Annotated in this window: 75 protein-coding genes and 4 pseudogenes (1 of these 79 running past the window's edge); 45 read left to right on the plus strand and 34 right to left on the minus strand. The window is 68.9% G+C overall.

Features of this window, described 5'->3' with window-relative positions; genetic code table 11:
• From ACLJRM_RS21165 to ACLJRM_RS21215, 11 genes and pseudogenes are all read left to right on the plus strand, one after another.
• A protein-coding gene (locus ACLJRM_RS21165) for a type I polyketide synthase (RefSeq protein ID WP_410664055.1) crosses the window boundary here: on the plus strand, positions 1-6,354 show its 3' portion. The gene continues 210 nt to the left of window position 1, outside the view; the window shows 6,354 of its 6,564 coding nt (coding positions 211-6,564); its start codon lies beyond the left edge, outside the window; its stop codon occupies positions 6,352-6,354.
• A 67-nt stretch (positions 6,355-6,421) separates the two neighbouring features.
• Positions 6,422-8,872: pseudogene (locus ACLJRM_RS21170) on the plus strand (type I polyketide synthase); the annotation flags it as partial.
• A gap of 192 nt (positions 8,873-9,064) precedes the next feature.
• Positions 9,065-9,259: pseudogene (locus ACLJRM_RS21175) on the plus strand (hypothetical protein); the annotation flags it as partial.
• A gap of 129 nt (positions 9,260-9,388) precedes the next feature.
• A pseudogene (locus tag ACLJRM_RS21180) lies at positions 9,389-12,196 on the plus strand (type I polyketide synthase); the annotation flags it as partial.
• Positions 12,197-12,216: 20 nt separating this feature from the next.
• Entirely contained in the window at positions 12,217-13,947 is a 1,731-nt protein-coding gene (locus ACLJRM_RS21185) for an AMP-binding protein (RefSeq protein ID WP_410664056.1), read from the plus strand.
• Positions 13,944-14,813, plus strand: coding sequence for a ferritin (locus tag ACLJRM_RS21190; RefSeq protein WP_101607305.1), 870 nt, complete (start codon positions 13,944-13,946; stop codon positions 14,811-14,813). The genes ACLJRM_RS21185 and ACLJRM_RS21190 overlap by 4 nt, the downstream gene beginning before the upstream one ends.
• Positions 14,810-15,340, plus strand: coding sequence for a PaaI family thioesterase (locus ACLJRM_RS21195; RefSeq protein WP_410664057.1), 531 nt, complete (start codon positions 14,810-14,812; stop codon positions 15,338-15,340). Before ACLJRM_RS21190 ends, ACLJRM_RS21195 begins: the two co-directional genes overlap by 4 nt.
• Positions 15,337-15,612, plus strand: a complete 276-nt coding sequence (locus ACLJRM_RS21200; protein WP_395882574.1) for an acyl carrier protein — start codon at positions 15,337-15,339, stop codon at positions 15,610-15,612. Before ACLJRM_RS21195 ends, ACLJRM_RS21200 begins: the two co-directional genes overlap by 4 nt.
• Positions 15,609-16,478: an SAM-dependent methyltransferase gene (locus ACLJRM_RS21205; RefSeq protein WP_410600964.1), complete on the plus strand. Its 870-nt coding sequence runs from the start codon at positions 15,609-15,611 to the stop codon at positions 16,476-16,478. Before ACLJRM_RS21200 ends, ACLJRM_RS21205 begins: the two co-directional genes overlap by 4 nt.
• Positions 16,475-17,332 carry an acyl-ACP desaturase gene (locus ACLJRM_RS21210; protein ID WP_410664058.1) on the plus strand — a complete coding sequence of 286 codons (858 nt, stop codon included), beginning with the start codon at positions 16,475-16,477 and terminating at the stop codon, positions 17,330-17,332. Before ACLJRM_RS21205 ends, ACLJRM_RS21210 begins: the two co-directional genes overlap by 4 nt.
• A gap of 16 nt (positions 17,333-17,348) precedes the next feature.
• A complete protein-coding gene (locus tag ACLJRM_RS21215) occupies positions 17,349-18,548 on the plus strand; it encodes a cytochrome P450 (protein WP_410664059.1) in 1,200 nt (399 codons plus the stop codon).
• Between the two features lie 40 nt (positions 18,549-18,588).
• Here the strand turns inward: ACLJRM_RS21215 and ACLJRM_RS21220 are convergent, their stop codons facing one another.
• On the minus strand, positions 18,589-19,779 hold the full coding sequence (locus tag ACLJRM_RS21220) for a YbiU family protein (protein WP_410664060.1): 1,191 nt from the start codon (positions 19,777-19,779) through the stop codon (positions 18,589-18,591).
• Positions 19,780-19,862: 83 nt separating this feature from the next.
• Here ACLJRM_RS21220 and ACLJRM_RS21225 point away from each other — a divergent pair, with 83 nt between their 5' ends.
• Positions 19,863-20,954 carry an ROK family protein gene (locus ACLJRM_RS21225; protein ID WP_410664061.1) on the plus strand — a complete coding sequence of 364 codons (1,092 nt, stop codon included), beginning with the start codon at positions 19,863-19,865 and terminating at the stop codon, positions 20,952-20,954.
• Positions 20,955-21,017: 63 nt separating this feature from the next.
• Positions 21,018-21,422 (plus strand): hypothetical protein, encoded by a 405-nt coding sequence (locus ACLJRM_RS21230; RefSeq protein WP_410600969.1) that lies wholly within the window; start codon positions 21,018-21,020, stop codon positions 21,420-21,422.
• Here ACLJRM_RS21230 and ACLJRM_RS21235 read toward each other — a convergent pair.
• Together ACLJRM_RS21235 and ACLJRM_RS21240 are read right to left on the minus strand one after the other, a co-directional pair.
• Positions 21,400-21,954: a hypothetical protein gene (locus ACLJRM_RS21235; RefSeq protein WP_410664062.1), complete on the minus strand. Its 555-nt coding sequence runs from the start codon at positions 21,952-21,954 to the stop codon at positions 21,400-21,402. The two genes, ACLJRM_RS21230 and ACLJRM_RS21235, sit on opposite strands and share 23 nt — an antisense overlap.
• A gap of 22 nt (positions 21,955-21,976) precedes the next feature.
• The gene (locus ACLJRM_RS21240) at positions 21,977-22,732 is read right to left on the minus strand and encodes a serine/threonine protein kinase (RefSeq protein ID WP_410664063.1); all 756 of its coding nucleotides are present in this window, start codon (positions 22,730-22,732) and stop codon (positions 21,977-21,979) included.
• A 124-nt stretch (positions 22,733-22,856) separates the two neighbouring features.
• Between ACLJRM_RS21240 and ACLJRM_RS21245 the strand changes: the two genes are divergently transcribed.
• The 3 genes from ACLJRM_RS21245 to ACLJRM_RS21255 all read left to right on the plus strand — a co-directional run bounded on the left by ACLJRM_RS21245 (position 22,857) and on the right by ACLJRM_RS21255 (position 25,989).
• Positions 22,857-24,212 (plus strand): MFS transporter, encoded by a 1,356-nt coding sequence (locus ACLJRM_RS21245; RefSeq protein ID WP_410664064.1) that lies wholly within the window; start codon positions 22,857-22,859, stop codon positions 24,210-24,212.
• Between the two features lie 163 nt (positions 24,213-24,375).
• Positions 24,376-25,623, plus strand: coding sequence for a DUF222 domain-containing protein (locus ACLJRM_RS21250; protein ID WP_410664065.1), 1,248 nt, complete (start codon positions 24,376-24,378; stop codon positions 25,621-25,623).
• Between the two features lie 105 nt (positions 25,624-25,728).
• Positions 25,729-25,989, plus strand: coding sequence for a hypothetical protein (locus ACLJRM_RS21255; protein ID WP_410664066.1), 261 nt, complete (start codon positions 25,729-25,731; stop codon positions 25,987-25,989).
• A 335-nt stretch (positions 25,990-26,324) separates the two neighbouring features.
• On the opposite strand, the gene ACLJRM_RS21260 is transcribed toward ACLJRM_RS21255, so the two are convergent.
• Genes ACLJRM_RS21260 through ACLJRM_RS21285 form a run of 6 tightly spaced genes read right to left on the minus strand, consistent with a single transcriptional unit; the run spans position 26,325 to position 32,658 of the window.
• A complete protein-coding gene (locus ACLJRM_RS21260; RefSeq protein WP_410664067.1) occupies positions 26,325-27,098 on the minus strand; it encodes an HpcH/HpaI aldolase family protein in 774 nt (257 codons plus the stop codon).
• Entirely contained in the window at positions 27,083-27,868 is a 786-nt protein-coding gene (hpaH, locus tag ACLJRM_RS21265; RefSeq protein WP_410664068.1) for a 2-oxo-hept-4-ene-1,7-dioate hydratase, read from the minus strand. The genes ACLJRM_RS21260 and hpaH overlap by 16 nt, the downstream gene beginning before the upstream one ends.
• Before the next feature lie 9 nt (positions 27,869-27,877).
• Positions 27,878-28,972 (minus strand): 3,4-dihydroxyphenylacetate 2,3-dioxygenase, encoded by a 1,095-nt coding sequence (gene hpaD, locus ACLJRM_RS21270; protein WP_174720415.1) that lies wholly within the window; start codon positions 28,970-28,972, stop codon positions 27,878-27,880.
• Between the two features lie 29 nt (positions 28,973-29,001).
• A complete protein-coding gene (hpaE, locus tag ACLJRM_RS21275) occupies positions 29,002-30,507 on the minus strand; it encodes a 5-carboxymethyl-2-hydroxymuconate semialdehyde dehydrogenase (protein ID WP_410664069.1) in 1,506 nt (501 codons plus the stop codon).
• A 13-nt stretch (positions 30,508-30,520) separates the two neighbouring features.
• On the minus strand, positions 30,521-31,192 hold the full coding sequence (locus ACLJRM_RS21280) for a GntR family transcriptional regulator (protein WP_101608211.1): 672 nt from the start codon (positions 31,190-31,192) through the stop codon (positions 30,521-30,523).
• Positions 31,174-32,658, minus strand: a complete 1,485-nt coding sequence (locus tag ACLJRM_RS21285) for a fumarylacetoacetate hydrolase family protein (protein ID WP_410664070.1) — start codon at positions 32,656-32,658, stop codon at positions 31,174-31,176. Before ACLJRM_RS21285 ends, ACLJRM_RS21280 begins: the two co-directional genes overlap by 19 nt.
• A 149-nt stretch (positions 32,659-32,807) precedes the next feature.
• Here ACLJRM_RS21285 and ACLJRM_RS21290 point away from each other — a divergent pair, with 149 nt between their 5' ends.
• On the plus strand, positions 32,808-34,181 hold the full coding sequence (locus tag ACLJRM_RS21290) for an MFS transporter (RefSeq protein WP_101608209.1): 1,374 nt from the start codon (positions 32,808-32,810) through the stop codon (positions 34,179-34,181).
• A gap of 17 nt (positions 34,182-34,198) precedes the next feature.
• On the opposite strand, the gene ACLJRM_RS21295 is transcribed toward ACLJRM_RS21290, so the two are convergent.
• A complete protein-coding gene (locus tag ACLJRM_RS21295) occupies positions 34,199-34,888 on the minus strand; it encodes an IclR family transcriptional regulator (protein WP_101608208.1) in 690 nt (229 codons plus the stop codon).
• A gap of 70 nt (positions 34,889-34,958) precedes the next feature.
• Between ACLJRM_RS21295 and ACLJRM_RS21300 the strand changes: the two genes are divergently transcribed.
• The 6 genes from ACLJRM_RS21300 (at position 34,959) to ACLJRM_RS21325 (ending at position 40,425) form a co-directional block, all read left to right on the plus strand.
• A complete protein-coding gene (locus ACLJRM_RS21300; RefSeq protein ID WP_410600979.1) occupies positions 34,959-35,489 on the plus strand; it encodes a flavin reductase family protein in 531 nt (176 codons plus the stop codon).
• Positions 35,490-35,516: 27 nt separating this feature from the next.
• On the plus strand, positions 35,517-36,977 hold the full coding sequence (gene hpaB, locus ACLJRM_RS21305) for a 4-hydroxyphenylacetate 3-monooxygenase, oxygenase component (RefSeq protein WP_410664071.1): 1,461 nt from the start codon (positions 35,517-35,519) through the stop codon (positions 36,975-36,977).
• 311 nt (positions 36,978-37,288) lie between these two features.
• Positions 37,289-37,993 carry an HIT domain-containing protein gene (locus ACLJRM_RS21310; RefSeq protein ID WP_146044327.1) on the plus strand — a complete coding sequence of 235 codons (705 nt, stop codon included), beginning with the start codon at positions 37,289-37,291 and terminating at the stop codon, positions 37,991-37,993.
• On the plus strand, positions 37,986-39,041 hold the full coding sequence (thiL, locus tag ACLJRM_RS21315) for a thiamine-phosphate kinase (protein WP_410664072.1): 1,056 nt from the start codon (positions 37,986-37,988) through the stop codon (positions 39,039-39,041). Before ACLJRM_RS21310 ends, thiL begins: the two co-directional genes overlap by 8 nt.
• Positions 39,038-39,805, plus strand: a complete 768-nt coding sequence (locus ACLJRM_RS21320) for a hypothetical protein (protein WP_410664073.1) — start codon at positions 39,038-39,040, stop codon at positions 39,803-39,805. The genes thiL and ACLJRM_RS21320 overlap by 4 nt, the downstream gene beginning before the upstream one ends.
• Complete coding sequence (locus ACLJRM_RS21325) at positions 39,796-40,425, plus strand: class I SAM-dependent methyltransferase (RefSeq protein ID WP_410664074.1); 630 nt, start codon at positions 39,796-39,798, stop codon at positions 40,423-40,425. The genes ACLJRM_RS21320 and ACLJRM_RS21325 overlap by 10 nt, the downstream gene beginning before the upstream one ends.
• Positions 40,426-40,462: 37 nt before the next feature.
• Here ACLJRM_RS21325 and ACLJRM_RS21330 read toward each other — a convergent pair whose 3' ends face one another.
• Both ACLJRM_RS21330 and cmk read right to left on the minus strand, forming a co-directional pair.
• Positions 40,463-40,879, minus strand: coding sequence for an HIT family protein (locus tag ACLJRM_RS21330; RefSeq protein ID WP_410664075.1), 417 nt, complete (start codon positions 40,877-40,879; stop codon positions 40,463-40,465).
• Between the two features lie 98 nt (positions 40,880-40,977).
• A complete protein-coding gene (gene cmk / locus ACLJRM_RS21335) occupies positions 40,978-41,622 on the minus strand; it encodes a (d)CMP kinase (RefSeq protein WP_410664076.1) in 645 nt (214 codons plus the stop codon).
• Positions 41,623-42,300: 678 nt separating this feature from the next.
• On the opposite strand from cmk, the gene ACLJRM_RS21340 reads away from it, so the two are divergent.
• The 4 genes from ACLJRM_RS21340 to ACLJRM_RS21355 all read left to right on the plus strand — a co-directional run bounded on the left by ACLJRM_RS21340 (position 42,301) and on the right by ACLJRM_RS21355 (position 46,200).
• Positions 42,301-42,747: a Fur family transcriptional regulator gene (locus ACLJRM_RS21340; RefSeq protein WP_101608200.1), complete on the plus strand. Its 447-nt coding sequence runs from the start codon at positions 42,301-42,303 to the stop codon at positions 42,745-42,747.
• 34 nt (positions 42,748-42,781) lie between these two features.
• On the plus strand, positions 42,782-45,016 hold the full coding sequence (katG, locus tag ACLJRM_RS21345) for a catalase/peroxidase HPI (RefSeq protein WP_101608199.1): 2,235 nt from the start codon (positions 42,782-42,784) through the stop codon (positions 45,014-45,016).
• An 85-nt stretch (positions 45,017-45,101) separates the two neighbouring features.
• Complete coding sequence (locus ACLJRM_RS21350) at positions 45,102-45,857, plus strand: ZIP family metal transporter (protein ID WP_410664077.1); 756 nt, start codon at positions 45,102-45,104, stop codon at positions 45,855-45,857.
• Positions 45,858-46,008: 151 nt separating this feature from the next.
• Positions 46,009-46,200 (plus strand): hypothetical protein, encoded by a 192-nt coding sequence (locus tag ACLJRM_RS21355; protein WP_410664078.1) that lies wholly within the window; start codon positions 46,009-46,011, stop codon positions 46,198-46,200.
• Between the two features lie 8 nt (positions 46,201-46,208).
• On the opposite strand, the gene ACLJRM_RS21360 is transcribed toward ACLJRM_RS21355, so the two are convergent.
• The 4 genes from ACLJRM_RS21360 to ACLJRM_RS21375 all read right to left on the minus strand — a co-directional run bounded on the left by ACLJRM_RS21360 (position 46,209) and on the right by ACLJRM_RS21375 (position 50,208).
• Entirely contained in the window at positions 46,209-47,648 is a 1,440-nt protein-coding gene (locus ACLJRM_RS21360) for an alpha/beta fold hydrolase (RefSeq protein WP_410664079.1), read from the minus strand.
• 98 nt (positions 47,649-47,746) lie between these two features.
• Positions 47,747-48,202, minus strand: a complete 456-nt coding sequence (locus ACLJRM_RS21365) for an ester cyclase (RefSeq protein WP_101608195.1) — start codon at positions 48,200-48,202, stop codon at positions 47,747-47,749.
• Positions 48,199-49,095: a hypothetical protein gene (locus tag ACLJRM_RS21370; protein ID WP_410664080.1), complete on the minus strand. Its 897-nt coding sequence runs from the start codon at positions 49,093-49,095 to the stop codon at positions 48,199-48,201. Before ACLJRM_RS21370 ends, ACLJRM_RS21365 begins: the two co-directional genes overlap by 4 nt.
• Before the next feature lie 99 nt (positions 49,096-49,194).
• Positions 49,195-50,208, minus strand: a complete 1,014-nt coding sequence (locus ACLJRM_RS21375; protein ID WP_410664081.1) for a hypothetical protein — start codon at positions 50,206-50,208, stop codon at positions 49,195-49,197.
• 192 nt (positions 50,209-50,400) lie between these two features.
• On the opposite strand from ACLJRM_RS21375, the gene ACLJRM_RS21380 reads away from it, so the two are divergent.
• The 4 genes from ACLJRM_RS21380 to ACLJRM_RS21395 all read left to right on the plus strand — a co-directional run bounded on the left by ACLJRM_RS21380 (position 50,401) and on the right by ACLJRM_RS21395 (position 53,908).
• Positions 50,401-51,801 carry a fatty acid desaturase gene (locus ACLJRM_RS21380; protein WP_410664082.1) on the plus strand — a complete coding sequence of 467 codons (1,401 nt, stop codon included), beginning with the start codon at positions 50,401-50,403 and terminating at the stop codon, positions 51,799-51,801.
• Positions 51,798-51,992, plus strand: a complete 195-nt coding sequence (locus ACLJRM_RS21385) for a ferredoxin (RefSeq protein WP_101608191.1) — start codon at positions 51,798-51,800, stop codon at positions 51,990-51,992. The genes ACLJRM_RS21380 and ACLJRM_RS21385 overlap by 4 nt, the downstream gene beginning before the upstream one ends.
• A 2-nt stretch (positions 51,993-51,994) precedes the next feature.
• The gene (locus ACLJRM_RS21390) at positions 51,995-53,203 is read left to right on the plus strand and encodes an NAD(P)/FAD-dependent oxidoreductase (protein ID WP_410664083.1); all 1,209 of its coding nucleotides are present in this window, start codon (positions 51,995-51,997) and stop codon (positions 53,201-53,203) included.
• A gap of 69 nt (positions 53,204-53,272) precedes the next feature.
• A complete protein-coding gene (locus tag ACLJRM_RS21395; RefSeq protein ID WP_101608189.1) occupies positions 53,273-53,908 on the plus strand; it encodes a TetR family transcriptional regulator in 636 nt (211 codons plus the stop codon).
• On the opposite strand, the gene ACLJRM_RS21400 is transcribed toward ACLJRM_RS21395, so the two are convergent.
• The 4 genes from ACLJRM_RS21400 to ACLJRM_RS21415 form a co-directional block, all read right to left on the minus strand.
• The gene (locus ACLJRM_RS21400) at positions 53,882-54,463 is read right to left on the minus strand and encodes an AAA family ATPase (protein WP_101608188.1); all 582 of its coding nucleotides are present in this window, start codon (positions 54,461-54,463) and stop codon (positions 53,882-53,884) included. The genes ACLJRM_RS21395 and ACLJRM_RS21400 overlap by 27 nt on opposite strands.
• Positions 54,464-54,559: 96 nt before the next feature.
• Entirely contained in the window at positions 54,560-55,705 is a 1,146-nt protein-coding gene (locus ACLJRM_RS21405) for a hypothetical protein (RefSeq protein WP_410664084.1), read from the minus strand.
• On the minus strand, positions 55,705-56,220 hold the full coding sequence (locus ACLJRM_RS21410; protein ID WP_101608186.1) for a SigE family RNA polymerase sigma factor: 516 nt from the start codon (positions 56,218-56,220) through the stop codon (positions 55,705-55,707). The genes ACLJRM_RS21405 and ACLJRM_RS21410 overlap by 1 nt, the downstream gene beginning before the upstream one ends.
• 429 nt (positions 56,221-56,649) lie before the next feature.
• The gene (locus ACLJRM_RS21415) at positions 56,650-62,340 is read right to left on the minus strand and encodes a CHAT domain-containing protein (RefSeq protein ID WP_410664085.1); all 5,691 of its coding nucleotides are present in this window, start codon (positions 62,338-62,340) and stop codon (positions 56,650-56,652) included.
• 62 nt (positions 62,341-62,402) lie between these two features.
• Between ACLJRM_RS21415 and ACLJRM_RS21420 the strand changes: the two genes are divergently transcribed.
• Together ACLJRM_RS21420 and ACLJRM_RS21425 are read left to right on the plus strand one after the other, a co-directional pair.
• Positions 62,403-62,792 carry a hypothetical protein gene (locus ACLJRM_RS21420; protein ID WP_101608184.1) on the plus strand — a complete coding sequence of 130 codons (390 nt, stop codon included), beginning with the start codon at positions 62,403-62,405 and terminating at the stop codon, positions 62,790-62,792.
• A complete protein-coding gene (locus tag ACLJRM_RS21425) occupies positions 62,789-63,604 on the plus strand; it encodes a hypothetical protein (RefSeq protein WP_101608183.1) in 816 nt (271 codons plus the stop codon). The genes ACLJRM_RS21420 and ACLJRM_RS21425 overlap by 4 nt, the downstream gene beginning before the upstream one ends.
• 134 nt (positions 63,605-63,738) lie before the next feature.
• Here the strand turns inward: ACLJRM_RS21425 and ACLJRM_RS21430 are convergent, their stop codons facing one another.
• From ACLJRM_RS21430 to ACLJRM_RS21445, 4 genes are read right to left on the minus strand one after another with little or no spacing between them, the layout of a single operon-like run.
• On the minus strand, positions 63,739-65,496 hold the full coding sequence (locus ACLJRM_RS21430) for an ABC transporter ATP-binding protein (RefSeq protein WP_410664086.1): 1,758 nt from the start codon (positions 65,494-65,496) through the stop codon (positions 63,739-63,741).
• A gap of 1 nt (position 65,497) precedes the next feature.
• Positions 65,498-66,340, minus strand: a complete 843-nt coding sequence (locus ACLJRM_RS21435) for an ABC transporter permease (RefSeq protein WP_410664087.1) — start codon at positions 66,338-66,340, stop codon at positions 65,498-65,500.
• Positions 66,337-67,317, minus strand: a complete 981-nt coding sequence (locus ACLJRM_RS21440; RefSeq protein ID WP_410664088.1) for an ABC transporter permease — start codon at positions 67,315-67,317, stop codon at positions 66,337-66,339. The genes ACLJRM_RS21435 and ACLJRM_RS21440 overlap by 4 nt, the downstream gene beginning before the upstream one ends.
• 15 nt (positions 67,318-67,332) lie before the next feature.
• A complete protein-coding gene (locus tag ACLJRM_RS21445) occupies positions 67,333-68,841 on the minus strand; it encodes an ABC transporter substrate-binding protein (RefSeq protein WP_410664089.1) in 1,509 nt (502 codons plus the stop codon).
• A gap of 238 nt (positions 68,842-69,079) precedes the next feature.
• On the opposite strand from ACLJRM_RS21445, the gene ACLJRM_RS21450 reads away from it, so the two are divergent.
• Positions 69,080-69,544, plus strand: coding sequence for a hypothetical protein (locus ACLJRM_RS21450; protein ID WP_101608178.1), 465 nt, complete (start codon positions 69,080-69,082; stop codon positions 69,542-69,544).
• Between the two features lie 207 nt (positions 69,545-69,751).
• Here the strand turns inward: ACLJRM_RS21450 and ACLJRM_RS21455 are convergent, their stop codons facing one another.
• Positions 69,752-70,786 carry a LacI family DNA-binding transcriptional regulator gene (locus tag ACLJRM_RS21455; RefSeq protein ID WP_410664090.1) on the minus strand — a complete coding sequence of 345 codons (1,035 nt, stop codon included), beginning with the start codon at positions 70,784-70,786 and terminating at the stop codon, positions 69,752-69,754.
• 227 nt (positions 70,787-71,013) lie between these two features.
• On the opposite strand from ACLJRM_RS21455, the gene ACLJRM_RS21460 reads away from it, so the two are divergent.
• A complete protein-coding gene (locus ACLJRM_RS21460) occupies positions 71,014-71,631 on the plus strand; it encodes a DUF1524 domain-containing protein (RefSeq protein WP_101608176.1) in 618 nt (205 codons plus the stop codon).
• Between the two features lie 27 nt (positions 71,632-71,658).
• Here ACLJRM_RS21460 and ACLJRM_RS21465 read toward each other — a convergent pair whose 3' ends face one another.
• Positions 71,659-72,462 carry a metallophosphoesterase family protein gene (locus ACLJRM_RS21465; protein ID WP_410664091.1) on the minus strand — a complete coding sequence of 268 codons (804 nt, stop codon included), beginning with the start codon at positions 72,460-72,462 and terminating at the stop codon, positions 71,659-71,661.
• 203 nt (positions 72,463-72,665) lie between these two features.
• Between ACLJRM_RS21465 and ACLJRM_RS21470 the strand changes: the two genes are divergently transcribed.
• Complete coding sequence (locus tag ACLJRM_RS21470) at positions 72,666-73,484, plus strand: tyrosine-protein phosphatase (RefSeq protein WP_101608174.1); 819 nt, start codon at positions 72,666-72,668, stop codon at positions 73,482-73,484.
• Between the two features lie 67 nt (positions 73,485-73,551).
• On the opposite strand, the gene ACLJRM_RS21475 is transcribed toward ACLJRM_RS21470, so the two are convergent.
• On the minus strand, positions 73,552-74,196 hold the full coding sequence (locus tag ACLJRM_RS21475) for a lytic polysaccharide monooxygenase (RefSeq protein ID WP_410664092.1): 645 nt from the start codon (positions 74,194-74,196) through the stop codon (positions 73,552-73,554).
• Between the two features lie 109 nt (positions 74,197-74,305).
• On the minus strand, positions 74,306-74,446 hold the full coding sequence (locus tag ACLJRM_RS21480) for a response regulator transcription factor (RefSeq protein WP_269467471.1): 141 nt from the start codon (positions 74,444-74,446) through the stop codon (positions 74,306-74,308).
• Positions 74,447-74,734: 288 nt separating this feature from the next.
• Between ACLJRM_RS21480 and ACLJRM_RS21485 the strand changes: the two genes are divergently transcribed.
• Both ACLJRM_RS21485 and ACLJRM_RS21490 read left to right on the plus strand, forming a co-directional pair.
• Positions 74,735-75,415 carry a S1 family peptidase gene (locus ACLJRM_RS21485; protein ID WP_410664093.1) on the plus strand — a complete coding sequence of 227 codons (681 nt, stop codon included), beginning with the start codon at positions 74,735-74,737 and terminating at the stop codon, positions 75,413-75,415.
• A 42-nt stretch (positions 75,416-75,457) separates the two neighbouring features.
• Positions 75,458-75,760: a DUF1905 domain-containing protein gene (locus tag ACLJRM_RS21490; RefSeq protein WP_101608172.1), complete on the plus strand. Its 303-nt coding sequence runs from the start codon at positions 75,458-75,460 to the stop codon at positions 75,758-75,760.
• Between the two features lie 3 nt (positions 75,761-75,763).
• On the opposite strand, the gene ACLJRM_RS21495 is transcribed toward ACLJRM_RS21490, so the two are convergent.
• Positions 75,764-76,744, minus strand: coding sequence for a DUF5937 family protein (locus tag ACLJRM_RS21495; protein WP_410664094.1), 981 nt, complete (start codon positions 76,742-76,744; stop codon positions 75,764-75,766).
• A 66-nt stretch (positions 76,745-76,810) separates the two neighbouring features.
• On the opposite strand from ACLJRM_RS21495, the gene ACLJRM_RS21500 reads away from it, so the two are divergent.
• Positions 76,811-77,998, plus strand: coding sequence for an MFS transporter (locus ACLJRM_RS21500; RefSeq protein WP_410664095.1), 1,188 nt, complete (start codon positions 76,811-76,813; stop codon positions 77,996-77,998).
• Here the strand turns inward: ACLJRM_RS21500 and ACLJRM_RS21505 are convergent.
• Together ACLJRM_RS21505 and ACLJRM_RS21510 are read right to left on the minus strand one after the other, a co-directional pair.
• Positions 77,985-78,239 carry a hypothetical protein gene (locus ACLJRM_RS21505; protein WP_199192991.1) on the minus strand — a complete coding sequence of 85 codons (255 nt, stop codon included), beginning with the start codon at positions 78,237-78,239 and terminating at the stop codon, positions 77,985-77,987. The two genes, ACLJRM_RS21500 and ACLJRM_RS21505, sit on opposite strands and share 14 nt — an antisense overlap.
• 25 nt (positions 78,240-78,264) lie before the next feature.
• A complete protein-coding gene (locus tag ACLJRM_RS21510; protein ID WP_410664096.1) occupies positions 78,265-80,295 on the minus strand; it encodes an MMPL family transporter in 2,031 nt (676 codons plus the stop codon).
• Between the two features lie 106 nt (positions 80,296-80,401).
• Between ACLJRM_RS21510 and ACLJRM_RS21515 the strand changes: the two genes are divergently transcribed.
• Positions 80,402-80,902, plus strand: a complete 501-nt coding sequence (locus tag ACLJRM_RS21515) for a MarR family winged helix-turn-helix transcriptional regulator (protein WP_101608168.1) — start codon at positions 80,402-80,404, stop codon at positions 80,900-80,902.
• A 50-nt stretch (positions 80,903-80,952) separates the two neighbouring features.
• A pseudogene (locus tag ACLJRM_RS21520) lies at positions 80,953-82,419 on the plus strand (SDR family oxidoreductase).
• A 330-nt stretch (positions 82,420-82,749) separates the two neighbouring features.
• Here ACLJRM_RS21520 and ACLJRM_RS21525 read toward each other — a convergent pair.
• Positions 82,750-83,355 carry a hypothetical protein gene (locus ACLJRM_RS21525; protein ID WP_410664097.1) on the minus strand — a complete coding sequence of 202 codons (606 nt, stop codon included), beginning with the start codon at positions 83,353-83,355 and terminating at the stop codon, positions 82,750-82,752.
• A 71-nt stretch (positions 83,356-83,426) separates the two neighbouring features.
• Here ACLJRM_RS21525 and ACLJRM_RS21530 point away from each other — a divergent pair, with 71 nt between their 5' ends.
• The 3 genes from ACLJRM_RS21530 to ACLJRM_RS21540 are packed head-to-tail and all read left to right on the plus strand — an operon-like array spanning position 83,427 to position 86,676.
• Complete coding sequence (locus tag ACLJRM_RS21530; RefSeq protein ID WP_410664098.1) at positions 83,427-84,104, plus strand: response regulator transcription factor; 678 nt, start codon at positions 83,427-83,429, stop codon at positions 84,102-84,104.
• Positions 84,097-85,491 (plus strand): ATP-binding protein, encoded by a 1,395-nt coding sequence (locus ACLJRM_RS21535; protein ID WP_410664099.1) that lies wholly within the window; start codon positions 84,097-84,099, stop codon positions 85,489-85,491. The genes ACLJRM_RS21530 and ACLJRM_RS21535 overlap by 8 nt, the downstream gene beginning before the upstream one ends.
• A gap of 57 nt (positions 85,492-85,548) precedes the next feature.
• Positions 85,549-86,676, plus strand: coding sequence for an acyltransferase family protein (locus ACLJRM_RS21540; RefSeq protein WP_101608163.1), 1,128 nt, complete (start codon positions 85,549-85,551; stop codon positions 86,674-86,676).
• Between the two features lie 12 nt (positions 86,677-86,688).
• Here the strand turns inward: ACLJRM_RS21540 and ACLJRM_RS21545 are convergent, their stop codons facing one another.
• Positions 86,689-88,137 (minus strand): DHA2 family efflux MFS transporter permease subunit, encoded by a 1,449-nt coding sequence (locus ACLJRM_RS21545; RefSeq protein WP_410664100.1) that lies wholly within the window; start codon positions 88,135-88,137, stop codon positions 86,689-86,691.
• A gap of 209 nt (positions 88,138-88,346) precedes the next feature.
• On the opposite strand from ACLJRM_RS21545, the gene ACLJRM_RS21550 reads away from it, so the two are divergent.
• Positions 88,347-89,198: a maleylpyruvate isomerase N-terminal domain-containing protein gene (locus tag ACLJRM_RS21550; RefSeq protein WP_101608161.1), complete on the plus strand. Its 852-nt coding sequence runs from the start codon at positions 88,347-88,349 to the stop codon at positions 89,196-89,198.
• 119 nt (positions 89,199-89,317) lie between these two features.
• Here the strand turns inward: ACLJRM_RS21550 and ACLJRM_RS21555 are convergent.
• A partial coding sequence (locus ACLJRM_RS21555) for a transposase (RefSeq protein ID WP_410664101.1) occupies positions 89,318-89,509 on the minus strand: 192 nt, incomplete at its 5' end.

The following is an 89,509-nucleotide window of genomic DNA, read 5'->3' on the forward strand; positions in this document are numbered from 1 at the left end:
TCGGCGATCCGCCTGGCCGCGGACAGCCTCCGCTCCGGAGCGTCCACTCTCGCGCTCGCCGGATGGACCTCGCCGGACCGCACCGTCTACACAGTACTGAAAGGCGCCGACCGCGCCGTCGCCGACGACGATCCGGTCCACTGCCTGCTCACCCCCGACGCTGTCGACGAGGATTTGTCCGAACTCGCGCAAGGCCTCAGCCCGGCCTCGGCGCTGCCGCCGCCAGACCGTCCCGCGACCCCTGAGAACAAGACGGCGGTGCCGATCCTCCTGTCGGCCGAAAGCCCGGAGGAACTGCGCGGCAAAGCCGGCACTTTGCTGGCACACCTGGAAAAAGCCGAGTCTCCACCACTGCTGGACGTCGCGCACACTCTGGCGGTCGCCCGGCCGCACCTGGCCTGCCGCGCGGCCGTGGTCGCCGCCGACCGCGAGGAGGCGACCGCCGGGCTGGCGGAACTGGCGGACGGAACGGCAGCTCCGGTCCGGGCGGGGAACGGGCGCAAGGTCGCGTTGATGTTCCCCGGCGAGGGCGGCCAACGCCCGGGCATGGGACGAGAGCTGTACTCACGGCTTCCGGTGTTCGCGGAAGCACTGGACGAAGTCTGCGCGCACCTGGACGCCGTCTCGACCTGGTCGGTCCGCGAACTCCTCCTCGGCGAAAGCGGAACCGGTGTCGACCCCGCCGACGAAGCCCTCTACAGCCAAGACGCCCTGTTCGCCCTGCAAGTCGCGCTGTTCCGTCAGTTCGAGAACTGGGGCGTACGCCCGGACTTCGTGGCCGGCCATTCCGTGGGCGAGTTGGCCGCGGCCACCGCCGCCGGGGTGTTCACCCTCCCGGACGTGTGCGCGGTGCTCGCCGAGCGGATCCGGTTGTTCCGTACGAAAACGACGGTCGGCGGCGCGATGGTGGCGATGCGCGTCACCGAGGCCGAAGCCCGCGAATCACTGGCCGGCCTGACCGGCAAGGCCGAGATCTCGGCGGTCAACGCGCCGCAGTCGGTGGTGCTCTCCGGCGACCGCGACGTCGTGCTGCGGATCGCCGAGGACTGGGCACGCCGCGGCCGCAAGGTCAAGCGGCTCGCGGTCGACCGCGCCTTCCACTCCCCGCACATGGCGCCGATGGCGGCCGACTTCGAGGAGTTCATCCGCGGCTTGCCCGCCCGGCCGCCGCGCATCCCGATCATCCCGGTGCACCCCGGGCTCGGCACCGACTCCGACGTGGTGTGCCGTCCCGAGTACTGGGGCGCGCAAGTCCGCGGCACCGGTCATTTCCTCGACTGCGTAAGGGGCTTGGCTGCCGCCGGGGTCGACACCTATCTCGACATGAGCGCCAACGGCGTCCTCGCCGCGCTCGTCGAGGAAACGCTCCCCGAGGCGGCGCGCGGCGACGTCTTCGTGACGTCGGCGTTGCGCGGCGCCCGATCCGAACTCCACGCAGTGCTCGGCGCGGCGGCCGGACTGCACGGGCACGGCGTGCCGCTCGCGTGGCCGAGCATCGTCGCGGGCCACCGGGTGCACCTGCCCGCCGAGACCGCCGAACCGGTCGAAACCCGGGCCCCGGCAAGGGATCTGGCCCGGGTCATCCGGGCCGAAACCGAGGCGTTGACCGGCGCGGACTACCGGGCGGACCGGACCTTCCTGGAACTGGGCCTCGACTCCGTCGCGGCGGTGGAACTCGTCCGGGTGCTGCGCCGCCGGACCGGCCTCCCGATCGCCACGACCGCGCTGTTCGACCACCCGACGCCGGAGCGGCTCGCCGCGCACCTGGACGGCACCGGACCCCGGACCGTGGTGGCCCCGCGCACGGCGTCGGACGAGCCGATCGCCATCGTGGGCATGAGCTGCCGGTTCGCGGGCGGCGTGCAGAATCCCGATGACCTGTGGCGGGTCGTCGCGGACGGCCGCTCGGTGATCGGGCCGATGCCCGAGGACCGCGGATGGGACGTCGAGACCCTCTACGACCCGGACCGGGTCCGTCCGGGCACCAGTTACGTGCGCGAGGGCGCGTTCCTGCACGACGCCGCCGAGTTCGACAACGCCTTCTTCGGCATCGGCGGACACGAGGCGCTGGAGATGGATCCGCAGCAGCGGTTGCTGCTGGAACTGGCCTGGGAAGCGTTCGAGCAGGCCGGGATCGACGCGACCGGGCTACGGGGGTCCGACACCGGCGTCTACGCCGGTTTGGCGCACGACGACTACGGCGCCGGCGGCCTCGACACCCGCGAGAACCTCGCGATCGGGACGGTCTGCAGCGTCGCGTCCGGGCGGATCTCGTTCGCCTTCGGCTTGCAGGGACCCAACCTCGCCATCGACACCGCATGTTCGTCGTCGCTCGTGGCGGTGCACCTGGCGGCGTCCGCGTTGCGCCGCGGCGAGTGTTCGCTCGCGCTGGCGGGCGGCGTGGCGGTGATGTCCTCACCGACGGTGTTCGTCGAGTTCAGCCGGCGAGGCGGGCTGGCGCCGGACGCGCGGGTGAAGCCGTTCGCCGAGGGCGCCGACGGCACCGCGTGGGGCGAGGGCGGCGGAATGTTCGTGCTGGAGCGGCTCTCCGACGCCCGCCGCCACGGCCATCCCGTCCTCGCGCTGGTCGCCGGGTCCGCGGTCAACTCCGACGGCGCCAGCAACGGTCTCACCGCCCCCAACGGCGCCGCCCAGCAACAACTTCTCGCCACCGCGCTCGCCGACGCCGGGCTCACGCCCGCCGAGGTCGACGTCGTGGAGACGCACGGCACCGGCACCGAGCTCGGCGACCCGATCGAGGCCGGGGCGCTCGCCGCGGTCTACGGCGCGGACCGTCCGGCGGACCGGCCGCTGCTCCTCGGCTCGCTCAAGTCGAACCTCGGCCACACCCAGGCCGCCGCCGGGGCCGCCGGAGTGCTCAAGATGGTGCTGGCGATGCGGCACGGCACCATCCCCGCCACGCTGAACGTCGACCGGCCCAGCTCCCATGTGGACTGGACCGGGGGCCTCCGCCTGGTCACCGAGGAGACCGAATGGCCGGACGGCGACCGCGTCCGGCGGGCGGGCGTCTCGTCGTTCGGCATCGGCGGCACCAACGCCCACGTGGTACTGGAACAACCTCCGGCAGAAGACGAACCCCCAGCGCCCAACGAGGTTTCCCCCGCTCCGCTGTGGACTCTATCGGCCGGCTCGCGGGACGCCCTCCGCGCACAGGCCGCCCGCCTGCTCGCGCACTCCGCCTCGCAGACCGACGCCCGCGACCTCGGGTTTTCGCTCGCCACGACGAGGGCCGCGCTCGCGCACCGAGCCGTCCTCACCGGCGACCGTCCACAGCTGACCCGCGCGCTGGCCGCGCTGGCGGCCGGCCGGACCGACCCCGCGCTCACCACCGGCGAGGCCGTGGACGGCGGATTGGCTTGCCTGTTCACCGGACAGGGCAGCCAGCGCCTCGGAATGGGCCGCGCGCTGGCCGAGCGGTACCCGGTGTTCGCTCGCGCCTTCGACGAGGTGTGCGCCGAGTTTCCCCTGCCGCTGCGCGAAGTCATGTTCGGCGAGGACCAGGACCGCCTGGACCGCACCGAATTCACGCAGCCCGCGGTGTTCGCGTTCGAGGTCGCGGCGTTCCGGCTGCTGGAGCACTGGGGCATTCGCCCGGATCTGCTGCTCGGGCATTCGATCGGCGAGCTGGTCGCGGTGCACGTCGCCGGGGTGCTGTCGCTGCCGGACGCGTGCCGGATGGTCGCCGCGCGCGGCTCGCTCATGCAGGCGTTGCCCGAAGGGGGCGCCATGTGGGCGGTGGCCGCCACCCCGGACGAACTCGGCGAGCTGCCGCCGGGAGTTTCGGTGGCCGCGGTCAACGGTCCGCGTTCGGTGCTGCTCTCCGGCGTCGCCGAGGCCGTCGCGACGGTGGCGGAACGGTTCCGCGAGCAGGGCCGCCGGACCAAACGCCTGCGTGCCTCGCACGCCTTCCACTCCGAGCTGATGACGCCGATGCTGGCCGAGTTCCGCGCGGTGGTGGCAGAACTGGACTTCCGGCCGTCGCGTATTCCCGTGGTCTCGGGCTTGACCGGCCGGATCGCCACCGACGCAGAACTGTCCACACCGGACTACTGGGTGGCGCACGCCCGCGAGGCCGTCCGGTTCTTCGACGGCGTGCGGACGCTCGCCGACGAGGGCGCCACCACGTTCCTGGAGATCGGCCCCGGCGCGACCCTGACCGAGCTGGCCGCGGACTGCCTGGACGACGCCGAGGACACGGCCGTGCTCCCCGCGGTCCGGGACGACGACGTGCGCGCCGCGATCGCCGCCCTGCACGTGCGAGGGCACGGACCGGACTGGGCCGCCTGGTACGGCGGAAGCGGAGCGCGCCCGGTGCCCCTCCCGACCTACGCCTTCCAACGCAGCCGGTTCTGGCTGCCCCCCGAAACCGCACCCGCCGCGGAAAGCAGTGAGGACACGGAGTTCTGGGACGCCGTCGCCGGCGGCGACCCGGAGCGGTTCGGCAAGCTCCTCGGCACCGACCTCGACGTCACCGAGCTGCTGCCCGTGCTGGCGCGCTGGCGACGCGGCCGCGACCAGGACGCCGAGGCGGACCGGCTGCGGTACCGGATCAGCTGGCAGCCGGTCGCCGACCGCGACGCCACCAAACGGAACTGGGCCCTGCTGCACCCCGCCGGGCACTCTGTCCCCGAGCCGCTCGCCGCCGCACTCGGCGGCACCGTGCGCGCCGTCGAGCCCGGTGCCTCCCGCACCGAGATCGCCGCGCTCCTGCGCGAATGCGGACCGGCCGACGGCTTCGTGTCCTTGCTGGCGCTGGACGAACGGCCGCACCCGGACGCTCCCGGCGTTTCCGTCGGGCTCGCCCTGACCACCGCCCTCGTCCAGGCCGCGGCGGACCTCGACCTCGAGGTCCCGCTGTGGTGCGCGACCCAGTCCGCCGTCTCGACCGGCCCCGACGACCGCCTCGACGCGCCCGAACAGGCGATGACCTGGGGGCTCGGCCGGGTCGCGGCACTGGAACATCCGCGCTGGTGGGGCGGGCTGGCCGACCTGCCGCAGACGGTGGACCGGGCGGCGGCCGAACGGCTGGCCGGGGTGCTGGCCGGGGACGAGAACCAGATCGCGGTCCGCGCGTCCGGGGTGTTCGCGCGGCGTCTGCTGCGCGCCCCGGCGGCGAACGGGGCCGGCGGCTGGCCGCGCCGCGGCACCACCCTGGTCACCGGCGCGTTCGGCGCGCTGGGCCGCCGGCTCGCCCGGTGGCTGGCCGCCGAAGGCGTCGAGCGGCTGCTGCTGACCGGACGCCACACCGACGACCCCGGGTTCGTCGCCGAACTGACCGCGCTCGGCGCGGAGGTCGAGGCGGTCGCCTGCGACGTCGCCGACCGGCAGGCGGTGGCGGACCTGCTGGCCGCGATCCCCGCCGACCGGCCGTTGACCGCCGTCGCGCACGCGGCCGGGGTGCTGGACGACGGCGTCATCGGCGCGCTGGACCCGCAGCGCCTCTCGCGGGTGCTGCGCGGCAAGGCCGACGGCGCCCGCCACCTCCACGACCTCACCAGCGGACTGGAAGCGTTCGTGCTGTTCTCCTCCGCGACCGGAGCCGTCGGCAACGCCGGACAGGCCAATTACGCGGCGGCCAACACCTACCTCGACGCGCTCGCGGACCAGCGGCGTGCGGACGGGCTGCCCGCGACCTCGCTGGCCTGGGGGCCATGGGGCGACGGCGGCATGGCGGTGGACGGCGCGGACGCGACGGTGGTCGGGGATCGGTTGCGCCGCAACGGCATGACCGTGCTCGATCCCGACGTCGCCCTCGCCGCGATGGCGAAAGCGGTCGCCCGCGACGAGTCCGGTCTCGTGCTCGTCGACGTCGACTGGGACCGGTTCCTCCAGGCGTTCGCCGGCACCCGGCCCAGCCCGCTGTTCCGAGAGCTGCCGGAAGCCGGCCAGAGCCAGGCCGCCGCACCGGCGGCCGAACCGGCCACGCTGCGGCTGACGGGCCTGTCGACGGCGCAGCGCCGCCGCGAACTGCGCGACCTGGTCTGCGAGCACGCCGCGTCGATCCTCGGGCACGCCTCGGCCGCGCAGGTCCAGCCGAACCGGCCCTTCCACGAGCAGGGGCTCAGCTCGCTCGGCGTGGTCGAACTGCGCAATCAACTCGGCGCGCGGACCGGGCTGCGCGTGCCCGCGAGCGCTCTGTTCGACCATCCGACCCCGGTCGCGCTGGCCGGGTACCTGGAAGCCGAACTCGCGGACGCCCAGGCCGAAACGCCGACAGCGTCCGAAGAACCGACCGCGGCGGCCGAAGAAGGTTCCGAAGTGTCCGAAGCGGACGTGCTCGGCCGGGCCGAACGGGAAGTCTTGCTGGCGCTGGAGGATCTCATCGATGACTGACAACGGCGAGTTGCTGGCCACGCTGGACCGGGTGACCACCGCGCTGCGGGACACCAGGGAGCGGCTGCGCGCGACGCGGGCGCGGGAGCGGGAGCCGATCGCGATCGTCGGGGCCGGCTGCCGGTTCCCCGGCGGGGTGACCGACCCCGACGCGCTGTGGCGGCTGCTCGAAGACGGCAAGGACGCGGTGACGGCGTTCCCCGCCGACCGCGGCTGGCCCGCCGACCTCTCCGGCGCGGGCGGCTTCCTCTCCGACCCCGCATGGTTCGACGCCGCGTTCTTCGGTATCGGCCCGCGCGAAGCCGAGTCGATGGACCCGCAGCAGCGGTTGCTGCTGGAGGTCTCCTGGGAGGCGCTGGAACGGGCCGGCATCGACCCGGCTGACCTGCGAGGCTCCCGCACCGGCGTGTTCACCGGCACCAGCGAGCAGGACTACCGGCAGCTGTTGCTGCCCCGCCTGGACGAGCACGCCGACCATCTGGCGACGGGCACCTCGGCCGCCGTGGTGTCCGGGCGGGTCGCCTACCTGCTCGGGCTGGAAGGGCCGTCGGTCTCGGTCGACACCGCGTGCTCGTCCTCGCTGGTCGCCCTGCACCTGGCGGTGCGCGCACTGCGCGGGGGAGAATGCGACCTCGCGCTGGTCGGCGGCGCGCTGGTGATGTCCACCCCCGGCATCTACCGCGCGTTCGAACAGCAGGGCGCGCTCGCCGCTGACGGGCGCTGCAAGGCCTTCGGCGACGGCGCGGACGGCGTCGGCTGGGGCGAAGGCGCCGGCGTCGTCGTGCTGGAACGCCTGTCCGACGCCCTCGAACAGGACCGTCCCGTGCTGGCCGTGGTCCGCGGCACCGCGATCAACTCCGACGGTGCCTCCAACGGCCTGACCGCGCCCAACGGACTGGCCCAGCAACGCGTCATCCGCGCTGCCCTCGCCGACGCCGGGCTGCGCCCCGAGGACATCGACGCGGTCGAGGCGCACGGCACCGGCACCCGGCTCGGCGACCCCATCGAGGTCGCCGCCCTGCAAGCGGTCTTCGACGGGGACCGGGCCGCGCCGCTCGCCCTCGGCTCGGTCAAGTCCAACCTCGGGCACAGCCAGGCCGCCGCCGGGGTCGCCGGACTGCTGAAAATGGTGCTCGCCCTGCAGCACCGCACCCTGCCCCGCACCCTGCACGCGGACACCCGTTCGTCCCAAGTGAGCTGGACCGGCGCGGTCGAGGTGCTCACCGAGAACCGCCCGTGGCCGGCCGAGGAAGGGCGGCCGCGCCGGGCCGGCGTGTCCGCGTTCGGCATCAGCGGCACCAACGCGCACGCGGTCGTCGAAGAGGCACCGGAGCGCCCCGCCGCCGCACCGGCCGGGAAGGACCAGCTGCCCTGGGTGCTGTCCGCGCGCACCGAATCCGCTTTGCTGGCCAAAGCCGGACAGCTGCTGTCCCATGTGGACGGACGTGATCCGGTGGCGCTGGCACACGCGTTGATCGCTTCGCGCAGCACCTTCGAACACCGCGCTGTCGTGCTGGACGAAGACCCGCGGATGGCGCTGGACGTGCTGGCCTACGACTCGATCACTCCCGGCCTGGTGCGCGGGACCGCCGATCTGACCGGCAAGGTCGTGTTCGTCTTCCCCGGACAGGGCGGCCAGTGGGCGGGCATGGCCGCGGACCTGCTCGACAGCTCCCCGCTGTTCCGCGAGCACCTCGAACGGTGCGCCCGCGCGCTGGCCCCGCACACCGACTGGGACCTCCTCGCCGTCCTGCGGCAGGACCCGGACGCGCCGTCATTGGAGCGCGTCGATGTCGTGCAGCCCGCGTTGTTCGCGGTGATGGTGTCGCTCGCCGCCGTCTGGCGTGCCTCGAATATCGAACCGGACGCGGTGATCGGCCACAGCCAGGGCGAGGTCGCCGCCGCGCACGTCGCGGGAGTGCTGAGCCTGGAAGACGCCGCGCTCGTGGTCTGCCGTCGCGCGAAGGCGTTGACCGCGCTGTCCGGCCTCGGCGGCATGGTCTCGGTCGAACTGTCCGCCGAGCTGCTGCGGCCCCGCCTGGACGAGCGGCTGGTGCTCGCCGCGATCAACGGGCCGGATGCGGTGGTCGTCGCCGGAGCTCCCGAAGCGCTCGACGCGCTGGTGACCGAGATGGCCGAGTCCGGGATCAAGGCTCGCCGCCTGGAGGTCGACTACGCCTCGCATTCTCCGGCGGTGGAGCTGGTCCGCGAACGGCTGCTCGCCCAACTGGCCCCGGTCACGCCCCGGGCCGCGGAAATCCCGTTCCACTCCACGGTGACCGCTTCCGTGCTGACCGGCACCGAACTCGACGCCGAGTACTGGTACCGGAACCTGCGCCAGCCGGTGCAGTTCGCCGAAACGCTGGCGGGCCTGCCGACGCCGGAGTTCGCCTTCTTCGTCGAGGTCGGCCCGCATCCGGTGCTCGTGCCCGCAATGGCCGCGACGGTGGGGGAAGACGCCGTCGTCACCGGCACCCTGCGCCGCGACGAAAGCGGCCGGGGAGCGTTCTTCGGCGCGCTGGCCGAGGTCTACGTCCGCGGGTTGAGTCCGAAGTGGACGGAACTGGGCGAGCCGGGCGGTCCCGGGTTCGCCGCGCTGCCGACCTACCCGTTCGAACGCAAGCGGTTCTGGTTGGCGCAGAAGGAAGTCCGCCGCAGCACGCATCCGGTGCTCGACCCGCCGGTCGAGCTGGCGGGCACCGGCGAACTCGTGCTCGCGGGCCGGCTGTCGACGGCGGAGACGCCGTGGCTGGCCGATCACCGCGTGCTGGACGCGGTGGTGCTGCCCGGCACCGCATGGCTCGAACTCGCCTTGCAGGCCGCTGCCGCTGCCCGGTGCCCGGCGGTCAAGGAGCTCACCCTGGAACGTCCGCTGATCCTGCCGAACGACGCGACGGTGGCGGTCCAACTGCGGGTCGGAGCCCCGGATGCGGACGGGCAACGCGGCCTGGAACTGCACGCGAGGGTCGACGGCTCGGCGTGGGTCCGGCACGGCGAAGGGATTCTCAGCCCGCAGCAGGCGGAACCCGAGCCACTCGGCGCGTGGCCGCCGGAAGGTGCGGAATCGGTCGCGCACGACGGGCACTACGCCGGCCTGATCGAGCGAGGACTGCGTTACGGCCCGGCCTTCCAGGGCTTGCGCGAGGTGTGGCGACGCGGTGACGAGGTCTTCGCCGAGATCAGCTGCCCGGTCGACACCAAGGGTTTCACCGTGCACCCGGCGCTGCTCGACTCCGCCTTGCACGCCCTCGGCTTCGCGGCCGGCGTCCCCGCCGTCGACGGCCCGATGTTGCCGTTCAGCTGGACCGACGTGACCGCGCATTCCGCTCGCCCGGCGGCGTTGCGAGTTCGCCTGCGCGGCGAGCTGGGCGGCTCGGTGCGGCTGGACGTCGCCGACGACCACGGCACTCCGGTGCTGTCGGTGGCCTCCCTGGCACTGCGGCCTGCCGCGGCCCGCGACGGCGTGCCCAGGGACGCGCTGTTCCGGGAGAAATGGGTCGAGGTTCCCGCCACCGGCAGCGCCGCGGGCACTGTCGTGGCTGTCGGCACGGACACCGCACAGTTCCCCGCGTACGCGGACCTGAACGCGCTGGCCGCCGCTGTCGTGGCGGGAGAACCGGTGCCGAACGCGGTGCTCGTCGACGCTTCCGAGGGCTCGGTGCGGGATTCCGCGCACCGGGCGCTGGCGCTGGTGCAGTGGTGGCTCGCCCATCCGGCGTTCGCCGCGTCGAAGCTGGTGTTCCGCACGACGGGCGCGGTCGCGGCCAGGGGCGGCGACGAGCTGCGCGACCTGGCCGGCGCGGGCGTGAGCGGCCTGGTGCGCTCCGCCCAGACCGAGGAACCCGGCCGGTTCGTCCTGCTCGACGCCGACGAGGTCACGCCCCTGACCGTGGCTGCCGCGCTCGGCACCGGCGAACCCGAACTCGCCCTGCGCGGGGGAGTGCTGCTGGCACGCCGCCTGGTGCGGGCGTTCGCCCCGACGCCCACGCGGTTCGCCGGCGCGGACGACGTCGTGCTGATCACCGGCGGCACCGGCACCCTCGGCGGACTCCTCGCCCGCCACCTGGCGACCGCCCACGGCGTGCGGCGGCTGGTGTTGCTCAGCCGCCGCGGCTCCGCCCCGGAACTGGTCGCCGGACTCGCCGGGCTCGGCGCGACGGCCGTCGTGGAGTCCTGCGACGTCACCGACCCGGCCCAGCTGTCCCGCGTGCTCGCCGAACACCAGCCGACCATCGTCGTGCACGCGGCGGGCGCGCTCGCCGACGGCGTCGTGGCGGCCCAGACCCCGGAGCAGCTGGACGCAGTGCTGCGGCCGAAGGCGGAGGCCGCGCTGCACCTGCACGAACTCACGAAAGACAAGCCGCTCAAGGCGTTCGTGCTGTTCTCCTCGGCCGCGGCCGTCGCGGGCAGCGGCGGCCAGTCGAACTACGCCGCCGCGAACGCGGTCCTCGACGGGCTCGCCCGTCGGCGGCACGTACTCGGCCTGCCCGCGCTTTCGCTGGCGTGGGGGCGATGGGCCGAGCGCAGCGATCTGACCCGGCACCTCGCCGTCGGCCCCGACGAACTGGCCACCGAGGAAGCGCTCGCGCTGTTCGACGTCGCGGTGTCGCTGCGCGATCCCGTGCTGGTGCCCGCCCGGTTCGACCCGGAGGGCGCCGGGGATCGGCCCCTGCTGCGGGAACTGGCCGAACGGCCGGACACCGAGGACGGCGACCTGCGGCAATGGCTGGACGGCCTCGCCGGCCAGGAACGGGAACAAGCGCTGCTCGACTTCGTCCTTACCACCGTCGCGGGCGCGCTCGGGCACGAGGACGCGACGGAACTGCGCCCCACAGCCGGATTCCTGGAGATCGGCGTCGACTCGCTGGCCGCGGTCCGGATCCGCAACCAGCTCGCCGGGGCGCTGCGGCTGCGGCTGCGCGCGACGGTGACCTTCGACCATCCCAGCCCTGTGGTGCTGGCCCGGCACCTGGCCGAACTGCTGGCCACCGGCGCGGAGGAGGCGATCGACGAGGAAGGCGCGCGGATGCGCGAATCGGTGCTGATCGCCCGCGACTCCGAATGGCAGGCGACCCGCACCTTCGCCGACTCCGTCGCCGATTTGGCCGAGCGGACCGTCCCGGTCCGGCTCGCCGGCGGCGACGCGCGCACCGCGCTGGTCTGCGTCCCCGGCATCGTCGGCATGTCCGACCCGGTGCAGTTCGCGCGGCTGGCCAGGTCTTTCAAGGGCGAGCGGGACGTCTGGGCGGTGCGGCACCCGGGGTACCGCCGCGCCGAGGCACTGCCCCGGACCCGGGAAGTGCTGGTCGACCTGCACGCGGAGGCCCTGCGCGCCGAACTCGGCGACCAGCCGTTCGTGCTGACCGGACTGTCCGCGGGCGGACTGGTCGCGCACCAGATCGCGCGCCGCCTGCACGAACTGGGCACCCCGCCCGCCGGGGTGGTGGTGCTCGACAGCTACGTGCCCAGCGAGCATCAGCGGCTGGTCCGGCTGCTGCCGGGGCTCGGCGAGGAAGCACAGGCCCGGATGGACAATCCGGACCTCGCGGTCCCCGGCGACGACGGCTGGATCACCGCGATGCTGCACTACCAGGACTTCGACTGGGCCCCGGCCGAACTGCCGATCCCGGTGCTGTTCGTCCGCGCTGCCAAGCCGCTGGAGGGCTGGCCGTCGGACTGGGCGCCGGTCTGGCCGTTCCCGCACACGCTCGCCACCGCCCCCGGCAATCACTTCACCATCCTCGAGGAGCACGCGGCGGACACCGCGGCGCTGATCGGGGCATGGCTGCGCGACACCCTCTCGCCCGCGGGCGACGAGCAATCCGACCGGACGACCACCTGAGGGGATCCACCGTGCCACCCATGCGAACCGCCCGGCTGGCCGGGGACACACTTGGCGAAAGCCTTGCCCTGCTGGCGAAATCGACCCCCGAGGCGCACGCCAGGTTCCCCACCGCGGGCGACGGGATCACCGCCGCCGAACTGGACCTCGCCGCCACCGCCGCCGCGCACGAGTTCCTCCGCGCCGGGGTGCGCCCCGGCGACGTGGTCGGCGTGCTGGTGCCGACCGCGGCCCGCTTCTTCACCACGATCTTCGGCCTCTGGCGCGCCGGGGCCGCGGTGAGCGTGCTGCCGGTGCAGGCCGGATTCGCGGACGTGCCCAACACCGCGCGGCGGCTGGCCCGCATCGTGACCGCCGCGGGCATGCGCAACCTCGTGCTCGACCCCGGCTACGCCGAACTCGGCGAGGCGCTGCGGGACCTCGGCACCGGCGTGGCGCTGGTGCCGCCGCCGGACCCGCACGGCACCGGCGACGCGCGCTCGCTGCCGACCGTCGAACCGGACTCGCTGGCCGTCGTGCAGTTCACCTCGGGCAGCACGAGCCTGCCCAAGGGCGTGATGCTGCCGCATGCCACGACCATGGCCGGACTGCGGGGCTGCGTGGTCTCCGGCGCGTTCAGCCCCGACGACGTGTTCCTCCAGTGGGTGCCGACCTTCCACGACATGGGACTGATCGGGGTCCAGTCGCACTGGCTGAACGGCGCGGACGTGCACGTCTTCGCGCCGACCACCTTCCTGCGGCGCCCGGAAGCGGTGCTGGCGCACTTCGCCGAGCACCGCGGCACCGTGATGACCGGCCCCAACTTCTCCTACGACTACCTCGTCGACCGCGTCCCCGCCGAGCGGCTGGCCGCCATGGACCTCTCCAGCTGGCGGCTGGCCTTCAACGGCGCGGAACCGGTCAGCGCGGCGACCGTCCGCCGGTTCGCCGAAGCCTTCGCGCCCGGCGGCGTGGACCCGTCGGTGATGTACCCGGTGTACGGGATGGCCGAAGCCACCCTGTCGATCAGCTACCCCAGCCCGGGTTCCCTCCCGCAGATCCGCGCGGTGGACCGCCAGGAGCTCAGCGGCACCGGCCTCGCGCGTCCGGTGCCCGAATCCGCGGGCGCGGCCAAGCCGGTGGTTTCGGTCGGCCGCGCGGTGCACGGCATCGAGCTGCGGGTGATGCGCGACGACGGGGCCGTCGCCGCCGACGGCGAACTGGGCGAAATCCAGATCACCGGCGAAGCGGTGACCACCGGCTACTTCCGTGACCCCGAAGCGACCGCCGCGGCGTTCGACTCCGGCTGGTTCCGCACCGGCGACCTCGGCTTCGAATGGGACGGCGAGCTGTACGTCACCGGGCGGCGCAAGGAGATGGTCGTGGTGCACGGCCAGAACTTCTTCCCCGACGACGTCGAGACCGTCGCCCGGACCGTGCCCGGGATCTACCGCGGCCGGTGCGTCGCCTTCGCTGACACCGACGACGACGGCGGCGAACGGATCGGCGTGATCGTCGAGACCGCCGAAGACGCCGCCACGGTCAGCGAGGCGGTCCGTCGGCGGATCGCCGCCGAGGTGGACCTGCCGCGGGTGGCGGTCTACCCCGTCAAACCGCGCTGGATCCCGCGCACCACCAGCGGGAAATGGCAGCGGGTCCTGGCCGCGCGGCTCCTCGCCGAGGGCGCTGGAGGCACTGCGGGTACTGCGGGCGCCAAGGACCGGGCCGAAATTTCCGAGACCGCACCCGACGCGCAAGGAGAACGAGTGTGAACACCAGGACGACTTCGCGGGCCGGCGTGCCCCTGCTCGCCGACGAGCAGATGCACAGTGCCCGCATCTTCGCCGAATACCAGCACGCCACCTGGGAAATGCACCACATCCCGTGGCAGGATTTCACCCCGCAGGCGGTGCGGCCCGAGCACGTGGTCTTCGCCAAGGGCGCGATCATCGGCGAGTCCAATGTGGTCGCCGCGACGCACGGGCTGCTCAACGAGTTCGGCATGGACTACGACTTCTCGCAGTTCACCTGCATCTGGGGCTACCAGGAGATCCAGCACCACCTCGCGTTCCAGACCTGGTTGCAGCTGGCGGGCCACAGCATCGAGCACCGCACCATCGCGTCGATGCGCGAGGCGTACCCGCCGGGCGTCACCCGGGCGGCGACCTTGGCCACCAACGTGATCTGCGAGGTGCTCGCCACCCACGCCTACAAGTGCGTGGCGCGCAGCATGGAAGAGCCGGTGCTGGCGGAGATCCTGCGCAAAGCGAGCGGCGACGAAGCCCGGCACGCGCGCGAATTCGTGTACTACACGGCGCAGCAGCTGGCCGAGCGGCCCGAAGAACTCGCTTCGGTGGTCGAAACCCTCTACATCTACATGGGCACCACCCGCGACCTGTACCGCCACCCGGTGAGCCGCTTCAAGGGCAACCTGCCCGAGCTGGAGGGCCACGAGACCATCGACGAGATGTTCGCCTACTTCGCCGAGGTCGACGAGGACGGCGCAGAGTGGGCGAAGTGCTGCGAGCAGCTGTTCAAGTACTTCTCCACGATCACCGGGTACAAGCTGACGAAAATGGCCGACGTCCGGCGCGCGATCGCCGAGGAGTCGATCAAGGCCGAGGCGGCCGCGGTATGACCGTCGCGTCGTCTCTGCCGGGGGAGGAGATCGAATTCCCCTGGCACGCCGAACCGTCGTTCAACTGCTTCGGCTGCGGGCCGCGCAACCCGGTCGGCCTCAAACTGCGGATGCGGAAGCTGTCGAACGGCGAATTCGGTGCGGTGACAGTGTTTTCGCCGGACTACGCGTCCTACCCGGGGATCGTGCACGGCGGCATCGTGCACGTGCTGCTGGACGAGGTCATGGGCGACACTCTCGCGCTGGTGCACGGCATGCTCGCGTTCTCGGTGAGCCTGAGCAGCCGGATGCTGCTGCCGCTGCGCGTCGACGTGCCGTACACGACGGCCGCGCGGATCGCCGGACAGGGCAACGGCGTGCTGCACACCGAAGCCGAGATCACCGGACCGGACGGCGAGGTGCACGTGATGGCGCGCGGCACCTTCCAGCCGATCCGCTCCGAACAGGCGAAGGACCTGATGGATCTGGACGAGGCCGCGTTCGGCCGCGTCAGCCACTATTTCGACCACGGAACAGGAGAATCATGAGCACCGACACGATCACCCGCGAGGAGATCGCGGCCGCGACCGCCGAGACCCTCGCCGGGGAGCTGAAGATCCCGGCCGCCGACATCGCCGCCGACGACGTCCTGCGGGACCTGCCCGGCGCGGACTCGATGAAGATGCTGCGCGTGGTGTCCAAACTGGAACGCCGGTGGGACGTCGAGTTCGAGGACGAGCAGATCTTCGCGGTCAAGACCGTCGACGAACTGGTCGAGCTGGTGCGGAAGGGCATCGGAGACGAGCTGGCGGGGTCATGACCGCGACGACCCCGCAGCAGGCGCGCGACGCGACGAACCAGCATTACGAGCTGCCGCCGGAGCTGTTCGCGCTCTATTTGGACCAGCGGTTGAAGTACAGCTCCGGGCTGTACGACGCCGAGCACACCGACCTCGACGACGCGCAGACGAACAAACTGCGCTTCGTCGCGCGCGAACTCGGCCTGCGCGGCGGGGAGCGGCTGCTCGACATCGGCTGCGGCTGGGGAAGCCTGCTGCTGTTCATGGCACAGGAATACGACTGCCGCGTGACCGGTGTGACGCCGTCCGGACCGCAGGCGGACTTCATCCGGGCGCGCGCGGAAGAAATGGGCGTCTCCGAACTGGTCACGCTGGTGCCCGGGGCTTTCACCGGCGTCGAGGTCCCCGGGCCGTTCGACGCGGTGACCATGCTGGGCTCGATCGTGCACATGCCCGACCGGACCGACGTGCTGCGCAAGGTTCGCGGGCTGCTGCGGCGGAACGGGTCGCTGTACGTGTCGGAAAGCTGTTTCCGCGACCACGAGACCTACCGCGAGTTCTCCCGGCGGCCCGGCACCGTGCACGTCACCGACGGCATTTTCGGCTTCGCCGACATGGTGCCCGCGTCGGTGCTGGTGGAGGCGATGGAGGCGGCGGGGTTCAGCCTCGCCGGGCTGACCGACCTGACCGCGCACTACCACCGCACGATCGAGCAGTGGGAGGAACGCGTGCACGCCCGGCGCGAGCGCGTCGAAGAGGTCGCGCCCGGTATGAGCGAACCGCTGGTCCGATACCTGCAGACGGCGAACGCGGGCTGGGGCTACACCACCAAGCACTACGCGTTCACCGCGGTCAAATCGCGCATGGGCCCGACGGAGGTGCGATGAACCCGGCCGCGGAGCCCGGCATTGGTGCGGGACTGCCGCCGGAGGAGATGCGGCGGCTGGCCGGCTTCGCGGTCAGCCGCGCGGGCGCCCGGCAGTGGTCGGTCGACGATCTGGCGTGGGACGCGCTGCGCCCGGAGGAGCTGACCGAGACCGACAGTTCGGTGGTCCGGTTCATCACCTTCATCGAGGACCACATTCCCGGGTACCTCACGTATTTCCTCGAAGCGTTCCCGGTCTCCGGCGGCGATCAGGCCATCGAGGAGTTCTGCTTCAACCGGGAGTACTTCCGGTTCCTGATCTCCTGGGCCAACGACGAGGAACGGCACGCCTCGGTGCTGACCAGGTACCAGATCGAGGCGGGCATCAGCGATCCGGACACGCTGATGCGGGAGCTGGCGGAGGAGGGGCGGAAGAAGTTCGCGCTGCCCTATGAAACGCCGGTGCAGGCGTTCACCTACACGCTGGTGCAGGAGAAGGCGACGCAGCTGTTCTACCAGCGGTTCAAGGCGGTCGCTGCGGAGCCGGTGCTGCGCGATCTGCTGCACCGGCTGGCCCGTGACGAAGCCCGGCACTTCGCGTTCTACAGCGAACTCGTCGGCGCCTACGTCGAGCGCCACGGACTCGGCGCGACGGTGGCGGACCTGAAGGACGTGCTGGCCACGTTCCGGATGCCGCTGGCCGACACGCTCAAGGGCTATTGGCGGTGGTCGATGAAGGTCGCCGACGCCACGTCGTACGACCACACCGAGGCCTACGACGCGCTGGTGCGGCTGGTCACCGGCTTCGCAGGCGAGAGCGGCCGGGCCTCCGCCGCGGACCTGACCGAGTTCGTGCACCGGATCCGCGCCATCTGACCAGGGACGAGACGAGATGAGCACACTGTTCGACCCCCGCGACCCCGCGGTACGCACCGATCCGTACCCGGTGTACCGGAAGCTGCGGGAGACCGATCCGGTGCACCAGTCGGACTTCGGGTTCTGGGTGCTCTCGCGCTACGCCGACGTGGATGCCGTGCTGTCCGCGCCCGGCGTGTCCAGCGAGTTCTACCGGAGCCAGAGCTGGACCGAACGGCGGGGCGGCCCGGACAGCCCGCTGGTGAGCAGCGTGCGAAGCTGGATGCTGATGCTGGACGGCCCCGCGCACCGGCGGATCCGCGCGGTGATCGGGAAAGTCTTCACCCGCGCCGCGGTAGACCGCCTCCGCCCGAGGGTGGCGGCGGAGACCAACCGCCTCCTCGACGCCGTCGGCGAGGGGCCCACAGACTTGATCGCCGACCTGGCCCTGCCGCTGCCGGTCACGGTCACCTGCGATTTGCTGGGTCTCCCGACGGAGCATCGGGACCAGTTCCGCCTGTGGACCGAACAGATCAGCCGGGTGATCGACCCGGCGATCACCGTCGAGGACTCGGCGGAGATGAACCGGGCGGAGACGGAGTTCCGGGAGTACGTCAAGGAGGAGCTGGACCGGCGCCGGGCCGAACCCCGGGAGGACATTCTGTCGCTGCTGGCCCACGCTGAGGTGGACGGCGTACGCCTGAGTGACCACGAGATCATTGCGAACATCCTGTTTCTGTTCGTGGCCGGTCATGAGACTACGGTGAACCTGATCGGGAACGGGTTGCTCGCGCTCTTGCGCCACCCGGACCAGTTGAAGCTGCTGCGGTCGAATCCGGACTCGATCCCCGGTGCGATGGATGAGCTGACGAGATACGACGCTCCGGTGCAGATCGTGTCGCGGCTGCTGGACGAGCCGGTGGGGCTTGGCGAGGCGGTGTTGCCGGCGGGGTCCAAGGCGATGTTGTTGTTCGGTGCGGCTTGTCGGGACCCGGAGCGGTATCCGGAACCGGATCGGTTGGATGTTACTCGGGGCGCGGTGAAGAATCTGGCGTTTAGTGGTGGGCCGCATTATTGCTTGGGTGCGGCGCTGGGGAAGATGGAAGCGGCGACGGTGTTGCGGGAATTGCTGGGGAGGTATCGGAGGATTGAGATGGTGGATGAGGGGGAGTTGCGCTGGCGGGGGAACGTGAGCTTTCGGGGGTTGGAGAGTTTTCCGTTGATGCTTAAGCATTAGGGGGAAGGTGTTCGGTGGGGTGGCAGGGCTTCACGAGGTTTCAGGCCCAGCCGGTTTCGTAGTTCTCGGGCGCGAAATCGCCAGGGCTCGCACCGGTGCGGAACGCTTCGTCGCATCGCGCGGCGTACGCGGCGTTCTTCTCGCAGTACGGACTCGCGGGGATGTACATGACGTTGCCCCAGCCCTGCTGGTCCTCGACCCCGGCGACGGAGTGGATCACGTCCCCGTGCCACCAGACGGTGTCGCCGGGCCCGACCTCCGGGATCGGCGTGAGCGCGGGCAGCAACGGTGCGTGCCAGCGTTCGTTCACCGGCAGGGCTTCCCCGTTCGCCGAGCCGCAGAGGTCGTCGTCGGCGACGTCGTCCTGCAAGGCGCGCAGCAGCAGGTAGACCATCGCGGACGGAATCGGGACGACGTGCAGGACACCCTCGGTGGGCCGCATGTCGGACAACGCCGTCCAGCCCTGGAAGGTGCGGAACGCGGAGCACATCACCGTGGAGGCGAACTCGTGGACCTCGGTCCGGTAAGCGCCGTCCCATGGGTCGTACGCCTCGACGTCGCCGTCGAAGACGTGGCGGAACACCTTCTGGTAGGCGGGAAGCAGCCAGCGTTCGACCGAGCCGGAATCGGTGTGCGGTGACAGGCCGTCGGAGCTCGTGCCGGGAGCACGACGGCGGACGCGATCGGGATAGGCGGTGTCGCGAGTGGGGTCGAACCACACCCGGCCCTCGGATTCGTGCTTCCAGAAGCCGTTGAGGAAGCCGCGTACCGCGACCATGTTGGCGTCTGCGCGCGCCTCCCTCTGCGGCCGTGACCAGTAGATCGGGAAGATCGCGGGCTTGCCCGCGGCGAGACCGCCGAACACGCCGTCGTCGAAACGGCGATACGCCTTCTCGAAGTCGTTGCGCTCCAGGTAGTCCGCCAGTTCACGGTCCCACGCCTCGGCCCGCTCGCGGGGAAAGGTGTTCTTGATGACCGCGCAGCCGCGCCGGCGAACGGCGGCGACCAGGTCTTCCGGCACGGTGCCGCCGGCGACGTCCTCGAACCGGATGATCGGCCAGATCTCCTCGCCGCTTTCGCGGAGGGCGACGATCTCGGCCACTTCGGCGCGCATCAGTTCCTCGGCCCTGGCGAACGCGTCCGCGACGTCTCCGATGCGGGCGCGGAGCCGGGCCTTGGTCTCGCGGATGGCGGCGGGGACGTCCGCGGGGAGTTCGGTGGTCAGGGTCATCGCTGGACCTCCAGTGATTTGGTAAGGTCACCTAACTAGAACCGTCCTGCCAAGGTAGACCGGCGAAAGAGGGGAGCGCAAGGGTGCCGTTGCCGCAAGCCGTCCTGCGTGAGGCCACCGACCGCCGTCTGCTGGAGGAGGTCGTGACCCGGGGCAGGGTCACGAGGGCCGAGCTCGCCGCGACGACGGGGTTGTCGAAGCCGACGGTCTCCGAAGCCGTGCGCAGGCTGACCGAAAGCGGTCTGCTGGAAGCGGCCGGGGCGCAGGAGACCGGGCGCCGCGGACGGGTCGGCACCTTCTACGAACTGGGACCGTCGGCGGGCTGGGTGCTCGCCATCGAGGTCGGCAAGGCCGGGGTGCGGGCGTGGTCGGCCGACCTCGCGGGTGCGGTGCTGCGCGAACACGAACGCCCGGCCGGTGTCGTGGGCGATGTCGAAGCGGTGGCCGCCGCCCTGCGTTCGGTCGTGTCCGACGCGGTATCCGAAGCGAGGGAAGGGGTGCTGCGCGCGGTCGCCGTCTCGATGGCCAACCCGGTCGACCCCGAGACGCACGACGTCATCGCCGTCCCGGCTTCGCCGTTCCCCGAAGGTCTCCTGAGCCCCGCGGACATCCTTGCCAGCATCGTGACGGCGCCGGTCTTGGTGGACAACGACGTCAACCTCGCCGCGCTCGCCGAACAACGCGCCGGTGGTGCCGCCGGGGTGTCGAGTTTCGCCTATGTCTACGTGGGCGCGGGTCTCGGTGTCGGGTTGTACATCGGCGACAGGCTGGTCCGCGGCGCACACGGACTGGCGGGGGAGATCGGGTATCTGCCCGGCGCCGGTCCGGGCACGCTCTCCGCCGAGCTCGCCGCCGGAATCGGTGGTGCGGGCGCACGATCGAACGATGTCGCGGTGGCCTTGCGGATGCTGGACGAGGGCGACACCGAGACGATCGGACGTGCCGTCGCGCGGGCGATCATGTCGATCACCGCCGTCGTCGATCCGGAACTCGTGGTGCTCGGCGGTCCGGTCGGCTGTCATCCGGCACTCCTGGAACCGGTGCGGGCCGCGCTCCCGCCGAGTCCCACCCGTCTCGAATACGGGACGCTCGGCACGCTCGCTTCACTCCACGGGGCTACGTTTTCGGCATTGGAACACGCACGGACCGCAGCTGTCCGGGTGATGTCGGGCTGAAGCCGGTTCCGTCACTCCCGTTGTCGCTAGTCTTGATCTTCGACTGCGAGGGAGACTGAATTCATGGCGGAATGGGCCGATCTGGTCGCGTTCGTAAGGCACGAATACCGGGTGGTAAAGGACGAACCGGACGAAATCCGCATCCGGTTGTCCTACGGCGACGACGATTACGAAGAGCGCGCTCAAACGGTCGTCATCGCGCGGGAGATCTTCGACCGCCGCGAGGACTGGGTGCAGATCGCGACGCCGTTCGCGCGGCTCGACGAGGTCGACCTGGCGACCGTGCTGACCGAGATCGGCAACACGATCGTCGTCGGAGGACTGGTGATCATGGGCGAACACCTGGTGCTGCGCCATTCCCTGCCGCTGGTGAACCTCGACATCAACGAGTTCACCGACCCGCTCGAACTCGTCGCGGGCTCGGCGGAGCTGCTGGAGCAGCAGTTCACCGGACGCGACGATTACTGAGCCTGACGACCTCTTCGAAGGACGTCACGCGTTCGCACTCCTCTTCGGTGAGCTTGTTGATCGCCGCCCGGCACGCCTGCGCTTGGGGCGTGCCGGGCAGTTCACCCTCGAGGAGCCCCGGAAGGCCGAGTTCGAAACCACAGCGGGCACGGACTCCGTAGCGATGCCGGGAGCGGGCGACGGCGGTGGCGACGCGGAGCCCGTGCTCGGTACCCGGCGGTGTCGCGGGCCTGTCGATTTCGATGGCCGCGAACCGGAAACCGTCGGCCTGGGCGCAGTTTCCGCAGTTCGTGGGACCCGCGCCGAGCTCGCCGCCGCATTCGGCGCACGACAGCCGGATGAGAGCGGCGTCGACCACCCGCCATTCGAACGCGGAGGTGTCGGCGACGACCATTTCGGCGAGGTCGGTTTCCTCTTTCGTCCCGGCGGCGACGCCGTATTCAGCGAGGAACAGCCGCCAGCGATCCTCGATGCTCGCCTCTACGGCGACCAAGGCCTCGGCGGGGCGGCCGCCGCGCGGGAGAGCGGTCATGGCAGGACCCTAACCGCGATCGCTACTTCCCACGGACAAGGGTGTCGGCGTCGATGCAGAGGTGGCCGTCGCAGGGAACGACCGTCAGTTCGTGGGTTTCGAGAGAGGCGCGGCCGTCGCGGTAGTGCAGTGTGACGCGGACCCGGACGGTCGTCGCGGAAGTGGCCGACGCGCTGTGGACGTCCACAGCGCTGATCCTGCCCCAATGGGCTTCGTAATCGGTCAGGCCGCGGCGCTGGAGGTTCGGTCCGATGAGCGGCCAGCCCGCCCGGGTGTCCGGCATCAAGCGGTAGTAGCCGGTGACGAACTCGGTGATGTCCTCGTTCACGACGGGCCGGGGCACGGTGGAAGTCGTGGTGGGGACGGGAAGCGTGGTGGTGGTCGACGAGGGCGGGGGCGCCGGGCGCGGTTCGGTCGCGGCGGGAAGCGGGGTTCCGGCGGTCTGGATGGAACCCGCGAAGTGGACACCCACGAAAATGGCCGCCAGCAGGGAACCCGAGACGCCCAGGATCAGGAACACCAGCCAGACGTTGACCTGTGAATGCTGGACGTTGTAGACGTTCGTCGTGGTCGAGGCTTTCGAGCCACTGCCATCACGGCGGGTCATGACCTGGGAGATGGCGCTGACGATCCCGGTCGCGAGGGTGAACGCGACGACGAAACCCCAGGCCAGGAAACTGGTCTTGAGGTCGGTCGCGAAATTGATCGCGGTGCCGAGGGCGGCGGCGATGAAGGCGCCGAGCAAAGACCAGAACCACACAGAACCCGCCCGGTTCAAGATCGTCTCCCTCGCAGCTCGCCGAAACCGTCGGCTTACAACTCGTGGGGCGGACTGGCCTTGTTACGACGGACGGGGTCTGTGGCTCTATCGTGATTGGTATGCACGTACTGGGGGAGCGGTGGTGACTTCGTCCAAATGGGGTGGCCTCGTCGCCCTGCTCGCAGGATTCTTCGTGCTCCTGCTGGACACGACGATCGTCGCGGTGGCGAGTCCGAGCATCCAGGCCGATCTCGGCGGGGACGTCGCCGCGCTGTTCTGGGTGACAGCGGGATACTTGCTCGCGTTTTCGGTTCCGTTGCTGGTCGCCGGGCGACTCGGTGACCTCTTCGATCCGAAGCGCGTCTATCTGTTCGGCATGGCGGGCTTCGCCGTCGCCTCCGCGCTGTGCGGGCTCGCGACCTCGATCGGATGGCTCATCGCCTTCAGGATCCTGCAAGGCCTGGCCGCGGCCGCGATGTCCCCGCAGCCGCTCACGCTGATCCGGCGGCTCTTCGCCGAAGACGAGCGCGGCCGCGCCTTCGGTATCTGGGGCTCTGTCGCGGCCGCCGCCACCTTGCTCGGCCCCATTCTGGGCGGATTGCTGACGGCGAGCCTCGATTGGCGCTGGATCTTCTGGGTCAACGTGCCCCTCTGCGCCATCGCCGTCGTCATGGGGATTCGCCTGATTCCGGGTAGTCGCGGAGGCGTCGCGCGTTTCGACCTCGTCGGTGCCGTGCTGAGCACAGCAGGTCTGAGCCTTCTCGTGTGGGCACTGCTGTCCTGGAACTCCCTTTCGCTGCCCATGACCGTCCTCGCCGTTGCCCTGCTCATCGGTTTCTATTTCCGGGAACGCAGCGAAGGAGCCGACGCGCTCGCGCCACTGTGGCTCTACCGCTCATCCGGATACCTGTCGGCGAGCCTCGCGATGGCGTCCCTCGGCGCGACGGTCCTCGCGATGGCACTGCCCACCATGCTCTACATCCAAGAGGCGCGCGGTTTCGGACCGATCGAAGCGGCGATGGTCCTGGCACCGGACGCCGTCGTCGCGATCCTGTTGTCGCCACCGGCCGGCCGCTGGGTCGACCGGGTGGGAGGACGTCGGCCGGCCATCCTCGGCATGAGCCTGCTTCTGGTGAGCCTGGTGCTGATAGGCGTTGTGGTCGTCCTGGAGCTGAACCCCTGGTGGATCACGGTCGGTGCGGCGCTTTTGGGCGCCGCCAACGCGATGGCTTGGTCGCCGCTGTCCGCCATCGCGATGGCGTCCGTGGCACCGGGCGCGGCGGGCGGTGCGTCGGGTCTGTTCAACACGGTGAGGCAGGTGGGCGCGGTCGCGGGGGTCGCGGTGACCGGCGCGGTTCTGGCGGGTCTCGGGGCGTGGCCCACGGTGGCGTTCGGTGTCGTGTTCGGATTCATCAGTCTGGTCGCGGTGGGCGGGGTTGTTGCGGCGCTTCGGCTCCCGGCGAATCCGCGGGTGGGGGAGCTGGTCGTCGAAGGGTGAGGCGCCGCGGGAGGGCGTCGGTACAGGTGGTCGTGAGTGGCGATAGGTGCTCGCGCCAAGTAATCGGTCGATTTCGTCGAATCACTCGTCAGTGGGTAAATGCGCGTTTTGTTGTTGCGTAAAAGTACGAACACCTGTTCGATAGATTTGGTATTATGGAGAGGTGTCCGAGACCTTTGTTCCCGAGTTGCCGCAGGAGTTGTGGCGCGCTGGCAAGCTGGAGCTTGCCCATGGCGTGCAGCAGTTCTTGCAGGTGATGCGGGTCGCCTCCGCCGGGTTGGGGCGGTATCTGGCGGAGGTCGAGTCTCGGGGTGTCAAGGATTTGTTCGGGTATGGGACGACGGTGGCGTGGTTCGCCGATATCGCCGGACTGAGCCAGGGTGAAGCGCGGCCGTACGTGAATCGCGCAATCGATCTGAACCCCACACGGGCCCTGGATGGAACGGAGGTCCCGGCTTTCGCACCCGCCACCAGTGTGGCGGCGGCCGACGGTGCGATCGGCGAGGAACGGATCAAGCAGATCGTGGAGATCCTCCGGAAGATCCCCGCCGAGATATCGGTGGAGGATCGGGAGCACGCGGAGACAACCCTCGCCGACCTCGCCCGGAAGGCCGGACCCCAGCAGATATCGGACCTCGGAGACCAACTGCTGGGCTGGCTCGACCCCGACGGCAAAGAACCCAAAGACCCCGAACCGAAGCAGCCTCGTCGCGAGCTGACCTTGGAACGCCGCAAAGACGGCTACTGGAAACTGAACGGCCTCGTCGACGACGAGACCGGGGCCCGCACCGCCGCCGCCCTCGAAGCTCACGCCACACCCCGTCCGATCGACGAGTTCGGCCAAGCGGACCTGCGGACCAAGGCCGAACGCCAGGGCGACGCCTGGGCCGAGCTCGTGGACCTCGCGATCGCGTGCCCGGATCAGCCCGGGACCAGCGGCTACCGGACGTTGATCCACGTCACCATCGGCCTCGACGAACTGAAGACCGGTCTGGGCACGGCGTGCGTGGACTTCGTTGGAAAGATGACGGCCCGCGAGGCACGGATGGCGGCCTGCGACTGCCTCATGCTCCCCGTCGTGCTCAACGCCGCCGGTGAGCCCCTGGACGTGGGACGACTGAGACGGTTCGTCACCCCCGGCCAACGCCGCGCTTTGAACATCCGTGATCGGGGGTGTGCGTTCCCCGGGTGTCATCGGCGGCCGAAGAACTGCCACGCCCACCACATTCACCACTGGGCAGACGGCGGACCCACCGACCTCCGCAACCTCGTGCTGCTCTGCGGCTTTCACCACCGGCTGATCCATCACGGTGATTGGGAAGTCCGCATGGCGGCTGACGGGTTACCGGAGTTCATCCCGCCGCAGTATTTGGATCCGTTACGACGATCCCGGCGTAATACCCGTGTGTGACCCGAGGAGCCCGCCCGCCACACCGGCGACGGGCCCCTCGGCACGCCCACACCTTCAGAACCGTTCGAACCCGACGCTCCGGCCACCCCGTCTAGCATCATCAGCGTGATCAAGGACCAGCCAGGCGAGATTCAGCCAGGTGACATTTACGAGGACTGCGCGTTTCACCCGGTGCTCTGCACCTACATCGACGACGGCGATGAGATCGGCGGTATTTCCCTCATCGACGCGAGCACGCCGCGGGCGTGCTCGCTCAGCGGCTGCGGCGTCATCAAACTGTCCATCGCCGACGTGGTCGCGGCACGAGCCGACTGGCCCGCTTACCTGGCCCGCCGCAAAGCCGATTTCGAAGCCGAAAGCGGGTAGCAATCACGGAGACCCTCGCTCGGCGCTGGGTCGAGGGTTTCGTGAGTGGCGATTCGTGTTCTATTGAGGGGTAGGGCAAAGGTGGCGTTGTGGCTGAACCGAAGGTGAGCGAGGGCGTGACTCGCGTGATCAGAGACGGATCTCGCGTGATCAGACGCCGAACTCCGTGAGTGTCGCCCGTTCACGCGAGATCCGGCTTCAATCACCCGTGATCCGTCTCTGATCACGGGTGATCGCCGCCCGATCACACGTGAGCGCCCATCCCGCCTGAACACTACACGTTCGACTTTCCCCTCAATAACCCTCTTTGCCACCCACGACCAACGCCACCCGACTCACCCCGAATGCTGCCGCGCCAGGGCCTCCGAACCCTGCGCCAGCAAGGAAACATCCGCACCGACCAGCACGAACGAAGCGCCGGCGTCGAGGTAGCGCCGCGCCTGCGCGGGGTCGAACGCGTTGACCCCGACCGGCTTACCCTGCGCCCGGACTGATTCGAACGTGCCCAGGACGGCCGCCGTGACGTCTGCGTGCGTCTGCTGTCCGAGCAGCCCCATCGAGGCGGCCAGATCGGACGGTCCGACGAACACGCCGTCGACGCCGTCGACAGCGGCGATCTCGGCGGCGGCCGCGACACCCGCCGTGGACTCGATCTGGACGAACAACGACGTGAAATCGTCGGCGTTCGTCAGGTAGCCCTCGACTCGGTTCCAGCGTGCGGAGCGTGAGAGAGCACTGCCGACACCGCGCACGCCTCGCGGCGGATACCGCACTGCCCGGACGACGGCCTCCGCCTCGTCCGCGCTGTCGACCATCGGCACGAGAAGGTTCTGCGCGCCCAGGTCGAGCAGGCGTTTCAGCGCGACCGCGTCGCCGGACGGGGCGCGCACCATCGGGGTGATGGGGTACGCGGCGATCGTCTGCAGCAACGACTGCACCGTCTCCAGCCCGACGGGGGAGTGCTCGGTGTCGACCAGCAGCCAGTCGAGCCCGGAGCCCGCGCAGATCTCCGCGACGACCGGGCTGCCCGACGTGACCCACATGCCGATCTGCGGCCGCGTGGCCTCGGCCAGCCGCTCCCGGAACGTGGGGGCTAGACGAAGCGGCATGTGATCGCCCCCAGGTCCCGGTAGTCGGCGGTCACGGTGTCGCCGGGGTGCACCCACATCGGCCGGGTGAACGATCCGGCCAGCACGATGTCACCCGGGTCGAGTTTGTCGCCGTGCTGCGCGAGTTTGTTCGCCAGCCAGGCGACACCGTTCGCGGGATGGTTCAGCACCGCGGCGGCGACGCCGGACTCTTCGATGGTTTCGTTGCGGTACAGCAGTGCCGAGACCCAGCGGAGGTCGACGGCGTCCACAGCGACCGGGTTGCCGCCGTAGACCATCCCGCCCATGGCCGCGTTGTCGCTGATCGTGTCCACGATCGTCCGTCCCGCCATTTCGATGCGCGAGGACAGGATCTCCAGCGCGGGTACGACGTACTCGGTCGCGCGCAGGACGTCGAACACCGTGGCGTCCGGACCGGAAAGCGAGTCACGGAGCACGAAGGCCAGTTCGACTTCGATGCGCACGTTCGAGAACCGGCCGTGCTCGATCACGGAGCCGTTCTCGAACACCATGTCCGCGAAAATGGCGCCGTAGTCCGGTTCGGTGATCCCGGTGGCGGCCTGCATGACCTTCGACGTGAGCCCGATCTTGCGGCCGACCGGACGGCGCCCCGCTTCGATGCCCCGGCGCCGCCACTCGTTCTGCACGGCGTAGGAGTCCTCGACGGTCATGTCCGGATAGCGCGCCGTCAGCAGCGGAATCGTCTCGCGGGCCGCTTCGGCGGCCGCCAGTTCGTCGGCGATCGCGGTGATGGTTTCCTGTTCGAGCATGATCCCGCCTCAGAGCTGGTTGCCGAGTTTGTACTCGCCTTGTTTCCAGGCAGGCAGTTCCCCGTCGTCGTCACCCTTGCGGGTGTAGGAGAAGCCGTCCGCGCCGATGGTGACCGCCAGTTCGCTCTCCTCGGTCCTCGCGACCACCGGCTGCGGTTTGCCGTCGAGGTCGAGCACCAGCGACGCGTCGGTGTACCAGGACGGGACCACCGGCGTGCCCCACCAGTCGCGGCGCTGGTTGTCGTGCACGTCCCAGGTGACGACCGGGTTGTCGGGGTCGCCGGTGTAGTAGTCCTGCGTGTAGATCTCGACGCGGTGCCCGTCCGGGTCGCGCAGGTAGAGATAGAACGCGTTCGAGACGCCGTGCCTGCCGGGGCCGCGTTCGATGTGGTCCGACATCCGCAGCGAGCCGAGTTTGTCGCAAATGGACAGGATGTTGTGCTTCTCGTGCGTGGCGAACGCGACGTGGTGCATCCGCGGTCCGTCACCACCGGTCATCGCGGTGTCGTGCACGGTCGGCTTGCGGCGCATCCAGGCCGCGTAGGTGACGCCCTGATCGTCCTGGATGTCCTCGGTGACACGGAAATTGAGGTCTTCCATGTGCTTCACCGCGAGCGGGACGTCCGGGGTGACCTGGTTGAAGTGGTCGAGCCGCACCAGTGCGCCCGGCAGGTGCAGGTCGTAGCGCCAGCCGAGCCGCTCGACGTGCTGGACGTCGTGGAAGAACTCGATCGGGAAGCCGAGCGGGTCCTGCACGCGTACTGAGTCGCCGATGCCCTTGGTGTAGCCGTCTTCGCGGCGTTCGACGCGGCAGCCCAGCTCCGTGTAGAACGCGACGGCCTTGTCCAGGTCCTCGGGAGACCGGACCCGGTAGGAGAAGGCCGCGACCGCGGCGACCGGGCCTTGGCGCAGCACGAGGTTGTGGTGGATGAACTCGTCGATCGTGCGGAGGCTGACCGTGGTGTCGTCTTCTTCGGTCACCGTCAGGCCGAGGACGTCGGCGTAGAACGCGCGCGAGCGGGCCAGATCGGTGACGACGAGCTCCATGTACGCGCAGCGCAGGACGTCCGGCGGTGGCGACGACGGCGTGGGGATCGGGTTCATGACAGCATCCTTTGTGGACGGAGGAACGGTCAGCGCTTGCCGAAGGCGGGGTTGTGCACCTCGCCGAGATTGATGTGCACCGCCTGCTGGTCGGTGTAGAAGTCGATCGAGCGGTAGCCGCCCTCGTGGCCCAGCCCGGACGCCTTGACGCCACCGAACGGCGTGCGCAGGTCACGGACGTTGTTCGAGTTGAGCCACGCCATCCCGGCCTCGACGGACTGCGCGAAGTTGTGCGCCCGCTTGAGGTCGTTGGTCCAGACGTAGGCCGCGAGCCCGTACTTCGTGTTGTTCGCGAGTTCGAGCGCCTCTTCTTCGCTGTCGAACGGCGTGATCGCGACGACCGGGCCGAAGATCTCCTCCTGGAAGATCCGGGCGTCCGGTTTGACGTCGGCGAACACCGTCGGCGCCACGTAGTTCCCGGCCGGGAAACCGTCCGGACGGCCGCCACCGGCGACCAGCCTGCCTTCGGTCTTCCCGATCTCGATGTACTTCATGACCTTGTCGTAGTGCTCGGGGTGCACCAGCGCGCCGACCTCGGTCGCCGGGTCGCTCGGGTCGCCCACGACCACGCGCTTGGCCTGCGCGGCGTAGCGTTCGACGAACTCGTCGTAGATCGCGCGCTCGACCAGGATCCGGCTGCCCGCGGTGCAGCGTTCGCCGTTGAGCGAGAACACGCCGAAGATCGTCGCGTCGATCGCGGTCTCCAGATCGGCGTCGGCGAAGACGATGGCGGGCGACTTGCCGCCCAGCTCCATCGACAGTCCTTTGAGGAACGGCGCTGCGTTCCCGAAGATCAGGCTGCCGGTGCCGCTCTCGCCGGTGAACGAGATCAGCGGGACGTCCGGATGCTTCACCAGCGCGTCGCCGGCGTCCTCGCCGAAACCGTTGACGAGGTTGAACACGCCCGGGGGCAGCCCGGCCTCCTCGAAGATCTCCGCCCACAGCGACGCCGAAAGCGGGGTGAACTCGGCGGGCTTGAGCACCACGGTGTTCCCGGTCGCCAGCGCGGGGGCGAGTTTCCACGACTCGAGCATGAACGGCGTGTTCCACGGCGTGATCAGCCCGGCGACACCGATCGGCTTGCGGTTGACGTAGTTGACCTGGCGGCCGGGCACCTTGTAGGTGTCGTCGGCCTGCGCGACGATCAGATCGGCGAAGAACCGGAAGTTCTCCGCGGCCCGTCGGGCCTGGCCCAGCGCCTGCGAGATCGGCAGCCCCGAGTCGAAACTCTCCAGCGCGGCCAGCCGCTTGTCCCGCGATTCGACGAGATCGGCGATGCGGTTCAGCACCCGGGATCGCTCGCGCGGAACCAGTTTCGGCCACGGTCCCTCGGTGAACGCCTTCCGCGCGGCGGCGACGGCGCGATCGATGTCGGCCTTCTTGCCCGCGGCGGCCCGCACGTAGACCTCGTTGGTCACCGGGTCGAGCACGTCGAAGACGGCGCCGTCGGCCGAATCGACGAGCTCGCCGCCGATGTAGTGCCGGATCCGCTCCGGGACACCGTCCGGGATCGGCCGGGGAGTCGTGGTGGTCAAAAGTCCTCCTCAGTCAGCGGTTCGCGCGCTCTCGAGCGTCCAAAAAGGCCTGCATGGTGGCCCAGCGGTGATTGCGCGCGGCGAATTCGATGTCGAGCGGGTCGGCCTTCTCGGAGATCAGCCGGAGGATCTGTTCGTGCTCTTCGACCGACCGGTGCGCGCGGTCGGGGACGAAGGCGAAGGTCGAGTCGCGCAGTCCGGACAGCCGTGTCCAGCCCTGGTGCACGAGTTCGAGGATCTGCGGGTTGGGGCAGCATTCGAAGAGCAGCGAGTGGAACTGCTGGTTCAGCGCGGTGAACTCGTGCGCGTCGAAGTGGTCGAGCAGGGCGATCATCCGCTCGTTCACCCGGCGTGCCTTCGCGATGTCCTCTTCGGACAGTCCCGGCGCGGACAGCGCGGTGGCGACTCCTTCGACCACGCCGAGGGTCTGCATGGCGTGGACGTATTCGTTCTGGTCCACCATGGCCACGCGCGCGCCGACGTTGCGCTCGAAGGTCACCAGCCGTTCGGCCTCCAGCCGCCGGATCGCCTCGCGCACCGGGACGACACTCATGTCGAGCGCGCCGGCGATCTCGGCGAGGACGAGCCGGTAGCCGGGTCCGTACTCGTGCCGGGCGATCCGCTCACGCAGCCACTCGTAGGCGAGTTCGGACTTGCTGGCCGTCTTCACTGCTTCTTCTGCCATGCCTCATACCTTTCCCGCCACAACGGGTTCAGCGGGAAGAGCCCCTCGATCGCGCGGCCCTTGCCGACCTGCTCCGCGATCCACGCGTCCTCGTCCTCCTGGACGAGCGTCGCGTCGACGATCTCTTCGGCCAGGTTCGGCGGGATGACGACCACCCCGTCGTCGTCGCCGACGATGATGTCGCCGGGCAGCACGGTGGCCCCGCCGCAGGCGACCGCGACGTCGGTGTCCCACGGTACGTGTTTGCGGCCGAGGACCGCCGGATGCGCGCCCTGCGAGAACACCGGGAGGCCGGTCGCGGCGACGGCGTCGAAGTCGCGGACGCCGCCGTCGGTGACCACCCCGGCGGCGCCGAGATACCGCGCCCGCAGCGCCAGGATGTCCCCGAGCGTCCCGGAACCCCGGTCACCCCGGGCCTCGATGACGATGACCTCGCCGTTGCCGACGGAGTCGAAGAGGCGTTTCTGCGCGTTGTAGCCGCCGCCGTGGGACTTGAAGAGGTCCTCGCGGTTCGGGACGAAACGCAAGGTCCTCGCCGTGCCGACGATCTTCGAGCCAGGCAGGTTGGGACGCACGCCGTCGATCGCGACGTTGTTCAGCCCGCGCTTGCGCAGCTGAGCCGACAAGCCGGCGACAGGTGCGCGCAGGAGCTTGGCGCGAAGCTCTTCGCCGAGAGCGGGCGCGTCCTGTGGGACCGGTTCGTTCGAGGGAGTGCCCCAGGCTTCGGCGCGCTGCTTGTCGTCGACCTCGGGAAGGCTGCCGATGTCCGAAAAGGACCGGATTCCCTGGGAGACGGTGGTGTGGAGCCGTCCGCTGCTGGCGGAAGTGCCGGGAACGTCGACCTCGACCACGACCACGTCACCGGGGGAGACCACGGTGGAACCGGCGGGGGTCCCGGTGAGGATGACGTCGCCGGGTTCGAGCGTGAAGTGCTGGGAGAGGTCGGAAACGAACTGCCGCAACGGGAAGATCAGCCCGGCCGTGGTGTCTTCCTGCACGAGGTCGCCGTTCACCCAGGTGCGGATGCGCAGTGACGACGGGTCGACGTCGCGCGCGTCGATGAGACCGGGGCCGAGCGGGGTGTAGCCGTCGCCGCCCTTGGACCGGACGTTGGAGCCCTTGTCCGCGGTGCGCAGGTCGTAGAGGCCGAAGTCGTTCGCGGCGGTGACCGCGGCGACGTGGTCCCACGCCTTGTCCGGTTTGACCCAGCGGGCCGTGGTGCCGATGACCAGGGCGATCTCGCCCTCGAAGGCCAGCAGTTCGGTCCCCGCCGGGCGTTCGACCGTGCCCCCGGACGTGCCGAGCGAGCTCGACGGCTTGAAGAAGTACGACGGGTTCGCCGGACGCCGCCCGCGCTGCTCGGCCCGTGACGCGTAGCTGAGATGGACGGCGATGATCTTGCCCGGCCGGGTGCCCAGCGGACCGGACCCGCGTCCGGAGGGCGCCGTTGCCTCGTAAGTGTCCATGTTTCCCTGAACTCCTCGACCCTTGCTTCGTATCTAATAACGTATATGATTCCGTGCCACAGTGGCAAGGCGGTCACCGAGTGGCCTTCGCCTCGCCCGGGATCCCAGCGGGCCGCCACTCGCGTCAGGCCTACGTCAAAGGAGCCAAAGTGTCGAATCCAGCGCAGGATGAGCGCACCTCCGGCCGGACCGCCTCACCGCCCTCCGACCGGCGCCGGGTCGCGTTCGCGACCGTCGTCGGCACCACCGTCGAGTGGTACGACTTCTTCGTTTACGCGTCCGCGGCCGGTCTCGTCTTCGGAAAGCTGTTCTTCTCCGGTCTCGGGGCGAACAGCACCCTCGTCTCCTTCGCCACCGTGGGCGTGAGCTTCCTGTTCCGCCCGCTCGGTGCCTTCCTCGCCGGGCACTTCGGCGACAAGTACGGCCGCCGCGTCGTCCTGGTGCTCACCCTGATCCTGATGGGCGCCGCGACCACGCTGATCGGCGTGCTCCCGACGTTCGACCAGATCGGTGTCCTCGCGCCGGTCCTGCTGATCCTGCTGCGGATCCTGCAGGGAGTTTCGGCGGGCGGTGAATGGGGCGGCGCCGTGCTGATGGCCGTCGAGCACGCCCCGCCGAACCGGCGGGGACTCTTCGGCGCGTCGCCGCAGATCGGTGTCCCGCTCGGCCTCCTGCTTGCCTCCGGCGTCCTGGCGCTGACCAGCCTGCTCGTTCCCGGGCAGGCGTTCCTCGACTGGGGCTGGCGGATCCCGTTCCTGCTCAGCGTCGGGCTGATCCTGGTCGGTCACTACGTCCGGCGCCGTGTCGAGGAGAGTCCGGTCTTCCGGGAGATCGCCGAACGCCGTGAGCGGACCCGGACCCCGATCGTCCAGCTGTTCCGCAAGCATTCGGTGCTCGTCCTGGTGGCCGCGCTGGTGTTCGCGGGCAACAACGCCGTCGGCTACATGACCACCGGCGGCTACATCCAGAACTACGCGACCAACCCGAAGGGGCCGATCGGACTCGACCGCGGTCCGGTGCTGTGGGCGGTGACCGCGTCGGCGGCGACCTGGCTGCTCTCCACGTGGGCGGCGGGCGCGGTCTCCGACCGGATCGGCAGGCGGCGTACCTACGTGATGGGCTGGATCGCGCAACTCGCCGGCGTCGCGGTCCTCTTTCCCTTGGTGGACACCGGGAACGTCGTGCTGCTGGCACTGGGGCTGATCATTCTCAGCATCGGTCTCGGGTTCACCTACGGCCAGCAGGCCGCGTTCTACGCGGAACTGTTCCCCGCGTCGATCCGGTTCTCCGGTGTCTCCATCTCCTACGCGCTCGGCGCGATCCTCGGTGGCGCGTTCGCACCGACGATCGCCACCGCGCTGGTCGGCGCGACCGGGACGTCGATGTCCGTGGCCCTCTACCTGGCGGGAATGACTGTCGTCGGTCTCATCGCCACGTTGCTGCTGCGTGACCGCTCGGGGATTCCGCTCGGGCCGGACCACGAAGCCGAGCAGGCGGTCAGCCCGCTTCGCTTCGGCAAGTGATCAGTCGTCCGTGACGCTCACCCGCCAAGAGCGTCACGGACGGCCTTCGCCGCCGCCTTGAGCCGCTCCGCGAGCTCGGCGGGGGTGCGCGCGCTGGACAGGTAGACGACCGCGAGCGCCGCCGGGTCGTGACCGCGCAGGGGGAGCGGCACCGCGACCGCGCTGAGGTTCTCGATCACTTCGCCATGGCTGTCCGCGTAGCCGCGGGCGGCCACTTCCCGTATTTCCTCCGGCCAATCCTCCGATGGGAGCTGGGAAAGGATCGCCCGGCCGGGGGCGCCGACGGTGAACGGATGCCTGGACCCCGGGCGCTGCGCGACGGACGCGACAGCGTGCCGGGGTTCCACGCTGACCAGGGTCACGCACTCTTCGCGGTCCATCACCGCCACGAAACACGTCATGCCGAGCTCGTTCGCGACCGCCGTCAGCTCGGGCAGAGCCGCGGCTTGGAGATCGTGTTTGATCCCCGCCGCGAGCGCGGCCAGCCGCGCGCCGAGTTCGTACTTCCCAGCGGGCTCCCGGGTGAGGAGCCCGTGGTCCTCGAGCGTGCGGATGAGCCGGTACGCGATCGACCGGTGGACGCCGAGCCGTTCGGCGATTTGATCGACGCTGAGCGCTTCCTGCGCGTCGGCAAGTACTTCGAGGACACGGATGCCGCGGCTGAGCGTTTGGGACGAGCTCGCGGTCTTGCGGGAGTCCGAAACCATCGTATACGATCCATTTCGATAGTTGAACTAGCTGTTCGATTATAGAACAGAATCGGCAGGGTTGCCCATGATGTCACGCGAGACCAGTTTTTCGCCGGGGTCGAATCTCTATCGGCCTCCCGCGCAGTTCTTTCGAGGCTGTCTCGGCCGCTTCGCGACGGGGGTCGCGGTGGTGACCTTCGACGCCGTGACGAAACGGCACGGCCTGACGGTGAACTCCTTCACCGCCGTCTCGATGGATCCGCCGCTCGTGCTCGTTTCCATCCAGCGCACGGTGAAGAGCCACGACCTGCTCGAAGGCCGCCCGTTCGCGGTCAACGTCCTCGGCGCGGAACAAGAGGCGCTCGCGATGAACTTCGCCGGCCGCCCGAGTGCCGAAGGCGCGCCGGTGTGGGTCGAAGGCGGGAACGCGCCACGGCTCGCCGGCGTCCTCAGCTGGTTCGACTGCACGCCGTGGGCCGCCTACGACGGCGGCGACCACACACTTTTCCTCGGTGAAGTGCGGGAGTTCGACTACCGCTCCGGCGACGCGCTCGGCTTCGTCGACGGGCGGTTCTCGACCATCCACGAATCCGCGCAAGGCCACGAATCCCTGTTCTGACAACGACGTCCCGAGAAGGAGCACGACATGGGAGCCCGCACCGGACAGCAGTACCTCGACAAGCTCAACGCGATGACGCCGGAGCTGTACGTCGACGGCGAGAAGGTGACCTCGAAGGTCGCCGAGCACGCCGCGTTCCGGAACAACGCGCTGACCTACGCGAAGCTGTTCGACCTCCAGCACGATCCGGCGCACCGCGACGTCCTCACCTACGAGTCGCCGACCACGGGGGAGCGGGTCGGCGCCTCGTTCCTGGTGCCGCGGACCGAGGAGGACCTCAAGCGCCGCCGCGCCGCGTTTTCCGTGTGGGCTCAGTACTCCAACGGTTTCCTCGGCCGCACCGGCGACTACATGAACTCGTCGCTCACCGCGCTTTCGACCGCGAAGAAGTTCTTCTCCCAGGCCGACCCCGTCTTCGGCGAGCGCATCGAGAAGTACTACGAGATGGCGCGCGAGAACGATCTCCTCGCGACGCACACGCTGATCCCGCCGCAGGTCAATCGTTCGGTGTCCGGGAGTCAGCAGGGCGGCGGAAACCTTTCGGCGAAGGTGGTCGAGGAGCGGGAGGACGGCATCGTCGTCCGCGGCGCCCGGATGCTCGCCACCATCGCCCCGATCGCCGACGAACTCCTCGTGTTCCCGTCCACCGTCCTGCGCGGCACCCCCGAGGACGCCCCGTACTCCTACGCCTTCGCCGTCCCGAACGACGCGCCCGGGCTGAAGTACTTCTGCCGCGCCGGACTCCACCACGGCCGCTCGCACTTCGACGAGCCGCTCGCGTCCCGGTTCGAGGAGATGGACGCGGTCGTCGTGTTCGACGACGTGTTCGTCCCGAACGACCGGGTCTTCCTGCTCGGGCACCCGGAACTGTGCAACGCCTGGTACGCCGAGACCGGCGCGGGCGCGCTGATGACCCACCAGGTCGTCACCCGCACGCTGGCCAAGACCGAGTTCTACCTCGGCCTCGCCAGCGAGATCGCCGCCGCGATCGGCATCGGCGGGTTCCAGCACATCCAGCAGGACCTCTCGGAGCTGATCTCCTACGTCGAGATCGAGAAGGCCGTGCTGCGCGCGGCCGAGGCCGACGGCGCGCTCAGCGAGGACGGCGTCTTCCTGCCCAAGTGGGAAGTCCTCAACGCCGCCCGGAACTGGTACCCCACCAAGGTCTCGCCGCGGCTGACCGAGATCATCCGCAAGTTCTCGGCGTCCGGCCTAATGGCACTACCGGGTGAATCGGACTTCGACGCGGAGGGCCGCCCGGACATCGACACCTACCTGCAGTCGGCCACCCTGCCCGCCAAGGACCGCGCGCGACTGTTCAAGCTCGCGTTCGACGCGTCGGTCTCGAGCTTCGCCGGGCGGGAGTCGTTGTACGAGTACTTCTTCTTCGGCGACCCGGTGCGGATGGCGGGTGCCCAGGTGAACGCGTACCCGCGGGAGGCGCTGCAGGAGCGGGTGCGCGAACTTTTGACGCGGGAAGGGCGGTAGGTACGGATTTCGCCGACGACCGGATATTCGTGCGTGATTCCGCCGAAATCGGCGGAGAGGTAAGCGGATCGCGATAATCGGAAAAGCGCCCGTCGTCCACCGGTCGGCGGACGCTTTCCGTTCGCTCGTACGGCAGGCTGTTTCTGGTCACGATGTGTCCTGCATTTGTCCAAACGACGCCATCACAAATCGATGCTCAGGTTGCGACGTTCGAGTTAATCTCCCCAATGACCGTTCAGGTTGGCCATATCGGTGCGCAAAAATCCAGGTGCCCTGATCGACGATGGCCAGGACGAGCGGCAGGGGGAGACGTGATCGAAACCATGCAGTGCGCGGGTGCGGATTTCTGCGAAGAGCTCTCAGGCTCCCACGACACCTCCTTCACCCGATTCTACGAAGGTGATCCACCGTCCCGCCTAATATGTTCAACGGAAAACCTGACACTGTTGGCTGATATGTCACCGCTCGTCCTCGGTCATCTCCTGTTGCTTCCGTCGAATCACTACCTGTCGTTCGCTCAGGTACTTTCACTCCACGACGCGGAGGTGCGAGATTTTCTCGCCGACTTCGTTCCCCTGTATCGGAAGACCTTCGGTGAGCCGTTGATCTTGGAGCACGGGTCGAGCGTCGGCCAGGACAGCCACGCCTGCATAACACACGCGCATCTGCACTTTCTCCCCGTCGACGGCGACCTCGTGGACGATCTCCTGATCGGAGACGCCCTCACCTATCGGGATCTGGGTTCTTTCGATGAACTCGCGCTGCCACCATGGCCTTCCTCCGCCTATTTCCTTCGTGTGTACCGAGACGAATGCCGGGTCTATCGGCCCACCGGAGATCAGAAAAGACAGTATCTGCGTTCGGTCGTCGGTGCGGTATTGGCGATCGAAGACCCGGAATGGGATTACGCGGTGGTGATGCGGAAAGCGGATCTCCGCGAAACCATGCGTAAGGTGGGGAACTGGCCGGGAAAGCTCGGGGAGACCGTCGATGTGGGGACGGCCCGTGGTGAGTGAGAAATTCTCGGACGAACCGACTCGTCTGGCCGAGACGATCGTTCCGCTGTTCGCGAGCCAGGCGGAAGAGTTCGTTCCGGTCTCGTCCCCGGATGGCGGCAGGGTGAACTTGACCACGGGCGCCGACGCGCAGGACGACTGCGCCGTCTTCCGGCTGGCGGGGAGTCAGGACCTCGTGGTGGGTAGCGACTACGTCCGCGGTCCGAAGTTCAGGTTGTACGAGATGGGACACCTCGACGAATACGACCTCGGATACTTCCTGGTGGCGGCGAATCTGAGCGACATCGCGGCGATGGGCGCGAAACCGATCGGCCTGCTTTCGGTCGTCCGGTATCCCGCCGATATGGACGATGCCCTGTTCGGTTTCGTCATGAAGGGCATCCGTGACGCGTGTGCCGCCTTCGGCTGTCTCAATGTCGGCGGTGACATCGGCGGAGCGGAACGCCTGATCCTCTCGGCGTCGGCGCTGGGGGTGTGCCGGGCGGGTGGCGCGTTGCTGAGGTCCGGGGCGAAACCCGGCGACATCGTGTGCCTCACCGCTCCGACCGGACCCGCCGGGGCCGCGATGGCCTATCTGCGAGGGGACACTCCGGACCTGGTCATCGACAGTCTGCTTCCGTCGCTGCTTGCCAACTGGAAGCGGCCGGTGGCGAGGATCGACGAGGGAGTCGCGCTCGGCGCCAGTGGAATGGTCACGAGCTGCCAGGACACTTCGGACGGGTTGAAGGCCACCTTGCTGAGCATCGCCGAGCTGAGCGGTGTCGGGATCGCCGTCGAGCAGCGGGCGATCCCCGTTCCCAAGGCGGTCGCCGCCGTGGCAGCCCACGTGGGTGTGGAGCCACTGAGCCTGGTCATGGGGGACTCGGTCGACTTCGAACTCGTTTTCACGGTGCCCGCCCGCCAGGTTGACGACCTTGCCGAATCGCTGGACTTTCACCGGATCGGAGTCGTCACCGAGGAACGAGAGGTGGTCCTGATCGGCGGGGGCGGCACTCGTACGGCGTTGCCCGGTAAGGCCTGGCGGCACCAGGCCGACGGAAAGGCATGAGCCGGCTGACGGCCAAGACCGCGGACAAGACGATTCTGCTGTCGGCGACCTTGTTCCTGGCGGGCAAGGCCTACAACGTGCCCTCCAAGACCTTCTGGGACGACGTCCTGAACGGTCGGCCGTACCTGCTTCTGACTTTCCTCGTGGTGGCAGGGGTTTTCGGCGCCTTCACGCCTTTCGAGAGCTGGCGGCGGCGCTCGTTCGTGGACCGGAACGTGATGATGCGACGCCGGGTCCTGTCCACCTTCGGCAGACTGCTCGAGATCAGTGCGGAAATCGATCCTCACTTGGACACGGGAGACCTGGCCCTGCACGTGTGGCGTAGAAGGCGAACGCTACGGCATCCGGTGCACGGTGTGCTGAAGCGACTCTCCTCCTATCGGATGTCGTCCTACCCGGCGACTCGGGCGTTCTCTCCGACACGCGGCGTCGGGGCGGTGGGGCTGTGCTGGCAACTCGATCGCGAAGTGTCGATCGACGTCAAAGCGTTGGTCGAAAGCCTCGATAGCGAGGCGAAGTTCGACGACCATGTGGATCGGCACGGGGCTGAGACGGTGATGAACCTGACGTGGGACGAGTTCAAGGATTTCAACCATCGAACCGCGCTCTTCGTCACACCGATCAGGAGCGGGCGCAACAAATTCGTGGGGTGCGTCAGCGTCGACAGCAGCGGTGGTTACAGCGTGCTCAACGAGAGGGAACTGTTCGAGGAGATGACCAATCTGGGCATGGCCATCGGCCGCGAGGACTTCGAATGCACCTGACCGACGAGGAGTTGCGCGCACTCGTGTCGAGGACACGCCGCACTTACGACGAGAGCGCCGCGAGCTACATCCGGACCACCGGCACCCTCGACAAGTTTCCCGGCCTCGATCGCGAACTGGATCGGTTCTTCGAGGCCCTGCCCGGAAATTTGGTGCTGGACGTCGGTTGCGGGGCCGGACGCGACACCGAGTACTTGATCGAACGAGGTGCGGTCGTGGTGGCGAGCGACGTCAGCGGGGAGATGCTGCGCCACACCCGGGGCAGATGCGCGGTCTTCGGCGCGGTGCAGTGCGATCTCGTGGCCTTACCCCTGGCGGCCGGGGTGTTCGATGGTGTCTGGGCCTGTGCGAGCGTGCTGCATTTGCCGAGTGTGACGCATCTCGCCACCTTCGCCGAGATTCATCGAGTTCTCGCGCCTGGAGGTGTTGCCGGGATCAGTCTCAAGGCCGGGACGGGCGAAGGCTGGGTACACGACGATCGGATGTCGTCCCCGCGGTGGTTTTCGTTGCGCAGTCCCGACGCCGTGGTCGAGGAACTGGTCGCTGCCGGCTTCGGATCGGTTCGCGTCTCGCCGAGTGGCAGGGGCACGTGGTTCGTCGTCGAGGCGGTGAAGGCCTGATGTCGTGGGTCGCCCATTCGCCTACGAGTGGCGAAACCTAGGAAAGCCACTCATCGGGGCTCGTCCCGGGAAGGACGTGACGAATGCCGCCACGAGGATCCTCGACGTCGCCGTCGTAACGGGGGATCAGGTGGAGGTGGAGGTGATCGACCGTCCGGCCCGCGGCTCGTCCTTCGTTCACCCCGATGGTGTAGCCGTCAGGCTGGAGTTCGTCTTCGAGTCGCTGCTTCGCCCGCTTGATCAGGACATAGACTTCGGCGTACTCGCTCGGCGTCAGTTCGAAGTAGGACTCAACGTGTCTTTTCGGGACGACTTCGGCATGACCCTTGGCGGCGGGGTAGTTGTCCCAGCGGACGTAGACTTCTTCGCCTTCGAACATCAGCTCATTGACGTCGGGATCATGAATCTGGCAGAAGAGGCATTTGCCGGTGGGCGGCTCGGCTTCGCTTCCCATCGCCGGCTCTATCATTGATACCCCTTGTCATTGATCGATCACTTGAAGTCATACCAGTGGTCAACTTAGCTTCGTCGCAGACAAAGCAGAGCGTACTCTCACGATCGAATGACCTCTAACCCTCGATCGCGACACGCCGTGGACATTCGGCTCATCACCTGCTCGATCGTGAGATTCGTCGTGTCGATCCTGATCGCGTCCTCGGCCGCTACGAGTGGAGACACGGTCCGGTTCATATCGGCGTCGTCTCGGCGAATCACGTCCTTGAGCACGTTCTCGTAAGTGCCCGCCCGTTCCTGGCGCACTCGACGCATCGCCCGGACCTCGGGTGAAGCGGTCAAGTAGAACTTCACCAACGCCGCAGGGAAGATGGTGGTGCCGATGTCGCGTCCCTCGATGACGCACTGTGTCTGACTTTCGGCCCACAGCCTGATGAGGCTGGTGACCCGTCGGCGGACATCCGCGATCTTGGCGACGGCCGACACGGCGACATTGACCGGGGTCTCACGCAGCTTGTCCGACGCGTAGCGCTCGGACGTCAGCAGGCCAGCCGAGCGGCTCTCCAAGATCAGCCGGTCACAGAGCCAGGTGATCTCCCGGGCGTCGTCCACGGGGATTTCACGCTGAAGGGCTTCGAAGGCGATGATGCGATAGGTCCGGCCGCTCTCGAGATAACGGAGGCCGAAGGTTCGCGCCAGCGCCAAACAGGTGGTGGTCTTGCCCGCGGCCGCCGGTCCGTCCACCGCGATGACCGTGCCGGCACCGTGTTCAGGCATGTCTATTCCTTGGCTGGATTGGCAATCGCCGGAGCTGGATCGAAATGAACAGGGCGCAGACGCTACCACGGGAAGAGCCGGGCTGTGGCGCCATGTCGAGTACCTGCCGGAGCAGCGAGAACATGAATTTGCCCCTGCTGGCAAAGGTTGTGAGTTCTTGCCGAGAGCCATCGCGGCGACGCTCCGCTGGGGTGATCTCACTCGGACAGGTGCATCGACGATCCTCTTTCGGTTGTTGTGTAACCGAAGTGCCCGCCGGCAGGAAGGATTCCTTGCCACGGGAGGAAGTTTCGTCCGAATTTCGCACTTTCGTGGCGTCGTGTCGTGGCAGGTCCAGACCAGTGATACCTGATCAGATTACCGCCTGACCAGCCTCTTCGTGAATAGTGCGAACCGATCGATGGAATACTGTCGCGGCGAAATTCTGTCATCGATGCTAATTCTTCGAATAGGTTATGTAACAAAAGCAACGGAGAGGACGTCTGAGGGGGCAAGCACCCTTGATGGGCGCGGGCGGGGTCTCGACAGGCTTGCGGGGCGGGCCTGTCCGATCATCGTGCCCGAACGGGGCTCGGCGGGGAAGCTCGGGACACGCCCGGGATCCGCGAACTTGATTCATTCCAGAAAATGGGTCAGACTGCGCCCGTGCCCACGACCCCGGAGTTCGAGCGGATGCTGCGCGGGGCCTCCCTGCGCGTGACGCGCCCTCGGGTGGCCGTGCTGACAGCGGTACGCGACCATCCGCACGCCGACACCGACTCGATCATCGGTGTCGTGCGCGCGGAGCTCGGTGAGGTCTCTCACCAGGCCATTTACGACGTGTTGCGGGCACTGACCGCCGCGGGTCTCGTCCGGCGAATCCAGCCGTCCGGATCCGTAGCACGCTATGAGTCCCGTGTCGGGGACAACCACCACCACGTCGTGTGTCGATCATGTGGTGTCATCGCCGACGTCGACTGCGCCGTCGGTCCCGCACCCTGCTTGAGCGCGTCGGACGACCACGGCTTCGTGATCGAAGAGGCCGAGGTCATCTACTGGGGCCTGTGTCCCGACTGTGCTATCGAAACCCGCGCGATCGAACCCCGTTCCTGAGCCCTGCAAGCTCTGAATTCCCGGAAGGATTCCCGTGTCTGACAGCCCGGACGCCGTCGTCGGCGAGATGAACGAAGAGAGCGCGGGCGGCTGCCCCGTCTCGGCGGGGCGCCGCAACCACCCCACCGAAGGCGCGGGAAACCGTGACTGGTGGCCGAATCAGCTCAACCTGAAGATCCTCCGGAAGCACACCGCGGCTTCCGACCCGATGGACGCCGGGTTCGACTACGCCGCCGAGTTCAAGACCGTCGACCTCGACGAACTCGCCAAGGACGTCGACGCCGTCCTCACCACTTCGCAGGACTGGTGGCCCGCGGACTTCGGCCACTACGGCGGCCTCATGATCCGCATGGCGTGGCACAGCGCGGGCACGTACCGCATCGAGGACGGCCGCGGTGGCGCGGGCGCGGGCATGCAGCGCTTCGCCCCGCTCAACAGCTGGCCGGACAACGGCAACCTGGACAAGGCCCGCCGTCTGCTGTGGCCGGTCAAGAAGAAGTACGGCCGCAAGATCTCGTGGGCCGACCTGATGATCTTCACCGGCAACCGCGCCCTGGAGACCATGGGCTTCAAGACCTTCGGCTTCGCCGGTGGCCGCGCCGACGTCTGGGAGCCGGACGAGGACGTGTACTGGGGTCCCGAGCGCACGTGGCTCGGCGACGAGCGTTACACCGGTGACCGCGAGCTCGAGGGCCCGCTGGCCGCCGTGCAGATGGGTCTCATCTACGTGAACCCGGAAGGCCCGAACGGCAACCCGGACCCGCTGGCCGCGGCCCGCGACATCCGCGAGACCTTCCGTCGTATGGCGATGAACGACGAGGAGACCGTCGCGCTGATCGCGGGCGGCCACACCTTCGGCAAGGCGCACGGTGCGGCGAACCCCGACGAGCACGTCGGTGCCGAGCCCGAGGGCGCTTCGATCGAGGAACAGGGCCTCGGCTGGAAGAACTCCTTCGGCAGCGGCAAGGGCCGCGACGCCATCACCAGTGGTCTCGAAACCACCTGGACCTCCACGCCGACCCAGTGGAGCCACGGCTTCTTCCAGAACCTCTTCGGCTACGAGTGGGAGCTGACCAAGAGCCCCGCCGGTGCCCACCAGTGGCAGCCGAAGGACGGCGCCGGCGCGAACACCGTGCCCGACCCCGAGTCCGGCGAGCTCACGCGCCCGCCGACGATGCTCACCACCGACCTGTCGCTGCGGGTCGACCCGGTCTACGAGCAGATCTCGCGTCGTTTCCTGGACAACCCGGACCAGTTCGCGGACGCCTTCGCCCGCGCCTGGTACAAGCTGACCCACCGCGACATGGGCCCGATCCAGCGCTACCTCGGCCCGCTGGTGCCGCAGGAGACGCTGATCTGGCAGGACCCGGTGCCCGCCGTCGACCACGAACTGATCGACGACGCGGACATCGCCTCCCTCAAGGAGAAGCTGCTCGCTTCGGGCCTGTCGGTCTCGCAGCTGGTTTCCACCGCGTGGGCGTCGGCTTCGACCTTCCGCGCGAGCGACAAGCGCGGTGGCGCCAACGGTGCCCGCATCCGCCTCGAGCCGCAGCGCGACTGGGAGGTCAACGACCCGCAGACGCTGGCCCAGGTGCTGCGGACGCTGGAAGGCGTCCAGGAGGCGTTCAACGGCGCCCAGACCGGCGGCAAGAAGGTCTCGCTGGCCGACCTGATCGTGCTCGGCGGTGTCGCGGCCGTCGAGAAGGCCGCCAAGGACGGCGGTCACGACGTCACGGTGCCGTTCACCCCCGGCCGCACCGACGCGACGCAGGAGCAGACCGACGTCGAGTCGTTCGCCGCGCTGGAGCCGACCATCGACGGCTTCCGCAACCACCGCGGCAAGGGCCACCGTCTCCCGACGGAGTACCTGCTCATCGACCGCGCGAACCTGCTGGACCTGAGCGCGCCCGAGCTGACCGTCCTCGTCGGCGGCCTGCGTGTGCTCGGCGCCAACACCCAGGAGTCGAAGCACGGCGTGCTCACGGAGAAGCCGGGGTCGCTGACCAACGACTTCTTCGCGAACCTGCTCGACATGGGCGTTCAGTGGACCGCCGCGTCCGGTGACGCGGAGACCTTCGAAGGCCGCGACCTCGCGACCGGCGAGGTCAAGTGGACCGGTACCCGTGCCGACCTCGTGTTCGGTTCGAACTCCGAGCTTCGCGCGGTGGCGGAGGTCTACGCCAGCGACGACGCCAAGGAGAAGTTCGTCCGCGACTTCGTGGCGGCGTGGGACAAGGTCATGAACCTCGACCGGTACGACGTGGCATGATCCGAGCCTGAACCTGGCTTGACACCGGGCCGGCCGCGTTTCGCGGCCGGCCCGCTGTGTTTCCGCCGGACGAAGGGAGACGGACGTGGGGGAGCTGCTGGCGGCGGGCGGCTGGGGCCTGCTGGCCGGGTCGGCGTTGCTGCTCGGGGCGATGGTCGGTTTCCTGGTCCGGATCCCGGGCAAGGCCGTGGCGAGCGTGATGGCCTTCGGCAGCGGCGTGCTGATCTCCGCCGTCTCGTTCGAACTGATCGCCGAGGCGCACGAAAAGGGCGGCTTCCTGCCGACCGCGCTCGGTGCTCTGGGCGGTTCGCTGATCTACACCCTCGCCAACATCGCACTCGCCCGGCGGGGCGCCCGTCATCGCAAACGTTCGGGCGACCAGCAGACGTCCGAGAAGGAGCAGGCGGGCTCCGGCACGGCCATCGCGCTCGGCGCCCTGCTGGACGGCGTCCCCGAATCGATGGTGATCGGCACCAGCCTGCTCGGCGGCGGGAGTGTCAGCGTCGTGACCGTGGCGGCCGTGTTCATCAGCAATGTCCCGGAAGGACTGTCCAGCGCCGCCGGGATGAAACGGGCTGGCCGGAGCCCGCGCTATGTCTTCACGCTCTGGAGCGGGATCGCCGTGATCAGCGGCGTGGCGGCACTATTCGGCTACGGCGTTCTCGGCGGCGCGTCCGGCACCGTCCTGGCCGTGATCACCGCGCTCGCGGGCGGCGCGATCCTCGCCATGATCGCCGACACGATGATCCCGGAGGCCTTCGACGACGCGCATCTGTGGACCGGGCTGATCACGGTCGCGGGCTTCCTCACCGCGTTCGGCCTTTCGCGCATCGAGGGCTGAGCGAGGGTGAGCCCGATGGTGTGAACCACCGTGGCGCGTTCGGCGTAGTCGAAAAGCACGACGCCGGAATGACGGATGGCTCTGGATGCGAAGGCCTTGGTGACGGAAGATTTCGCTGCCGACGAAACACTGAACGCCTGGAGCGAGTCCCATGAAGAACGAAACCTCCGAAAACCTCCGTCTTCTTTTGACCGGCTTCGGGATCGACACCGCGAAGGCGGGCAGTGGGGTCGACCTCGTGATCGACCGCTTCGACAACTGGACCAACAAGGCGAGGGTGGACACCTTCGGCTGCTTCACCGGAGCCTGTTGTGTCATCCCACCCTTGGCCGAAGCCAGGTGATCCGCTGATCAACGGCCGGACGGCGGCGGGATCGGCGCTCCGGCGCAGGACCCGTTGCCCGCCGTGCCGGTGGAGAAGAACTCGACGGCCTTGCTCGCACAGGGGAGCGAGGACAGCGAACCGTGGTGATCGTCCTCGACGGTGAGCAGGGCTCCGCCGATCCGCTCGCGCATGGCCAGTGCCCAGCCGATCGGTGTCACCGGTTCGTAGACGTGCCCGACGAGTTGCAGCGGACTCGTTCCTCCGGCGAAGTTCCACGGCTGGACCGGCAACGGCCAGCCCGCGCACCGGCCGTCCCAGAACCCGGGGGAGGCGACGGCCGGGTACGCGCGGATCCGGTCGAGCCGCCGTTGCCAGATCGTCTCGAAGTCGCGAGGACCTTCGGAGGCATTGCAGAGGATCGCCGTCTGCTGGAAGGTGTTGGCGCCGTTCGGTTTCGCGTCCCAGCCGAATCCGGCACCGCGCTCGGCCGCGGGTCCGGCCGCGGGCGCGGTGCCGTCACGCAGGGCGGCGAGCGCCTTGGCGGAGTTCGCCCAGTCGCGGCGCGGACCGGCGAGGTAGTTCGTCACGGTCTCGCCGTGCACGTCACGGAGCTTCAGCAGCGCGTCGAGCACCGCGGGCTGGGTGCGCCCGAAGTGGTAGACGGCGTCGTAGCGGGCGATCCAGCCGGCGAACTCCCGGGCCGTGATCTCGCCCGCCGCGATCATCGCGTCGTCCATCGCGCCGACGTCGAGGGTCGGTGCCATGACCGAGTCCAGCAGCATCCGGTCCACCCGGGAGTCGAATCCGGTGCGGTAGGCGGCACCGAGCGCGGTTCCCCAGGAGACACCGTAGAAGCCGATCTTCGCCTCCCCCAGGGCTTCCCGGATCCGGTCCATGTCGCGCGCGACGTTCTCGGTGGTCAGGTTGCGGACGAACTCGGGATCGCCCGCGACACAACGCTGGTTCACCTTCGCGTCCCGTTCGAAGACGAACCTGGCTTTTTCCTTGTCCGGCAAGGAGGACGGCGGCTCGGCGTCGTCACCGGGAAGCGACGGGCAGGCGACGTCGGCGCTGTAGTCGACACCGCGCGGATCGAACCCGATCAGGTCGTGGTCGGCGCCGATCCCGGCCGCCTTGCTGTCGGTGAGCCACCTCGGCTCGTGGATCCCGGACTGGCCGGGGCCGCCGGGATTCAGCAGGACGACACCTCGCCGCCGGGCGGGATCGGTCGCCTTCCGCCTCGAGACCGCGATGTCGATCTTCCGGCCGTCCGGTTTCGCGTAGTCGACCGGGACGGTCACCATCGCGCATTCGGTGCGCTGGTCGTCCGCGGGCTCCCAGCCTCCGGCCACGTCCTTGCAGAGTTTCCACTCCAGCGGTGCGGGTGACGCCGAGGCGAGCGCCGGCGCCGCCAGCGCGGCCATCGTCGTCGCGAGCAGCACGATCGCGACCCGGTTGCGGGGCATGGGCGGTTCTCCAAGGCTCGACGGCGGGACTTCGTCAGCCTCGCCGCGTGCCCCGGCCGTCCACATCGGCCGATCGGCCGATGATCACCGGCCGCCGGTCAGACGTCACCCGACGCCAGCAAGGTCAGCAGTTCGGCGTGCCCGGCCTGGGTGATCAGGCTGGCGGCGTCGAAGTAGACGCGCTCGTTGGTGATCCGGTCCCCGTCGAAGAAGAACACCGCGATGATCGGGACGCGGAACGCCTTGCCGGTGGGCGGACGGCCGTAGAACTCGCCGAGGTTGGTGCCGAGCAGGTCGAACTCGACGATGACCGACTCGTCGGCGAAGTGGTAGCGGACGTTCTCGTGCCGCTGGTCCGGGAACGCCGTGCGGGTCATGCGGTAGTACCCCATGACCTCCTCGTCGCCGTCGAAGATCTGCCCGGTCGCCATGATCTCGTAGTGCGGATGGCCGTTGAAGGTGCCCAGCGTGCGGTCGAACTCCTGGGTCACCTCGGTGTCCATGTGCTCTTCGATGATCTTGTGGCGCCGCTCGCGCAGGTCTTCGCTGATCACTGGTCCTCCGGGTCGTTCCTGGTCGCGATCCGCAGACTACCGCCCGCGGCTTCGTCGTCTGTCCCGTAGAGCAGACTGCCGCACGAGCGCGAGAGGCACGTCATGGCCTCGATCTTGTGACCGGGGAACTCGCCGATCCTCACCGGAACGGGGGAGAGGGCGATCGAACCGTCGGCACGGAGCACACCCGCCGCGTACACGGCCGAATCGAACGGGCCGTCGTCGCCGGGATCGGAGGCGGCCGAGATCAGGACGCGGCCGTCCGCGGTGATCTCGACGTCGGAGGCGTGCCGGACGTCGGTGGTGGGGTAGGCGACGCGGAACGGGACCGACTTCGGGTTCTTGAAGACCAGCTTCGAGGCCGAGAACTCCGCCGAGTAGAGCGTGGCCGGGCGGGCGTCCTGGCCGCGATCCGCCCAGACCGCGAACAAGCGGTCATTCACCTTTTTCAGCGCGAAACTCTCGTAATTGTCTTCCGGGTCGCCCTTCGGTACCTGGAAGGTGCCGAGCACTTTCAAGCGCCGGTCGTTCAGCTTGAAATGAAAGCCCTTGCCGCCGCTGGCCAGCGCGATGAATTCACCGGCCTTTCCTGGTACCGCTTCGGCCGCTTCCAGGTCGACGGGGAGTTCGCCCGGCCAGTCGATCGGGTCCACCTTGGACACCCGGCCGTGGTCGAGACGCACCCAGGCGGCCCGGTTCTCTCCGGGTTTCTTGTTGTCCCGCAGCACGAGCGCGTCGACCCGATCGCCGTCCTTGTCGAGGACGGCGACACCGCTGGCGCCGGAGGTCATCCCGGTTCCGATGGATTCCCAGCCGTCGCCCGCCGACGCTGTCGAAGGGAGGAAGAGCGGGATGGTCAAAGCCGGAAGAATGGCGAGGGAGGCGAATTTCATGCCGACAAACTAGTTCAGGAGCGGGGCGGGACGAATGCTGGAATCGATGCAGGAGTTCCGGCGCGGACCCGGGGATCCGCGCCGGAAACGCGGCCGGATTCAGGCGCCGCAGTAAAGGCTGCCGGCGCGGAGCGCGTGGCCCCCTTCGTTCCCGTCGTCGGCCCAGACCACCTGCTTGCCCCCGCGTTCGCAGGTCGGCGAGATGGCGAAGCCTTCGTTGTTGTAGTTCGGCATCGCGCTCGGCCGGTTGAAGGTGTCGGTCACGGCGAACTTGCCCTGCGGGCCGACCGAGAGCGTGGTCGAGTTCCCGCTGCAGTTGTCGTCGCAGACCGCCCAGAGCTTGCCGTTCGAAGCTTCGTACTCGAGTTCCATGATCGAGTCGAGGCCGCTCGCGAAACTCGCGACGCGGGTGTACTTCCCGCCCGCCTGGTCGAGGGCGTAGGCGTAGATCATCCCGTTGCTCTCGAGACCGACGAGGTAGAGGCCGGTGCCGTGACCGGGGTAGGTGGCCGGGTTGTACGGCGCCTTCGTGCGCTCGTCGACGAACCCCTTCGCGGTGAGGGCGCTGTCCGGGATCCACGAGACGGCTTCGAGGCCATCGTTGGCCGAGACCTTCGGCAGGTCCGCCGTCAGATCCCATTCGGCCTTGGCGGTGAGGGTCTTGGCCGCTCCGGAGACGTCGTACCGAAGCACCTTCAGCGCGCTCTTCTTGCTGTTGTCGCCGTCGCGCTCGGTGGCCGTGACCACGCCGTCCGGGGTGGCCACGACGGCCTCGGCGTCGGGATCGCCCTTGCCGTTGCGGTAGCGCAGGGCCTTGCCGGACGACCAGCCGTTGGCCGTGTCCGGTCGCCACGTCGTGCCGTTGCGCACGAGGCGGTACAGCGTGCCGGGGCCGTTCTTCACCGCCCACAGGACGTCGGCGCCTTGGAAGGACAAGCCGCTCATGTTGCCGCCGAGGACGTCCGAATCGTCGACGTTCATGACGGCGGAACCGCCTGGCCAAGGGCTGTTCGCGGCGGTGCTCGCGGTGGCGGTGGTGGCGGGCAGGACCAGCAGGACCGCGGCGACGGTGGCCACGGCAGCGGGGCGGATCCGGCGAGGTGATCGGGGCATTCGCGCTCCTTCGGGGCGGACGAAGTGGATCGCGGCGTGTCGTCACAAGTTAAGTAAGTTTCCTAACAAATACAAGATATCGCCAAACTCTCACGAAATGAAGCAACGGCGGGTTTACAAATAGTGACGACTTGTCAAACCGGGTGTACATCACCTACAGTTTTGTAAACCCAGCCAACGGAGGAGGGTGCGATGAGCGAGATGACGGGCACGATCCCGGAGGGCTCGACCGAACGGTGGACCGACCGCAAGCGATACCTGTGGCTGATCGGCCTGGTGGTCCCCTCGCTCGCGTTCCTCGCCATCGGGCTGTACGCGGCCACCGGATGGGGCGTGTGGTTCTGGATCGGGCCGATCGTGATCCTGGTGGTCGTGCCGCTGATCGACCTGATCGCCGGGCTGGACCGCGACAACCCGCCGGACGACGTCATCGAACGGCTGGAGAAGGACCGCTACTACCGCTGGATCACCTTCGCGTTCCTGCCCATCCAGTACGCGGGTTTCGTGGCCGCGTTCTGGCTGATCTCCCGCGGCGATCTGTCCGTTGTGGACAAGATCGGCCTGGCGATCTCGATCGGCTGCATCGGCGGTATCGGCATCAACACCGCGCACGAACTCGGGCACAAGAAAGAAAGTCACGAGCGCTGGCTGTCGAAGATCGCGCTGGCACAGAGCTTTTACGGTCACTTCTACATCGAGCACAACCGCGGCCACCACGTCCGGGTGGCGACCCCGGAGGACCCGGCCAGCAGCCGGGTGGGGGAGAGCTTCTACCGGTTCTGGCCGCGCACGGTGTTCGGCTCGCTGAAATCCGCGTGGGGCCTGGAGCGCAAGCGGTACGCCCGGCGTGACCGGCATCCGTTCCGGATCGGCAACGACGTGCTCAACGCCTGGCTGATGTCGGCGGTGCTGTGGGCGGCGCTGACCGTGTGGCTGGGACCGGGAATCCTGCCGTACCTGGTGATCCAGGCGGTGATCGGGTTCTCGCTGCTGGAAGTCGTGAACTACATGGAGCACTACGGGATGCGGCGGCAGAAGGTCGGCCCGCCGAACCGCCGGCGCTACGAACGGGTGGATCCCAGCCACAGCTGGAATTCCAACAACATCGCCACCAACGTCCTGCTCTACCACCTGCAGCGGCACAGCGATCACCACGCCAACCCGACCCGCCGCTACCAGACCTTGCGCGATTTCGCGGAATCGCCCGTCCTGCCGACGGGCTACGCGGGGATGATCGTGCTGGCGCTGTTCCCGCCGGTCTGGCGCCGCGTGATGGATCCGCGGGTGCTCGCGCATTTCGACGGCGACATCTCGCGCGCCAACATCCAGCCGTCGAAGCGGGGCAAGATCCTGGCGCGCTACGGAACCCGCGTCACCGCGCCGTCCCTGGTCGTCACCGACACACACGGCGACGCGACCGAAGGCGGGATGTGCCCGGGCTGTGGCTACGTCTACGACGAGAAACTCGGCGACCCGCGTGAGGGTTTCCCCGCCGGAACCCCGTGGTCGGCGATCCCGGATTCGTGGTGCTGCCCGGACTGCGGGGTGCGGGAGAAGGTCGATTTCGTGGCACCGGGAAGGGTCGGAGCATGATGAAGATCGAGGCGGACCGCGCGAAATGCGACGGGCTGGGCATGTGCGAGGCGATGGCGCCCGACTTCTTCGAGGTCGGTGACGACGGCACGGTCATGGTGCTCGACGAGCGGCCCGGCGAGGAACACCGGCAGGATCTGACGGCCGCCGTCGACGCGTGCCCGGTGCTGGCCTTGAAACTGCGGGACTGACCATGACACTGGTCGTCGTGGGAGCCTCGCTGGCCGGACTGCGCGCGGTGGAGGCGGCGCGCCGGGACGGGTACCGCGGGCGGATCGTACTGATCGGCGCGGAAGATCACCCGCCGTACGACCGGCTTCCGCTGTCGAAGGCATTCCTCGACGCGGAAGGCCCCGGGCGGATCGATCCGTTCCACAGCGTGTCCGCCCTGCGCGACGAACTCGGCGTCGAACTGGTGCTCGGCGCGGCCGCGGACGGTCTCGACACCACCGCGCGCGAGGTGGCGGTGGACGGCTGGACCGTGCCCTATGACGCGCTGGTGATCGCGACCGGCGCCACCGCGCGGCGGCTGCCCGGGAGCGAGGGAATCGCCGGGGTCCACACCCTGAGGACCGCCGAGGACGCCCTCGCCGTCCGGGCCGCGCTCGACCGCGGGGCCCGCACGGTCGTGATCGGGGCGGGTTTCATCGGCTCGGAAGTCGCCGCCGCGGCCCGGAAACGGGGGCTGCCGTCGACGATCGTCGAGGCGCTCGACGTCCCGCTCACCCGATCCGTCGGGGCCGAAGCCGGTGCGATGTGCGCCTCGCTGCACCGGGAGGCGGGCACGGAGCTGCGGCTGTCCACGAAGGTCACCGGCCTGGAAACCGACAACGGCGCGGTGACCGGCGTCCGGCTCGCGACCGGCGAGGTGCTGCCCGCGGACCTGGTGGTCGCCGGCATCGGCGTCGTCCCGGCCACCGGCTGGCTGGCCGGGAGCGGGGTCCCGCTGCACGAGCTCGACGGTGGTGTGGTGTGCGATGCCACGCTCGCGACCGGCGTGCCCGGCGTGTACGCCGCCGGGGACGTCGCGCACGCCGAGAACCCGCTGTTCGACGGCGACTTGATGCGGCTCGAACACTGGACGAACGCCGCGGAACAGGGAGCCGCGGCCGCCCGTCACGCGCTCTCGCCTGAGTCGGCGCGTGCGCTGGCGCCGGTGCCGTACTTCTGGTCGGACTGGTACGACCACCGGATCCAGTTCGTCGGCACCCCGCGCGCGGACGAAGTGGTGACCGCCGTCCCGGCTTCCGGCGGGTTCACCGCGCTGTACCGGCGCGGGGACCGGATCGTCGGCGCGCTGACCGTCGACCGGCCGCGCGAGATCATGAAGTACCGCCGCCACGTCGCCGGGCGGACGCCGTGGGCCGAGGCGCTGGCGTTCGCCGCTGGAACGGCGGCTTAGAAGGTGTCAATCGAAGTGAGGTCGGCGACTGGGGTGAGGACACGCGCGCTTCGAAAGGCACAGCTTAGAATGACGATCATGAGCGAGGCACCCTCAGCCGCGGCCACGGGTGGCCCGTACCGGCAGCCGATCGTCGCGTCGGCGATCGAGCTGACCGTGCGTTCCGGCTGGGCCTCGGTGACGATGAGCAAACTCGCGGAGATCGTCGGCGTCAGCCGTCAGACCGTCTACAACGAACTCGGCTCGAAGACCCAGCTGGCCGAAGCGATGATCTCGCACGAGCTAGCGCGGTTCCTTTCGGTCGTGCGAGACGCCTTCGAGCGGCATCCCGACGACCTCGTCGAGGCGATCCACGACGCCGTCCGAGGCGTCCTCGAACTCGCCGACGACAACCTCCTGCTGCGTGCCATCGTCTCGGCCACGCACGGCGCCGACACCGAGTTGCTGCCGCTGCTGACCGTCCGAGCAGGCAGCCTGCTGGGCGAAGCGACGATCATGCTGCGCGGCCGCGTGCGCGACTACGGCCCGCCGCTGGACGCCGAACAGCTCGACGTCGCGATCGACGTCGTGGTCCGGACGGTGCTGAGCCACATCATGCAGCCGTCGGACACTCCCGCGCGCACGGCCGACGCGCTGGCATGGATGGCCTCGCGGGTCCTCGGCACGAGCACGACCCGGTCACTGCGGCATCTCTCGCAGGATTAGGGCCGCGACCTCGGCCGGGCTCAAGTGAGTGTTGTCGATACGCAGGTGATCGTGCTGCTCGATCAAGCCCTGGGCGTGGACCCGGCGGGTTTCGCCGGTGTTCATGACATAGTCGCGGTCGAGTTCGAGAAGGTTGGCGTGCGAGAACTCGAGATCACGCTTGCTGGGCTTGCGATCGAGGCGGAGCTCGGTGGAATTGCGCCTGAGCCGCTCGTCGAGATCCGCGTACAGCTCGACGAACCGCGTCCGCCCGCCGCGTGACCGGACGATGTCGACGTACGAGCCGATGAGCTCGGCGTCCTCGGGCAGGTCCAGGCCCCAGACGTTCGTGTACACGAGGCCGGCCAGACCCGCGTCGGCCGCCTCCTCGATGACGCGGCGACGGAACTCGTTGACGAGCCTGCCGAACGGCGGCGAGCCGAAGGGGAAGATCCCGAGCACCGGCTCGACGGCCATGTGGTTGTGGAACAGCTTGAACCCGGTGAGTTCGCACAGCTTCTCGCCGACGGTCATCTTGCCGACGGCGGGCGGTCCGAAGATCACGACGAACTCCACCCGAGTCACGGTAGCGGGCCCGTAACGGGCACCGAGGGAGCAGGGCCGGCCACACTCTCGGTCCGCCCTCGTCGGCGCTCGGCTGGAGCCGATGGTTCAGCGCACGAGAGGTTGGCTGGTCCAGCCTGCACGGTCCGCGTGGACGGCAAGGCCGCGGTAGACGCCGAGCACGCCGTCCGGTCCCAGCGGGGTGGCATCGGCGGCCGACGTGGCGTCGATGAACAGGTCGGCCTGGAGGCCGTCGACGTCGGAGACGGACAGCCGGTCTGAGTACTGCGGCGTCCCGAGGTGGTCTCCGTCGAAGGTGTCGCGGCGGGCGGGGTGGCCGTCGACGGTGGTGTTGGGCACGAGGCCGTCGGTGCCGGGGTGGACGGACACGCTCAGGGCCGGTCCGTGCCCGTCGGGGCGGAGGTTCAGGTCGAGGGTGGCGCGCCATGCGCCGGCGAGGCCACCTTCCTCGATCTCGCTCGCCGTCGGCCGGATCTCAGGGGACAGGCCAGTGAGCTTGAACGGGAAGCGCAGTCGTTCGGCACCGTCGGTGCGTAGTGCCTCGGCGATGCGGCGGGCGGTCTCGCGCGGGTCGCCCTTGAGCCGGGAGACGGACAACTCGGCCCAGCCGTCGGCGGCGTAGCGCCACTTCAGGATGAGTGTCCCGGAGTCACCGGGCACCCCTACCCAGTACGCCGGGGCGCCGTTGACGGCCGGGGCGCCGGTCACCGGCCCGTAGGGCACCGTCCGTGTGCCCTCGCCGGGAAGCTGTGTCTCGATCGGCCGTTCGGTCAAGGGGGCGACGCCGGCGGCGTAGAGGCGCATCTCGACGTGCGTCGCGGGGAGGGTCGCACCCGGACCGTTGGCCGGGTCCGGAACGAACCTCGACGCCTTCAACGTCAGCCGCTCACCATTGATCGACGTGGTGCGCCAGTCCAGCGTGTCCTGCTCGGGCAGCCAGCCGAACGAGGCGTAGCGCACCAGCGGGTCGAACCGCGCAGGCGCGCTGGGGGCAGGGGCGGCCGCGGGCGGCGGGGCGGAAGAACCGGTGGGCGGCGGCGAACGGTCGATGACGGCGTACGTCAGGGTGGTGGCCAGCCCGGCGACGAGGACCGACGCCGCGACCGAGGTCGCCGTGCGGATCCTCCGCCCGCGCCGGGCCGTGGTCACCGCGCCCACGACGTCGACTCGGGACGGGGGAGCGGGGGCCTGGGCAAGATCGTCCAAGAGGGTGCGCACATCCTGCTCGTCCATCAACTGCTCCTCTTCGCGGCCGGCGAGACCGGTGACGGGGTGTCGGCCAGCACGCGCCGCAGCGCGTCCAGGCCACGTGCGGTTTGACTTTTGACGGTTCCCGGGGAACAGCCCAGAACGTCGGCGGCCTGCTCCACGCTCAGATCGCAGTAGAAACGCAGCACGAGAGTGGCCCGTTGCCGCGGCGGTACGGTGGCCAGCGCGGTCCGCACCGCTACGCGACCGGCGTGGTCCGGCTCCCCTCCGGCGTGGTCCGGCGGCTCGGCCATCAGCCGGACCCTCGACCCCCACCGGCGTCGCTCGCCCAGGAACGAGCGCACCAGGATCGTGCGCGTGTAGCCGTCCAGGTTCTCCACCTGCGAGGCTCGTTTCCAGTGCCGGTACAGCTGCGTGAACGCCGTCTGCACCACGTCGTCGGCCCGGTGCCAGTCCTGGGTCAGCAGGTAGGCCGTCTGACGCAGCCAAGGCAGCCGTGTCGTCGCGTAGTCGACGTAGTCACGGTCTTGCTCGCGCACGGTCTCTCCTGTCCTCGGCGGCTCCCACCCCCTAATGCGCCGGGCGGCCAGAAGGTTGCACGGCGGATCGCGTCGGCCCTACCCGCCTCACGTCAACTCCGCACGGCACCGGGAGGCGCGCGTTCAGGTCAGCCGTGGCCGATCTCGGTCCGGTGCCACACGGCCGGCACGTCGCCTGACCTCGCCTTTGCTTTTGCGAGGAAATGCCACGGATTTGAGACTGAATAAGGGTGGCCAGCACGGTGGCGGCTCTCGCACGAGCTCATGGTGCCCCAACCGAGGAACAGCCCTCGACTTACACGCGACCGCCCCAAGCGGTAGGCGAATCCCTCGGACCTTGATCGGCGTGGAGGCAGCCAGACTGACACACCAGTCGCCGCGAGCACTGGCTGACTCTCGGTGCGAGGGTCGAGTCATGCGCCCCGTGGTTCACGGTCCGAAGTGGACGTATGAGGCCCAGATGGCCGGGTCGCGGGGAGCCGAGTCGCGCAAGGCACGCACGGTGCGGTGGAGCAGGTGGGCGGTGCCGTCGAGACGCAGGCCCGAAGGCCCGATCAGCCCGGTGTACATCATCTTGGCGACCTCGACCGCGGTCCGGTCCGTGATGGTCCACAGGGTGGCGATCACCTGCCGGTAACCCGCGAGCTGGAGTGCCGCGGCGAGGTGGATGGCCTCGTCGGGCAGGGTCGTGCCACCGATCGCCGTGCTGCAGGCCGACAGGTAGGCGAGTTCGGCGTGCTCGAGATCCAGTTCCGCGACCTCGAGCACGGTCAGTGGTTTGTCCCACAGGTAGAGATTGCCCGTTGATGGCTGTTGCAGGTTTTGCCCGCCATGGCAGGCGAAATGTGCGAGGGCGTGGGTGCGCAGGTCGGCGGTGATCGCGGCGTGAGTGGCGGTGCCGGCGATACGTGACGTGCGACCGAGGGGGATCACGCGAGAAAGGAATTCGGCTTCCTCGCGGGCGCAGGGCAGCGGGCACAGGTCCGGGGAGCCTGGAACTGGTGGGGTCTCCGGCATGCTGACCACGAGGACACGTCGGTCGGCGGGCTCGACAGCGACGGCGCTGTTCGCCTTCGCCAGCGCGCGCAGTGTCGGCGTGTAGGACGACACCGCACGGTCGATCACCGTGCGTCCGGTGGGGGTGTCGGCCGGGTCGTGGTAACCGGCGGCGTGCAGCGGGAGCAGGGTCAGCGATCCGGTGGGGCACCACCACAGTCGTGGCAACGGTTCGTCGTGGCCGGTGTAGCCCAACCGGGTCAGCACCGGATCGGCGACGGTGTCCCACAACCATTCCAGGGTCGCGTGCACCGTTTGCCTGGCGCCGGTGGTGGCGAAGTCGCCTGGCCCGCCTGGATTCTCCAGCAGCTTCAACGCCCGCAGATACCCCTCTGCCCGTCGCCCGCTCTCCCCGAACGACAGAGCGGGCAGCGGAACGTGCTCGACGTCGCGGTCCCGGTGCACGATCAAGGCGTCACATCGGGCTTCGTCGACGTTGAGCAGGACGACGGGACCGTCGGGCAGACCCTCGCGCAGGGTGGCCAGCGGCGGGATCCGCAGTAGGTACTCCAGTCCTGGCAAGGCGCGTGCTTCGGCGAGCAACCGGTCCCAGTCCTCGGCCAGCTTGATCCGGTCGGACCGCATGCGCTGGCTCGGGTCGCTCCACGGATCGGTCGTGGCGGCGGCCTCCGGGATGTCGGGCACGGTCGTGGCCGCCAGCTTCGCCGCCACGGCGCGCAGCCGATCGTGCAACGCGAGGTCACGTTCCCGCAACATCGACAGGTCGTCCCTGGTCTGCAACGCCTGTGACCACAACACAGAGCGGCCCTGCTCGAGCAGTTCCACGGCGCGGCCGGGGTCACCGGCCTCCAGCGCCGCGGCGGCGGCCATCCTCGCCAGGCCCTCCCACACCGTCAGCCTGCGCTCGCGCGCGTCGCGTTCGACGCCGTGCCAGGCCACCTGGGGTATCAGCGCGACAGCGACGCCGAATGCCTCCGTAGCGGAGGCCCAGTCGCGCTGCCGGACGGCCAATTCGGCCCACAATCTGGCCGCGGCAGCCCGATACGCCGGTGCCGTGGCGGGAGCTTCGACCGCGGTCCGGTAGGCGGCGACCGCGGCGTCGAGGCCGCCCCCGCCTTCGACACGCCTGCGTTCGTGCAGCCTTCCCAGCGTCACCCAGGCCACCGCGACCCGAGGGTCACCGGCGGTCATGCTGTCGATCGCCCGTCCGGCCAGCTCGATCGACTCGGCCGCGTCGGCGTCGTCACCACCGCGGTCGTACCTGGTGTGCAGGGCGGTCGAAAGGTTGAGGACGCACAGCGGGTACATCGAGTGCGTCACGTCGGTGATCGCGATCGCTTCCCGGACGAGTGCGACGGCCCGGTCCAGGGCGTCCCGGCCCGGGCGGCGGTCACGGCGGGTGCGCAGCAGCCCCGCCAGGTTCATCAGGATCTCTCTCCGGTTCGAGCTCTGGGGTGTGCTGCGGTCCACCGCCTCGTTCAGGGCGGCGACCGCGGCGTCGAGGTCCGCGGTGTCGCGCCCTTCCAGGTACCGGATGTGCAGCGCGGTCCCGAGGTTCATCAGGCATATCGACACCGCCGGGTGATCCGGCGGCGCGGCGGCGACGGCCGATCGCCCGGCGTCCACGGCGGCGTCGAGGTCGGCGGCCGAGCCGAGGAGACCCGCCCGCGTGCGTAGCGCGTTGGACAGGTTGGTCAGCATGATGGGCCGCAGCGTGTGCCCGGGGTGGGCGCTCTCTGCCGCCTCGAACAACGCGTCGACGGCGGCGTTGAGGTCGGAAACCGTCCCGGTCCGATCGAACCGGGACCACAGTGCCAGCCCCAGCGTCATCAGGTTGACCGCCGAGGCGACGTACCAGTTGGGGGAGTGTGCGGCCTCGCGGCCCAAGTCGATGGCGGCGTCGAGGTCGTCGAGATCGCCCGTGGCCAGCGATCTGGTCAGCAGGCCAAGGGCCAGCGCGGTGACATGGACGCCCCGTTCGGCCGGTGTCGTGCCCGGCAGGGTCGCGGCGCGCTCGGCGGCCGCGATGGCCTCGTCCAGATCGGCGCGCTCCGCCAGGATGCTGTGCCGGCCACGCAGTGCGGACGCCAGTTCGGACAAGGCGTTCGCCGCTATCGCGTTGTTCGTGCCCGCGGCGGTCACCCCGCGGCGCAGCACCTCGATCGCCTCGGCCAGCACCTCGAGGTCGCCGGTCCGCTCGAACCGCAGGGCCAGCAGGGTGCCCAGCATGATCAGCGTGTGAGCCCGGTTGGCCTCCTCGTCCTGGGTGTGGGCGAGGACCGCTCTGCCGATTTCGATCGCTTCGGTGAGCAGAGGCTCTTCTCCGGAGTTGAGAAAACGCAGACGGAGCGTGCCCGCCAAGAGGATCCCGGCCGTGATCCGGCCTGGGCTCGCCACCGGCAGCCCGTCACTCGCGACTTCCAGCAGTTCGCTCGCCTCGGCGAGCGCGACCGGGTCGTTCGACCACTGCCCGTGAAGCGACAGCGCGCCTCCCAGCATCAGGCTGAATTGGGCCGTCTGGTCGCGCGATCTGGACGAAGCGAGACCGGGCCGCAGCACCGCGATCGCCTCGTCCAGATCCGCGGTGGAGGCCATGGCCTGGAAGCGGGCCCGCAGGGCGAAGCCGAGATAGAACCGGAGCGTCGGCAGGTCTGGATTGTCCGCGCCGGCCCGGCCGAGCACCGACCGCAGCGCGTCGACGGCCTCGGTGAGATCGGCGGGGTCGCGGGCCCACTCGTACCGGTCGGTCTGTGCGGCCGCGACATTTCCCGCCAGCAGCAGCGCGTCGGGGCTGGTCCGAAGGGCCGCCTTACCGCTGTCGATCGCCTCGGTCAGTGCGCTTTGGTCGCCATGGCGGTAAAAGCGGATGCGAAGCACTTGGATGAGGTTGTTCACGAACATGGTCCGGTTCATTCCGGTGGCCTGCGCCAACGCGGCCCGCAGTGTCGTTGCGGCCGCCTCCAGGTCCGCTATGGCACCGGTGTTCTCGTAGCGGGACATAAGCGCGTTGCCCAGGGTGAGAGTGACCGTCACCGTCGGGACCTCGCCGGGTGGCGTTGCCGCGTAGCAGGTTTCGATGGCTTCGGTCAGCTTCTCGGGGTCGCGCTCCGAGGTGGCCGTCGAGGTCAGGATCGCGGCCAGAATGCCGAGCATCCGATACCGGCTCGAGTCGTCCGCGCCGGTGGCGGCGAGCGCTGAGCGGATCAGCCGGGTCGCCGTCTCCCTGTCGGCCGGTTCGCCCCTGGCTTCGAAACGTTGCAGGTGTGCCCACGCGGTGTCGGCCCGCAGGTCGGGCAGTTCGGGGCCGTCGGCGGGCAGGGCTTCGACGACCCGGTGCAACACGGCGACGGACTCGTCGAGGTCGGCCGGGTCCGAATTCCGGCTGTACCGGAAGCTGAGTGCGTTCGAGAGGGCGGACGAACACTGCGTCAACGCGGAGCCGTCGGGAGCCAGCGGCACCGTCGCCCGCAGCGTCTCGATCCGTTCGTCGAGGTCCGCCGCCTGGCCTGTGCGCAAGAAGCGCCACCGCAGCAGTTCCGCCAGCTGCCAGAGCTGCTGGCCATGGATCACCGTGTCACCGGGGATGCCCTGCGCGCCCGCTCTCGTCGTCTCGATGGCTTCGTCGAGCTCACTGTCATCGATCGCGCCATTGGCGCCCGCCAGCTTGATCGCCTCGTACAGCGCCATCGAAAGGGCCGTGAGCATCGGCGCCCGGCCGTGTGGACCGCCCGCGCCGGCCGTCTTCGCCTCACGAAGGACGTCCACGGCTTCCCGGAGGACCTCCTGGCCACCGGTTGCCCGGTACTGGCGGCGAAGTGACTCGCCGAGGGACAGCAGCGCGGTCCCGCGAAGCGGACTGTCCGCGGGCAGTCCCGCCAAGGTCGCCCTCGCCGCGCTTATCGCCTCGGCAAGGTCCGTGTTGCCGTGTCGCAGCACGGTCGCCAGCGTGGCCTCGACCGTCCACCTCAGCGGGTGGCCTTCTCCGATGGCCGCGTCGGCCTCCCTGGCCAGTGCGATGGCTTCGGCCAGGTCGGCTTCGTCGGGACCATCAGGCGTGGTGAAGGCCGAGGCATACGCGAACCGGGTCTGGAGCGAGCTCGCGAGGTTGAGCTTCGCGGTGACGTGCGACTCGCTGCCCTCGGGGAGGCTCCTCAGCGCCTCCCGCAGGTATCGGACACTTTCGGCGATGTCGGTGGGTTCGCCCGTACGGACGAACCTGACCCGAAGGGCGCTGCCTCGCAACAGGAGCGCTTCACCGAATGCCGGGTCTTCCGAAGCGCAGTTCGCGAGGACTTCTCTGGTCACCTCGACGTACTCCTCGACCACGGCGAGCGGACCGCCGGTATTGCACTGGGTCTCCAAGGCCAAGGCGAACTGCGACAAGTAGGCGACGCGATTCGGGTCACCGGGCGGCAGGGACGACACCACTTCGCGCAGGAGCACCGTGCTGTCGGCGAGGTCCCGTTCCTGCCCGCGGATGCCGAACCGGGTGAGCAGTGCGACCCCGAGAGGAAACCGGACCGCCGGGACTATCGGGTGCCCGGCCGACTCGAGTGCCGCGCGGCCCGCCGCGACGGCGTCGTCCAGATCCGCCTCGGCGGTCGTCCATTCGAAGCGCTGGTTCAACAGCACCATCAGGTTGAACCGGTGCGCCGGACGGTCGACCTCGCTGCCGACGTCGACGGCGGCTCGACAGGCGGCCACCCCCAGGTCGGTCAGGACGGGATCCGCGGCCACCAAAGCGACGTCGGTGATCACCGACGCGTAGAAAGGTCCGAGCTCCGCGGGCGGGAGTCCCGGATAATGGTTCTCCTGAAGCCAACTGAGCACCGGCGGTGGCACTACGCCAGGAAAGGATTCGGCGAGCGGGGCGAACAGTTCCGTACAGGTCTGGATATCAGGCCCGATGCTGCCCGGCGACAGGGCACAATGCCGCAGCCAGTGCAGCATTCCGAGTTCTCGAAGCAGCTCGGGAGGCAGGCCGGTACCGATGGCAGGCAGGACCAGGCGAGCGGCGTCCGCCACGGCAGCGGGTGTGGTGACCTCGTCGGCCTCGCCTGTTTCCAGACAACGGCGAATGCGTTCCAAGAGCGAGATGTCCACTCCTCCTTCGCCACCCACTACGGTGCGGTAGACGATTCAGGATGGCACAAGGGAGGGGCGACGTGGCGGTATTCGACGAGGGACAAGCACTCGTTCTGTGGTGCACCGTCATGCCGGATCTGCGCCAGGCCGCCATCGCCGGCCGATGGACCGACAGGCTCGAACGCGCCGCCTCCCGAGTGCGAAAGGGCGGTTCGGCCTTGGACGCGTGCAGGCAGTTCGACCTGCTGGACGCCGAGTCGGCGGAGCCGACCAGGAGCGCCGGCCCTCCCGGCAGCATGCCGGTGTATCCCACACCGCGGAGCGCTCGCGTGCCACGGACCGGGCGTGGCGACTACGGCTGCCCGCGCAAGGTGTGCTCACGCCACGACCATCGGGACGACGACGGGCACCCGCCCGTGTGCGCCTTGTTCGACGACGAGCCGATGCTGCCGACGGGCGCGACGCCGTGAACCCCTTCTTGTCGTCGCTGAGCGGCAAACTCGCCGAGCGATGGGTCGCGACACTCGTACTGCCGGGGGCGTTGTTCATCGCCGCGGCGGTGTGCGCGGTCCGGCTGGGCCACCGCTCCGCGTTCGACCTCGTCTCGGTCGCCGGCTGGATCGTGCGGGAGGTGCCGCGCCTGCCGGTCGCGGCGGTGGCCGTCTTCCTGCTGATCGGTGCCACGGCGGCGGCCATGGCCGCGCAGGCGGTCGGCAGCGTGGCCGAGGCGGTCTGGACCAGACCGTGGCGCGGACCGGCGCGTCTGCTCGCGTGGGGGCTGGTGGCCTTGCGCGGCAGGCTGTTCGATCGCGCGGCGGCCAGGGCGGGGGTGGACCCGGTATCCGCCTACCGTCCACGACATCCGGCCTGGATCGGCGAGCGGTTCCGGCTGCTGAACGCCCGGATCGCCGGGCAGTACCACGGACTCGATCTGGGCTTGGTGTGGCCGCGCTTGTGGTTGCTGGTCCCGGAAACGGTCCGTACTCCGGTGCAGGCGGCCGAATCCCAGTTCAGGTCGGCCACCAGGCTCGTCGGCTGGGGCGTGCTGTACCTCGGCCTCGGGATCCATTGGTACCCCGCGATAGTGGTCGGAATCGGCACCGCCGCGCTGGGGTGGAGCCGGGCCCGATCCACCACCGCGACCCTCACCACGTTGATCGAAGCCACGGTGGACACCCATCTCGACACGATCCTCACCGCTCTCGGTCACACCGTGCCGGCCGCGGGCTTCACCGCCGAGCTGGCCCGCCGGATCAACGACCGGTTGGCCAAGGGTGACTGACACCCGGTAGAGCAGCCGGTCGCCGACGGCGAGGCCGTGGTCGATGTGCCGGCGCACGCTCGCGCACCGTATCTCTGACCGACGCCTCGCGAGCCGCGCGCATCCCTCTGAGAGGTGGTGGCGCGCCGAGGGAATTACGTCGTAACGGGCACTTCGAGCGTGGCGGCCATCAGGCTGCGGGTGTAAGGGTGCGACGGCGTCGTGAGTACTGAGCCGGTCATGCCCGATTCCACGACACGGCCCTGGCTCAGTACTACGACACTGTCGGCGATGCTTCGGACCACTGCCAGGTCGTGAGTCACGAAGATCATCGACAGGCCGTCGCTCAACAGGGAACGCAGCAGTTCCACGACGGAAGCCTGTACTGACACGTCGAGCGCGGACGTCACCTCGTCGCAGACGAGGAGTTTCGGTTCGCATACCAGGGCTCGGGCGATCGCGACACGTTGGCGTTGCCCGCCGGAAAGTTCGGCCGGGTAGTACCCGGCGTATCGCGCCGGTATCTCGACTCGTTCGAGTGCCTCACGTGCTCGCTGCCTGGCCTCGTGCTTGGTCGCACCGAAGTAGTGCCGCAGTGGCACGGCGAGGCTGTTTTCCACGCTGCGATGCGGGTTGAGCGAGCCGTAGGGATTTTGGAAGATGTACTGGATCTCGCGGCGGGTCTCCTTCGTTCGCCGGCCCGCCGCGGCCGGGATCGGGCGGCCTTCGATCGTCAGGGTGCCTTGTTGCTCTTCGTGCAGGCCGGCCAGGCAGCGCGACATCGTGGTCTTTCCGCTGCCGGACTCGCCGACGACGGCCAGGCATTCGCCCCGCACCAAACGGAACGACACGTCGAAGAGGATCTGGACGCCGCCGTAGCCCGCGTGCAGCCCGGCGACCGACAACACCGTGTGGTCGGAAACCACGGGCGAGTCGTTCGTGCGTGGCAGTTCCCGGGGTGTCCGTGCCACCTCGTCCATCCGCAGGCACCGTGCCAGCGTGCCGGACGGCGCAGGCTCGAGCTGAGGACGGGTCGTGGTGCATTCCGTCGTGGCGTGGTCGCATCGGGGCGCGAAGACGCAGCCGTGCCGGTTTTCGCCGGGGCCGGGGGCGCGTCCGGGGATCGGGACGAGGTGGTGGCGGTGGGTCGCGGACGGCACGGCGGCCAGCAGGGCCCGGGTGTACGGATGGGCGGCACGGGTGAGCACGTCGCGGTCGTGACCGCTTTCCACGACTTCGCCGCCGTACATGACGGTCACGTGGTCGGCGACATCGGCCACCACGGCGAGGTCGTGGGATACGTAGATCGCCGCCATGTCGTGGTCACGGCACAGATCGCGGACCAGTTCCAGTACGCGTGCCTGAGTGGAGACGTCGAGGCCGGTGGTCGGCTCGTCCAGCACGATCAGCCGCGGCCCGGCCGCGATCGCCATGGCGATCGCCACGCGTTGCTGCTGTCCACCGGAGAGCTGGCGAGGCCGGCGGTGGAGAAAGGCGTCGTCACCGGGCAAGCGAACGGTGTCGAGCAACTCCCGGACACGCGACAGCGCCTCACGTTTGGGCAGCCGCAGTCCTTCGGTCAGCTGGGTCGCGAGGCTCAGGCTCGGGTTCAGTGCTGTCGCCGGGTCCTGCGGGACGTAGGCGACCTTGGCTCCCCGCATGCGGCGCAGGTCCCGTTCCGGCAGGGTGAGCAGATCGACCCCGTCGACGACCACCCGTCCGCCGGTGATGGTCGCGCCTTTCCTGGCGAACCCGAGCAAGGCGAGCGCGAGGGTGCTCTTGCCGGAGCCCGACTCACCGACCACCCCCATCACCTCACCGCGGCCGAGTGCGAAACCGACGTCCTTGACGATGTCCGCACCCGTGGCGTCCAGGGTGACCGTGAGGCCGGAGATGTCCACTTCTTTGCGCACTTCAACCCTTTCCATCCGTACGGCCGACCACTCTGGCGACGGATTCGGCGACCAGGTTGCCGCCGAGGGCCATCATGAGGATCAGCGTGATCGGGGCCAGGACCGGCAGGGGAGCGACCGGCAGACCGTCCTGGTTCTCCCCGACCATCCGGCCCCAGTCGGCCGCGGGCGGCGCGATACCGAACCCGAGGTAACTCAGCGACGCGATCGCCGACACCGCCCAGACCATTCGCATCCCGATCTCCACCATCAGCGGCGAGGTCACGCCGGGCAGCACCTCCCGGAGCAGGATCCGCCTCGGCGGCAACCCGTTGGCCTTGGCCCACAGCACGTGCTCACTGCCGATCACCGGCCGCGCCGCGCCGCGCATCACCCGCGAGACGCCGGGCACGAACGCCACGCCGACGAGCACCGAGGTCAGCAGGGTGCCGCGACCGAGCATCGCTACGAACAGCAGGACGAAGACGATCTCCGGGAAGCTCATCAGGACGTCCATGGCCCGCATGAGCGTCGCGTCCACCGCACCACCGCGGTAGGCGGCGGTGAGGCCGACGAGGCAGCCGAGGAACACGCCGAGTCCCGCGGCGAGGATCGCCATCCAGGAGAGGGTGAGCCCGCCGTTCAGCAGGCGGCTCAGCACGTCACGCCCGAGGATGTCGGTGCCGAGCGGGAATCTCGCGCTCGGTGTCTCCAAGGGCGGCCCGACGATGGCGTCCTGGGCGTAGCGGGCGAAGAAGGGGCCGAACGCGACCACGAGTGCGACCACCGCGAGCAGCGCGAGGCCGAGCCGGGCTTGCCCGGTGCGAAGAGCGCGGCCGAGCACCGTGACCTGTCGGGTTCTCATCGTTGCCCTCTTCTCTCCGAGAGGAGGTCCGCGAGCAGGTTGAAGACGTAATACGCGGTCGCGAGGATGAGGGTGCCCGCCTGCATCACGGGCAGGTCGTGGGAGTTCACGGCTCCGACTACCGCCGTGCCGAGTCCTGGATACGAGTAGACGTACTCGACCACCACGACACCCGTGATCGTCACCGCGGTGACCAGGCCGGCCGCCGGGAGGCTCGCCGCGATGGCGTTGGGAAGGGCGTGCCGGAACAGGACGCGGCGGTCAGTGAGTCCTTTGAGGACGGCGGTCTGGACGTACTCGCTGTTCATCGCGTCGATGAACGAGGCCCGCACCAGGCGACCGAGGTACATCACGCCCATGAGCGTGAGCGTGGCGACCGGCAGGACCAGTTGTGCCGGGTACCACCACGGCGGGTTTCCCGGCGGGATGTTCGAGACCCCCGGGAGCACGCCGAACACCGAGGTGGCGAAGAACGCGATCAGCAGCATTCCCACCACGAACGCGGGCAGTGCCGTGAAAAGCGACGACACCGCGACGAACGCCTTGTCCAACGGGCTGTCCCGCTTGTGCGCGCTGAAGACACCGATGACCACCGCGAGCGGGAGGATCAGCGTCATCGAGATGAAGCCGAGGGTGAGCGAGTTGAGCACCCTGGGGCCGATGAAGTCCGCCACGGACTCGCCGTTCTGCAAGGAGGTGCCCATGTCCCCGGTGAGCACACCGGTGAGCCAGTGCCAGTACTGGGCGATGAGCGGCTGGTCGAGACCGAGCCGGAGACGGAGGTCCGCCACCTGCTCGGCTGTCGCGTCCTTGCCGAGGATGATCCGCGCGACGTCTCCCGGCAACGCTTGTGTCACTAGGAAGAGCAGCAGTGAGACCAGCAGGAGGATCAGCGCGCCGAGAAGGATCCGGCGTGCCAGCCACGCGAGCGTCGAAGGTCTCGAACCGGTCGGCAGCGGTGTGGTCAGGTCGGTCATGTCGGCGCTCCCCGGTCAGCCTGTGACGGTCACGTTCGTCAGAAAGGTGAGCGGGCGGCCGTTGACGTCCGGCACCAGCCCGCGAACGGCGCCGCGGTGCGGCAGGAGCACGTTGACGAAGGCGGGGGTGATCGTCGCGCCCTGGTCGTGCTCGATCCGGTGCATCCGGTTCATGATCGAGCACTGCTCCTGCTCGGGTGCCACGAAAAGTTCGTCGGAGAGCCGGACGAAGTCGGCGTTGTTCCAGTGCGTGGCGTTCCCGACGCGGCCCGGCAGCAGCGACCCGATCACGGTCGGCAGATAGGGGATCGGGTTGAAGTCGATGAACACCGGCCACTGGGTCCACTTGGACAGGAACTCGGGCACCGTCGGGACGTTGACGGTGACCTTCACGCCGGCCTTGGCCGCGTTCTCGGCGAACACCTGGGCCAGTTCCTGCATACCGGGCAGCAGGCCGTCGGTCGTGATGGCGAACGACAGATCCGGGTGACCCGCTTCGGCGAGAAGCCTCGTGGCCTGCGCGATGTCCTGCTTGCGTTGCGCGATGCCAGGGTCACCGCAGTGCGGCGTCCCTCCTTCGTGGTCGTTGGCCACCCGGCCGTACCCGCCCAGCGCGTTGGCCACGACCTGGTCGCGGTCGATCAGCAGGCGCAGCGCCTGGCGCACCCGGACGTCGTCGAAGGGCGCGACCGTGGTGTTGAAGCCGATCCGCAGCGTGAAATCGCCCTTGCTGTCGAGTACCTGGATGCCGTTCTTGCCGGCGAGGGACTTCGCGATGGTCGGGGTCGCGCCCGATGCCACGTCGACCTGGCCGGACAGCAAGGCGTTGGCTTGTGCCTGCTGGCTGGGGAACTCGATGATGTCCACCGTGTCCAGCTTGGGCTTCTCGCCCCAGTGGCCATCGAATCGTTCCAATGTGGACTGTCGACCGGCGGTGAACGACTTGACCGCGAACGGCCCGGTGCCGATCGGTTTCACCGGTGCCGAGCCCGCTTTGGTCATCGGGAGCAGGACGTTCGCCCAGATTTCCCTGAAGGGTGCGAAAGGTTTGTTCAGTCCTACCCGGACGGTCGACTTGTCCACCGCGGTGACGGCGTCCGGGTCGACCCGTTCGATGAACGCCAGTCCCTGTGCCGCGTGGGCCGGGTCGCGCAGGTATTTGATGCTGGCCACGACGTCCGCGGAGGTGAACTCGCTCCCGTCGGTGAACTTGACCCCGGGACGGAGCTTGATCGTCCACTCGTCGCGGAGGGCGTTCGGGGTCATTTCCGTGGCCAGGCGCCATTCCACCTTGCCAGTGGGGTCGAGGTGGGTGAGGCCCTCGTAAAGGAGCGCGCTCCGTAGCTCCTGGGTGGGGCTCTGGTTGCTCGCATAAGGGTTGAGGGTCTCGCCCGAGTCCGTCGCGGCGGCGACGCGCAAGGTGCCGCCCGCGCTGCTCGCGGCCTGCGGTGGTGGCGCACAACCCGAGAGAGCCGCGGTGGCGAACACGACGCCAAGCGCCGTGAGCGAGCGACGTCGTGGCACGGCGGCGGGTTCGGAGCGAAAGGGATTGCGCAACACTGGGCAACTCCAGTTCCAGGTCGAACGGGTGAGAGTTTCTAATCGTTTAGATCGATCGCCACTTGCCGGGTCGCGGCCAGGTTTCGCCACACGGTACGCCTTCGAGCACGTTCAGGGAAGGCGATCAGGAGGACTATCTAAGCGCTTAGATCATTGTTAGCCTCCTCTCGGCCACACGGGAACCAACGGGAGGAACGCGCCCATGACCAGTCCGTACGAGCACCTTTTCGTGAGGAAGATGCAGAACTGCATCGACGACCTCGTGAACGAAGGAGCCGCCGCCGGTGTCGTCGAACCGGACAACGTGGGCCCGGCGCTCGCGCTGATGCGCTCGGAGCAAGTCCCGCAGAGCAAGATCCACCTGACCTACACGTGGATCAACGAATGCGAGACCCCGGTGCAGTGGGTCAAGGAGCACGAGCACGACTACGACGAAGTCCTGATCTGGCACGGCAACGACCCGAACGACGCCGACGACCTCGGCGCGGAGATCTACCTGGACATCGAAGGCGTCCGGCACACGATCACCACGAGCGGTTCGGTCTACCTCCCGGCGGGCATCCGCCACTGCCCGCTCGGCTTCACCCGCGTCGACCGCCCGTTCCGGTTCAGCGCCCTGTCGTTGAGCCCGAACTACGCATCGGACGAGCACGAGCCCGTGCGATAAGTGGGGGGTAAGTCAAAGGTGGCGTGACCGAGCCTCTGTGGCGAAGGTCCCCTTCGCTGGCTTCAAGGGTTGTTTGAGGCGAGGGGCAAACGTGTCCTGTTTCGCGGGTGGGTCACGCCGGGCTGAAGGCTCCCTTCGCCGCGTCCGATGCGGCGAAGGGAGCCTTCGGCGGCGCGCATCTGGACCGGCTCTCGTCGGCCGGCGTGGTCACACGCCCGAAGCCGCGTCCAGCCGCGAAGTGCCCGCGGCCGTGCCAGGCCCGCACCCGCACGTCACGCCGATGCTGAGAGCCCCCTCCAAGACCACCGACTTCCCCGAATCCGGCTCGTCCAGTGCGTCGAAGGCGTGGGTCGCGAGTTCTTCCAGCGGGAGGGCGAGAGTGGTGAGCGGGAAACTCCCGAGCCGGGCTTCGCGGATCCCGTCGAAGCCCACGACCGCCAGATCCTCCGGCACCCGCAGTCCCAGGCTCATCGCCGTGCGGATCACCACGAGCGCTTGTTCGTCGGTCGTGGCGTAGATCGCGTCAGGACGGTTCTCGCTCTGGATGATCCGCCGCACCGTCCGGCCCACCTCGACGCGGTCGAAGGAAGTCCGGACGAGCCTGCCCTCGGAGGGCAGGCCCGCGTCGTTCATGGCCTGCCGCCAGCCGCCCTCACGTCCGTGCGCCGGGCCCACGGCGATCTCGCCCGCGACGCAGACGACGTCTCGGTGGCCGTGCCGGAGCAGGTGCTCGACGACGAGCTTCGCGCCATCGAAGTCGTTGAAGACCACGCTCGGCGAAGCGGACCCGGGCGGAGCCCATTGCACGTACACCCGGGGCGTTTCGTCGTCGCCCTGTGGTTCCTCGCCGGTCGTCACGAAAATCCCGCGGGGGCGCAACTCCGAGAACGCCACGCCGTACTCGTCCGCGCGTGACGGGTGATAGCCGGTGTTGCCCAGCAAGGTCAGCAGGCCACGGCGTCGTCCTTCCGCCTCCACGTAACGCGAAAGCTCACCGAAGAACGCGTTCGCGGTGTCGGGCACCAACAGGCCCACGAGGTTGGACCGGCCACCGCTCAACGCCCCGGCGAGCGGATTGCGCCGGTAACCGAGCAACCGGATGGCCTCTTCGACCTTGACCCGGGTCTTCTCCGCGACCGGACGAGGCCCGCCGTTGAGCACGTAGCTGACGACCGCCGTCGACGTTCCCGCGAGGCGGCTGACATCCGACAGCGTCGGCTTGCGAGTCCCTTTTTCGCCCACGCCCCTGCTTCCTGATCGGTTGTCGACGCCAGTCTAAGGCACGTCGGCGTCGGCGTCGGATGGCGAGATGGACGGGAGTTAGGCTGTTCGCCGGTCCCGCGGGACGGTGCGTCCGGTTGACTGGTCAGGTCGGAAGAGGCGTGACAGTTGATGATGAGGTGCGCACCGTGACTGGCGTGAGTGGGCGTGTCGGTCATGCCGTGGCGTGTGTCGTGGCTGGCGTGTCGATGCTGGTGTCGGGTTGTGCGGTTCCGCTCGCTGACTCTGGCAATCCGGGCACGAGCGGCACGGCTGCGGGGGAGGCGCCGACGATCCCTGTCACCGACGCGCGTAAACGTCTCGGTGAGCTGTCGGTCGCGGTACGCGGAAATCTCGATGGCTACGACCGGGCGAAGTTTCCGCACTGGAAGACCGTGTCCGGCACCTGCAACGTCCGCGAGGAGCTGTTGAAACGGGACGGTGTGGACGTCGAGGTCAACGCGGAGTGCGCCGCTGTGTCCGGGGTCTGGCGAAGCGTCTATGACGGGGAGACGTGGCGGAAGGCTTCCGAGGTGGATGTCGACCACGTGGTGCCGTTGGCCCAAGCCTGGGCGAGCGGCGCGAAGACCTGGGAACAGGCCCGGCGCGAGCAGTTCGCCAACGAGCTGGCCTTGCCGCAGCTGCGGGTGGTCACCGACAACCTCAACCAGCAGAAGGGTGACAAGGCGCCGGAGGCGTGGAAGCCGCCGCTCGTCGCGTTCTGGTGCACCTATGCCACGGACTGGATCGTGGTCAAACACGCCTATGGGCTGACGATCACCGTCCCGGAAAGGACCGCGCTGTCGAGCATGCTCGACCGATGCTGACGCCCGCCCTGAAATCCCTTGGCGGCATTAGTGCGGGCTTGGGGCCGTGACGCCGGCGTCGTCGAGGACCAGCGGTTGCCAATCGGCGGCGCCGGTCCGGCCGTGCCCCGGGTCGATGCCGGTGAACACGCGTCCTCCGACACGCACATGGACGTGGCGGGCGTACCAATCGACCGCCGTGCGCTGCCGGACCCGCCCAGAGCACCGCCAGGTTCGATCAGCGAACCGCACGACCGTGGAGTGCCCGTGGATCTGGCCGAAGGGCACGACGCCGCGATAGCCCATCCAGGGTTCGTGCAGCGCCGCGCCCGATTCGGCCCACAGCGGACCCGCACTGCCGTCGCGGCCGTGTTCCCCGATTTCCCAGATCAACTCCGGACGCTCGTTGAGCAACTCCGCGGCCTCGGTCGCCGACATCGGTTCTCCCAGCCGTTGCCAGCAGGCGAGCGTCAAACCCGCGTGCGTGACCAGTAGTTCGTCGCCCTCGGCGGTACGGACGGCCTCGGCCACACGCAACCGCCCGTCGGCCCACCACTGCCGCAGCCTGGCCGCGTCGCCCTCCTCGAGGGGTTCGCGCCAGAAGACGGCCCTGCCGGGCAAGTACTGCGTCTCGTGGTTCCCCGCGAGCTGGATCCATCGCCGCTTGTCCAGCAAGGTCGCCACGATGTCGAGCACTCCTGCGCTGTCCGGGCCGCGATCGACGAGATCACCTACCTGGATCACGGTGAGATCCAGGGGAAGTTCTCCTTCGGAGGCGCCGAGCCAGGCCAACGCCCGGCGCAACTGATCCGGGTGCCCGCCGACATCGCCGATGATGGCGACTCTTCCCATGACCACTCCCCATGACAGCCGACAGGAACCAGCGTACGGACTCTCGCGCCGAACGGTCTCGCTTCTCCGGAAGCGCGGGCGGGTTGGTGGTACCGGTGTCCGCTCGTTGAACTCCCTGCTAATCCTTCGTCGTTTGCGGTTGTCCTCCCCGGCGTAGGCGGGAATCATTCGTGTTCGGTCCGAATGTTGTTGGAGGGAGCGACATGCGCGTGAGGAAGCTGCTCGTGGCCGTCACCGCGGTGACCGCGGTCGTCGGCGGGGTGAACGTGCCGGCGTGGGCGACCATCGAAGCCCCAGGTGTCGTCGCCAACGCGGTGACGCTGGAGGGAGCCAAGAACTTTCGCGATGTCGGCGGGTACACCACGACCGACGGGCGCACGGTGCGTACCGGCGTGGTCTTCCGGTCCAACAAGCTTTCCCGGCTCACCGACGCGGATCTCCGTCTGCTCACCGCGGTGAACGTGTCGCTGGATGTCGATCTGCGCAACGTGAAGGAGCGCCGCGACGAGCCCGACCGGGTCCCTGCGGGCGCCCGGTACCAGGTGGCCGACGTGGTCTCGCTCGAACACGGGCTGCGGTTCCACGACAACGCCGCCGTCACGCTGGTGAAGGCCATCGCGGCCGGGCTGCTCAACGGATCCGACAACCTGGGCCAGTCGATCGGCTACCCGTTCATGGTCGACTTCGTGGGCGCGGACCACGCGTTCGGCGACCTGTTGCGTGCCATCGCGGAAAACGGTTCCGGCGCCACCGTTTTCCACTGTTCGGCGGGCAAGGACCGCACCGGCTGGGGGACGGCGATCCTGCTGAGCCTGCTCGGTGTGCCGCGTGCGGCCATCGAGGCCGACTTCATGCTCAGCAACGACAAGCTGGGCGACCCCAAGGCCGTCGAGTTGAGCTGGCTGCGTGCGGCTTTCGACGAGGTCAACCATCTCTACGGGTCCATGGAAGCCTATGCCCGCCAAGGACTCCGCCTCGACGACGCGACCATCGCCGCGTTGAAGGCCCGCCTCCTGGTCTGACACCCAGCCGAAAGTACCGAGAGAGCTGTCATCGGCGGCGAGCCCGGCGACCGGACGGCCGTGGCGATCAGGTGAAGATCACGTCCGAGCAGGTGTAGAAGGCCTCGCCGGAGTCGGGCCAGTGGCGTTGCCAGATCGAGTAGATCAGGTGCCTGCCGGTGCGCCCGCCGGGCAGGTTCGCGTGGAGCTGGTAGGCGTTGCCGACGATCGGCGGGTTGTCCTGCTGGTAGAACGGGGTGTCTTCCAGGTCGGACCACTTGAGCGGTTTCGTCGGGTCATAGCCCGGCTTGGTGACGTACAGCTCGAAGGTGCCCTCGTGCGCGGCGGTCAGCTGGTATTGGAAGGTGTACGGGCCGCTGCCCGGCATCGTGGTCGCCGGCCAGTCGTCGCGGGCCAGGTCGAGCCCCTTGTACTTGTCCCGGCCGGCGCCGCACAGCTTGCCGTCCGGGATGATCTCGCGGCTGCGGCCGCCGGCGTCGCCGATGTTGACCTCGTCCCAGTCGTAGATCGGCCAGCTGTCGCCCACCTCGATGGCGGCCTTGCACGCGGCGGACTGCGGGTCCTCCGGACCCTCCTCGAAACATTGCATGATCCGGCTGATCGGGTTGCCCATCGAGCCGTGCGCGAGGGCGGGGACGGCGGTGAACACCGAGACCGTGCCGAGCACGGCGGTCAGTATCGCGACTTTGACGGCGGCGCGGGAAAACTGCATCGCAGAATTCCTCTCGTGAGAGGTCTAGACCATATTCAGGGTAGGTGTCCCGGTGCACTGGCTTGTAGGTCCGAAAGTCGGGCGCTTCGACGATGTAAGCCTTGTCTGCTCAGTCTTCGGAGTTCGCCAGCAGTCCGTGATCGCGGGCGTAGACCGCGGCTTGGGTGCGATCTCGTAGTCCGAGGCGGCCGAGAATGCGGGAAATGTGGTTCTTCACCGTTCCCTCGCTGAGGTACGGCCGTGCGGCGATTTCGCGGTTCGTCGAGGGTTGTGGTCACGCCGTCAGCCTGGGCTCTAGCTTTTCTTCGCTGAGAGGACGTTGACGTGTTCTTGACACCGAATCGGGTGAACCCGACACCAACCTGACGGGCTGGAGATGCGGATCACCGCGATGCCGCGACACCCCGTCTGGCCGGACGTCGACGAGGTCGCCGACGTCCGATGGCTTCTGATCACCCGTCAGGCTGACTCCGATTGTGCCGCCGACCGTGTGGCACTGGACTGGTCGTAGGTATCAGTCTCCTGTGGACGGAAGGACATGACCATGTTTGGCTGCTCACGCCGTAAGCAGGCCGGGGTGCTGATCGCCTCGGTCGTGGCCACTTTGTTGGCTGCCCCGGTCGTGTCCGCGGCGCCGTCTGCGGGCGGTGCGGCCCAGCTGTCGGCGGTGAACAGCGGTGATGCGATGTACACCGTCTCGCCGGGACCCGGTCGTGAACCGTATTACTGCTCGGCGGGGTTCGCGATCCTCGTCAAGGGTGTCCGGTACATCCTCACGGCCGGGCATTGCACTGGACACGGGCTCGATTGGCAAGGCATCGGCCCCAACGTGGACACCCACTTCCCGGTGACCGATTACGGTCGTGTCCGGGACGTCTCCGGCTCCGGGCACAGCCGGGTGAATCTCTACGACGGCGGCACCCAGCGGATTCTGCGGGCGGGCATCCCGCAGGTGGGGCAAACGGTGTGCAAGAGCGGCATGGCGACGAAGAAGACGTGCGGGAAGGTCCTCGGCCTCAACCAGACCGTGAACTATGGCAAGGGCAAGCAGGTCGTCGGGACGATCGCGACCGACATCCCGATCGAGAGCGGTGACAGCGGCGGGCCGTTGTTCTCTGGTGGTGTCGGCTACGGCGTGTTGTCCGGTGGGAACAGCCAAGTCAGCTTCTTCCAGCCACTACGGTCCGTGCTCACCGCCTACGGCGCCACCCTCGCCTGAGGGGGACGGCAAACTGTCGGTCCCGTATGCGACGCTCCACCCATGATCGTCGTGTTCGATGCCGAACTCTGGGTGTGGGACGCCCGCCGCGAGGAGACCTGGACCTTCGTCAGCTTGCCTACTGACGTCTCCGAGGAGATCCGTGAGATCACGGACGGCCCGCGGCGCGGCTTCGGCGCGGTGCGCGTGCAGGTGGGCATCGGCGGCAGCAGGTGGAAGACGTCGATCTTCCCGGATTCGAAGCGGGGCGCTTACGTGCTGCCGGTCAAGAAAGCGGTCCGCAAGGCCGAAGGAATCGAGGAAGGTGATGTCGCGAAAGTGACCGTCGAGCTGATCGACCTCTGACAGTCAGAGCAGGCGCTCACCGAGTGGGGTCGTCAGGTAGAGGACGCTGCGGCCGGAGCGTTCACGCGCGACCAAACCGCTGTCCCTCAGGACTCTGAGGTGCTGAGAGACGGCGCTCGGAGTCACGCCGAGAGTGTGGGCCAGGTCGGTCGTGGTCGCGGGGGAGGACAACGCCAGTAGTAGTTCGGCCCGTGTCCGGCCCAGCAGTCGCACCGCGGCGGGTGTGGCGGCGCGTGGCCCGGTCGCCCACAGGGCACCGGTTCCCCTCGCCGGATAGCGGATCGTGGTCTGTGTCGACGTGTTGTTCTTGACCAAGGCGTGGGGTGAGCCGAGGGCGACCGGCATCAGTACGAGACCATTCGGCCCTCGCGTGACGACGCGGTGCCGATCGCGCCACCGATCTCCGGCCAGCATCACCCGGTCGATATGCCAGCGTAGGTCCGGGTGCAGATCCGCGAACAGCCGCTCGGTGCCGCCCGCGGCCAGTTGCCGTGCGCGGTGACCGATGTCGGCGTTCAGCGCCGCCCGGATCCGCGTCCAGTGTGGCGCGACGAGACGATCGTGGGCTTCGCGTAGTTCCTCGGCGATTTTCCGCAGACCGGACGCCGGGTCGAGCGCGAGGGCCGCGGCGGCGTGGGGAAGCCGTTCGTCGAAGACCCGGTCGAGGCTCGCTCTCACCCGGTCTTCAGGAGTTCGCCGCAACGCGTCGAGATCGTTCTCGAGGGAGTCTCCTGCGTCCTGCGGCGCGGGGACGAGGAACTCCGGCCAGCCGAGCCTGCCGTTCACGAGCAACGGCCAAGTCCACGAAAGATCGAGTGGTGCGCGCTTGAGTTCCTCCCGTGCCCACCGCAGCCAGGGCAGGTTGACCGTGTTCTGGTCGAGGCCGGCGAGTTGCTGCAGGCAGGCCACGGTCTCGGACAACGCCGAGATCGCGAACCGGGTCGCGGCCAGTTCGGCGACGCCGAGTTCGATGGTCATCGGCATGGTCCGAGTATGTAGCCCCGGCCTAAATGGTGTCCCCGGAATGCCGGACGTCGCCACGATTCGGCCATGCCCGACTTGCCTCGCGCCTATCGACGACTGTGGTGGGCCACCGGGATCGACAGCCTCGGCAACGGCGTCTTCACCGCGGCGCTGCCCTTGCTGGCCCTGACGGTGAGCCACGACGCGAGGGACATCGCGCTGGTCTCCGCCGCGACGTACCTGCCGTGGCTTCTGCTGTCCCTCCTCGCCGGATCCATCGTGGACAGGGTCGATCGAGTCACCCTCCTGTGGCGAACGCAGGCGTTTCAAGCATTGATCGTCGGGATGATCGCCGCGCTCGTCGCGACCGGGGCGATCAGCGTGCCGACGCTCGTTCTCCTCGCGTTCGCTCTGGGCGCCTGCGACGTCTTCTACGACAACGCCGCGCAAACGGCGCTCCCGGATCTCGTCCCGAAAGATCTGCTGCACCAGGTGAATGGCAGGCAGCAAGTGGCGATGACCGTCGGCAGGCAGTTTCTCGGCCCTCCCCTCGGGAGCTTGTTCTTCGCGCTCGCCTGGGCGCTTCCGTTCGCCGTTGACGCCGCATCGTTCGTCATCGCCGCCGTTCTGCTGGCCAGGCTGCCCAAACGACGACGCGTGCCTTCGGAAGACGTGAATGTCCTCGATGGACTCCGCTGGCTGATGAGCCATCGGTTGTTGCGTGCGCTCGCGTTGCTGCTCGGCGTCAACACGTTCTGCGGCCAACTGGGAAACGCGACACTCGTGCTGTTCGTGACCGACGCGCTCCATCTGGGCGCGGGCATGTTCGGCGTGCTGCTCGCCGGGGCCGCGCTCGGCAGCATCGCGGGCGGACTGGTGATCACGCGGCTGGTCGCCCGGCTCGGCGAACTCCGCGCGCTCCTTGTCTCGCTGGCTGTGAACGCCGTCGTCTTCGTCGGCGTCGGGTTCGGCCCGAACGTGGTCACGGTCGGCGCGTTGTTGGCCCTCAGCGGTTTCGTGACGACGGTCTGGAACGTCGTGTCCGTCAGCGTCCGGCAGCGAAAGGTGCCCCCGGCCTTGCTCGGCCGGGTCAACGGCGTCTACCGGTTGCTCGGCTGGGGGTTGATGCCGCTCGGCACGCTCGCGGGCGGACTGCTCGCGCACAGATTCGGGCTTCGTGTTCCCTATCCGGTCGCGGGTTTCGTGCGCGGCATGGCGCTCTTGGTCGCGCTTCCCGTGCTGATCCCGGCGATGCGAGGCACTATTCCTCGGTGAGCTCCGCCAGCTGATCCGCGGCGTCCTGGTTGCCGCGCTCGGCCAGCCGTCGCAGCTCGTCCAGCGCCCCCAGTTCGGTCGCGGTTTCGATCAGCTGGTCCGCCGCGTCGCTGCTTCCGCCGTCGGCCAGCCGCCGGAGTTCGTCCAGATCGCCACGCTCTCCGGCGAGTTCGATCAGCTCGTCGACGGCGTCCCGATCCCCGGCCGCGGCGCGTTTCCGCAAGTCGTCCAGTTCGCTCATGGTCATCAGGTTACGGGGACCGCGTTCATCCCAGGTCCGACTTCGCCAGCTTGGACGGCCACCAGATCTTCCGTCCGACGTCCACCGCGAGCGCCGGTACCAGCAGAGACCGCACCAGAAGCGTGTCGAGCAGAACGCCGAACGCGACGATGAACGCCAGCTGAGCCAGGAAGAGGATGGGGAGGACGGCCAGTGCGGCGAAGGTCGCGGCGAGCACGACGCCCGCGGACGTGATCACGCCGCCGGTGACGCGCAGGCCGCGCAGCGTCCCGTCCCGCGTGCCGATCCTTCCCGCCTCTTCGCGGACCCGGGTCATCAGGAAGATGTTGTAGTCGATCCCCAGTGCGACAAGGAAGACGAAACCGAACAACGGGACGACCGGGTCGGCGCCGGGGAAGTCGAAGACGTGGTTGAACACCAGCGCCGAGACACCCATCGTCGCGGCGAACGACAGCACCACCGTGCCGATCAGCAGCAGCGGCGCGAGCAGCGACCGCAGCAGCAGGGCGAGCACGAGGAAGATCACGACCAGGACGATCGGGATGATCACCATGCGGTCGTGCTCGGACGTCTCCCTGGTGTCGAGCAGCGTCGCCGTCGGCCCGCCGACCTTGGTGCCGTCGACGGTGTGCACGGCTTCGCGGATCCGCTGGACCGTCGCGACGGCCGCGTCGGAGTCCGGCGGATCGGCCAGGACGGCGTCGATTTTCGCGAGCCCGCCCGCTTCGCCGCTTTGACGGACGTCGGAGACGCCGGGGACGCGTGCCAGCGCGGTCACGGCATCGCCCTGACCGGCCGGGGTGATGATCACCGTGGGAGAGCCGGAACCGCCGGGGAAGTACCGGGAGAGGACTTCCTGTCCCGCGACGGAATCGACCGGGGTGAGGAAGACGTCGGACTGCGCGGTGCCGGAAGCCTTGAGCTGCGGGAGGAACGCGCCGCCCGCGAGCAGCACGACGGTCGTGACGATCCAGACCGTGCGGGGCGCGCGGGAGATCCAGCCCGCGACGCGGCCCCAGAGTCCGCCCGTCTCCTCCTTCGGCGGGGTCACCGCCGGCCGGAACGGCCAGAAGGCGTTGCGGCCGCACAGAGCGAGGACGGCGGGCAGGAACGTGATGGTGGTGAGGAAGGCGGCGCCGATGCCGATGGCGGCGACCGGGCCGAGTCCCTTGTTCGAGTTCAGGTCGCTGAACAGCAGGCAGAGGACGCCGAGGATCACCGTCCCCGCCGACGCCGCGATCGGTTCGATGGTCGAGCGCCAGGCCGTGCGGAGTGCGGCGCGGGCGTCGTCGGTCGTCCGGAGTTCTTCGCGGTAGCGCGAGATCATCAGGAGCGCGTAGTCCGTGGCGGCGCCGAAGACGAGGATGAACAGGATTCCCTGACTTTGCCCGTTCAACGCCAGCACGTCGTGGTCCGCGAGCAGGTACACCGCGAGGCTCGCCGATCCCAGCGCGAACACGGCCGACAGCAGGACGAGCAGGGGTAGCAGCGGACTCCGGTAGACGATGATCAGGATGAGCGCGACCACCGCGCCCGCGACCAGGAGCAGCAGTCCGTCGATCCCGCCGAACGCCTCCTTGAGGTCGGCGACCTGCGCGGCGGGACCGGTCACGAGCACTTTCAACCCGTCGGGTGTGTCGCGGGCGAGCGCGTCTCGCAGTGCCTCGACGCCGTCGCCGGGGTCGCTCGTGGCGTCCAAGAGCACGACGACCTGCGCGCCCGCGTTGCTCTCCGGTGCCGGGATGAGCCGCGCGTTCGACGTCCGGTCGGCGAGGAACCGCTTGTCGCCGTCGGTCAGGCCCGAAGGCCGCTCGGCGACGACGATCGCGGGGATGACGGCGGCGCTGGAGAACTGCTTCTGGAGCTCGCCGACCTCGGTCGCCTCGGCCGAGGCGGGCAGGAAACTGCTGCTGTCGTTCTCCGTGACCTGGCTCAGCTTGCCGGCGTACGGGCCGCTGAACCCGCCGAAGATCAGCCAGGCCACCGCGACGAGGGCGGGGAGCAGCCACCGCAGACGTGACCGCGTGCGGGCGGGGCGTTCGACTTCCGAGATCATGGGCGGATGGCTCCTGTGGCAAGGCTATTTCGACGAGTGAATAGTTCGACCATCGAAATAGTAGAGTGGTCACCCGGACGGGGCAACAGGAGGGGAGGTTTCGGACATGACCAACGGCACTGACGGCACTGAAGACACTGGCGACGTCGAGGAGGTCACGGACGAGTTGCTCGTTCTCCTGCTGCGGCAGCTGACCGTGGAGTCGGACCGGTTCGCCGAGATGTTCGGTGAGGCACACGGCCTGCACCGGACCGACCTCAACGCGCTCGCGGTGATCATGGACGCGGCCAGGATGGGGACCCCGATGAGCCCGAGCAGGCTCGCGAGCGCGCTGCACCTGAGCGCCTCCGCGACGACGTCGGTGCTGGACCGGCTGGAGCGGGCCGGGCACCTCTACCGCGACCGGAGCGCGACCGACCGGCGCAAGGTCGAACTGCGGATGCACGATCGGGCGAGGCAGATCGGCGCGGAATTCTTCCTGCCGCTCGGCGCGAGCTTCTCCGCCGCGTGGCGGGACCTGGGGGAGGACGAGCGGCGGACGGTCGCCCGGTTCCTCCGGAGCAGCATCGCCGCGACCGTCGAGGTCCGGGGCCGGCTGGCACCCTGAAAGGCTCACTCGGACTGCGCGGCGCCCCTTCGCGGTGAACACTCGGGTGAATGCGATGTGTGGTGCTCGGTGCGACGGGTTATGTCGGTGGACGGCTGGTGCCGCAACTGCTCGACGCGGGTCACGAGGTCCGCGTGGTGGCGCGTTCTCCGGAGAAGGTCGCCGAAGAGCCGTGGCGTGACCGGGTCGAGGTCGAACGCGGCGACGTCACCAATCCGGCCTCGATCGAGATGGCCCTGACCGACGGCGAGGTGGTCTACTACCTCGTGCATTCCTTGGCACGCAAGGACTTCGTCGAGGTCGACCGGGAGGCGGCGCGGACGGTCGCCGAGGCCGCGAAGACGGCGGGCGTGCGGCGGCTGGTGTACCTGGGCGGCATCGTGCCGGACGACGAGGAACTGTCCCCGCACCTGGCGTCCCGTGCCGAAGTGGGCCGGGTCCTGCTGGACTCCGGGGTACCCGCCGTCGTCCTGCAGGCCGCGGTGATCATCGGTTCGGGCTCGGCGAGCTTCGAGATGCTGCGCTACCTGACCGAGCGGCTCCCGGCGATGATCACCCCCAGATAGGTGCACAACCGGATCCAGCCGATCGCGATCCGGGACGTGCTGCACTACCTCGTGCACGCGGCGGAACTGCCGTCCGAGGTCAACGGTGCCTTCGACATCGGCGGCCCCGACGTCCTGACCTATCTGGAGATGATGCGCCGCTACGCAGTCGTCGCCGGTCTGCCGAGGCGAGCCGTCGTGCCGGTGCCGGTGCTGACGCCGTGGCTGTCCGCGCAGTGGGTCAACCTGGTCACGCCCGTGCCGAAGTCGATCGCCGTACCGCTGATCGAATCGCTGGTGCACGAGGTGGTCTGCCACGATCACGAGATCGCCGGGCACATCCCCGATCCGGAAGCGGGCCTGACCCACTACGAACACGCCGTCGAACTGGCGCTGACCCGGATCCGCAACGCCGACGTGCCGACCCGCTGGTCGGACGCGTCGACCGCCTCCGCACCGTCGGATCCGCTGCCGAGTGATCCGGCCTGGGCGGGCGGGACCGTCTACGAGGACAAGCGCGAGCAGAAGACGGAGGCCTCGCCGGAAGCGCTGTGGGACGTCATCGAGTCCATCGGCGGGGAACACGGCTGGTACTCGTTCCCGCTGGCGTGGTCGGTCCGCGGCTGGGCCGACCGGCTCGTCGGCGGCGTCGGGCTGCGGCGCGGCCGCCGGGATCCGCGGCGGCTGCATCTGGGCGAGGCACTGGACTGGTGGCGCGTCGAATACCTCGACCGGCCGCGGCTGCTGAGGCTGCGGGCGGAGATGAAGCTGCCCGGGCGCGCCTGGCTCGAACTCAGTGTCGAGTCCGATGAGGACGGTGGGACGATCTACCGGCAGCGGGCGGTGTTCGAGCCGCACGGTCTGGCCGGGCACGCGTACTGGAAGGGGATCGCGCCGTTCCACGGCGTCGTCTTCGGCGGCATGGTCCGCAACATCACCGGTGCTGCGCAAGGAGAATCCGGCGCTTCGTGAGTGGCGATTCGGGTTCTGACCCGAATCGCCACTCACGACCACCCCGCCCCACTCGGTACCGGCGCCCTGGTCGCTTGAAGTACGTAATGGCCCCCTTCCTTGCGCTAGGCGCAGTGAAGGGGGCCATCACTCGCAGTCGCTGTGACCACTGGCGCGGGTGGGGCGAAGGTGGCGACCGTGGCGATCACGAAGGTAGTGAAGGCCTCCATCACTACGGTCAAGGTAGGCAAGGGGCCCTTCACGGCCTGGCCCCGTGAACGACCGCAGCCAGAAGCCGGTAGGTGATCAAGACACCCTCGGCCCTAACCGTCCTTACCACTCACGAGGCGATCAGGCTTTGAGTGTTTTCATGGTGTCTTCGGCGCTCTTCTTGACCTTGGCCTTCATGTCGTCCTCCGTGGCCGGCCAGCCGTCGGCCTCCTTGGCGTATCCGCTGCCGATGACCGTGAGTACCAGCGCGCCGTGCTGGACGTCGTACTTGTAGAGCCAGAAATCGTCGACGGCCCAAGGTCTCTTGTCGTCGTGCTGCCGGTACAGGTACGCCGCCGATCCGAAGCCTTCGACGTCGGCCACGGTGATGTCGGTGCCGGGGGTCGCCCGCTCGCCGTCGCTCTTCCGGAAGTCGTCGTACATGGCCCTGGCGGCGGTTTCCCCCGTTGGGTGGATCGCGATGAAGGTGGTCAGCGTGGCGTAGCCGCCGGAACCGTCGAATTCCATCTTGCAGTTCCCGCCGCCGAGCCCCGCGGTCAGCTTGCTGGGAGTCTTCGTCGGCGTGCCGCGGGTGAGAGCCTCGAAGTCGGCCGTGTTCACCGCCGCGCACGCGTCGTCACCGTTGAGACGGTAGGTGGGCGGCGGCTCGGGTTCGGAGGAACAGCCGGCGACGGTGGTGACTGCGAGCGCCGCGAGAAGCGCTCCACGGAGGCGGTGGGCGGGCATGACCGGATGGTGGCAGCGGGTCCACCGTGCCATGAGGGCATTTGTGCCCGGCCGTATGGGATCGTGAGCGGATGAGGATCTTGCTCGTCGAGGACGAGCGGCGGCTGGCCGAATCGCTGCGGGCGGGGCTGAGCGCCGAGGGCTACGCCGTGGACGTCGCGCACAACGGCCGTGACGCGCTTTGGTACGCCGCCGAACATCCGTACTCCGCGATGATCCTCGACATCATGCTGCCCGGCCTCAACGGCTACCGCGTCTGCCGGAGGCTGCGCGAACGAGGCGACACCACGCCGATCCTCATGCTGACCGCGAAAGACGGCGAGGACGACGAGATCGAGGCGCTGGACACCGGCGCCGACGACTTCCTGCCGAAGCCGTTCTCCTACGGCGTGCTGCTCTCCCGGTTGCGGGCGCTGATCCGGCGCGGGGGAGCGACCCGGCCGGGCACGCTGCGGCTCGGCGACCTCGAACTCGATCAGGCGAGTCACACCTGCCGCCGCGGCACGGCCGAGATCCCGTTGACCACCAAGGAGTTCGCCTTGCTGGCATACCTGATGAAACGGCAGGGCGAGGTCGTCACCAAGGCCGAACTGCTGGAGAACCTCTGGGATTTCGCGGCGACGGCGACCGCGAACCTGGTGGAGGTGCACATGAGCGCGTTGCGGCGCAAGATCGACCTGCCGTTCGGGGCGGAGACGATCCGGACGGTCCGCGGCGCCGGCTATCACGTGGTGGGTTCCGGTGCGTAGGTTCTGGCGGACCACCCGGTTCCGGGTCGCGCTGACCGCTTTCCTGGCGTCGATCATCGCCCTGGCGGTCGTTTCGGCGTGGCTGGTGCTCGATGCCCAGAACCGGCTGGGCAACGGCGCCGCGCAGGTCGCGAGGGAGCGCGCGGCCGCGGTCGTCCAGGTGCTGAACACCGGCGCCGCTCCGGCCGATCTGCGGCTCCTCGTGCAGGCTTCGGTCTACGAGGTGACCACCCAGACCGGTGAGCGGGTCGCGTCTTGTCCCGGCCTGCGTTCCGGGACGATCGTCCCGGACGGTGGCTTCGAGTACGGCGACAGTGTCAAGATCATCAAGCCTGGCGACGTCGACCTCGCCAGGCGGGAATCCGTCGGCTGCACGAGTGCGCTCGGGGAAGATCCAGAGGGGAACGGACTCCGGCTGCACGTGGCGGGCGCCGTGAGCGGCGACAGTAAGTACCGGGTCTTCGGCGCCGCCATCGTCGACGAGTCCGGACAGGCGGCGCTCGATGCGGTGCGCATGACGCTTTTCGCGGGAGTCCCGGTGATCGCGCTGCTGATCGGGGTGATCGCGTGGCTCGCGGTGCGCCGGTCGCTGCGTCCGGTCGAGGCGATCCGTTCGGAGGTAGCGGAGATCGGCGCGCACGATCTCTCCCGCCGGGTCCCGGCACCGGACAGCGCCGATGAGATCGCGAAGCTCGCGGACACGATGAACACGATGCTCGCCCGCTTGGACACCGCGGTCACCCGGCAGAGCCGGTTCACCTCGGACGCGTCGCACGAACTGCGCACCCCGCTGGCTTCCCTGCGGACCCAGCTGGAGGTGCTGCTCGCGCATCCGGACCGGCTGGACTGGCGCGACGCCTGCCGCAACGCGCTCCTCGACATCACCCGGCTGCAGGACCTCGTCTCGGATCTCGTGCTGCTCGGCAAGCTGGACAACGCGGAACCGGAGCGGCTCACGCCGGTGCGGCTGTCCGAAGTGGTCGAATCCTGTCTCTCCGGACGACGGGGCGTCCGCGCGGGGATCGAGGGAGATCCGATCGTCCCCGGGAATCGCGGACGGCTGGAACGGCTGCTGCGCAACCTGGTCGACAACGCGCAACGTCACACCCGGACCGGCGTCGAGGTCACGGTGTCCACAATGGACGGCTTCGTCGTGCTGTCGGTCACCGACGACGGCCCCGGCATCCCCGCCGAGGATCGCGAGCGGGTGTTCGACCGCTTCGTACGGCTGGACGACGGACGCGCCCGTGACGACGGTGGCGCCGGCCTCGGGCTGGCGATCGTCGCCGACATCGCCCACGCGCACGGAGGCACGGCCGAGGTGGCCGACCGCGACGGCGGTGCCCGCTTGGTCGTCCGGCTGCCCTTGGCCGAAGCGCGAAGCTGAAGACGTCTTCAGCTTCCTTAAGCTTCGGTTCAGCGTCCGGGCCCGAACCTACGGGCCATGTCCGACCTTTCGCGCCGCTCCTGGTGGCAGCCGCTCGGCCACGCCGACTACCTGGCGTCGTCCTGGTTCCCCGGTCTCACCGGCGTACGCGCACTCGCCGCCGTGGCCGTCGTGTTCTTCCACTACGGAGGCCCTGCCCTGGACCCGCTGCAGGGCTGGATCGCCGTGCAGCTGTTCTTCGTGCTGTCCGGGTTCCTGATCACCACCCTGTCCCTGCGCGAAGAAGACCGCACCGGCCGGATCTCGCTGCGCGAGTTCTACCTGCGCCGGGTCTTCCGGATCCTGCCGGTGTACTTCCTGCTCCTGGCGCTGACCACGCTCGCGGTGACGCTCGGCGGCACCTACCAGAGCAGCAGGCTCGCCGACGCCATGCCGTACTACCTCGTCTTCGGCAACGAACTCGTCGACTTCAACACGCCCTACCCGACGTCGTGGTCGCTGGGGGTGGAGGAGAAGTTCTACCTGGTCTGGCCCGCGCTGCTGGTGCTCACCTCGTTCGCGCGAAGCGGGAAGACGGCGTTGCGCCTGCTGTTCGGCGCGTCGGCCGTCCTCGGCGTGGTGATGTTCGCGTTGCCGCTGGCTCCGACGCACACCTGGGCGAGCCTTTCGGTGCACTACTGCTCGCTGGTCATCGGCTGCCTGCTGGCGATGACGCTCCACCATCCGCGCGGGTTCGCCCTGTTCCGGCCGCTGACCAGTCCCGTCGCCGCCACGGTGATCGGCTGCGGGTTCGTCGTGCTGCAGTTCTCCGTCGGACCGCTGGCGAAGGCTCTCGGCGGGCACTGGCAGTTCGTGGTCCCGGTCTACGCGGCGGGCTCGGCGCTGCTGCTCGTGGCCGTCGTTTCACCGGGGCCGGTCCGGAAACTGCTCTCGAGCAGGCCGATGACCTTCGTCGGCGATCGGTCGTACGCGCTTTACCTCGCCCAGACCGGCGCCGCCGGGGTGACGGGCTGGCTGCTGCCCAGCGGGTTCGCCAAGGCCGCGGCGACCGCGGGGGTCGCCCTGGTGTTCGCCTGCGCGCTGCGCCGGTGGGTCGAGCAGCCCGCCATCGCCTACGGCCGGAAGGTGATCGGACGACGAGCGCCCGCCGGGCCTCCGGTGGAGGCCACGGCGGGCGCGAAGTGAGCGGATCCGTCGTCAGTGGTGCGCGGCCACCGGGGCGCCGGTGGCGCTCTTCTTGACGAACAGCGAACCGGCGAACGCGGCCAGCCCGACGCAGCCGGCGACCATGAACGTGGTGCGGATACCCGCCGCGTCGGGGCTGGTCGCCCCGGCCGTCACCGTGCTCGCCGTGGCCACCGCGATGAACACGGCGGTGCCGAGCGCGCCGGCGAGCTGCTGCAGGGTGGCGAGGATCGCGCTGCCGTGCGAATAGAGGTGCTCGGGCAGCGAACCGAGCGACTCGGTCATCAGCGGCGTCATCATCAGCCCGAGCCCGCCCATCAGGAGGACGTGGATGGCGATGACCGCGACCAGCGGTGATCCCGGGCCGAGCAGGGCGAACAGCCACAACGAGACCGCCATCGCGGCCGCGCCGGGGATGACCAGGGGCCGGGGACCGAAGCGGTCGTACAGCGCGCCGACCGGGCGGCCGAGCAGCCCGAGGACCAGGCCGCCGGGAAGCACCGCGAGCCCGCTGACGAACGTGCTGGTGTGCAGGACGGTCTGCAGGTACAGCGGGAGCAGGATCGCCGCGGCGCCGAGCAGGCACATGAACAGCAGCGCCGTCAGCACCAGCGAGACGACGAAACTGCGGTGGGTGAACGGGCGCAGGTCCAGCAGTGCGCGGTCTTCCTTCTGCAGGCGCAACTGGCGCCAGGTGAACACCGCGAGCGCCACGGCCCCGACGACGATCGGCACCCACGGCGGCACCGGCTGGTGCCCGCCCGCCGATTCACCGGACGTCGACAGGCCGTACAGCACGCCGCCGAAACCGATGGCGGACAGGATCACCGACAGTACGTCCAGCGGCACCTTGCGGGTCTCGCTGTCCAGCCGCAGCCGCAGCATGCCGACCACCAGCGCGGCGATCGAGAGCGGCAGCACGATCCAGAACATCCAGCGCCAGCCGAGCGAGGAGAGCACCGCGCCGCCGATGGTCGGGCCGATGGCGGGGGCGACCGCGATGACGATGGTGATCGTGCCCATCGTGGCGCCGCGCTTCTCCACCGGGACCAGGCGCATCACCGTCGTCATCAGCAGCGGCAGCATGACCGCGGTACCGCACGCCTGGATGACCCGGCCGGTCAGCAGGAGCGTGAAACCCGGAGCGAGCGCGCTGACCAGGGTGCCGGTGCTGAACAGGGTCAGGGAGGCGAGGAAGACCTGGCGCGGGGTGAACCGTTCGAGCAGGAACCCGGTGATCGGGATGACGACCGCCATGGTGAGCAGGAAGCCACTGGTCAGCCACTGCACGGTGGTGGTCGGGACCTTGAGGTCGACCGTCAGGTCACGCAGCGCGACGCTCAGGATGGTCTCGTTGAGGATCATCACGAACGCGGAAAGGACCAGGACCCCGATCAGGAGCCCGGCGCTGGCCGGTGCCCTTTCCTGGTCGCGCGTGGTTTCGGGCAGGGTCTCGGTCATCTGTTTGGGGCTCCTGGAAGGGCGCGTTCCGCGTGGGCCGCCCTCGGCGACAGCGAAGGCGAAGCTGATTCTCCCGTTCAGTCTGCCTGTGCCGGTCGGTGTGTGTCACGCCGATTTCCGTAGTGAGTACGGTCACTACGCTCTGAGCGGAAACCGGGTCCGCACGCGAGCGGAACGGATTTCCCGCCGTATCGCGATAAAATCGCGTCGTGACCAGAGCGATCACGGCTGATCAATGGCGTTCGGCGCGACGCGCCTATCGGGTGACGGGTACACGATTCGCCGAACTGGTGACCGCTATTCGGGATCCCGGCGCGAGGGTCACCGCGGAGTGGACGGTGGCCGACACCGTGGCCCACGTCGCGCTGATCGCGAAGATGTACACGTCGCTGGTGCGGCCCGACAATGCCCCGTTACTGGACGCGCGAGGTCGGGATCAGCTCGAAAAGACCACTGTGGACACGGTTTCCGTGCTGAACACCTTGGTGCTGGAGGATTTCCCCGAACGCGACATCGGCGTGCTGGTGACGGGGTTGCTCGCTGACATCGAGGAATTGCTGCGAGTGACCGAGGATGCCGATCCGGCGGCCCCGCTGGACTGGCTCGGCGGATCGCGAGTGCCGCTGGCCGGTGTCCTCGCGCACCTGGTCAACGAACTGCAGATCCACGGCTGGGACATCGCCAAGGCGCTGAACCTGCCGTGGGCGATGCCGCCGGGTGACGCGGCGCTGTTCTTCGATCTCTTCTTGGTGGGCGTGCTGACGCACGGCATCGGGCACCTTCTCGACTCCGGCGAACCGCCGCGGGAAAGGCGTATCGCCGTGGCCTTCCGCTCGGCGTACACGACTCCGGTCGTGCTGGTGCTGCACCGGGGGAGTGTCACGGTCGAGGAGCCCGGCGGCCCGGTCGACGCGCGGATCGCCTTCGATCCGCCGTCGCTGAACCTGATGCTGTTCCACCGGGTCGGCAAGGCCCGGACCGCGCTGACCCGCAAGATCGTGGTCAGCGGCCCGCGTCCGTGGTTGCTGCCCGCGTTCCTTCGGGTCGTCCGTTTGCCCTAGGAAGTGGTGGGGCCTCCTATCACCCCGCCCCGGGATCCGTGGTCACTCGCTCGCCCAATCGCCGGCTTCGGATGTCTTGAAAGCCAGGCGGATTCATGTGGTGGTCGCAACGTGCTCTGTTAGGACAGTAGCGTGGTGAGTTTCTCGAGTGGGGTGTGCCAGTCGAGTGTTTTGCGGGGGCGGCTGTTGAGTCGTGCGGCGACCGCGGCGAGGTCTTCGGCGGTGTGCTGGTGCAGGTTGGTCCCTTTGGGGAAGTACTGGCGGAGCAGGCCGTTGGTGTTCTCGTTCGATCCGCGTTGCCATGGGGAATG

Source organism: Amycolatopsis sp. lyj-84 (assembly GCF_046549075.1).
Taxonomy (GTDB): domain Bacteria; phylum Actinomycetota; class Actinomycetes; order Mycobacteriales; family Pseudonocardiaceae; genus Amycolatopsis.

Excerpts from the sequence above, each read along its gene's own strand:
- ACLJRM_RS21185 (WP_410664056.1), top strand. The coding sequence starts at position 12,217 with ATGCGAACCGCCCGGCTGGCCGGGGACACACTTGGCGAAAGCCTTGCC.
- ACLJRM_RS21195 (WP_410664057.1), top strand. The coding sequence starts at position 14,810 with ATGACCGTCGCGTCGTCTCTGCCGGGGGAGGAGATCGAATTCCCCTGG.
- ACLJRM_RS21200 (WP_395882574.1), top strand. The coding sequence starts at position 15,337 with ATGAGCACCGACACGATCACCCGCGAGGAGATCGCGGCCGCGACCGCC.
- ACLJRM_RS21205 (WP_410600964.1), top strand. The coding sequence starts at position 15,609 with ATGACCGCGACGACCCCGCAGCAGGCGCGCGACGCGACGAACCAGCAT.
- ACLJRM_RS21210 (WP_410664058.1), top strand. The coding sequence starts at position 16,475 with ATGAACCCGGCCGCGGAGCCCGGCATTGGTGCGGGACTGCCGCCGGAG.
- ACLJRM_RS21215 (WP_410664059.1), top strand. The coding sequence starts at position 17,349 with ATGAGCACACTGTTCGACCCCCGCGACCCCGCGGTACGCACCGATCCG.
- ACLJRM_RS21220 (WP_410664060.1), bottom strand. The coding sequence starts at position 19,779 with ATGACCCTGACCACCGAACTCCCCGCGGACGTCCCCGCCGCCATCCGC.
- ACLJRM_RS21230 (WP_410600969.1), top strand. The coding sequence starts at position 21,018 with ATGGCGGAATGGGCCGATCTGGTCGCGTTCGTAAGGCACGAATACCGG.
- ACLJRM_RS21235 (WP_410664062.1), bottom strand. The coding sequence starts at position 21,954 with ATGACCGCTCTCCCGCGCGGCGGCCGCCCCGCCGAGGCCTTGGTCGCC.
- ACLJRM_RS21260 (WP_410664067.1), bottom strand. The coding sequence starts at position 27,098 with ATGCCGCTTCGTCTAGCCCCCACGTTCCGGGAGCGGCTGGCCGAGGCC.
- hpaH (WP_410664068.1), bottom strand. The coding sequence starts at position 27,868 with ATGCTCGAACAGGAAACCATCACCGCGATCGCCGACGAACTGGCGGCC.
- hpaD (WP_174720415.1), bottom strand. The coding sequence starts at position 28,972 with ATGAACCCGATCCCCACGCCGTCGTCGCCACCGCCGGACGTCCTGCGC.
- ACLJRM_RS21280 (WP_101608211.1), bottom strand. The coding sequence starts at position 31,192 with ATGGCAGAAGAAGCAGTGAAGACGGCCAGCAAGTCCGAACTCGCCTAC.
- ACLJRM_RS21285 (WP_410664070.1), bottom strand. The coding sequence starts at position 32,658 with ATGGACACTTACGAGGCAACGGCGCCCTCCGGACGCGGGTCCGGTCCG.
- ACLJRM_RS21295 (WP_101608208.1), bottom strand. The coding sequence starts at position 34,888 with ATGGTTTCGGACTCCCGCAAGACCGCGAGCTCGTCCCAAACGCTCAGC.
- ACLJRM_RS21300 (WP_410600979.1), top strand. The coding sequence starts at position 34,959 with ATGTCACGCGAGACCAGTTTTTCGCCGGGGTCGAATCTCTATCGGCCT.
- hpaB (WP_410664071.1), top strand. The coding sequence starts at position 35,517 with ATGGGAGCCCGCACCGGACAGCAGTACCTCGACAAGCTCAACGCGATG.
- ACLJRM_RS21320 (WP_410664073.1), top strand. The coding sequence starts at position 39,038 with ATGAGCCGGCTGACGGCCAAGACCGCGGACAAGACGATTCTGCTGTCG.
- ACLJRM_RS21325 (WP_410664074.1), top strand. The coding sequence starts at position 39,796 with ATGCACCTGACCGACGAGGAGTTGCGCGCACTCGTGTCGAGGACACGC.
- ACLJRM_RS21330 (WP_410664075.1), bottom strand. The coding sequence starts at position 40,879 with ATGGGAAGCGAAGCCGAGCCGCCCACCGGCAAATGCCTCTTCTGCCAG.
- ACLJRM_RS21355 (WP_410664078.1), top strand. The coding sequence starts at position 46,009 with ATGAAGAACGAAACCTCCGAAAACCTCCGTCTTCTTTTGACCGGCTTC.
- ACLJRM_RS21360 (WP_410664079.1), bottom strand. The coding sequence starts at position 47,648 with ATGCCCCGCAACCGGGTCGCGATCGTGCTGCTCGCGACGACGATGGCC.
- ACLJRM_RS21370 (WP_410664080.1), bottom strand. The coding sequence starts at position 49,095 with ATGAAATTCGCCTCCCTCGCCATTCTTCCGGCTTTGACCATCCCGCTC.
- ACLJRM_RS21375 (WP_410664081.1), bottom strand. The coding sequence starts at position 50,208 with ATGCCCCGATCACCTCGCCGGATCCGCCCCGCTGCCGTGGCCACCGTC.
- ACLJRM_RS21380 (WP_410664082.1), top strand. The coding sequence starts at position 50,401 with ATGAGCGAGATGACGGGCACGATCCCGGAGGGCTCGACCGAACGGTGG.
- ACLJRM_RS21385 (WP_101608191.1), top strand. The coding sequence starts at position 51,798 with ATGATGAAGATCGAGGCGGACCGCGCGAAATGCGACGGGCTGGGCATG.
- ACLJRM_RS21390 (WP_410664083.1), top strand. The coding sequence starts at position 51,995 with ATGACACTGGTCGTCGTGGGAGCCTCGCTGGCCGGACTGCGCGCGGTG.
- ACLJRM_RS21395 (WP_101608189.1), top strand. The coding sequence starts at position 53,273 with ATGACGATCATGAGCGAGGCACCCTCAGCCGCGGCCACGGGTGGCCCG.
- ACLJRM_RS21405 (WP_410664084.1), bottom strand. The coding sequence starts at position 55,705 with ATGGACGAGCAGGATGTGCGCACCCTCTTGGACGATCTTGCCCAGGCC.
- ACLJRM_RS21435 (WP_410664087.1), bottom strand. The coding sequence starts at position 66,340 with ATGAGAACCCGACAGGTCACGGTGCTCGGCCGCGCTCTTCGCACCGGG.
- ACLJRM_RS21440 (WP_410664088.1), bottom strand. The coding sequence starts at position 67,317 with ATGACCGACCTGACCACACCGCTGCCGACCGGTTCGAGACCTTCGACG.
- ACLJRM_RS21450 (WP_101608178.1), top strand. The coding sequence starts at position 69,080 with ATGACCAGTCCGTACGAGCACCTTTTCGTGAGGAAGATGCAGAACTGC.
- ACLJRM_RS21460 (WP_101608176.1), top strand. The coding sequence starts at position 71,014 with ATGCTGGTGTCGGGTTGTGCGGTTCCGCTCGCTGACTCTGGCAATCCG.
- ACLJRM_RS21465 (WP_410664091.1), bottom strand. The coding sequence starts at position 72,462 with ATGGGAAGAGTCGCCATCATCGGCGATGTCGGCGGGCACCCGGATCAG.
- ACLJRM_RS21470 (WP_101608174.1), top strand. The coding sequence starts at position 72,666 with ATGCGCGTGAGGAAGCTGCTCGTGGCCGTCACCGCGGTGACCGCGGTC.
- ACLJRM_RS21475 (WP_410664092.1), bottom strand. The coding sequence starts at position 74,196 with ATGCAGTTTTCCCGCGCCGCCGTCAAAGTCGCGATACTGACCGCCGTG.
- ACLJRM_RS21485 (WP_410664093.1), top strand. The coding sequence starts at position 74,735 with ATGACCATGTTTGGCTGCTCACGCCGTAAGCAGGCCGGGGTGCTGATC.
- ACLJRM_RS21490 (WP_101608172.1), top strand. The coding sequence starts at position 75,458 with ATGATCGTCGTGTTCGATGCCGAACTCTGGGTGTGGGACGCCCGCCGC.
- ACLJRM_RS21495 (WP_410664094.1), bottom strand. The coding sequence starts at position 76,744 with ATGCCGATGACCATCGAACTCGGCGTCGCCGAACTGGCCGCGACCCGG.
- ACLJRM_RS21500 (WP_410664095.1), top strand. The coding sequence starts at position 76,811 with ATGCCCGACTTGCCTCGCGCCTATCGACGACTGTGGTGGGCCACCGGG.
- ACLJRM_RS21505 (WP_199192991.1), bottom strand. The coding sequence starts at position 78,239 with ATGAGCGAACTGGACGACTTGCGGAAACGCGCCGCGGCCGGGGATCGG.
- ACLJRM_RS21510 (WP_410664096.1), bottom strand. The coding sequence starts at position 80,295 with ATGATCTCGGAAGTCGAACGCCCCGCCCGCACGCGGTCACGTCTGCGG.
- ACLJRM_RS21515 (WP_101608168.1), top strand. The coding sequence starts at position 80,402 with ATGACCAACGGCACTGACGGCACTGAAGACACTGGCGACGTCGAGGAG.
- ACLJRM_RS21525 (WP_410664097.1), bottom strand. The coding sequence starts at position 83,355 with ATGCCCGCCCACCGCCTCCGTGGAGCGCTTCTCGCGGCGCTCGCAGTC.
- ACLJRM_RS21530 (WP_410664098.1), top strand. The coding sequence starts at position 83,427 with ATGAGGATCTTGCTCGTCGAGGACGAGCGGCGGCTGGCCGAATCGCTG.
- ACLJRM_RS21540 (WP_101608163.1), top strand. The coding sequence starts at position 85,549 with ATGTCCGACCTTTCGCGCCGCTCCTGGTGGCAGCCGCTCGGCCACGCC.
- ACLJRM_RS21545 (WP_410664100.1), bottom strand. The coding sequence starts at position 88,137 with ATGACCGAGACCCTGCCCGAAACCACGCGCGACCAGGAAAGGGCACCG.